The organism is Hoeflea sp. 108 (assembly GCF_000372965.1).
Lineage (GTDB): Bacteria > Pseudomonadota > Alphaproteobacteria > Rhizobiales > Rhizobiaceae > Aminobacter.
Genome location: NZ_KB890024.1, coordinates 1,982,325 through 2,093,806, shown reverse-complemented (window position 1 = coordinate 2,093,806; position 111,482 = coordinate 1,982,325). Strand labels below are relative to the sequence as shown.

Here is a 111,482-nt window from a genome sequence, read left to right as displayed (position 1 = left end):
GCTGGCTGGAAGGCTATCTACTGACAGGGCGGCATGGGCTGTTCTCCTGCTACGAAGCCTTCATCCACATCGTTGACTCGATGTTCAACCAGCATGCCAAATGGCTAAAGGTTTCGCGAGAATTGGCTTGGCGACAACCGATCGCTTCGCTCAACTATCTTCTGACCTCGCACGTCTGGCGGCAGGATCACAACGGCTTCAGCCATCAGGATCCGGGCTTCGTTGACCTCGTGGCCAACAAGAAGGCGGACATAGTCCGCGTCTATTTGCCCCCCGATGCCAACACCCTGCTTTGGGTGACTGACCATTGCCTGCGCACTTTTGACCGGATCAATGTGATCGTGGCTGGAAAGCAGCCGCAGCAACAATGGCTAAACATGGCCGACGCGATCGCCCACTGCCAAGCTGGAGCAGGTATCTGGCATTGGGCCGGCTCCGAAGATGACAGCGGCCCCGATGTTGTGATGGCCTGCGCCGGCGATGTGCCCACGCTAGAGACACTTGCCGCAGTGGGCCTGCTGCGGGAAGCCCTACCAGACCTGAAGATTCGTGTCGTCAACGTCGTGGATCTCATGACGTTGCAGTCGATTAGTCAGCATCCCCACGGCCTGACAGATGCGGCTTTTGACGCATTGTTCACTGCGGACCGACCGGTAGTATTCGCCTATCACGGCTACCCTTATCTGATCCACCGGTTGACCTATCGCCGCAACAACCACGAGAACATTCACGTTCGAGGCTTCCAGGAAGAAGGTACCACCACTACACCTTTCGACATGACCGTGCTCAACAAGATGGATCGCTATCATCTTGCCATCGAAGCGATCGACCGCGTGCGCAACCTCGGGCCTAAGGCTGCAGAAGCGCGGGCCTATTTCGAGAATTGTCTCTCAGTACACTGGCATTACGTCCGAGATCATGGAGAAGACATGCCTGAGGTGCGCAACTGGTCATGGCGGGGCTGAGAAAGGAAGAACCACATGGCTCTCCTGGCACTGAACGCAGGATCTTCCAGCTTGAAATTCGGGCTGTTCACGCAGTCGCCCGCTGGCCCGGAGCAGTTGTTACGCGGCGTGTTCGATGGCATCGGCGGATCTCCCCGTTTTTCGGCAAAGCACTCGTCGGGCCAAATCCTCGCCGACGGCCGACCTGTTGCCACGAGCTCAACGGTGTTGTTGCTGGAGGAACTTGTCGAGTTTCTCCATCCGCACTTGGACGGCAGGGCACTGGAACTGGTCGGCCACCGCATAGTCCATGGCGGAAGCCGCTTTGTGACACCAATTCGCCTGTCGGCAGACGTGATCGACGCACTTGACGAGCTCACCCCCATCGCTCCGCTGCACCAGCCCGCGAGCCTCGCCCCCGTCAGGGCGTTGGCTGAGCTACAACCCGGCCTCGCACAGATTGGGTGTTTCGACACGGCTTTTCATTGCTCCATGCGGCCGCCCGCCACCCGCTACGCCCTTCCACGCCAGTTTGAATCAGATGGCGTGCGGCGCTATGGCTTCCACGGACTGTCGTATGAGCATATCTCCCACCACCTGGGTGAGATCTCACCTGAGCTCAGGTCGCGAAAGACGATAGTTGCCCATCTTGGCAGCGGCTGCAGTCTTTGCGCCATGATCGACGGGAAGAGCCAGGACACGACGATGGGCTTCACCGCACTGGATGGGGTGATGATGGCCACACGCTCCGGTTCGATTGATCCCGGCATCCTACTCTATCTACAAAAGGAGAAGGGGCTGGCGGTCACCGAGGTCGAGGACCTGCTATATCGTCGATCGGGCCTACTTGGCGTATCGGGCATTTCAGGTGACATGCGCGCCCTGCATTCCAGCAACGATCCGCGGGCGACCGAGGCCATCGACTTGTTCGTGTTCAGTATATCTCGGGCCATTGCGGGTCTCGCCAGTTCGATCGAAGGCATCGAGCTTCTAGTCTTCACTGGAGGGGTCGGCGAGCACGCAACTGAAATACGCCAGGCGATTTGCCGGCGACTCCAGTGGTTGGGGGTCAAACTCGATCCATCGCGCGACGGCGAGGTGATCAGCCATCCCAACAGCAAGGTGGAGGTTCGCGTGATAGCCACGAACGAGGAACTGTCCATTGCCAGACAGATGTCCAAGTTTCAGTACTGACAAGTCGGCACCCGGCGCAACCCTGCGGATCATTTGGTTTCCCACGCTGTTGACCCAAGTCAAGGCGTTGCCGTTGATGAATTCCTAAATTTGAAGTTAACCGCTGCTGCGGCTCCGAGACATTCGGACGGGGACAGCCAATGAAGTATCGCGAAGTGCAGGAACGCCTGCGTGCCGTGGGCGTAGCAATCAGCAAGCGAGGCAGTGTAATCCGGGTCAATTATTTCGGTGGCTTCGAAGGAAGCGCGCGATACACAACTGACCTGCAAGAGGCGCTGGCCCTCGGACTTGCGATGGCCAGGCCGGAGCATCTGCCCAAGATTTGGCTGTCAGTTCGACCAACCAATTAGTCCCACAGCCGAGCGTTCCAGGCCGTCCAGCTCGATGCGTCACGATCGTTCGGTTGTCAGGGCTCGGCGCAACCGACGAATGACGGCAGACCGTCCACGTTCGTCCGCCTGCTGACTGACGGCCTGGCTTACATCAAGCAGCAATTCCGATAACTCGTTGTGCCAATCAAGGCGGGCGACCTTGCCCGGCAACAGACGCTTCGGTTCGTTGAAATCAACCCTTTGTGCGCCGGCCCTACGGAGATCGAAGGCTTCGTCAAGTTGTGGTGCAATGATACGTTCCGGAGAGACGAATGCCGCCAGGCGTGCCTTCAGTCCAGACAGGCCAGTTTCTTCGCCATGGGTCAGGAATACCCCTTCATGGATAGGCAGTCGCGCCCTTACCCAATCCTCGAGCTCGCTGGCATCGGCGTGGCCCGAATACAGGTCGAGCAGTCTGATCCGAGCCTTGACTTGAAACTCCTCTCCCTGAATTCGTACTCGTTCGGCCCCGTCGAGGAGTATGCGTCCCAGCGTTCCCTGGGCCTGAAATCCGGCAAGCATCACCGTTGCGTTCCTCCGCCACAGATTCGCCTTCAGATGGTGTCGGATGCGACCTGCATCGCACATGCCGCTTGCTGCGATCACGACGTAGAACCCGCTGAGGCGATTGATCGCCTTGCTTTGCTCAACTGTTTCCGTGAAGCGAATTTCGCGAGAACTGAGGGCCTGCCTGAGCACATCGCCTTCCTGGATTTCGTCGGCATGTCGCTCGAAGATTGTGCTGGCGCGAGTGGCTAGCGGCGAATCCACGAAGACATCGGCCTTGGGAATCTGCCCCTCGCGCATCAACCAGAACAGGTCGACAAGCAACTCCTGCGTTCGTTCGACGGCAAACGATGGGATGATAAGCGGACCACTTGCCGCGAGCGCGCCTTGCACCTCTTGCAAGAGCAGGGACCTACGTCGCTGAGGGGTGATTTCTCCTCGCTCCCGATCTCCATAGGTCGATTCGCAAATCAGATAGTCGACATCCGTCGGCGCTTCCGGATCCGGCTGCAGAAGTTTGTGAGCCGGACCGACATCTCCGGAAAACAATAGTCTGAGCGGCTTGTCCGAAAAATTGATCTCAATTTCGACTGAAGCGGACCCCAACAGATGCCCGGCGTTCCAAAACCTGACCCGCACACCAGCTACGACTTCGAACCATTCTCTATATTGCCTGGCATGGAAGAGCGTCATGCACTTTGCCGCGTCTTCCGCCGTGTATATGGGTTCTACTGCCATACGACCCCGTTGGGCGTTGCGGCGATTGAGGTGCTCAACTTCCATTTCCTGGATGTGAGCGCAATCGGGCAGCATGACCGAGCAGAGATCGATCGTGGCTCGAGTGGCATGTATGGGACCGGAGAACCCGTGCTTCATCAGCTTGGGAAGCAACCCACTGTGATCGATGTGGGCATGGGTCAGCACGACCGCGTCAATCCTGCTCGGATCGAATGGAAAGTCTCCGTAATTGAGCTCCCGTTCAGATTTCGACCCTTGGAAGAGACCACAGTCGATCAGTATCCTCTGGTCCCCGACTTCAAGCTCGTAACAAGAGCCAGTCACTGCATGGGCAGCGCCATGGAAACGCAGACGTGGCACCATTTCTTGACGCTCCCGAATGTTGCTCACATGGCGTGGATCGCCGATCGAGACTGAAGTTTCCCCGAGTTTCAGCTGCGAACCTTGACCGGGGTCAATTTCGGTCTGAAACTTCTGGTCTCATTCCGAGATGGTGCGGGCGTTGGCAAGGAAGAGCGCAGGCATACTAGCGTTCAGGCGAACGCAAGGGTTCGTGGAAGTCCTGCTTGCACATCCGGGCGGGCCGTTCTGGAGCAAACGCGATCTTGGCGCCTGGTCCATGCCCAAAGGCGAGTATGCCGGCGACGAGGAATCGGAGGCAGCGGCTAGGCGAGAGTTCCAGGAAGAGACAGGCATCGAAGTGACGGGCAAGCTCATTCCGCTCGGCACCGTCCGCCAGCATAGTGGGAAGCTGGTCACCGCCTTTGCCGTGGAAGCCGACATCGATATGGCTGATTTCAAAAGCAACCTGTTTGCCATGGAGTGGCCGCCCCACAGCGGCCAAGACAAGCTCTTCCCGGAGGTGGACCGAATTGAGTGGTTCTCGTTGGACGACGCGAGCAACAAGCTCGTCGCCGGACAGCGACCATTGTTGGATTTACTGAGCCAAGCAACTGCGAGCGCAGCCTCTGCGGAATGATGCTCGGGCCAGTGACTGGGACAATGCCCAGCCATCTATTCGCACATAACCAATAGCGCCTGCATTTTGACGATTTCAACCGTTCTCAAGGACACCAGCCGCATGATGCCTTGTCCGCGCAGTCTGGTGAAAACGCGTGACACGGTTTCAAGCGACAGGCCTAGATAATCGGCAATGTCTGTCCGTGACATCGGCAGTTCAAAGCGTTCGAGCCCACCCTGACGCTCGAACATGTCCAGCAAAAAGGCGGCAACTCGCTCAGGGGCATTCTGACGGCCGAGAACGAGGAGATGCTCCTGGGCGCGCACCAGGCCGCGCAGCGCCAGAGGCAGAAGTGTTGCCGACAAATCAGCGGTTGCCGACACTCTCATGGAAAGTGTCGAGGTGGCACCGACGGCCTCCGCGAAGAAATGATGGCGACTATCCGCCTCGAATCCGAACACTTCGCCAGGCAGATGAAATGCAGAGATTTGCCTACGGCCATCAGCCAGCAGCCTATAGACTCGGACGCAACCGAACTTCACCACATAGAAGCAGCTCGCGTCGCTTCCTGGGGAGAAAATTTCGCAGCCTGCTGGATGGAATGACGCGGGCATTGGAACTCCGAATGCCGGCAGAGGCATCTGGCCCAATAGCGTGTCCCAATTAGACCCCGTGGTACTGTCGACCTTGCCCTGAGGATGCATTGCTCTCTCCCGCGGTAACCGGGAGATTCATCGCGCATGAGCCGCCGCAGAGAAATTCGGTTATGTCACTAGGGGAGAATACGTAGTCACGTGATGGTTGGGGGCTGTCAATGTTGCCCGGCACCAAGCCCCGCTTCGATGGCCATTCTCACCAGTTCGGGAAGGCTTCGCGCTTCCATCTTGGACATTACGTTCGCCCGGTGAACCTCGACGGTTCGAGGACTGATATCGAGATCGTATGCGATGGTTTTGTTCGGAAGTCCCGCCACGACCGCAACGAAGACCTCGCGCTCGCGATCGCTCAACAACGCCGCTCGAGCGCGAATGGCAGATATGTCCTCGTGAACGGCCTGCCTTCCGATGCTAGCGATGGCCCGGTCAACAGCCGAGATCAAGACATCGTCCTTGAACGGCTTTTCGATAAAATCGAAGGCTCCCGCTTTCATGGCTTCGACGGCAAGTGGAACGTCGCCATGTCCCGTAATCACTATCGCGGGAATGGTGCTGGATAGCTGGCGGAGCCGCTGCAGCAATTCGATCCCGTCTACATCGGGCATACGTAAGTCAGTCACCAAACAACCATTACGGATAGTTGGTGCCACGGATAGGAACGCTACGGCAGACTCATGCTGGCGCACAGTATACCCGGACATAGTAAGCAGGAACGCCAGTGACTTTCTCACCGGTTCCTCATCGTCGACGACGTGGACGACGCTCTCACCCTTGTCCATCGGCTGTCTCCTGTCCGAAAGCGGGCAAGGTGAAACGGAATGTCACCCCGCCATGGGCATTCTTCCGCATGTTCAGCTCCCCCCCGTGTGCCTCCACGATGCGTTTGGCAATCGAGAGGCCAATGCCCATACCGCTGGCCTTGGTCGTCACGAAGGGCTGGAACAGGCGCGCTGCAACCTCGTCGGAAATGCCAGGCCCGGTGTCGGAGACTTCAACGGCGACTTCGCCTGGCTTTCCGGAGGCCGTCCGCACAGTCAGAAGCCGCGTATCGCTGTCACGCATGGCTTCGATGCCGTTGCGCATGAGATTGGTCAGTACTTGTTGAATCTGGACTCTGTCGACCATCACCATCCCTGTTCCGGGACCGAAATCAAAAACTGATCGAACGCCTCGTTCTCTTGACCCCATCAGAGCCAAAGCACCGGCCTCTTCGACAAGCTTATGAATGTCCTCGGGCGCTTTCTCGGTCTCCCCGCGCATCACGAATTCCCGAAGATGGCGGATAATCTCTCCTGCTCGGAGTGACTGCGTCGCAATCTCTTGCAAAACTTCTGGAAGTTGGCCTGCTACTTGATCTGGGTGTTCTCGCAGCATGCGAAGAGACCCTTGCGTGTAGTTTGCAATTGTCGACAGCGGCTGATTGAGTTCGTGCGCAAGCGTTGAAGCCATTTCTCCCAGTTCGTTGAGGCGGGCGAGCCTCGCCAGCTCGCCTTGAATTTCCTGAAGCCGAGCTGCAGATTCTTCTCGTTCGGTCAAATCGCGTATGAACCCGGTGAAATAGATCTTATCGCCGGACTTCATCTCGCCCACGGCCAGAGTCATCGGAAACGTGGAACCATCCTTCCTGCGGCCGACCACCACGCGATCGACCCCAATGATGCGCTTCTCGCCAGTGGTCAGGTACCTGCGGATGAAGCCATCGTGACCGCTTCGATATGGCTCCGGCATGAGGATTCGAACATTTTGGCCCCTGACTTCCTCTTCCAAGTAGCCGAACTGCCTGACTGCTGCCGTGTTGAAGGAAACGATGGTTCCATCTCGTTCGATGACAACCGAAGCGTCGAGGACAGTGTCCAATATCGACTTGAGATGAGCTTCGCGCTCAACGAGCCTATGCTTCGTTTCTTCATTGACACTCCAGGCCCGATGCAACAGTTCCCCCATTGCCGCCAGAGCCAAGCCGACGAGGGTGAAAACCAGCAGCGCACCGACACCAGTGTTGCCCTCCAGCTTGAGCCCGCCAATGTAGAACGCGCCAATAACGGACAGGACAACTGAAACCAGCCCAGGACCCGCACCGCCTGTCATCGCAGCTATGAGGATTGCCGGGACGAAGAGTATGAAAGTGGCGCTGTCAGCCAGAAAGCCATGGAGAAGAATACGTGCCAAAAACGCGAATGCCACGACTGAACAGGCAAAAAGGTATGCTTTTCCCCCACAGTAAATAAAAGGGAACCTTACTTTGTGGAACGGTTTGGAAATGGCATCTTCGGCCATGACCACTTCCCGATGTTGCCTCACCCAGACCCGCTGGAAAGCGGTCCTTCACCCTGGTTTTCTTATACATCCATCTATCGCGAAGGGCTACGAGTTGCACTCGTGACATGGTTGCTCGCCAAAATTTGACAAGGATCAATGCAGCCGAGGGGCTCTGGCAGAGACTGGTCTTTCTGCGTTTGCGGCGACAACAAGGAGTTCGATCGATGTCTGATATCGCCCTCAGACAAGATGTCCTCGACGAATTGGATTTCGAACCCAGCATCAATGCAGCCCATATCGGAGTGTCTGTCGATCACGGTGTCGTCACTCTGACTGGGCATGTTTCGACCTATGCTCAGAAGGCTGCGGCAGAAGGAGTTGTTCGACGTGTGAAGGGGGTAAGGGGGATCGCTCAAGATATTGAAGTCCGGCCTTTCGGTGCCCACGCCACTGCTGACGACGAGATCGCGAGACGAGCGGTTACTATCCTTGCATGGAATACGACAATTCCTGAGAACGCGGTCCAAATCACGGTCCAGCACGGCTGGGTGACCCTCACAGGCAGCGTCACTTGGCAGTATCAGAAAACCGCAGCAACTGACGTGGTGCAACGCTTGGGTGGCGTGGTCGGCATCTCCAACAACATTGAAATCAGGCCGCACCTGACATCGGCCGATGTCCGCAAGAAGATCAAGTCGGCCTTGGTACGCAGTGCTGAAATCGAAGCCCAAGCGATCCAGGTTTCGATGGCCGATGGAATCGTCCGACTGGAGGGCCACGTCCGCACATGGTCGGAGCGCATGGCGGCCGAACGCGCAGCATGGTCCATCCCCGGAGTTACCCAGGTGGACGACCGAATTTCGGTGAGTTGAAGGCGTATCGGGGGCCCGCAGCAATGAAGGCCATGTTGCTTGAGCATGTGCGCCAACCGCTTCGGCTTGTTGAGAGGGCGGATCCTTCCCCCGGACCCAGGCAGATCCGCCTGCGTGTAGAAGCCTGCGCTGTATGCCGAACCGATCTTCATGTTGTGGACGGAGACCTTCCAAATCCGAAGTTGCCGTTGATTCCGGGGCACGAGATTGTCGGCATTGCTGACCTAGTCGGATCTGATCTCGACAGTTCCTTGCTCGGCCATAGGTTCGGCGTACCGTGGCTGGGTCGAACATGCGGCGACTGTCGCTATTGCAGGGCAGGCAGCGAGAACCTCTGCAATTCACCCTTATTCACAGGCTACACAGCGGACGGCGGCTTCGCGACCCATGTGTTGGCCGGCGTGGACTATGCCTTTGAACTCGATCCACGTGACAACCCGGTGGCGCAGGCCCCCCTGCTATGCGCTGGACTGATCGGATGGCGATGCTTGAAGAAGGCGGGTGATGCCAAGCGGCTGGGACTGTTTGGCTTTGGCGCGGCAGCCCACATCATTGCCCAAGTCTCCGTCTGGCAAGGGCGGCAAGTCTTTGCCTTCACCAAACCGGGCGACGTGACAGCCCAGGGATTGGCCCGCCAGCTTGGGTGTATTTGGGCGGGTAGTTCGGAAGATCAACCTCCAGCAGAACTCGACGCGGCGATCATCTTCGCCCCGGTCGGCTCGCTCGTGCCAGCGGCGCTCGCACTGGTTCGGAAAGGTGGGCGCGTCGTCTGCGGCGGCATTCATATGAGCGATATTCCGGCCATGCACTACGAACTGTTATGGGGCGAGCGTGAAGTCGTTTCAGTGGCGAACCTCACCCGCCGCGATGGCGACGAATTCTTCGCCATTTCCAAGCAGGCGAAGGTCACGGCTCGCACTACCGCCTACCTGCTTCACAAAGCCAACGACGCGCTCGACGACCTTCGGTCGGGCCGAGTCAGCGGGGCGGCCGTCCTGGTACCGTAGTGCGGGTTAATGGGCGCGCCTGCCGAGCTGTTCGATTTGGCAGATCCATTTCAATCGCCGTGCTTCTCCGGTACCCACGGGGCCGAGGAGTGTTTCATGAACGGGCTTGATCCCCACGAAATTCAGAACCCCTCGGCGCATGCCGGCGATCCCGTGGTTGAGGAACCACAGCCGATAGAAGATCGACGGCATTCCCATGGTCACCACGATCCGGGCGGATCGGCCCCGCAGCAGGGCTTTTGTCAGCATTCCCTTGTTTTCCGGGTACTGGAAGGCCACTCCTGGCCGCATCGTCTGTTCGAGGAATCCTTTGAGCAGCGCCGGCATGGTGCCGAGCCACAAGGGAAATACGAACACCAGGTGTTCAGCCCAGACGATCGCATCGGCAGCCGCTCGCAATGGTTCAGGGACAGTACCGTGCTCGAACTCTTCGGCGGTCCTCAACAGCGGGAAGTCTGTGACCGCCAGATCGATCTGACGGATCTGATGGCCCGCGCTCTCCGCCGCGGCAGCATACGCTTTCGCAAGCACGCGACAAAAGCGATCGGGGGAAGGATCCGGGTGACCAATTATGATGAGGATGCGTCGAGTCATGGAGATAACTCCGTTCACTGCGACCTGCTCGCCAATCCGCCAACAAGGGCACGCTTCGTTGGACTGTGGAGGCCAGTGTTAGAAACTCCAGAAGTCGCGAAGAACCGGACCTTCAACCATTCCGTCGTCATCACATAAGCGAGTGTGATGCAAAGCAGCCCTCCCATGGTTGTTAGCGACAACGGCACGAACCCAAACCAGACAGCCACTGGCGAATAGGACAGGCTAACCGCAACGGTGCCAACGAGTAGCGTAAGCGACACAAGCGTCCGGCTGGGCCGGCTTGACCAAGCAGGCTTGTGGGTCCGAATGACCAGAACGGTGGCAAGTTGGGTAAGCAACGATTCAGTGAACCAACCAGTCTGAAACACCGAAGCGCCGGCGTGAACCACGAACAATAGGAAGGCGAACGTTGCCGCGTCGAACAAGGAACTGACCAAACCGAAACGGATCATGAAGCGACGAATGAACGAGATGTCCCATCTCCTCGGTCGCCTGGTTTCATCTATATCGACATTGTCAGTTGCGATCGACAAAGACGGGAGGTCGGAGAGAAAGTTGTTGAGCAGTATCTGCTTCGCCAAGAGGGGAAGAAAGGGCAGGAAAAGCGACGCAATGGCCATACTGATCATGTTGCCGAAGTTCGAGCTAGTCGTGATGGCGATGTACTTCATCGTGTTGGCGAAGGTCTTTCGTCCATCGTCGATTCCCACCATGAGAATCCCAAGGTCCCGTTCGAGCAGAATGATATCGGCCGCCTCACGCGCCACATCGACGGCTTGGTCCACCGAGATGCCGACATCGGCCTGGTGGAGTGCCGGCGCGTCGTTGATGCCATCCCCTAGGTAGCCGACAATCCGGCCCCGTCTCTTGAATGCTTCGACGATCCGTTCCTTCTGGTTGGGGTCGATCTCGGCAAAAATGTCGATGTCTTCGACACGCGCGAACAGGGCTTCCTTCGTCATGTGAACCAGTTCGTCGCCGGTCAATATCGCGTCGGGGGCTAGGCCTATAGCCTTGGCAAGATGCCTGGCAACGTGTCGGTCATCGCCACTGATCATTCGAACTGATACGCCGCGCCTGGCGAGTTCCTTCAGCGCGTCAGCCGAGCTCTCCTTTGGAGGGTCGAAAAACAGCAGAAAGCCCGCGAGCGTGAGGTCCATTTCATCGCCGCGGGTGAAACCTTCAGTCTTCAGAAACTGACGGACAGCCAGGGCAATAACGCGAAAGCCCTGTTCGCTCCACGACCGAACCTGGTCATCGATATCGGCCCGACGCTGATCGGAGAGTTTTTCAGCCGTTTGTCCGTCTGTTTCAGTCTCGCACACATCCAGCATCGTCCGGACCGCACCCTTGCAGATCATCAGCGAGCCGCCTTCGACTCTGCGGACGATAACGGACAGGCGCTTGCGGGCGAAGTCGTAGGGAATCTCGTCGAGCTTAACCCCTTGCCCGCCCAGGGGCTGCTGCTCCGGGATGCCGACATTGACGATCGCTTCGTCGAGTGGATTCTTGATCCCAGTCTGGAGCGACGCGTTCAGTTTCGCCCAGGCAAGCAGCTGATCGGATGGTCGCCCACGCGAATCTACCCATCGGTCAAGCCGAATAGCTCCTTCGGTTAATGTCCCCGTCTTGTCCGTACACAGGACATCCATGCTGCCCAGGTTCTCAATTGCCTCGAGCCGTCGGACGATCACGCCATTCTTGGCCATGACCGCGGCCCCACGAGCGAGCGTAACGCTGATGATCGCAGGCAACAGTTCCGGAGTAAGGCCGACCGCCAGTGCGAGAGAAAAGAGCAGCGATTCTGCCAACGGCCTGTGGAGCAACAGGTTGACCACAAATACGACGATCACAATCGCCAGCATCACCTCGGTCATGAGGTATCCGAATCGCCGGATACCCTTGGCAAAGCCGCTTTCCTCTACCCGCCTCTCGACTGCATCGGCGATCGCTGCAAACTCTGTGGCGCTTCCTGTTGCGACGGCGAGTACGGTGGCCGTGCCGCTGCGGACGGATGTCCCTGTGAAGACAGAATTCGTCCGTTGCCCCAGTGGCGTTTCTGCCCCGACCACTCCCATGGTTTTCAGGACGGGAAAGGATTCGCCAGTCAGGACCGCCTCACTGACGTTGAAGTCGCGGGCATCGACGATGAGGCCGTCGGCAGCAATCATGTCCCCAGCGGATAACTTGAGAAGATCGCCGGGAACAACCTCATCTATGGCAACGTCGGTCTCGACACCATTGCGCAAAGCCCTGACTCTTCGAAGCAATTGACGCTTCAGGGCCAATGCGGCCTTGGACGCACCGTACTCTTGCGTGAAGCCCAGGCCGCAACTCGCCAGCAATATCAGGCAGATAATAATCGCTTCCTGCGCCTCTCCCATCAGCGACGACACGGCCGCGGCAAACATGAGTATGAGCACCAAAGGACTGCGGACTTGCCGAAGCACCAGGCGGAGCGCCTCTCCGCCCGAGCGACCTTGAATGGCGTTGATTCCGTGAAGCGCACGACTTTGGTTCGCTTGTGCGGCGGTCAAACCGCCTGGGTTCGTGCCCAGCGCGGTCATGACCTCCGCTAACGGCATCGACCAATAGGGATCACGCTGCGGATTCATCGGCTTGCCCCTTCGAGGGTACTCCAGATGTCAGAGGGAACCACTAACAGAACAGCCGGAGGGCCAACTGAGATGTCACGGCCGCTCGACCCTGGCGACCTGGTAGGTATGCATGGCTTGTTTTCGTCCGATCGAGACGTATTCGCCGACGGTGAAACGTTCGTCGTTCAGACGAAAGCCAATCTCATCGTCCCGGTCTCCGTCAGAATAGTCGAAATACCACTGCCCGCCCGGCTTTCGCCTCAGCAATCCAATGCGGTCTTCGCTCCCGTCGCCGAACTTTCGGACGCGGCAGAACGCCTGGTGCGTCTTCCAGTCGGCAGCATCAAGCCGACCTTCAGCATCGAGCGGGACAAGCAAATCGTATCCTACCTCTCGATCCCCGATGGGATGTCCCTTTTCGCGGGCCAGAAGCAACCGCACGTTCCGAAAGCCAGGTGTCAAATCTGCCAACGAAGTCATAGCGCAATCCTCTATTTGCCCTGACATAGCGCTCGATCGCGCAGGACGGCATTGATCCGCGTCAAATTGACGATGACCAGGACATGCACCCGTAAGGACGAAGACAGCCGCGCCCAGCGCCATGGCTATGAGCGTCGCCAGAAGCATGCCTCCAGCAAACGATCGAGCTCGTTCCGTTCTTGCCACCCACGCTTGAAACCAACCAGGAGCCCGATCGCCAGCGCAAGTCCGAGGCGTGCTATGGCACCCATTGGTCACCTGCAGTAGAAGCGGCTCGTCATTGGTATCCCACTTTGCGTTTCCCATGGTCACCGAGGGCCCGCAAAGCATTGAGAATGACCGCAACGTCTATCGCCTCCTGAAGAAGCGCCCCAGAGACAGGCGATAGAAAGCCAAAGGCGGCGGCGATCATCGCCAATGCAGATAGCCCGATGCCAGCCACGATGCTTTGTCTTGCGATCATGGTAGTCCGGCTCGCGATTTCAACCGCCGTCGCCACAGCCCCTAAGCTGTCTGTCAGGACGACCACATCTGCAGCCTCGGAAGAGGCTGTTGCTCCGCGAGCCCCCATCGCAACACCCACTGTGGCCATCGCTAGTGCTGGAGCATCGTTGATGCCGTCGCCGACCATCATGGTAGCTGCCTTGCTGCTCTCGGCATTCACAACAGCCACCTTGTCAGCGGGTGACGCGTCCGCAACGACGAGGTCCAGCGGGAGAGTGGCCGCTATCCGATTGGCGGCATCTGCATCATCGCCTGTCAGCATTATGCTGCGCCGCACGCCGGCATTCCGAAGCCGGGTCACCGCCGAAACAGCATCCGCCCGAAGGCTGTCGCCAAGAACCAAGACCGCTGCAAGACGGCCCTCGACAGCCATGTACACAACAAGAACCGGATGCCCCTGATATCGGGACACCACCCGTTCCGCCCAAGCGGGGGGCGCTGAAGCCGCCAAGATTAGGGACCGGGAACCAGCGGAGACTCTGGTTCCTGAAATGGTTCCGATCAACCCCGATCCTCTATGCTCACAAACGCCATCAGGGCGCGTCAAGGTGAGCCCCCTGTTTCTGGCGAGGGCAACGACCGCTGAGGCGAGAACGTGGTGAGATGCCTGTTCTAGGGAACCCAGCAAACGTAGAAGTTCATCTTCGTCTCTTCCCGGGGCAATTTGCATCTCGATCAGTTGAGCGCCGCCATGGGTGAGTGTGCCTGTCTTGTCGAAGATGGCGGTCCTCACTTTGGCGAGTGCTTCCAAAGCCGTGCTGCCCTTCATCAGAACACCCTGGCGTGCCGCGCGGGAGACTCCGGCTATGAAAGCGATCGGCGCCGCGAGAATGAGCGGACACGGTGTTGCCACGACCAGCACGGCGAGCGCTCGCACTGGGTCACCTGAAACATGCCATGCGGCAGCTGCCACGATCAGCGTGAGGGGCAACAACACCAACGCAAATCGGTCGGCCAGACGGATGAATGGCGCTTTGGCAGTCTGAGCCGCCTCGACCATTCTGACGATGCCGGCATAGGTGCTTTCTGCCGCGACGGCAGTGGCGCGCATGTGAAACATTTCTCCTGCGTTCACCGTGCCGCTGCGGACTGCATCTCCCTGCTTGCATGCTCTTAAGAACGGCTCCCCGGTGATGGCGGACTCATCGATCCTGGTGTCATCATCGAGCAGCACGCCATCGACGGGCAGCACCTCGCCGGCCCGAACCATCAATTCGTCTCCAACCGAAACGCTCCCGATTGATATGCTCTCGAGGACCTCGCCGCGGCGGCGATGAGCAATCCTCGGTGACCGGTCAGTCAAGGCCTTCAGATCACTTTGGGCACGACCACGAGCATAGTCCTCAAGGACATTGCCCCCCATGTACATGATCGCGACAACTATGGCTGCCAAGTCCTCACCGAGCCAAAGCGCCACACTCATTGACACAAGAGCAATGGCATCGACACCAAAACGACCAGCCCACAGATCTCGGACAATGGAGAGTGCGAGGGCGGCGATCACCGGAGCGCTTGCGAAGGCCCAAATGCTGTCAGCCAGATTTTCCATGCCGAGCTGAAAATGTGTCGCAAACCCAGCGGCGAGCCCTAAGACGGCGATCGCCAGTATGATCTTTCTGAGCAAGGGTTCGTTGACGGGCATGTTCCCTCGATCGCTTTGCACGACAACAGGTACGAGTCTGCCGTCGCCATTCCGACTGCAGACGGCAGCCGCGTCCCGCCTACGTTCGAGTCACATTGCGACAAGATCGTCAGAGAGGACGCTACCTTCAGTTTGACTATCGGAGCGCTGCGCAAGCGCCTTGATCCACGTCAATTTGAATCCGCGCTCGCTCCGACCTCAAACCAAAACACTGCTCTCCAGCGATTTGATGCGCGTCAAAGCCGAACGGCCAATTGCAGCGCGCTCTGCCAGCAATTGGTCTGCATTTTGGGAGACGCACCATGGCTGCCACAGACATCTCTTCCGCACCTAACTCCGCCGCCGCGACAGCAAACGGGACCAAGCTGCGCCTGGGCCCGTCGACGGCCCTTGTCATCGGTTCGATGGTCGGATCCAGGGTGTTCAGCCTGCCGCAAAACAGGACCGCTGGCGCAGGTCCTCTTGCCATTGTGATTGGCTGGGCCATTACCGCCATCGGCATGCTGGCGGCGATGGAATTCGCCCGCGCGACGGGCAGGCCTGGCGCAATCGGACGCATCGAAGACGCTGCGGCTATCGTGGTTGTAACAAAGGACACTGTCGCGCCAGACAATCCGTATTGAACACGGATTGAAAGTTGATCCGCGTCAAGGTCTTTGCCGCAGCTTCCGTCATCTTACGACCACTTAAGTCCTGATTTCGAGGCGCAGCCATGAGCTACAAATCCATCCTAGTGAACATCGATATCGACGGACCGGTCGTTCCGATTGTGAAGTTGGCAGTCGATATCGCGAGATCCTACGACGCAAGGCTAATCGGTCTCTGCGGGGGTGATGCACCGCTGCCAATGGCAACGCCGGAAGGCGGGGTCATCATTTCGGAAGCATGGCAACTGATGCGTGACGATATCGAGCAGCGTTTCACGGAAGTACGCGCAGAGTTCGACCAGTTGACCGCAGGATCAGTACGGACCGAATGGCGGCAAAGCCTGACCAGCCCCACCCATGCGGTCGTCCAGGCAGCCCAATCGGCGGATCTCATCGTCATGGCGGCCTCAGAGGGCGCGGCTACCGGGGACTCCTATCGGCATGCCAGTCCCGCCAGTGTCGTTCTTCGTGCGGGCCGTCCGGTTTTGGTCGTGCGCGATAAGGTTGAACAGTTCAGCGCCGAGCGCATCATTGTGGCTTGGAAAGACACACGCGAAGCCCGACGCGCCGTGGCCGATGCAATGCCTCTGCTTGTCGCGGCCAAAGAAGTGACGGTGGTGACCGTGACGGCTGAGGCCGATCAAGTCATTCGAGATGGCCTAAACAATGTAGTAGCCTTCCTGGCGGAACACGGCATCAAAGCCACGCCAAGATTGATCGAAAGCCCCGACGAATATCTCATGCTGTTCAATTTCATCGACCATAGCGGTGCTGACCTCGTGGTGTCGGGCGCGTACGGGCACAGCCGATTGAGAGAGTGGGCGTTCGGTGGGGTCACGCGCGCATTGCTCGATGAAGCCCGGGTCAATCGGTTGTTATCAAGTTGAGAGCATCTCGCCCAACCGGCGGCGAGGACCGAGGCCGAAGCGGCTTTCGGTCCTTCGTTGAAGAGTCTCGTCGGCAGCTTTTTTTGAGCACGCCGACAGTTGAACACTAGTCAGCGCATCCGACTACCGCTTCGACGACCTGGGCAGCGCCTCGCAATATTTTCTCGCGAGCCTCCGAACGGAACAACACTTGTTGTGAGCCATTGCGTGATCCTTGAAGGTCTGGAGATTGCCGGATCCGTCAGGATGCTTCACTTGCTCGTCGGCGATTTCTGGGCATTGCCACCCATCATCCCAGTGCCGCATCCGGATGGCTTGTGTTCCCATTCGGAGTCTTGTGGCAGGGTGATCCCCAGTTCCGCTGCGCGTTTCTGCATGGCCTCATGGTGCTCGGCCCGGATAGCGTCGCATTCCTCGTCGGACTTCGCGCTACGCATCCGGTCCATCATCGTGGCCATCTCATCCGCGGACATCATTTGATGACCTTGGAACATCAGCGGGCCACGCATCTGGGCCAGAGTGCCTGGGACTTCGCTGGTCAGGGCAACAATCGCGACTGCCGCACCCAGCATGAGCTTGGTGAACTGCATGTTCATTTGGTTCCTCCTTTTTCACAAATGGAGCACGGGTTGACCCGACGAGCCTTGATGCATGTCAATCTGAACGGCGACATCGGGAATTGATCTAGGGCAATGCGTCCTGCAACGCGGAGCCGTACTGGTCCATGGAGGAGGAAGTCGCTTTGACCATCCGCAACCTGGAATTCGTGCTGCATCCCAGATCGATCGCCGTATTCGGCGCATCGACCCGGCTCGGTTCGGTAGGCGCGGTGGTTATAGAAAACATTGTCCAGGGAGGGTTCGAAGGCCAGATCTGGCCAGTCAATCCGAAGCACCGTGAGATCGCAGGCAGACCTTGCTATCGAACCGCCAAAGAACTTCCCGAGGCGCCCGATCTCAGCGTGATCGTTACCCCTGCCGAAACGGTTCCAGGCATTGTCCGGGATCTCGGCGACATAGGCTGCAAGGCGGCCGTCGTAATCACTGCCGGCCTGACGGTGGAAAACGGCCTCAAGCAGGCAATGCTCGAGGCCGCAAAGCCCAATCTGTTTCGAATAGTGGGGCCTAACACGCTTGGCTTGCTCACGCCCAAGCTGAATCTCAACGCCAGCTTTTCGCATTGCAATGCGTCCACGGGCGGCATTGCGCTGCTTTCCCAGTCCGGGGCGATCGTGACAGCGCTGGTAGACTGGTCACTCGACAACAATGTCGGCTTTTCCCACATCGTGTCCCTGGGCGACATGGCCGATGTTGATGTTGGCGACTACCTTGACCTGCTCGCAAGTGACCCGTCCACGCATGCGATCCTAATGTACCTGGAAACTATCCCCCATCCGCGGAAATTCATGTCGGCCGCACGGGCTGCAGCTCGGCTCAAACCGGTGGTGGCGATAAAATCAGGCCGACATGATCAGGCTGCGAAAGCGGCGATGACACACACTGGAGCACTTGCCGGGAGTGATCGCGCGGTCAGCGCTGCTTTCACCCGGGCGGGAATTCTTCGCGTCGGAGGTCTCATTGAGCTGTTCGATGCGGCAGAGATACTAGCTCTGCTGGGGCCGCTTCAACAAACCCGCCTGGGCATCGTAACCAACGGCGGCGGTGCCGGAGTCCTCGCTGTCGACGACTTGCTTGATCGCCGTTGTGAACTCGCTGCGTTCTCTCTCGCGACGATCGAACGCCTGAACGCCTGCCTGCCGCCAACCTGGTCGAAGGGAAACCCGGTAGACATCATCGGTGACGCATCGCCACGTCGATATGCCGATGTCATTCAAGCCGTGGCAGCCGACCCCGGAACCGATGCCCTGATGGTTCTCAATTGTCCGACTGGCCTCGCCTCGGCGACCGATGCGGCATCCGCGGTTTCCACAATCGCGCAAAATGGAAAGATAAACGGAAAGCCGTTGATCACCTGTTGGCTTGGGGAAAGCACAGCACGACAGGGGCGGCACCTTTTGCAGAACGCAGGGGTCCCGAGTTTCGAGACTCCGGCTGAGGCAGCTCAGGCAGCATCATATCTCGGCGAGTGGTCGCGAGCCCAGGCCGCGTTGATGCGAGTGCCGCCAGAGTCTGGGGGCGCATCCTTGGCTGACCGCTCCCACGCGACAGCAATCTTCCGGGCGGCTGCGGCTGATGGACGGCAAATGTTGACGGAGGCCGAAGCGAAAGAGGTTATCGCGGCATATGGCATCGCAACGCCAAAGACCGTAGTCGCAAGGTCCCCCTCAGATGTCGAGAAGGCCGCGGCAGCTATGCTCCAGACTGTCGACAAGGTCGTCGTCAAACTTGTGTCCAGGGACATCTCTCACAAGTCAGACGTTGACGGGGTGGCTCTCGACCTGGGTTCTGCTGAAGCTGCGCGGGATGCCGCCGAGGCCATCTGCCTTCGCATACAGCACTCTGCGCCTGATGCGTCGGTGGACGGTTTCACGGTCCAGCCCATGATTAGCGGGCGGGGGGCATACGAACTGCTCGTAGGCATCCATCAAGACCCGATTTTCGGGCCTGTGATAATGTTTGGAAGCGGCGGCGTTGCCGTTGAATTGCTTGACGACACGGCAGTGTCTTTGCCTCCGCTCGACGATGTATTGGCCGGAGATCTCATAGACAATACGCGGGCAGGCCGATTGTTGGCAGGATATCGTGATCGCGAACCAGCCAATCGAGCCGCCATATTGGGTGCCTTGGACAGTGTCTCGCGACTGGTCGTCGACTTTCGCTGCATCAAGTCAATGGACATCAATCCTCTGTTGTCGGATCGCGAGGGAGCGGTCGCCCTGGATGCCCGCATTCAGTTCGATCCATCGTTGATCGAGGCCCCTCCACCCAATGCCGATCTCGTCATTCGTCCATATCCATCAAAGTGGGAGCGAGACATCGAGGTCAAAGGGCAGCGATACGTCATCCGGCCGATCAAGCCGATAGATGTCGCTCTCTATCCGGAATTCTTGGGCAAGGTCACGCAGGAAGACATGCGACTGCGGTTTCTCAGTCCCCGCAAGCACTTTCCGGACCAGATGCTGAAGCGAATGACCCAGCTCGACTATGACCGCGAGATGGCCTTTGTAGTCATTGCGCGTGGTGGTGAAGAGCTCGCAGGCATTGGCCGCCTCTCATGCGACCCGGATCATGTCGTCGCAGAATATGCGCTGCTCGTCCGAACGGATCTGCAGGGTCAAGGCATCGGCTGGGAACTGCTCAACCAGCTTATCGACTATGCCCGTGAGGACGGAATCTCCAGGATCGAAGGCATGATCCTCGCCGAGAACCGCAAGATGCTGTCCATGTGCCGCGTACTTGGGTTTGTGATCCAGCATGAAATCGACGACCCCGGCCTCTGCCGAGCGTCGCTGCTGCTGAAACCTCGCGCGAATGCCGAAGCCAGCGACTGACAGTTCAGCAGGAAACCTCGTGATCTATGGCGACCAGAATGTCTGAGACAACGCCAGCAGGTGTCTGGGCGGCATTCAAGCTTTTCCAGTCAACATCGGCAACCGACCTGCGAAGCTGATGCGACAGCACGTCCACCGTCGCATCTGACACACCCCCACTTCGCTCGCTCACCCGCGACCAAAGCAGGTTGGCATCGGCCTCCAACCAAAATCCCGAAAATGGCACGCCCCGTTCTCTGGCGCAGAGCTCCATTCTGTCCCTGTCTTTCGGACGCTCGAAAACGGCATCTGCCACCACCGAGCTCCCCTGCGACAGGATAAGTCCCGCACGCCACGCCATCTCCGAATAGACGCGCTCGGAAACCTCGGGGGCATAGGCCCTGTTGGGGAGCCGGGTTTCGGGTGCCACACCATGAAGGATTTTCCGAATGCGATCGCTTTCGACGATACGTGCGCCTGGCGGAGCTCCAATATGCGCTGCAAGCGCTTCCGCGACCGTCGTCTTGCCGGAGCCGCTGAGGCCCCCGATCGCCACGAGACGGGGCAGGCAAGCGACCAGAAGTTGATGCGCGAGCTCGAAGTACGATCGTGCATCCCCTGCAAGTCGCGTCTTTTGGGGCCCGCCTTCTTCGGCCTGCGTGGCAGTGACGTGCGCGCGTACAGCGGCACGGATTGCCATCAACAGCGGCAGGAGTACGAACCCGTCCTCGTCGTCTGCCTCATCAAGATAGCGGTTCGCAACCAGGTTAGAAAGCTCGGGCAGACCCCGATGCCAAAGATCCATCAGCAAGAACGCGAGGTCGTAGAGGACATCGACCGTAGAGATGTCGTCGTTGAACTCGATGCAGTCGAACAGACGGGGCTTGCCCTGGAAGAGGCATATGTTGCGCAAGTGAAGGTCGCCATGGCATCGGCGCATCTTTCCATGTCGTTCCCGACTGTCTAGCAGGCCCGCGTGCCGTTGCAGGGTCGTCCGGAAGAGGCCATCGAACTCCTCGACCTCGGATCTGGAGAACACATGGCTCGTGCCAAAACCTGCAAGATTGATATCGAGCACCCGCTGCAGATTGGCAGCACCTCCGCAGTCATGGGACACAGGCACATCACGATGAAACCTGATGATCGTCCGGGCAACATCGGTCATCAGTTGTGGTGTCAATTCATCTGCCACTGCCATCTTGTCGAGCAAGGCAGATTGATCGAAACGCCGCATCTCGACCACAGCGTCAACGAGATCTCCCGTTCCATCAAACTCCAGGCGGCCGTCAGGTCTTCTCGTCAACCGTCTCACCCCGAGATAGAGCTCCGGTGCCGTCGTTGAGTTGCGGTCCACCTCCAGCTGACAAACAGCAAGCCTACGATCGGCTGAAGAGAAGTCCACGTACGGAAGCTGCACCGCACGCTTCATCTTGAACGCGCGGTCTCCTGCAAGGAACACGCGTGAAATGTGCGTCTCGATCAATTCCACGGGCCGCGGATCACCATGACTGGTGGCATCCAACAAGAACTCAACTGCTTCGACCTGTTTATCGGTGATCATTATCCATACCCTCGATCCATCCTGTGGTCTCAGGGGACTGCACCCTCGTTCCTCGAACTCTGCAGGCTCTCGATGAACGTTGCCAGCTCGTGAATCCTTGCCTGCGTCACGACGGGTCCGTCGTCCGGCCCATAAATACGCTTATCGCTCAAAAGAAATTGCTGCCCCCAGACGGGCATGTCGCGCTCGCCATGACCTGGAACAACATAACGCCCATCAATTGTCGCCAGCACACGCCGATAGGGAAACTCGCCGCCGTTCTTTTCTGCAAGCAGGGTCAGATCTGTCGGCACCCTTCGTAATTCCGCAGCCAGAGGGCCGTCGCCCTTTCCGCCACTTCCGTGGCAGGCGGCGCATGAGTTCAGAAACTCGGTTTTCCCGTAGCTCATCTCTTGAGCATGAAGAGAAATTAAGCTGCCTGAAACCAATACAGCGACTGTGATCAAGCGTTTCATATGGCGGCCTCAGCCCATTGGGTTGGAGCCTAATGTCCCTGTCATGCGAAACCTTGATACGGATCAAATCGCATGCGCTTTCACGAATTGACGCAGAGCAAGGAATGTTCCGATCCTGGGCGGTATCAGAAGACCTGGTTTCAATTGACTGAGGATTCAAGCCATGGCCTTCAAGACAATTCTAACGGTTACGGGCACCCACCGCGGCGACAACGACATCAAGTTGGCCGCCTCCTTGTGCGCGGAGTTGGACGCTCATCTTTCCGTGCTTGCCGTAACACTCGCAGCTCCCCCGCCCATCGGCGACTACGCGGCCCCTATGTCCGACGCCTGGATGGAAGAGCGGCGCGCCGATCTCGAGCGGCTCGATTCGAGGACGGCCGAGGTCACGCAAGTGCTTGCCGGCGCTGCGATTTCGGCGGATGTCACCAACACCTATCCCGAAATAGCTTGGGCCGACGAGATTATCGGGCGGCGCGCCCACTATGCCGATCTGACCTTTGTCGGGCCGGAGCTTTTGGCAGGCGGAACGCTCAGGGACAAGACGATTGAAGGTGCGCTCTTCTCATCGGGCAAGCCAATGCTGTTGTCGCCCGAGGGCACCAAACCGACGCTGCGTCCCAGGAAGGTGATGGTTGCATGGGATTCGCGCGCCGAAGCCTCGCGGGCAGTTCGGGAAGCCATCGATATCCTGGAGGCAGCAGACGAGGTACATGTGGTGCTCGTTGATCCGCTTGAAGGTGAAGGCCGTCAGGGCGACGAGCCAGGGGCCGATATAGCGACCTATCTGGCCCGCCACGGCGCAAAGGTTACGGTCGACAGGTTGCCGAGCTCAGGGCAAAAGGTCGCCGATGTGCTGAAGCGGCATGCCTCGGACATGTCCGCTGACCTGATCGTGATGGGCGCATACGGCCACTCCCGCCTTCGCGAGAAGATTTTCGGCGGCGTTACCAAATCGATCCTGGAAGACGTTTCAATCCCGGTATTGATGGCACGCTGAATTTAAGCCGCGAGGTCGGTGAGAGATAGAACCGACCTCGCGTATCAGATTCCAATATTCCTTAAGATTGCTCACCCTCTATGGCCTCCCGGCCCGATATCTGTTCCACGTAAATCCGGAAGAAGAGGTGGGATGAGTGATCGGCAATGGGACGCTGATCGGGTTTCAGACCGCCTGGCTCCCACCAATTCACATGTTTGCTGAGCAGGTTCCAGGCATGCTCCTGATCGATCTTGTTCTGGGGCGTGTCGCCTTTCAGCTCCTCGAAGCGGCCATCGACCAGCACGCTGCGCCACTCTCGGCCACTTCCCCTTTCGTCGACCAGCACGCAAACGCAGGGATTGGCTCGCATGAAGTCGATCTTCTTTCCAGGCATCGAGAATGCGTAAAGCCTGTTGTCTGAGTAACAGAAGTAAAACGGTACTACGTATGGCCGTCTGTCCTTGGAACAAGCCAGGTGGCCGAAGTGACTGCGAGCCAGAATCTTGCTGCAGTCGAGCGTAGACAAAGAACGAACCCACATGACCTCACCTCCGTAACGCTGGGTCAGCGCGGCCAGAAGTCGATCGCGCCAGCCGTGATTGGCACAACACGTGTCCCGGCCTCTCCTGACAGGACATGTTCCGCATTCGAAATCGATCCGATCGCAGCCCATTTGTGCGATGCCTCGACGAAATCGCATGCGGCCTTCACCTTAGGCCCCATTGAAGACGGATCGAAGGCCCCGCAGCGACGGGTACGGGGCCGCACATAACAACTGCCGTACCAGATCCGATCAAAGATTTCGCTGCGCCAATCTCGATGGTTTCGAGGAGGCGGGGAACTGGGACAACACGTCGATACTCGCCGTCAAAATCCGTAAATTGCCAGCCACGCAGCTGGCGCAATTGGTGGGCGTAGGTCCGTTCGTAGAAGGGTCCGATGGGCTTGGCCGGCTTTCCAAATGCCTCGTCATCGGCATTGACCAGCACCTGCGCCATTTGCGCGACAACGTGTCGGTCGCTCCCGAGTTTGTTCCGCAACTCTCGAGCCAGCAGATACCCTGTCTCACCCCCGGCTTGAGCACACAGCAGATCAAGACGCGTAGGTTCGGCGACCCGATAAGAAAACGACTGCAGTGCGAGCATCGCCAATTGCGGGCCGCTGCCGTGAGCGATCACCACGTCGTGTTCCCGAAACACGGGCGCGAGCCACGTGGTGGCCATGGCGGCGTTTTCGCGCTGGTTCTCAGCCGTGATCGCCTGCCCTTTGCGCAAGAGGGCATTCCCACCCAAGGAAATTACCAGTCTCATGTCGTGCCTCCGCAGGTTGTGTTCGCTGCTGGCAACCGGGCACGTTCGCGATGCCGTGAGGGCGACTAGCGCGACGTGTAACCTCCGTCGACCAGATGATAGCTACCCGTTATGAAGCTGGCTCTTTCAGACAAAAGGAAGCAAGTCAGCGCCGCGACCTCACGCGCAGACCCGAGGCGGTTCAACGGGTGAAGCGCCGCCAACTGTCCGATCGTCTCGTCGTCCAGGTTCTTTTTCAGCAGCGGAGTGTCGATAAACGCTGGGCCGACGGCGTTAACGCGAACATTCTTCCCTACGTATTCAAGGGCCACAGCTTTCGTCAATCCAACCAAGGCGTGCTTTGCTGCGACATACGCGCAAGCCTTGCTCCAGCCCACCGACCCCAGAATGGACGACATGTTGACGATCGCTCCTCCACCGGACTTCAGCATGGCCGGAAGCTGGAACTTGATGCAGTAGAAGACACCATTGAGATTCACTTCCATCACGCTTAGCCAATTGTCGATCGGGTAGTCGGCCGTTTCGGATTCCGCACCGCCTATGCCCGCATTGTTGACCGCAAGGTGGAGACCTCCAAACGTCTCCACGGCGAACCCGACCATCTGTTCAACTGATCGCGGATCGGCAACGTCGACCTGACAGGCATGGGCTTCGCCTTTTTCAGCCACGATGATTTCCGCCACGCGTGCCGCTGAGTGGATGTCGATGTCGGCCACAACAACCTTGGCACCGCCGGCGGCAAGCTCGCGAGCCACAGCCTCACCTATGCCCGATCCAGCTCCGGTGACGAGCGCGACTTTGCTTGAGAACTCCATGGCCAAGTCCCTCAATGCGACATCAGTATCGGCAGACGCAAGTCCGTCAGAACGCCTTCCGTCGCCCCGCCAAGTACGAAGTCGCGAACCCTGGAATGGCCGTATCCCCCCATCACCAGGAGATCCGTACCCAGCTCGATTGCCCGTTCCTGCAAGGTAATTGCGATCGGGCAGTCTTCGGATTTGATGTCTGCGGCATCAGCGTTGAGCCCACGCTTTCTCAATGAGGCAACCAGCTTTTCGCCGATGTCAGCTGCCTTCAGCGGCTTTTCGTCAACTACTGTGAGAACATGAATCCTGGAGGCGTGTGTCAGAAGCGGCAGTGCATCAGCCACGGCGCGAGCTGCCACTCGGCTGCCGTCCCATGCGATTGCGATGTGCTCGATCTTGGCTGCGCTCGCCGAGTCGGGCAGGAGGATAGTTGGCCTGCCAGAGCCGAAAACGACCCCTTCCGCAATCATCCGGGAAGTCTGGTTGTTAGGCTCCCATCCGACAACGGCAAGGTCATAGTACCTGGCGTGGGTTGCTGCACTTTCACCCTGAAGCGCGAGAAGGACAGCCTCCGAGGCAGTGGTGACTGAAACGCCCAGTCGCAATCCTTCTTCGATCAATTTCGCGAGGAGGTGCTCGCCGGCTTGGTGGCTGATTGCCTCGGCCTGGCGGATACGGGCCGGGACATCAATCAGAATTCGTGACAATGGACTCGAAACGTGAGGGATGGCGGCATCAATCGCGAGAGCATACAGGTCGGCATGGAGCTGTTGCGCGACAGCGACAGCATTGACGGCGACGGTATCGGAGTTTGCATCGGGGTATGTCGCGAGTGGCAGAAAAATCTGGGTTTTCATCCTGCGTCTCCTTGAGCAACGCTCAGGACGCAACATCGACCTGAACATGATCAGAATGATCGTCTCGGGAGACCTTAACCTTGACGTAGAGCAAACATTTGAGGATCGCACTGCCACTGCACGAGAAAAGACACTCGAGTTGACTTATCGAGGATGACGAAGTCTTCGCTCTTCGTCGGCTGCCCGAAGAGCATTCATCGCGTCCTCGTCGGTCAGCTGAGGGAAGCTGCGATAGTGATAGCTCAAGGCCCGAAAGCGGCCAGGCGTGCTCAAGCAGAAGACCTGATCGGCCTCCTGCCGGACAACATCAAGCGCGTCGGACGGTGCAACCGGGATTGCCACGACGGTACGTGTGGGTCCCCGCCGTTTGACTGCTCGCAACGCGACCTTCAGGGTCGCCCCTGTAGCGGCACCATCGTCGACCAAGACCGCAGTTCTGCCAGCCAGAGAATGGGGACGAGTGACCGCTCCGAAAAGCCTGCTGCGTCGCTCCAGTTCCGGGCGCTCTGCGCTAACCAGGGCAGCGAGCTCCTCGTCACCCAGGGAATATGCTTCGACGATTTCGCGGTTCACAACCACATCCGGAGGTGTGCCGTCGACAATTGCGGCGACAGCCAACTCCGAATTTTCCGGTGCGCCGACTTTGCGGACAATGAGCACGTCGAGCGGTGCATCGAGAGCTCTTGCGACGGCCGCAGCCACTGGAACGCCCCCACGGGGAAGCGCCAAAACAACGGGTTTGAAAAGCTTGGCACCAAGCAATTCAAGTCCCAGCCTTTCGCCAGCCTCTTGTCTGTCTTGGAACATTATCGTCATTCCGGCCAAAGATGTCGGAGCGACTTGCGCATCGAATTCTTCACCTGGACAATTTCACCATGCGAAAGATGCCGATCGAGAAGCCTGAATACGGCTGCAATGCCCTCCTCGATGTCGATCTCCGGCTGGTCGTCCAAGGATTTCGAGATTCGGAGCGCAAAGTCACGCTTGTCACGCTCCCGGGCGGGTGACGTCCCTGGATTCCAGCCTTCGAAATAGATCCCCCGGATCATCTCAGGGAGCTGTGAGGAAAGATCGGCGGCCTCTTCGGGCGACAGCCAATCGCGCAACGCTTGAAGCACCGACCTCATCAAGCGATGAGAAAGGTTTTCCGGCCAGCCGAGATCAGCAGCCAACTCATTCACCCATTGCTGAGCTTTTTGGGCGGAATGTGAGAAGTTCGGCTTGGATGCGTGTCCCATGAGGTCGACTCCATGTCCTTTGCCGGAGTGTCTCGACTTTGAGTGGTTTGGGAGACCAGCCACGCCAACTCCCTCCACGTCGTTGCGAAGTATCTGGCAGTCTCGTCGTCAGAAAGCCCAGTTGCCTCAGGGCGCGCACGCTCGCTTCAGGATTGGGACCCAACCGAAGCTTGACGTTTTCGGCTACCATCGGGACATCTCCGGGCGGAGGTGCCGGCGCTACAAACACGCCGACACTCGGTGTGGCGGGCCCTATGCGGTCTTCACCGTGATTGTCTTTTCGGGCTTTTGAGCTTCCGCGGTCTTCGGCAGCCTGACAGTCAAGATGCCTTTCGAGAAGGTGGCTTCGATCTTGTCGGGATCGATTCCGTCAGGAATCTGAATGGACCGCTGAAACGAACCGTAGCGACGTTCCGAGAGGAAATAGTCTTTCTTTTTTTCCTCCTTTTCCTCGCTCTTCTCGCCCTTGATGGTCAGCAGGTGGTTGGTGACCTTGATGTCGATGTTCTTCTCGTCGGCACCCGGCATCTCGGCGGTGATTTCGTATTCTTTCTCCTTTTCGACCAGGTCCATCGCAGGAGCCAGTGGCCAACTTCCTTCGAAAGAAGTGCGCGGCTCCGGTAGCCTAGGAAATGACCCACGCCAGCCGAAAGGATGGAAATCATCGAAGAGACGATCGACTTCTCGGCGCAAGGTTTCAAATGGGCTCCAGCCGTTGCCGCGCGGCTCCGGGGAAGCTCCCTTTTCCGCTTTCACTGGAAGTTTGGTCGATGTGTCAGTCATGGAATTGATCCTCTTGAACGTTGACCAATCGCCTGCAGACACCAGGGATCTTCGCACAAACTGCGCCGCGTTCATTCTTCCGAAGCTGTCTATGGCGATATCCCAAAACAATACGCCTGAAACATTAGACAACATTGATGTACGTCAAATTGGTTGCAACAGAACCTGGCCGCGATCAGGCGCTATCGCGAAGCGGCCACACTGCCTCTGTGACATTCTCACCCACCGAAACTGGCGGATCGAGATAGAATTCCCATAGGTCGCCGGCCGCCTTCAGTCCGCCACCCTGAATCGCTTGAAGCATCCTCGCGTGCATGAGATGCAGTTGCTCGCCAGACCCTCTGTTCGCCACCTTGACGGCTTCTCCGGCCGCTGTTGCGCCGAGTCCCAATCCCGACCCTCTCAAGATCCTGAACTGATCCTCACGTATTGGAAATCCTGCGTCGAAAGAGATCTTCTGTTCACCAATCTCGCGATAGTGAACGACGGGGAGGCCAGCAGGAACAACCATGTTGGACGACAGGGTATGGTAGAGTTTCTCGAAACTAGACGTTAGAGCATCCTCAAGTTGTGAGGGCGCACAGCTCTTCGAGGCGAATGCAAAGGGCCTCGTCACCAACGTCACAAACTCGAGATCGGGCATTGCTAGTCCCCGTATCCGGTTTTCAGTTCGATAGCAGCCGATTGACCGATTTGCCCCGAAGCAAGGTACGGGTGACCCCGCCAAAGGCCCATTCACTGAGGCGGCTGTGCCCATATGCCCCGGACACAATCAGGTCAGCTCCAAATTCCGACGCGGCCTCCATTAGGGCCTCGGCTTCATTCGCGCCACCAACATCAACGATCTCGCTGAATGCCTTGATGCCATGCCTGGCCAGGTAAGCAACAACGTCATCGATGCTTGCCCGGGTCGCCGGCGTATTCTTATCGACAGTAACAACGTGTACTCGTGATGCCGCAGTCAAGAACGGTAAGCCATCGACAATCGCACGACGTGCTTCACGTGTATCTTTCCAGCCAATCAGGATGGCCTCGGCCTTTGGAAGTTGGAAATCAAATGGCGCGAGCAGTACTGGACGTCCAGAAGACAGGAGTAGCGTCCCCAGATCAACGCTGCGGGACGTATCGAGTGGAAAGTCGGGCTGGGGCCCAGAAATAATGAGGTCTGCCGCTCGACAGTTAATCGCGAGCAACTTGGTTGGATTGCCGATCAATCCGCGCCAGCTGGCACGCTTGCTGTTTTCAGTTTCGCGAACGAATTCCGCTTTCGCTGCGGCGAGGCTAGCTTCGATGGCTTCGCACTGGCGCTTCAGCTCGTCAGCAACGGCCATATTGCTCTCGCCAAGGCGCATCACGTAGCGAGGCTCGGCGGCGCAAAAACCAATAAGATCTGCGTCGAACATCAGAGCCACGGATTTTGCATACGCGACCCGAGGCCGAATGGGACCGTCGATATCAAGGTGCAGGAGAACACTGTTGTAGGCCATTTGGGTGCTCCAAGTTGAGCAACCAGTGACACATCCAGGCTAGGGCGCATTGACGTGCGTCAAAGCTGCTGGGTGCCTCGCTTGCAAAGCTCTGCCACGCGCGGTCAAGTACCTCCTCGCACGCAGCCTCCGGCGCACTTGCAAGGAGAACGACCGCGGTGGGTAAGACCTACGTTCAGTATTCGAACACGGAGTGACGATCAACTACACTGGATACCTCTGCCGGGCGGGGCCATCCGGCCAACACAGGGACGGACCTTGGCGCTCATGCAGGTTTCCGGTGGCTCGCAGTCCTTCAATGCCGTGAACCAGATACGAATCCTCGGTCGGTGGATGCGCATGGTGACCATCCCGAACCAATCCTCCATCGCCAACGCGTGGCAGGAATTCGACGAAGGCGGGCGCATGAAGCCATCCTCCTTCTACGACCGGGTCGTCGATGTGATGGAAGACCTGATGAAGTTCACGCTGCTGACCCGTGGCATCTCGGACCATCTCACCGACCGCTACAGCGAGCGCAAGGAAAGCCTCGCCAAGCTGGAGAAGCGAGTGAGCCTGAAATCCATATGACTGCCGAGCGTTCGCCGATCGTCGCCCTCGGCGTTACGCAGATCATCGGTTACGGGACACTCTACTACGCGTTCAGCATCCTGGCGGCCGACATTGGCTCGCGGGCATCCGTCAGCCATTGCGCTTTCGACTGTCACTTTCCGTTGGCCGCCAGGGTTGGCTATTCCGGATTAAGGCTTGAACCTGAAGCAAACATCTGATGTGCTCGCGAAATCATAGCGGCAAGGAGGGGCGCGCCGTTGTTGCGGATCGGTCAGAAATATCAACACCTTGCCCACGGTTGGACCTGCGCGTGCCATACTCCACAGGCTCAGCAGCTACTCACGCGCGTTGACAAGGGTCTTTCCCGTCGTTCCGTCTTGAAGGCAGTCGCTGGAGTTCTCGCAGCTCCGATGTTTGGTGCTGCGGTCCCTGCCTTCGCACAGTCCGGCAAGCCAGTCCTGCTTCGCAACGTCAAGATCTTCGACGGCATGACATCCAAGCTGGTCGAAGCCCACGGCCTCTTGATCGATGGCAGGCTCATCAAGGCACTTGTCCCTGCAAGCGACGCAGTTTCAGATGCCGACACCATAGACTGCGGCGGCCGTACGCTGATGCCTGGGATGATCGATGCACACTGGCATTCGATCCTCGCAGGCATTTCTCAAATGGTGGCCATGACCGCCGACATTCCGTACGTCCATTTGATCGCAGCACAAGAGGCTGAGCGCACGGTGCTGCGTGGCTTCACGACGGTCCGGGATGTCGGGGGACCATCATTTGCACTGAAGCGCGCCATCGATGAGGGGCGCATACCAGGGCCGCGCATCTATCCCTCCGGAGCAATGATCTCGCAGACCTCCGGGCATGGCGATTTCCGTATACGCACCGAGCTGCCACGCACTCCTCAAACCGATCTCAACATAACGGAAACGGCGGGTATTGCGGCGATCGCCGACGGCGAGGCGGAGGTGCTGCGCCGTGTCCGCGAGCAACTCATGCTCGGTGCCAGCCAGATCAAGATCATGGGTGGCGGCGGTGTCGCCTCCGCCTATGACCCTATCGATGCGCTTCAGTATTCCGAAACCGAGATGAAGGCGGCTGTGGCAGCTGCAACCGACTGGGGCACATATGTCTGCATCCATGCGTATACGTCCGCCGCAGTCCAGCGGGCGCTCGCGTGCGGGGTGAAGTCGATTGAGCACGGCCAGCTTGCCGACGAGGAGACGGTGAAGCGTATCGCGGATTCGGGCGCCTGGTGGAGCATCCAGCCGTTTCTTGCCGATGAAGATGCCAACACCTATGCCTCTCCCGAGCAGCGCACGCACCAGCAGATGATTGCGGATGGAACTGCCCGGGCAGTCGAACTGGGACGCAAGCATAAGGTCAAGATGGCGCTGGGCACAGACATTTTGTTCAACCCGAAGGGCACGGCAACACAAGGCAAGCAACTGGCCAAATTTGCGCGGTGGTACGACAACGCCGAGGTGTTGCGGCTTTTGACAAGCGGCAATGCCGAACTTGCAGGTCTTTCCGGGCCGCGCAATCCTTATCCAGGAAAGCTCGGAGTGATCGAGGCGGGCGCCTATGCCGATCTTCTCGTGATCGACGGCGATCCGCTCGATGACATCTCCTTGATCGCCGATCCCGAGCGGACGCTGAAGCTCGTCATGAAGGATGGACGTATCCACAAGAATACACTTGGAGCCTGAGGGGGCATCATTGAACAGATTTGCAGTTGCCGTTGTCTTGGGCCTATGCAGCACTCAGGCAGGATATGCAGCCGATGTGCTTCCTGCCCGACCAGAAGAAGCGACACCAGCTCTCGCCGAAAGCCGGAACTGGGCGTTGCAGATTTCGCCCTATATGTGGGCTGCCGGCCTTAAAGGAAACATATCGCCGTTCCGCCAAGGCCCGTCCATCGGCGTGGAGAAGTCATTCTCGGACGTTTTGGATAACCTCAACTTCGGCGGCTTCGTCAATGTGTGGGGACGCCACGACCGGTTCGTCTTCTCCGGTGACATCATGTATGTCGACACGACCGATAGCCACGGCGCCGGGCCATTGCCGACATTCCAGCTTCCGGGCGGCATCGTGGTGCCCGCCGGCACAAGTGTGGATGCCAAGGTCGACACGAAGCAGTTCACGGCGACCTTGCAGGGTGGCTATCGTGTCGTCGACACACCGGGTTTCACACTCGACGCACTCGCCGGCGCGCGTTTCTGGCACATCTCTAATGATGTGACGCTCACTGTGGGGCTCGGCGGCGGCAGTGTGACCCGTAGTTATGGCGAGAACTTCGGCTGGGTGGACCCGGTGATAGGCGCACGCGCGTTCCTGCCCGTGACGGAAAAACTCTCCTTGCAAGCTCAGGCGGACATCGGCGGTTTTGGCGCCGGGTCGAAGCTCACATGGTCGGTGCTTGCGACTGCCAATTATGTCATCAACGAACACTTCTCCGCCTCGCTCGGCTACAAGGTGCTCGACGTTGATTACGATCATGACGGCCATGTCTTCGATACCCGCCTGTCCGGGCCTGTCCTGGGAATGACTTACAGGTTCTAGGCGCTGAACAGGTGCGGGGTAGAATGAAATCTAACCGCGGGTGGAACCATGGGAGCTTTGTCATAGACAAGGAATTGCACCGGGACTTTCGCCTGATCGCCTACCCGATCCCAGGATCGTAGGTGTTGCGGCCTCGACCTGACACTTCGGGCGCTGCCACGCATTTTACCGCACTGCCTGACACCTGAATCGAAGCTGATATGTAAAGGGTTGCGCATTCAAGCAGCCTCACTCTCCGGCAGCCCCCCCGCTGAGCGCGACAGCAAGAGCCGCAAGCACGCCCCATCCACGGCAGCACCCGCAGAGCCTCCCAATCCACCGCTACGCCACCCAATGCCGTTCCGACCCGACGCCGACGCGCATCGAGGAGAAGTTCAGGCCGATGCCCGTCTCGCCACCTTCGGGGCCTTCGGCGATGCGGAAGCTCTGGAAGACTGGGGAAATCATCCAATCATCAGGACGACAGCGAGGATCGCGGGCTGCTTCAGGCAAACGACGCCAGATAGACAAACAGCACGAGATGCCTACCGACTACTGGGTGGCGGAGGCGAGCTTGACAGCGACCCGGCGCGGAGTTCGGCTGCGGCGCATGTTTCCAAGCCGAGAGCGCGAGCGGATCTTGCGACTGTCGCGACCAACGCGGCGTTCGAAGGCGCCAAGGTGCCGTCCGGCAGATGCAGGTTGTTTTCGAACCCAACGCGGATATGGCCGCCGAGGAGTGCTGCGGCGGTGACGCAGGCGGCTTCGTGCTTGCCGAAGGCGCAAACGCTCCAATGGGAGAAGCGCGGCCCATCCGGCGCGAGGAAGGGCAGAAGATCGGCGGGCACAGATGTCTGGGACACGGTGTAGCGGCCGAGCACGTAGAGCACGGGGATGTCCGGCCAGGGTACCAGGCCGCGCCGGATCATCGCTGCGAGGCGCACGGCCTCGGCTGGGTCGTAGAGGATGATCTGCGGCAGCACGTCTTCCCGCCTCATCCACGCAAGCGCCTCGGCGAAGGCCGGCTCGGCGGCCTCGTCCGGGGCGAGTTCGCGCAGCGCCAGCGAGGCGGCTTCGGGTCGCACGGCCTTCAGCACGGCTATCTGCTCGGCCGGGGCATAGATGCCGAGCGCTTCCGTCGTGATCTGGATGACCAGCCTGTCGCCGACCTCCTTGCGGATCGCGTCAATCGCCTGCCGGTAGGCGTCGGCATCGACCAAGTGGCCGCCGTCGGGGCGGCGGACATGGACATGGATCATCGCCGCGCCAGCGTCCAGGCACGCGGCGGCGGTGCGTGCGAGTTCTGCCGGTGTCAGCGGAATGACCGGATGATCGGCCCTGGTCCGGCGCCCACCGTTCGGCGCCACTGCAATCGCCACCCGATGCTGGCTATAGAGGTCGGCCATCCGCATTCCTCATATATGATTCATATGGATCATATCATTACATCATTGAAACATATGTTGCAAACCACCAATGAAGGGTGTAATCGAATCCCATGCAAACCGGTCCTCTCGCAGACACGATCGTCCAGGCCTTCGACACGATGTCGGAGCAGTTGCAGGCGGCCGCGCGCTACATCCTGAACCAACCTCGTGACGTCGCCTTGCTGTCCATGCGCGAGCAGGCACGGCATGCTGGCGTCCAGCCCGCCACCATGACCCGGCTTGCCAAGCATCTCGGCCTCGCCGGCTACGAGGATATCCGCCAGCAATATGCCGACGCGATGCGCGGCAACGTGACGGGATTCGCAGGCCGCGTCGGGGCGCAGGCGAAGAGCCAGAAGCTCAAGGGCGAGCATGCCCTGGCGGCCGACATGCTCGGCGGCATCGCCACGCAGGTCAGCCAGCTGGCGCAGCCGGCCACGCTCGACGCCCTGGTCGAGGCGGCCGGACGGCTGAGCGCAGCGCGGCGCATCTATTGCCTCGGCCTGCGCTCCAGTCACTCGCCGGCCTGGCACCTGCATTACATCCTCTCGCTCGCAGGCAAGCATTCGACCATGCTGGATGCCGTCGGCGGCATCGGTGCGGATGCGCTCGGCGTCGCCACGGACGACGACGTGATGGTCGCCGTCAGCGTGCTGCCCTATACGCGCCAGACGATCGAGATCGCCGACTATGCCGGCGAAGCGGGCGTGCCGCTGATCGCCATTACCGACAGCCCCGTCGCCCCCCTCGCCCAGCTTGCCGCCTGCACCGTCGTCGTGCCGACCGAAAGCCCGTCCTTCCTGCACACCATGTCGCCGGCCTTCGTCGTCGCCGAGGTGCTGGGCGCTCTGGTCGCGGGACAGGCAGGAGATGCGGCCAGCGCGGCACTTGCCGGCGTCGATCGTCAATCCGCCGCCCTCAACGTCCACCTCAAGACAAGGATGAAGCGCCCGTGACCCGTATCCTGCACCGCGCCATTCATTCCCGCTTGCCCGTCGCGGTCGGCGGCAAGGGCATCGAGCTCTTCGATGCCGAGGGCAAGGCCTACATCGACGCCTCGGGTGGTGCTGCGGTCTCCTGCCTCGGCCATGCCCATCCAGCCGTCCTTGCCGCCCTGCACGAACAGCTGGACCGGCTCGCTTATGCCCATACCGGCTTCTTCACCTCCGAGACCGCCGAGGCGCTGGCCGATCTCCTGATCGAGGACGCGCCGGCCGGGCTAAGCCACGTCTATCTCGTCAGCGGTGGGTCGGAAGCGGTCGAGGCGGCGCTGAAGATGGCGCGGCAGTATTTCGTCGAGAAAGGCGAGCCGCAGCGCCGCCACATCATCGCGCGCCGGCAGAGTTATCACGGCAACACGCTCGGCGCACTTGCCGCCGGCGGCAATGAATGGCGCCGCGCCCAGTTCAGGCCGCTGCTCATCGAAACCCATCACATCGACCCCTGTTATGCCTATCGCCTGCAGCAGCCCGGCGAGAGCGACGAGGCCTATGCCGCCCGCGCCGCGCAGCAGCTGGAGGACAAGATCCTAGAACTCGGCGCGGACCAGGTCATCGCCTTCGTGGCCGAACCCGTGGTGGGCGCCACCGCCGGTGCCGTTCCGCCGGTCGCCGACTACTTCAAGCGCATCCGCGCCATCTGCGACCGGTACGGCGTGTTGCTGATCCTCGACGAGGTGATGTGCGGCATGGGCCGCACCGGCACATTGCACGCCTGCGAGCAGGACGGTGTGTCGCCCGACCTGATGACGATCGCCAAGGGGCTCGGCGGCGGCTACCAGCCGGTTGGCGCGGTGTTGCTTTCCGACAGGATCTTCGACGGCTTCGCGAACGGCTCCGGGTTCTTCCAGCATGGCCATACCTACATGGGTCATCCGATGGCGGCGGCCGCCGCCCTCGCCGTTCAGCAGGTCATCCGGCGTGACAACCTGCTCGCCAACGTGGTCACCATGGGGGCGGAGCTGGAGAGCCAGCTCACCGAGCGCCTCGGCAACCATCATCATGTCGGCGACATCCGCGGGCGCGGCCTGTTTCGCGGGGTCGAACTCGTCGCCGACCGTGCCCGCAAACGGCCATTCGATCCGAAGCTCAAGCTCAACGCCCTCATCAAGAAGGAAGCCATGGCGCGGGGACTGATGGTCTATCCGATGGGCGGCACTATCGACGGCCGTCTCGGCGACCACGTGCTCATCGCCCCGCCCTTCATCGTCGATCGCGCCGGTATCGGCAGCATCGTCGACCGGCTGGGCGACGCCATCGACGCCGCGACGAACGCTCTTCCGCACGCATAACCAAGCAAAAGGGGAACTGACATGAAACTGCGTTCTATTCTGTTTGCCGCCTTCGCCACCGCCATCGCCCTTGCACCGGCGCGGGCGGAGGACCTGGTGGTCGCCACCGACACCGCCTTCGTGCCTTTCGAATTCAAGGAAGGCGACAAGTATGTCGGCTTCGACATCGACATGTGGGATGCCATCGCCAAGGAAATCGGCGTCACCTACACGCTGCAGCCGATGGACTTCAACGGCATCATTCCCGCCCTCCAGACCAAGCAGGTGGATGTGGCGCTCGCCGGCATCACCATCAAGGATGAGCGCAAGAAGGCCATCGACTTTTCCGACGGCTATTATGACAGCGGCTTCCTGTTGATGGTGCCGACGGACAGCACCATCAAGGGTGCGGATGACCTCAAGGGCAAGATTCTCGCCACCAAGACCGGCACGTCGGCGACTGACTATGCCAAGGAGCACTTCAAGGACACGGAGCTGCGCCAGTTCCCCAACATCGACAATGCCTATCTGGAACTGCAGACGGGCCGGGTCGACGCCGCCATGCACGACACGCCGAACGTGCTCTATTACGTAAAGACCGCAGGCGGCGGCAAGGTGAAGGCAGTCGGCGAGCAGATGATGGCCCATCAATACGGCATCGGCTTTCCGAAGGGCAGCGAACTGGTCGCCAAAGTCAACACCGCGCTCGCCAACATGAAGAAGGACGGCCGCTACACCGAAATCTACAAGAAGTGGTTCGGCACGGAGCCGAAGCTCTGATGCTCTAGCCCGAGTGCGCCGGCACGGCTGGCGCGCTCTCCTCTCACCGGGGAGCCAATCCATGGAATTCGACTGGTCCGTCATCGGCGAGGCCATGCCCGCACTGCTGAGCGGCGCGCGCCTTACCATCCTCATCACCATCGCCGGCCTGGTGGGCGGCCTCATCGTCGGTTTTGTCGCGGGTCTGATGCGCGCTTACGGTAATGCGCTGCTCAACGCCATCGCCTTCACCTATGTCGAGCTGATCCGCGGCACGCCGATCGTCGTCCAGGTGATGTTCATCTATTTCGCCCTTCCGGTACTGGCCGATGTCCGCGTCAATCCGATGACCGCGGCCGTCACCGCCATCATCGTGAACGCGGGCGCCTACATCGCTGAGATCGTGCGCGGCTCCTTCCTCTCCGTGCATAAGGGATTGAAGGAGGCAGGCCTCGCGCTCGGCTTGCCGATGTGGAAGGTGCTGGTCTACATCATCGGCCCGGTCGCCTTCCGCCGCATGATCCCGCCGCTCGGCAACCAATTCATTGTCAGCCTCAAGGACACCTCGCTGTTCATCGTTATCGGCGTCGGCGAACTCACCCGCCAAGGTCAGGAGATCATGGCCGCCAACTTCCGCGCCGTCGAAATCTGGAGCGCGGTGGCGATCCTCTACCTGCTGATGACCGGCACCATGACGCTGATCCTGCGCGTCACCGAAAAGAGGATGCGGATTCTATGAGCATCGTCGAATTTCGAAACGTCACGAAAACCTTCGGTTCGGTCGTGGTATTGCGCGAAGTCGACCTCAACATCGACAAGGGCGAGGTGGTGGTGCTGATCGGCCCCTCCGGTTCCGGCAAGTCGACGTTGCTCCGCTGCATCAACGCGCTGGAGGACATCAATGGCGGCGATCTTGTCGTCGACAACATCAGCGTGAAGGCCGGCCGCTCGCAGGTGCGGATGATCCGCCAGGAAGCGGGCATGGTCTTCCAGCAGTTCAACCTCTTCCCGCAGATGACGGCGCTGGAAAATGTCGCCTTCGGCCCTCGCCGCGTCCGGGGCGTCGGCCGGGCCGAGTCGCTGGAACAGGCCAGGGCACTGCTCGCCAAAGTCGGCCTTGCGGAGCGCGGCCATCACTATCCGTCCGAGCTTTCGGGCGGACAGCAGCAGCGCGTGGCGATCGCCCGAGCTCTGGCCGTCAAACCCAAGCTGATGCTGTTCGACGAGCCGACCTCCGCGCTCGACCCGGAACTGCGCCACGAGGTGCTGCGCGTCATGCAGTCGCTGGCAGAGGAAGGCATGACGATGATCGTGGTGACGCATGAGATGGCTTTCGCCCGCCAGGTCGGAACGCGGCTGATCTTCATGGAAGATGGCAAGATCTCCGTAGACGGCAATCCCGCCGCCCTGCTCGCCAATCCTGAAAATCCCCGCCTGCGGGAGTTCTTGCAGCATGTCCACTGAAACCAGGCTGGGCTTCATCGACATCGCCGGCGCGCCGCACGACGTGGGCGCCCAGCTCGGCCGTTTCGGCCGCGAGATCGCCCATCGCCATCTCCTCATCGGCCACGCCTGGGCTTCGGTCATGGCCCGCAGAGACGACCCGCGCGTTGCCTCCATGCGCGCGTCGGTCGAGGCGTGCTTCCCTGTCCATTGGGCGGAACTGCAAGGGCTCGCCAGCGGCCTCGACCTGCCCTTCGACGATGTCTTCCTGTGGAATTGCCGAGGAGACGTCTGGGCTTTCGCACCCGACGGCTGCACCACGGTACAGATCCCCGGCGTGGAACCTGTCGTTGCCCACAACGAAGACGGCGATCCGGGCTTTCGCGGTCACTGCGCGCTTGCCCGGATTCGCCCGGAAAGCGGCCGAGCCTTCACGAGCTTCGTCTATCCGGCCTCGATCCCCGGCCATACCTTCGCCGTCACCGAGGCTGGCCTCGTCCAGGCGGTCAACAATATCCGCTCGCGCGGGATCGGCGATGGCCTGCCGCGCATGGTTCTCGGCCGCGCCCTGCTCGATTGCGGCACGCTCGACGAGGCGGTCCACCTGGTCAGGACCAGCGAACGCGCTGGCGCCTTCCACATGACCCTCGCCCAGCAGGGCGATCGCCGCCTTCTCAGCGTCGAGTTCACTGACAAAAACTGCAGCGTCATTGCTGTTGATCGCCCCCAGTGCCATGCCAACCATCTCATCCACGAGGATGCCAGGAATGAACGGCAGGTCATCACCGACTCCTCCCTCTCACGTCAGCAGCGCGGCGACGCCCTTCTCGACGGAGCATCCACAACGGTCGATCCGCTCCGCGTCCTGCAGGACAAGGTCATCGCGCCGCTGCCGATCTATCGCGAGCAGCCCGACGACCCCGACCACGAGAACACGCTGGCGACCGCGGTCTTCCGCGTCGGAGCCAACTCCGTCGACTGGACGGTCCACGACCACGCAAGCGACACGCCGCGATTTGCATTGAAGGGGACAGCGGCACCGGCGGCGTAAGGTCTGTTCAAGCGCATGCACAGGGTTGCCAGCACCCAGGGGCCGAACATAGGCGAACTGGGAAACCCGCCCCTTGTCTACGGAAGTGGCGAGGCCTTCCAGCACCCTGCAAATTCAGGGCATCGAGCAGACTGGACGAATCCGGCTCCGCGTCGCCACCACACTGAGTCCGACCGCGAGAACCGCAAGTCCCGCCCCGAGCCACGGGAGCGTCTCCAGCAGGTCCCAATCCACCGCTACACCACCCAGTGCCGTTCCAAGCCCGACGCCGATATGCATGGCTGAGAAGTTCAGGCCGATGCCCGCTTCGCTGCCCTCGGGGTCTTCGGCGATGAGGAAGCCCTGGACGACTGGGGAAATCATCCAGCTGATGCATCCCCAGACCATCAGGACGACAACTTGGATCACGGGTTGCTCCAGGGCTGCCGGGATGGCGGCCAGGGCTGCGAGATAGGCGACGGTGGTGATGACGAGCGCCTTGCCTGGCGAAAAAAGGTCAGCCAACCGGCCACCCAGATGCCCCCCGGTCACGCCGGATATGCCAAATGCGAGGAAGGCCAGGAAGAGTTCGCCCTGGGCAAAACCAGCGATATCAAGCAGATACGGCGCCAAATAGGCAAACAGCGTGAAATGTCCGCCGATCATGGTGACCGAGACCAGTTGGGCCGCGACCAGATTCCATGACGAAAGATGCTTGCGGTAGCCGGGCGCCTTGCCGGCGCTGATGCCAGTCCTGGACATGACGACCCAGCTCAGGACAAGGACGAGCGCGGCGAGCAACGCCAGCAGCAGGAACACTGACCGCCAGCCAAGATGGCCGCTGACGAACATGCCTGCGGGCACGCCGAGCACGAGCGAGCCGCTGATGCCCATGAAGATCACCCCGATTGCCCGTCCGCGCATCTCGGGCCCGGCCAGTTCGGTCGCCATCATGGTGGCGACGACGCAGACGGCCGCGCTGGCCAGTGCCATGCCGATCCTGGCGGCGAACAGGAATGCGTAACCAGGGCTCGACGCGGCCAGGAGGCTGGCGGCAACGAACACGCCCATCGCGCCCAGAAACACCAGCCTGCGCTCGAACCTGTTGGTGAGCAGCAGCACGGCGGGCGCGGCAACCGCGAAGGTTACCGAAAACGCCGACGTCAGTTGGCCAGCGAGACCCCGGGAAATGCCGAGGCCGGATGAAATGTCGGGCAGGATGCCAACGATGATGTTTTCGGCTGTGCCCGTGACAAAAGTCGCCAGGGCGAGCAGGAAAATCCGGAAGTTCAAGACCACGTCCCCATTGCTGTCAGCCAGCCGCGGTGGACGACGCCCGATCCGCTAACCGGCTGCAATTGCCAGTCGGGTTTCGAGCTTGGTTTCGGTTATCCCTGTCGCAGGGCTAGCACGGCGCCCCCAGATAGGGAAGCCGGCGGCCAGCGCCCGGAGCGTCGTGTAAGCCTCCCAACAAAGCGCACACCGAGCTTGTCCCCGACGAAGGCGGGGGTGGTCTGCTCGACGCCCGGACCAGCGCCGGATAGGTGATCGAGGCGCTGTTGAAACCGAGCCGGCGATAGGTCGCCTCCATGTCTCTGTTCAGGTCGAGTTGTGGATTGCGCTGTCGAGCACGGTCATCACATGAACCGTATCCTTCAGGAAGTGCGTTCCCATGACGGTGGGATAACCCTCGTTTGGCGCCCGCTCGAACAGAAGCCCGCAAGTTCCGCCTCGACTTCGCCCAGCCGCCGTGACAAGGCCGGCTGCGCAGTGGGGAGTCGGGACGATGCACGGTGAATGCTGCGAGCATGATCCAATCAGACGAGCTTGTGATGCCGGCAACTTCGGGTCACGCCCACAATGGGGACGTGACCAGACCTGGAGCGTAAGTTCCAGGTGCGCGCGCTTAGGCTGAGCCAGTGCAGCCGCCTCGACCATCAACATACATTGCAGCGCGTTGATTGAGTACCGCACGCTCGACGAAAACATCATCGGCAGCACCACCGAAATCTTTACCTGTCACGGACTAGACTGCAGCACCTTCAATCAGTGGCATGGCATGTTCCGAACCGAAGAAATCGTCAGGCGTTTTGGGAAGCTCAGCGTTCCAAAGCAGAGCTGCATCCTGGTCGTCGCGGCGATCCTGGGAGCCGACCTGCTCACCTTGATCTTCTACGGAATGTTCTTTTCCGATCGCCTCTTGCTCGACCTGTTGCTGACGACCCTGATCGTTGTCGTCGTCGCCTTCCCTCTGGCCTTCTTCGTGATGAACCAGCAGGCGAGGCTGACAACGATGGCGGAAAAGCTGGACCGGGCCGCGCGGACTGACGACCTGACCGGACTTTCCAATAGGAAGACTTTCTTCGACCAGGTACGGCAGACCATCCAGAGCAGCTCAGGCTCGGCCGGATGCCTCCTGTTCATCGACGCGGACCACTTCAAGTCGATCAACGATACATACGGTCACGCTACGGGGGACGTCGTCCTGTTGGAACTGGGCGCAATCATGAAGTCCAGCGTTGGCGGACAAGACCTGGTCGCGCGACTGGGCGGCGAGGAGTTCGCGGTCTTTCTGGTCGGAGCCGATCGTTCGGCAGCACTTCGGACCGCCGAAGCCCTACGGCTGAAAGCCCACCAGGTGGCAAGTTGCGCAGGCATTGGCGACCACCAGGTCAGCGTCAGCATCGGCATTTCCATCCACCGCACAGGCCTGGGCCTGGAGGATCTCCTTCTGGAGGCCGACAAGAACCTCTATGCCGCCAAGAAGAATGGCCGGGATCGTGTGATGGAAGCGGAGCGAGTGTTTCCTGGCCCGGCAGATGTTTTGTCCAGGCTAAGGCATTAGCATGACCACCCCTTGAGACAGCGGACAGCATCACTGACACAACCTTGGTTGCGTCGCCATCCAGGGAGATCGTCACGAGCCGTGGACGGTGGAGGCACTGACCGCCACGTCCTCCAAGGAGCAAGTCCCGGCACTCCTGCACGACAGGCGAACGCCCCGCACCTTCGTCATCCCCGGGCAAAGCAGGCGCGCGGCGACGTCGTGGAAACCCTCGGATCCATGCCGTCACAAAGGCACTCGTGCCCGATCCACCAGTTTTCCCGCGCGGTCGGTGGGCCTCACGCCGTCACGGCCGCAGCGGCCTGGCAGTTCCTCTACCGGGATGCGACTGCAGTGATTTCAACGCCGAGATCAGGATAAGCGAGCCTGGACTCGACCGTTGCCCTCGCCGGAGCTTCTCCGGGGATGACCCATCGATCCCAAGCTTCGTTCATCAGGTCGAAGTTCGACATATCCGCCAGATAAATCTGCACCATGGCGAGGTTCCTCTTCGTCACCCCGGCCTGAGCCAGCGTCTCATCGAGTAACTGAAGGACCTCTTCCGTCTGTTCGCGAACCGACTGGCCTCGCGTCTTCTCTGCAGTGTGGCCAGCGACGAAAATCAGGTTCCCAACGACGACAGCGTCGCTCCACCTGGTATCGGGGTTTATTCTTTCTAGCATCTGTTCATCCTTTGTCGCTTCTTCGCCGGATGGCTTTGAGAGCCCCGCCGGCGACAGCCTATGTTTGATAGGCCGCCCGAGAGCAAGAGACGATAACCACCACCGTCGAACCGCAAACAGCAGAGAGGCCATTCGAGGCGCCACGCTCGCGGCCGAGCCATTGCCTCGGCAAACGCATAGGCTATTCAAACACCAGCAGTTCGCAAAAATGGTTCATGTCCTCGAACGAGCAGAAGGCCGGCGGGTCGAGTTCAAGGATCGGCATCTTCCGCCTGATATCTCCGGCAACCTCGTCCAGCATGACCTGCCAGCGCGGCAGCGCGTCGTTGTCCAGCCAGTCGATGGCGTAGGCGAAGGTGATGTGGAACGGATAGTCGTCATGATCTGGATGGCGGTAACCGAGCAGGTCTGCGAGTGCGTCGCGCCAGGCGCGCATTGCCTTGCGGTCACGCTCGCTCGCGCCATCGACCAGCAGGCCAGACGGCCGCGCATGCGTCACCTCGACCTGGAATGGCTCGAAGACGGGCAGCGTCTCCAGCCGCTCGGCCATGATGTCGGTCATCTCGTCGACCGGCGCGTCGAGAGCGATGCCCTCAGGCCAGAAGCCGGGCTTACGGCGATACTCGATGATGCCCTGGAACAGCGTCATGTGCAAACTGGTGATCGGCGTGAAAACGAATTGCTGGGCTTCGGGCATGGCGAGATATTTGTCGCGCGCCTCGACCAGTATCTCCTGCGTCAACGACCCCTTCGTCACGTGGCAGACAATGGTGTTGCCGGGCTCGGGCAGGAAGCCGCCGGTCCTGAGGTAGCGCGTGCCGAGATGCGGCGGCGGGGCCGCATTGCGCCCCCCGGAATAGGCAAGCAGTTCAGGGGAAAGGGAAACTGTGCGCATCGCTGACGGTCCGTGGTTCAAGCTCCACTTGCCCTAGCGCCCAACCGCGACCGCCGGATGACAGCCCGGCCACTTCCCGACGCCACGCCGCCAGATTCGAAGAAAAGCGGAAACACACTAGGCGCGATACAGCCACGACATGAACTGCGTTCCAAGCAGGCACGGCTTGTCTGCGGACACCGTATAAGCGCCCACCAGTGCCGAAATTGCCGGGCACAGCGCCACCAGCCTTCCGCCTGCCAGCTCGTCCTCGACGAAAGCGGGATTGGCCTGCCCGACGCCCAGCCCCGACAGGCAGGCGTCGATCGCGGCCTCGTCGGTATCGAAGGTCATCGCCCCGGCACGCGGGTGGAACGCCACGCCCGCGGCCGCGCACCATCGCTGCCATGACCAGGCGTCCGCGGTGTCGAGCAATACCGGCATGCCCAAAAGCGTGTCGACGTCCAAAACGGCAGCCCTTTCGCCCAGGAGCCGCGGCGAGCAGACGGCGATTGTCCGGTCGAGCAGGACCGCGCCTTCGAACGAAGACATGTCCGTCCCACGCCGGTAGCCGATGGTCAGGTCGGCCACCTCGTTTCCCGGCTTCTGCTGCGAACGGAACGACAGGTCGGCTTCGGGACAGTCCTGTCGGAACGAGGCGATCCGAGGAATGAGCCAGCGCTGGGTCAGCGTGATCGGTGCCTGGACGACAAGCCCCCTGCGGCGCGGGGCAATCTCGCGCATGCCCGTCTCGACCAGCGCCAGCGCCTCCCTGGCACGCGCCAGGAAGCGCTGTCCGCTCTCGGTCAGCGCGATCGCGTTGTGGCTCCGCTGGAACAAAGGCGTGCCCAGCCCCTCCTCCAGCGTCTTGATCTGGCGGCTGACCGCGCTCGGAGTGAGGCAGAGCTCCTCCGAAGCGAGTGTCAGGCTGCCTGTGCGGGCGACCGCGACGAAGGCCGGCAGCGTGTTCAAAGACGGGAATCTGGAAGGACCTGCTTGAGTTATTTGCATGCCGGCTTGCGAAGTTTTCGATTGCAGATCGGGGTTGTCTGGGCAATTTGCCATAAAACTTGAATATTGTCCTCATCAATAAACGATCCATCAATGCACGCGATGTGCCGTCACCACGAAACCGACCGGGCGTCATGACGTCGCTGGCAGCAGCAGCCGTTGCAAGGGATGTTGCCGGGCGCGGCCGCCTCGGCCTGGCAAGCCTTCTCCTCGCCGGCATGGTCGTTCTCGTCGGTCTGGCCTTCGCTGGACTGTTCGTCGGCGGCGTGCAGACCCCGGTCCGCGCTGTCGTCGACGCCCTGCTCGGAACCGCAAGTGGGCCGGAAGCGGCAATCCTGTGGAAGCTGCGTATTCCGCGCGAGTTGCTGGCGATGCTGGCGGGTGCGGCCTTGGCGTGCTCGGGCGTGGTCATGCAAGGCGTTTCGCGCAACGCGCTCGCCTCCCCCGACCTCACCGGCGTGCTGACCGGCGCGAGCTTTGCCATCGTCGTATTCTACGTCTTCGCGCCTTCGGTTCCCGCCGTCGTCCACCCGTTCATCGGCCTGGCCGGAGGCCTGCTTGCAGGCGGAACAAGCCTGGTCATTGCCTCGGCCGGCGGGCTCTCCCCGGTCAGGCTGGCGCTTGCCGGGTCGGCGGTTGCCTTCTTTTGCGCCGCCGGCATCACCACGGCGCTGGTCCATGCCGGCCCGACCGTTGCGTCGGTGTTTTTCTGGCTCACCGGCGGCCTTGCCGGGCGCGGCTGGCAGCACCTGACCATCCTGTTGCCCTGGGCGGTGGCCGGTCTTGCCGCCTGTATAGCGCTTGCCAGGCCACTCGACATCCTGGCCCTGGGCGATGACGCGGCTGAGACGCTGGGCCTCAACGTCCGCTTCTGGCGGCTCGTGGCCGCCAGCACCGCAACAGTGCTGTCGGTCGGCGTCGTCGCCGTCGCAGGTCCGATCGGCTTTGTCGGCCTCTGCGTCCCCCACATCGCCCGCAGTCTTGTCGGCGTCCGGCACACAGCTCTGCTTCCGGCCTCGGCCATGCTCGGCGCCATCACGCTGCTTGCGGCGGACACGATGGCTCGCACGCTCGCCGCACCGCGCGAACTGCCGATAGGCGTACTCACAGCCATTGTTGGCGGTCCCTTCCTTATCCACCTGATCTGGAGGAAGACCGCATGATCAGGCTGCCTTTCTGGCCGACGGCGGTCGCTGCCGCATCGACGCTGTTCGTCTTCGCACTGCTCGCCACACTGTTCGGCGCGGCCGATCTCGGCCTGCAGAACAGCTTCCATGCCCTGGTCTCCGGCACCGGAGACGACACCGGCATCTTGTGGAACATCCGTCTGCCGCGTGTCGCAGTGGGCCTGCTGGTCGGCGCACATCTGGCCGTCGCCGGTCATCTTCTGCAGCAGGCGACCCGCAACCCGCTGACTGACCCAAATGTGCTGGGCATTTCGGGCGGCGCGATGCTGGCGGTGATGATCTACCTGCTTGCTACAGTCTACTGGAGCGCAACCGACGGCAGCAAGCTGGCCTCCTATCCGGTGGCGCCCCTGCCCTTCGTGGCGCTCGCCGGCGGTCTTGCGGCCGCGACGCTGACCTATCTGATCGCCTGGCGCCGCGGCGCAGCGCCCTTGCGGCTCGTGCTTGCCGGCATCGCCGTCGGCCTGACCTTCCAGGCGCTCGGGCTCGGCATCTTCGCCGCCTGGGGGTCGACCCGCATGGAGACGGTGCTGCTGTGGCTTTCGGGCAGCCTCTATGCCCGTGGGTGGGAGCATGCGTTGCATCTGCTGCCATGGACCGTGCTCGGCTTCGCCGTGCTGCCGCTGATGGTGGCCAAGCTTGACCTGCTGTCGATCGGCGACGAGGCCGCACGCACGCTCGGCATCCATGTCGGCGCCATCAGGCTTTCGGCCGTCGCTCTGGCAACGGTGCTCGCCTCGTCGGCGGTCGCCATTGTCGGCCCGCTCGGCTTCGTCGGCCTGATCGTGCCTCATGCCGCGCGCCGGCTGGTCGGGCCATCCCTGGCAAGGTCCCTGCCGATATCCGCCCTGCTCGGCGCCGGCCTGGTGACGCTAGGCGATCTCATTGGCCGCGTCGTCGCCCCGCCTGCCGAAATCCCGGTCGGGGCCGTGACGGCTCTGATCGGCGTACCTATCTTCCTCATGCTTCTGGGACGGCGGATATGACCGGACTTGTGTGCCGCAATCTCAGCCTCGGCTATGGCCGTCGCCCCGTCTTGCAGAATATCGACCTGACGGTGCCCGAGGGCAGCGTTACCGCCTTGATCGGCGCCAATGGCAGCGGCAAGAGCACGCTGCTGCGAGCCATGGCAGGCCTGCTGCGGCCGGAGAACGGCACTGTCAAGCTCGATGACAGGCCTCTCGCTGCCTGGCCTCGCAAGCAGTTGGCGCGCCGGCTGTCGTTCCTGCCGCAGGAGATGATCGATCCGCCCGAGATCACGGTTGCCGAGCTTGTCGCCTATGGCCGCCATCCGCATCGCGGCCTGCTCGGGCGTGCGACGGCCAGCGACACGGATGCGATTGCCCGGGCCATCGCGGCAACGGACATGACGCGCTTCTCCGACCGGATGCTCGTCACCTTGTCGGGTGGCGAAAGGCGGCGGGCCTGGATCTCGATGGCACTCGCGGTCGAGGCGACGATATTGCTGCTCGACGAGCCGACGACATTTCTCGATATCGGCCATCAGTTCGAGGTGCTGGAGCTGGTGCGGGAGATCAACCGCACACACGGCATCACAGTGGTGCTGTCACTGCACGACCTCAACCAGGCGGTGCGGTTCGCCGACAACCTTGTTGTCGTCGATCGCGGCACCATCGTCGACCAAGGCGCGCCGGCCGTGGTCCTGACCGAACGCCTGCTTTCCGAGACCTTCCGCGTTTCCGCAACAATCGCTCGCAGCGAAAACGAACCACCAATGTTCGTCGCCACCGGTTCGATCAAATCACCCTCCTTTGGCCATCCTGAAAGGACTTCGCCATGAATCGCAGGAACTTCCTGATCCAGTCGACCGCCGTCGGCCTGCTCACCTTGCTGGCAGGAGCCGCACGAGCCGCATCGCGCACCATCACCGACGACCGCAACGTCGTTCTCAACCTGTCCGACGATGCCAAGCGGGTTGCCGCCATCTCCTATTTCGGCGCGGATGTCGCACTGGCGCTTGGCCTTACCCCTGTGGCCACCACCTACATGGTCGAGGGGCGCAACCCCGACCACCTGCTCGACAAGCTCGAGGGCGTGGCCAAGATCGGGCAGCGCGCCAGCCCCAATCTCGAGCTTCTGGCACAGGCTAAGCCGGACCTGATCGTGGCGATCAAGCGCTACACCGAGGCCAATGCGGCCAAGCTGGAGCAGATCGCCCCCTATCTCGCCGTCAGGCTCGAAACCCCTGACGATGCCGATCGCGACCTGTTGCTGGTGGCGGAAGCGCTGGGCAAGAAAGCGGAGGGCGAGAAGCTCGTCGCCGACTATCATGCCGAGTTCGACGCCCTGGTTGCCAAGGCGCCCAAGGATCGCGGCATCAAGTACCTCTATTTCTACGGCTCCGGCGAAGCGCCGTGGACGTTCTACGAGGACGACGTCACCGCCTCGATCCTGACCGCGCTCGGCGGGGTCAATGTCGCAGGTAAGAACCCAACGCCCGAGGTGCCCGACAATACCGCTTTCGAGATGAACCTCGAGGCCATGCTGGTTGCCGATCCCGATGTCATCATCGTCTATGACTACGGCCCCGACCGCCCATTCGAGACCAACCCGATCTGGTCGTCGCTGCGCGCGGTCCAGCAAGGCAAGGTCCACTTCGTGAAGGATCACTGGATCGAATCACACGGCCCGATCGCCCGCCGCGTGGTGATCAACGAGGCTGCGGCCATCCTCTACCCTGACGTCTTCAAGGCCGAGGATCCGCGTACAATCGCATCCCGCATCCTTGGCTGACGGCGTGAACGAGCGTTCCCTCGGTGTTGGCGCAGGCAGGCCTTCGGGCCTGCCTGCGATTGTACGCGATTTCCGCCACATACTCGAACTGGCGGTGCCATTGGCCCTCACACAGCTTGCCCAGGTCGCGATCTCGACGACGTCGATCGTCATCCTGGGCCTGCTCGGGCCGGCCCAACTCGCCGCTGGTGGGCTGGCGATTGGACTGTTCAACCTGCTGCGCACGATGGGCGTCGGCTTGGCCGTCGGCACTGCCAATCTGGTGGCCGAAGAATTGCGCGGCGGCGGCAGTACAGACAGGATCGCACGCTACACCGCATCCAGCCTGCAGATATCGACAGTCGCCGGCCTGCTCGCGATTGCTGCCATGACCCAGGTCGAACCGGTCCTCGTCTTCTTCGGCCAGTCGCCCGACATCGCCCGAAGCGCGCAGATCTACCTGCTGGCGACTTGCCTCGGCATCCTGCCCTGCCTGTGGTTCAACGCGCTGCGCAGCTTCACGGTCGGATTGCGACGCCCTGGACCGGTCCTTGCGATCACCGTCCTGTCGATCGCCGTCAACGCTGCGCTGGCATTTGGGCTGGCGACCGGCACCTTCGGCCTGCCGCAATTGGGAGCGGCCGGAATAGCGCTGACGGCAGCCATCGTGCATCTCGTCAGCTTTGCGGTCCTTTTCGCCCATATCCTTCGTGCACCCGCCTATCGTTCCTATGGCTTTGTCCGGGCATTCTTCGGCTTCGACCGCCATGCCTGGCGGCGCACCCTTTCGCTCGGACTGCCGACTGCCGCCGCCTATGGCTCCGAGGCCGGCTTCACGGTCGCCATCGCGCTGTTCATGGGCACCTTCGGCGAAGCGGCACTTGCGGCACATAACATCGTCAACCAGGTCATCTACATCGCGTTCATGCTGGCGATCGGCCTGTCGCATGGAACGTCGGTGGCGATCAGCGAGGCCCAAGGTGCGGGACGACATGACCTGCGCCGCCGCTACGGCGCGATAGGCGTAAGCCTGGGACTGGCGACGATGGCGCTGATCGGCGCTGTCTACCTGCTGGCGCCTGAGGCGATCCTTGCCCTGTTTTCCGCCGGCGGTGGCCTGCACGGTGTAGCAACGACAAATATTGCGATGCATCTGCTCGTCATCGCCGCAGTCCTGCAGCTGTTCGATTGCTCTCAGAACATTGGCGTCGGGCTCATGCGCGGCCTCGGGTGCGCGCGACTGACGCTTGGGCTGACATTGCTCGGCTACTGGGTAATCGGATTACCGGCAGCATGGTCGCTCGGCCAGGCAATGGGTCCCACCGGCGTTTGGTGGGGCCTGTGCGTCGGTCTCGCTGCAACGGCCATCCTGATCCTGGGCAGCTTTGAAAGGTTGACGCGGAAAAAGGCGACGGCGGACTGACCTAACCGCTTGCCCACTCTAAGCGGCCGTTCGCGACCGGCTAGGGGCCTGGCTACCTCTGTGCCGCAACTCAGCAGCGCCTGATCATACCGCGCCGGGGGCACCGCCTCGGGCCGCCTGCGCTCTGGTCTGCCACGGCTGGCCCAGCGTCCGCATCGGTGATGCCGTAGCGCTTGTAGAACTCGGCGTTGTCGCGCTCGACCTGTTCGCGCATCAGCTTGTCATGACGAATGATCATGGCATCGCGCGCGGCCCTGCCAGCGGTCGTGGTGACGAGGCTGCCTGCGCCCATCGGTATCATCGAGGCCGCAGCACCAGCGACCCCTTGCGCAGTTCCCAGCGCAGCCGCTTCCCCCATCATCTGCTTTTCCAGCCTGCGTGTGTCGTCGGAGAAGGCGGGGCCTTCGAAGCTCGACTTGGTAGGCGTGGTGCAGGCGCTCAATATGAAAGATGCTGCGATGCCCAGTCCGAACCGGCCGATCGACCAGCCCTCGCCTCTTGTCGGTGTGCTGCCGGCCATTCGCCAACCTCCCGGGAGAACCGAAAAACGGTCGGCGCCGTGGCAGACGATCGGCCGCCAGCCCTCATCTTTACGCTGGGATCGAAGCCACAGTCTTGGACGCTACGGAACTGCCTATGCCAGAAAGGAACAAGCCGGAGGTGGCCGCGTCGGCGCCGTTCACCCCACCTCGATTTCGCAACGCCCCGCGCATTCCAGCCGCACCTGTCCGCGCACCGGCCGCACGATCTGGATCGGCCCGCCCCGTTCCTCCAACCGCCGGCGCAGCAGGATGAGCCGGGTTTCGAGATTGTCCTTGAAATCGGGCAGCTGCAGCGATGGCTCACGGCGAAGCGCGCGGTTGAAGAAGTCCGCCTGACCGGTGGCGAGGAATGCAGAAATGAAATGATGCAGCAGCCGTCCTGACAGCCCGCGGATGATGTATTCGCCGTCGAAGAAGACACCGCCGTCGCGCGGAAAATAGCGTACATGCACCGGCCGGTCCGCCGCAGCCCGGGACGAGCGACCGCTGATCTGAGGTTCAGCCGTGCTTTCGGGACGCTCCTGTTCGGCAAGCAGCAAGCTCGTGGCGAGCTGGTTTGCCACCAGCGACAGTGCCTCCTCGTCATTGTGATCGAAGGCATAGCTTCTTTCGGATTCGACGAAGAGCACGCCCATAAGCCGGCCCCGCACCAGCATCGGCACAGCAAGCTGGCTGCGCGGCTCGGCCAGCGCCGGAAACGGGATCGGCGACACAACCTCGCTGCCTGCGGCCTCGCGCACGGCCGAGGCATAACGCTGGCCACGTCTGAAGTCGCTGATGCGCAGCGGCCGCCGGCTCGACGCGGCGAGCCCCGCCGTGCCTTCGCCCACCGCCACTTCGGAGCCGAAGCCGAATGTCGAGTAGCCGCGGCTGGCGATGGTGCTGAGCCGTGCGCCCTCGCCGTCGGGCACCAGCACCATGGCGTTGCCATAGCCAAGCAGTCCCTGCAGTTCTGCCAACGCACAGTCGAGCATCAGCTCGGTGTCGACCTGTGCCGAAATCACGTTGCAGATGCGTGCCGCGGCAGCGAGGTGGTGGTGCTGTGGCTGGCCGGCTTCCTTGGCGCCAGGCACTGCAGGCCCGAAGACCGGCCGACAATCCTCGACCTCATAGATGTCCAGGCTGCGCAGCTTCATGATCTCGCCCATGCCCTGCTGGGCGCTGGTAACGGTGAGATGAGCAGCGACCCGGTCGAACAACTCGCCTTCGCCGACCGCATTGGTGAAACGCAGGTGGAGAATATGCTGCTGCCCGGTGCGGCCATCGACCACCATCACGGTTGCCATGCCGCTGTGGCGGACATTCTCCGATGTCTTGGAAAAGAACTGGTTGGAGAGCGCCACATGGCGCTCGTCGACATAATGCACATGCGACAAATAGGAGATGTTGGGCATGCCCCTGGCATCGGTGGTGGCCACGACCGACGGGATGACGCCTTCGAAGGCGTCGCGGATGCCCCAAAGTCGGATCATGACTGCACCAGCCGCGCGCCGGCACCCGGCCCTGGCGTCTGCACGAAAAGATCGGTGGGAACGAAGCTGATGCAGACAAGGTCCCAGTCGGTCAGCGTGTGTGACAGCTGAACCCTGTTGACGCCGAGTTCGCCCATCACCTCCAGCATGCGTTCGACATAAGCCCGGCCCCGTGCCTGCTCGTCCTCCGACACGGCCGCCACGTCTTTGATCCAGCCCTTGACCTGGTAGGCGCGATAGTCGTTCGGGCGTACCAGGGTGACCGCAACCGGCTCGCCCTGCACGGCATGGGCCACCACCTCCGGCCACAGGCTGGCATTGACCAACACGTCGAAGCGTCCCGTCGCCCGATCGAAACGAACGCCGGACCCGCGCGCAATATAGGCGCGGCCGGCGCTGTCGCGCGTCGACGCAAGGATCATAAGCGGACCTTCGATGAACGCAGCCACATCCGCGCCGATCATCACACCCTCCGGGATCGTTCGAGCACCGATAGCAAAATATTAGGAACGACAGGAGGTGCTTAGGAAGCTTTTAGGGAGCGCAGCACACGCGACAGTCGTAGATGGCGACACATCGCAACCCGCTCACGGAGCAAGATCATGACCGAAAGCCTCGCCGCCATTCCCGATCTCCAAGGCCGCTACGACATCTACGGCCCCATCCACAAAGGCCTGCGCCGGGCGCAATGCGACCTGCTCGGACGCCTCGGCAGCGCCGATTTCAGCTCACCCCAAACCGCATTGCTGTCGGACCTCAGGGGCCTGCTGATGCTGGCAGCCTCCCACGTCCAGCACGAGGACCGCCACATCCACAATGCGCTGAAGGAGCGCGGTGCGATCTCCGTCGAGCGGCTCGACGACCAGCACGACGACCACCGCAAGACCTTTGCCGAGCTGGAGGCGCTCGCCACCACAATCGAAAAGGCACCGGCAAACGAGCGGCAGGCGCTGGGGCGGCGCCTCTATCTTGCCTTCACCGCCTATGTTGCGCACGACCTCGAGCACATGTTCGAGGAGGAAACGGTGGCAGCCCCCCAACTGCTCGCCTTGTTCAGCGACGCCGAACTGATGGAGATCGAGACGCGCATCGTCGGTTCGCTGCCACCGGAGAAATCGATGGCGTTCATGCAGATCATGATCCCGGCGGTGCGCCCAGACGAGCGCGCGGCGATGCTCGCCGGAATGAGGCAGCAGGCGCCGAAGGAAGCTTTTGATGCAGTGATCGAGTTTGCCGCGCGGCCGAAGCTTTCGGCGCCCGAATTCGCCGATCTCGCCAGGCGGCTCGAACTGACCGCCTGAGAGGCCGCCGGGCGGTCTTAGCCCCGCCTTGCGGCGAGCGGCAGCGTATTGGGGCGCTGCCGCTCGTGTTGTCCAGGCGGCAAGCTAGAGCGCGGCCGCCGCCTTGATTCCGGAATTCGGAATGTGGATGTCGATTTCCAGCGTCGAGGTGGTCGCACCCCGATCCATGGTGATCTTGACGTCGTCCTGGCTGACCTGGACGTGCTTGGCGATCACGGCAATGATCTCTTCGCGCAGCACGGCAACGAGATCGGGCTGGTTGCGGTTGTTGCGTTCATAGGCGAGCAGCACCTGAAGGCGCTCACGCGCCACCGGTGCACTGCCGCCACGCTTGAAGAATTCGAGTAGTTTCATGCCACTCTCCTTCCCAGAAGACGGTTAAGGAGACCTTTCTTCTCCACCGGTGTGACCATTGGCACATCCTCGCCCTGGAGGCGCTTGGCAGCGTCGGCATAGGCGCGGGCAGCCGCGTTGGTCGGCTCGTTGAGCGTCACCGGCGAGCCTACATTGGAGGCGCGCAGCACGCCCTGGCTCTCGGGGATGATGCCCAGCAGTGGCACCGACAGGATTTCCAGCACATCGGCGATGCTCAGCATCTCGCCACGCGCCGCACGGCCGGCGTCATAGCGGGTGACCAGCACGTGCTTGGTAACGCTCTCACCCTTTTCGGCCTTCAGCGTCTTGGAATCGAGCAGGCCGATGATGCGGTCGGAGTCGCGGACCGAGCTCACCTCGGGATTGGTGACGATGACGGCCTCGTCGGCGAAGCGCATGGCAAGCTGGGCACCGCGCTCGATGCCTGCCGGGCTGTCGCACAACACATAGTCGAACTTTTCGCGCAGCGTCGCGATCACGCTGGCCACGCCTTCCTCGGTCAGCGCGTCCTTGTCGCGCGTCTGCGAGGCCGGCAGCAGGAACAGCGATTCGACGCGCTTGTCGCGGATCAGCGCCTGAGACAGCTTGGCCTGGCCCTGGGTGACGTTGACGAGGTCGAACACCACGCGGCGCTCGGCGCCCATCACCAGATCGAGATTGCGCAGGCCGACGTCGAAGTCGATCAACACCACCTTCTTGCCGGACTGGGCCAGAACGGCGCCCAGGGCAGCCGTCGAGGTCGTCTTGCCGACCCCGCCCTTGCCAGATGTGACGACCACTACCTTGCCCATGCTATTGTCTCCGTTCATCAGTTGAGGGGCGCGACCAAAATGGCATTGTCGTCCAGATGGGCCTGGATCGCCTTGCCGCGCATCGACGGCTCCATGTCCTCGGCGGTGCGGTACCAGCCGTCCACCGCCAGAAGTTCAGCCTCGTTCCTGCGGCAGAAGATGCGCGCGTTGCGGTTGCCCCAGGCGCCGGCAAAGGCGCGACCGCGCAGCGTGCCGTAGACGTGGATCGAGCCGCCGGCGAGGATTTCGGAGCCAAAGCTGGCCGAGCCCATCACGATGACATCGCCTTGCGGATGCACGATCGACTGTCCCGAGCGGATCGGCTGGTCGACGATCAGCGTGGTCGACGCCTGCGGCTCCGGCTCGACGGGTGCTGCCTCCTGGGCCTGCTCCTCCTCGATGAAGGTCTCCTTGGCGCCGACCAGCAGCGGCGGCAGGTCATGCCCAAGCGAATCGATTCGCTTGCCTTCGATGGCGTAGGTGCGGATGCCGCGGTCGGCGAGTTGCGCCACAAGGGCAGCGATCTCGTCCTTCGCAGGCTTCAGGGCATTGAGGTCGAGAACGACGGGCCGGCCCTTGAAAAAGCCGGGAGAATTCTGGATCCAGCGGTCGAGATCCTGCAGCCATTCGTCGAGCGGCGCTTCGGGCACGAGCGCGAAGGCAACGAAGGAACGGGCGCGAAAGCGGATGGATTTGTTCTGCATTTGGGGCGGTGCAAATCACTGGCGGGGCTTCAAGAAGGGTCGCGGTGTAGGCGATGGTGAACGAAACGTAAACTGCAATTCGCCTTACAGCGCGTAATGCGCCGAGCGTATCGCATTTGCGCAACGGCCCGATGACCCCGGCCCTTGGCCACATTCCCGCACCTTACGTACAGGTAACTGGACAAACCGCCGAAAACATTGGCTTATCCTGTCATCGGCAGCACGAGGGGAGCGCGCGGCGTGGATACAGTGACTTCCAGACGCAGCAACACGGCAATCTACTGGCTGTTCGCCATCTCCGCGGTTCTGGCCATCATCGGCAGCCTGGTCGCGCCCGACAACACCTCGCCCTGGCGCTGGCTGCATTACCTGACCAAGCCGACCGCGACGCTGCTTCTGCTTGTCGCCGTGCTCCGTGGCATGAGTTCGCGCGCCTATGGCGTGCCGATCGCCATCGGCCTTGCCTTTGGCGCGGCGGGCGATTTCTTCCTCATGCTGCCGGGCGACTATTTCCTTGCCGGCCTCGTCGGCTTCCTGCTCGCCCACTGCGCCTATATCTGGGCGCTGACCCGCGATGCGAGGTTCGGCGGCAACGTCGCGATCTTCGCGCTCTTCGCGGTCGTCGCGGTGGCCGTCTTCGCCGGACTGTGGTCGCACCTGCCCTCGCCCATGCGGATGCCTGTGGTGATCTATGCGCTGGTGCTCACCACCATGGCCGCCCAGGCGCTGTCGCGCCATCGCCAACTCGCCGGCACGCAAGCGCAGCGGGCGGCTCGCCATGCGGCGATCGGCGGCCTGTTCTTCATGGTCAGCGACACCATGCTTGCCTATGGCCGCTTCCGCTGGAACATTCCCTACAATGCCATCTGGGTGCTCGGCACCTATTATGCCGCGCAGTATCTCTTCGCCCGGTCGACGGAAAACGATGCTGAAGCAAAACGATAGCCAGCCCGAGCTCAGGGCAACCTTCGATGCGCTGCGTGCCACCTGGCTCGAGACGCGGCCGACATATGCCCAGCGCGTCCAGGACCTCAAGCGCCTGCAGAGCGCCTTCAGCCGGCGCCTGAACGAGATGGCCGAGGCCATCAGCGCCGATTTCGGCCATCGCTCCCGGCACGAAAGCCTGCTGGGCGAAGGCAGCGTCGTTCTGTCGGAAATCAAGCACACGCTGCGCAAGCTGAAATCCTGGATGCGGCCCGAGCGCCGCTCGGCCGGCTGGAAGCTTTTGCCTGCAAGCGCCGAAATCCGCCACGTACCGCTCGGCGTCGTCGGCATCATCGCGCCGTGGAACTATCCGGTGAACCTTTCGCTCGCGCCGCTGGTCGCGGCCATCGCCGCCGGCAACCACGTCTTCCTCAAGCCGTCGGAGCACACGCCGCGCACAACGACCTTCCTGCAGTCGCTGCTGGCAGACGTCTTCCCTTCATCCCGCGTGGCGGTGGCGCTGGGGGGCGCCGAGCTGTCGGCGGCCTTTTCCGAACTGCCCTTCGACCATCTGTTCTTCACCGGCTCCACCGCGGTCGGCCGTAAGGTGATGGCTGCCGCTGCCCGCAACCTGACACCCGTGACGCTCGAGCTCGGCGGCAAGTCGCCGGCCATCGTCGCCCCCTCGGCCAATCTCGAACGTGCCGCCCGTCGCATCGCCACGGGCAAATTCTTCAATGCCGGCCAGACCTGCATCGCCCCCGACTATGTGCTGGTATCAAGAGAAAAGCGCGACGAGCTCCTCCGCCTCATCAAGCAGGAAGTCAGTGCCCGCTACAACGACCGGAAGGGCTTCGACGACTACACCTCCATCGTCAACGACAGCCAGTTCGCCCGCCTGAACGGCCTGCTCGACGACGCCGCGGTGCAGGGCTTCGAACTGACCCCGCTTGTCGACGCCACTTCGCTGCCGCCAGCTCGCGAGCGCCTGATGGTCCCGACAGCAGTGCTCGATCCCACGCCCGACAGCGCCGTCATGCGCGACGAGATATTCGGGCCGATCCTGCCCATCATCGGCTGCGGCTCGCTCGACGAGGCTATCGCCTATGTCGTGGAGCGTGACCGCCCGTTGGCGCTCTACGGCTTCGGCGACGACAGGGCCGAGATCGAGATCATGTTGTCGCGCATCGTCGCCGGCGGCGTCTGCATCAACGACACGCTCTACCAGTTCGCCTGCGCAGACCTGCCCTTCGGCGGCGTCGGCGCCTCGGGCATGGGGCACTATCACGGCCGCGAGGGTTTCCTCACCTTCTCCAAGGCAATGCCGGTCCTGCGCAAATACGAGCCCTCGGCCAGCGACCTGATCCGCCCGCCCTACAAGGGCCTTACCGACTGGCTGGTGCGGCTCGTGACCAAGCTGCACTGAGACCACTGGGCTTGCGGACGGCTACGACCGACCGAAGCCGACCAGCCGCTCGAACTCCGCCGGCGTCCGGCATGTGAGACGGCGGCTTTCGCGAACCAGATGCGCCTGGTCGGCATAACCGGCCTCAACGGCCAGCATGGCGGGCGATCCATGGCTTCTGCGCTTCAGATCGAGATAACGCTGGTAGCGCAGGATGCGGTCGAGCGTCTTTGGGCCGTAGCCGAAACTCTCGTCGAAGCGCCGGCGCAGGGTGCGTTCGCTCATTGCCAGCGCCCGTCCGAGCCACGGGATCAGCGGCGCGCCTGAGGGCGGACCGGCCTCGATCAGCTTGTAGGCGGCACGCATGGTCTGGTCTGTGAGAGGCGTTTCAGGCATGGCGCGGGCAATCGCAGCCTGCAACGAAGCAACGAGCCCCAGTGCTTCGGGCGATCCGACCCCGCCATTCATGCGGCGTGCCTTCCGTCCCCAGAGGTCATCCAGTGCCAGCCGCTGGCCCGCGATCTCGGTCGCGGGCATGCCCAGCCAGGCAGCAGCGGCGCCGGGCTGGAAACGAAACCCGACGACCATGCCCGTGTCTTGAAGATGCTCTGTCTTCGGCTCCCTGTCGGGGCCAGCGATACGGAACGCACCATTGATCCACTGCAGGTCGATGGTGCCGTCAGGCACAATGACCAGCGGCGGTACGCTATTTTTTTCCGGCAGACGGTGCATCCAGACCGCCGAGAAGACGTCGCCGAGATACGATGCCACCGGCATCTCGGTGAAATCGCCCGCCGACTGTGCCGGCACCGCCTCGCTCAAGCTGTCTTCTCCCGAATCCTGCCTGCCGTAACTTTGGCCGGAATATTCAATCCGGCAACGCAGGCTGATGCGAAAACCCTGTAACTGCGGCACAAGGACATCCGCCGCCGCGCAACACAGGACCGCACATCATGAAACCGAGAATAAGCGTCATCACCCTCGGCGTCGACGACCTCGACACATCGCTCGCCTTCTATCGCGACGGCCTCGGGCTCGCCACCGACGGCATCATCGGCACAGAGTTCGAGCACGGCGCCGTCGTCTTCATCGATCTGGAAGGTGGCATGAAGCTGGCGCTGTTCCCGCGCGGCGACATCGCCCACGACGCCGGCATCGCAAAATCAGATCGCAGCCCGACCGAGTTCACACTTGGCCACAATGTCGCCGGTGAAGCCGAGGTCGACGCGGTCATGGCGCAGGCACTGGCCGCCGGCGCGCGGCTGGTAAAGCCGGCGCAAAAGACCTTCTGGGGCGGCTATGCCGGCTATTTCCAGGATCCCGACGACCATCTCTGGGAGATCGTCTACAATCCCGCTTTCCTGCCCAAGGAGTGATTGCCCCAGATGACACGGACCGGCCGCGAGGCCGGTCCGAAGTTTGTCGCTGTCGTCCTGTCAGCCCCGGGGCGGCCAGATCTGGTCGCTGGAGCCCATTTTCGGTTCACCCAGCAGCGGCGTCTTCAGTGCATGCACGCCACCGACCGAGAACAGCCAGATGATGTTGCGATCATATTCGGTGAAGACTGCGAAGCTGGCATTGTCGAAGGTGTAGTCGGGCATCTCTGAAGTCGTGGGGAAGCGTGGCACGAAGTAGCCCGCGATCTTCGGCTGTGCCGGATCCTTGACGTCGAAGATCTGCAGACCGGCATTGTAGAAGGCGTAGGGTACTACGCCGTCGCGACCATGGCCCGGCTGGTGCGTGGTGCCCGAGCGCTTCGGCCCGAAGCTGCCCTTGCGCTGGCAATAGTCGGTAAACTTCGCCTCCTTCGGCGGCGTCGGCCGCGGGAATGTTGCCACCACCTTCGGCTGTGCCACATCCTTGGCGTCGATCACCAGCACGTCCTTATAGGGCTCGTAGCAGTTCGAGTTCATCGGATAACCGTTGGCGAAGACATAGCCGGTGCGGGCGTACTGGCTGGTGTCGACATTGTCGAATTCGGTGCCGGCGAAGCTCGGCGCGATGCTCACATGCCCCTTCATCTCCGGCTTGTCGGGGTTGGCGAGGTCGAAGGTGTAGAGGCCGAGGCCGCCCATCGCGCCGAAGGCCACCTTGCCGCCCTTTTCGACCGGCGTCGGCAGGAATGGCGGCATGCGCGAGCCCATCCATGACGTCCGGTTGCCGGCCCGCGGGTTCATCAGATAGGCGTCCTCGCTCGCCTTGTCGCCGACCACCTGGCCGGGAACCGTGACCTGGCTGACGAAGACGGGATTGGCCGGATCCGACATATCCCAAACCTGATAGCCCGGCGAATGCAGATAATCGGGGTATTCGGTCAGCGCGTAGGTGTCGTCAGGCGCCGCCGACAGATACATGTATTTGCCACCGAACCAGGCGGGCGCGTCGAGCGAACCCGAGCCCTCTTGCTGGCCGATGGGCGCATCGGGGTTCTTCCTGTCGGTCGTGCGCGTTGCGATCAGCTTCCAGTCGTCGGGCGTCGGCCCGTTCATCTCATAGACCTTGAAGCCCTTGAGCGAATTGTACTTGCGCAGCGTCTCGACGATGTCGGGCTGGGTGCGCTTGTTGTCGAGGATGCCGAAGCGACCGATCTCATAGGAGGCGACGACGACGTTCTTCTTGAGCGTCTCGCTCCAGGCAATGGTAATGCCACCGAAATAGTCCTCGACGGTCTTGGCGTCCCAGTCCTCGTTCGAGCCTTCCGGTCCCCACACGCCGCCCTTGGAATAGACGACCTTGGCCTTGGCCGGGTCGGTGATGTCGAGCACGCGCATGTAGTCGCGGTCGTGCACATACATGTAGCGCTTGCCGTCGAAGTCGGCGACGTCGGGCCAGGCATGCCAGGGTGAGCTGATATGCGGGTAGAAGGCTATCTCCTCGACATTCTGGCTGTAGGTCTTGTCGTCCCACGCCTCCAGCTGTCCGGGGAATGCCGGGCTGCCGCCCAGCGGCGTGGCGCGCGGCGCCCTGAAGGTGCCGTCCTCCGACATGCCGTAGTCCTTGCCGGGCTCAAGCGCCGGTGGCGCCTTGTCGTAGGTCAGCGCGTTCCACTGCTTGAGATAGGGGTCTGTGATGTTGATCTCGGTCGGCACCTTGCTGCCCCAGTCGGCAGCTACAGCCACACCCGTCGCCAGCGCCAGTATCGAACAGCCGAGCAAAATCCGTTTCGCCACCATCACGTCCTCCTCCTGATGTCATGAGCGGACCATCCCGAAGTCCGCGCGACGCCGCCTGCATCGCAACCCCAGAAGAGAAGTGTTCGGCTTGGCCGAAAAGTGAATTTTGCGAACGCAGCTATGAGTGTTTCGCATAGCCATGCATACGCCATGACTTAGCATGCGTACCTCGCCTTCACGCGCACAAACCGCCGCCGCGCGCGAGGCATTCCAGTCTCGCCCGAAATCATTCGTCTTGATCGAACAATCCATCCAAAATTACGCGTTGGATCGATTGAAAGCCGGCGCATAGCTTGCACCCGGAAATACGGGACCAAGCCATGAACGCCATCGCCAGGAACGAAACCAGCAACGCCGTCGCCATTGGCTCGGCAAAAGCCACCAGGCGCACCGGTGGCTGGAGCAAGCATGCCCGGCTTCTGTCCGGCCTCGCCCTCACCGCAACCATAGCCGCCCTCGCCTTTGCATTGCGCCATTTGCCTGGCTTTAATGCCTTCAGCCCGATGATCCTCGCCATCGTCATCGGCATGGCCTTCCACAATCTTGTGGGCACACCGGTCAGTGCCAAGGCGGGCGTCGCCTTTTCGATGCGCAAGGTGCTGCGCTTCGCCATCATCCTTCTTGGCCTGCAACTGACCGCAGCCCAAGTTGCCGAGGTCGGCGTCGGCGGTGTTGCCCTGATCGCCGCGACGCTGGTCTCCACTTTCGCTTTTACGCTGTGGCTCGGCAGGCTGATCGGCGTCGAGCGCCCATTGGCAGAGTTGATCGCCGCCGGTACCTCGATCTGCGGCGCATCGGCGGTCATTGCCACCAACACCGTCACCCGCGCGCCCGACGAGGACGTCGCCTATGCGGTCGCCTGCGTCACCGTGTTCGGCTCCATCGCCATGTTCGGCTACCCGCTGCTCCAAGCCGGCCTCGGCCTCGACGCCCATGCCTACGGCCTGTGGACCGGCGCCTCGATCCACGAGATCGCCCAGGTCGTCGCCGCTGCCTTCCAGGGCGGCCAGCAGGCCGGCGAGTTCGGCACCGTGGCGAAGCTCACCCGCGTCATGATGCTCGCGCCCATGGTGATCACGCTCGGTCTCGCCGCGCGTGCCCGTACCACTGGCAGCGGCCAGCAGGCCGGCGGCGCCCCCATGCCATGGTTCGTACTCGGCTTCGTCGCGATGGTCGCGCTCAACAGCGTCGTCACCATCCCCCCGGAAGCAAAAGCCTCGATCGTTACCCTCACCACCTTCCTGCTCACCATGGCGCTTGCCGCAATGGGTCTGGAGACCGACTTCCGCAAGCTCCGGGCAAAGGGCGTCCGTCCACTCTTTCTTGGCCTCGGCGCGTTCCTTTTCATCGCGACTTTCAGTCTAATGGCGGTCAAGCTACTGGGCTGACGCATCAAAGGGGCGACCGTGACACTCGAACAGCTCAGGATCTTCGTCGCGGTTGCCGAGCGCGAGCATGTCACTCGGGCCGCCGAAGCGCTGAACCTGACGCAATCCGCCACCAGCGCCGCCGTCGCCGCGCTTGAGAACCGCTACCAGGCACGGCTGTTCGACCGGGTCGGGCGGCGCATCGTACTCACCGACGCCGGCCGCATTTTTCTTACCGAGGCGCGCGCCGTGCTTGCCCGGGCCGAGGCTGCCGAAATCGTGCTCGCCGATCTCGCCGGCCTGAAGCGCGGTTCGCTCAAGCTGGCCGGCAGCCAGACGGTCGCCAACTACTGGCTGCCCAGCCTCGCCCACAGTTTCCGCCGGGATTATCCGGGCATCGAGCTCGGCATGGTCATCGCCAACACCGAGGCGGTGGCGACTATGATCCATGACGGCTCGGCCGACCTCGGCTTCGTCGAAGGCGACGTCGACGACCCAGCGCTCGCCGTCGAGCCGGTCGGCGAGGATGAGCTTTTGCTCGTCACCGCCCTCGACCACCCCTGGATCGCAAAGCCGCCAAACTCTGCCCGCGATCTGCGCGGTGCCCGCTGGATTTTTCGCGAGCCCGGTTCCGGCACCCGCTCCAATTTCGAGGCCGTATTGTCCAGCCTCGGCGTTACCCCCGGCAGCCTCGACATTGCGCTTGAACTGCCCTCCAACGAGTCCGTTCGTTCGGCCGTCGAGGCGGGAGCGGGCGTCGCGGTCATGTCGCGACTGGTGGCCGAAGGCGCGCTCAAGGCTGGCTCGCTGGTCTCCATCCCCTTCGCCCTGCCACGGCGCCGTTTCTTCTCGCTGCGCCACAAGGAGCGTTATCTCACCCGCGCCGCGCGCGAATTCCTTGCCCTGGCGACAGGCCAAGCCAGCTGATTTCAGCGAAATCGACCCGACAAGAACAATACCAGTTTAACACCTGAAAAAAATTCTGCATAAAGGGGCGACTTTCCACAGGTGGCTCCGATGGGCGATCAGGCAATCCTCGACTTCCTCGCAAGACAGCTTTCCGGCGAAAGCGGCGAACCGCTCTACCGACGGCTGGAAGACGCCATCAAGCAGGCCATCGCGACAGCCCAGCTCAAGCGCAATGCCGTCATCCCCAGTGAGCGCACCCTGTGCGATGCGCTTGGCATCTCACGCGTCACCGTGCGCAAGGCCATCGACGGCCTTGTCTCCGACGGACTGCTCGACCGCCGCCAAGGCGCCAAGACTGTGGTGTCGTCGCGCCTGGAGAAGTCGCTGGCGACCATGACCAGCTTCTCCGAGGACATGCGCTCGCGTGGGCTGGAGCCAGGCTGCGTGTGGATTTCCCGAGAAATTTCACGCCCTTCGCCAGCAGAAATGATGGCATTGGGCATCTCCGGCAGCGAAAAGGTCGTGCGTCTGCGCCGCCTGCGCACCGCCGACGACACGCCCATCGCCATCGAGATCGCCACGCTGCCGGCACGTTTCGTGCCTGACCCGCAGGCGGTGAAGGAATCACTCTACGAATATCTCGAGGCCACAGGCGCCCTGCCGGTGCGTGCCTTGCAGCGCATGCAGGCCAAGCCCGCCACCGACGAGGAGCGCCAGCTTCTCGCCACGCCCGATGACACGTCGCTGCTGGTCATGGAACGCCGCTGCTTTCTCGCCGACGGCCAGATCGTCGAATTCACCCAGACCAAATACCGTGGCGACGTCTACGACTTCGTCATCGAATTGATGCGATAATACCAGTTCAAATCCTGTTGCAATCTGGTCTTAGACTGCTACCGTCTGGGCATCACAGGAGATGCCCGCGTGCCGCTTGACTTCAAAGCCCTCGACAATGGCCTCATCGTGTCCTGCCAGCCCGTGAAGGGTGGCGCCATGGACAAGGCCCAGATGGTCGTTGGCTTCGCGCTGGCAGCCATCGACGGCGGCGCCGCGGCTCTGCGCATCGAGTCCTCAGAGTATGTCGCAGCAGTCCGCGCCGATACAGACAAGCCGATCATAGGCCTGATCAAGCGCGACCTCGACGATACGCCCGTCCGCATTACACCCTGGCTCGAAGACGTCGACGCGCTCGCTGCTGCCGGTGCCGATGTCATCGCCTATGACGCCACCCAGCGCGTCCGCCCGGTTTCGACCAAAGCACTGATCGAGCGCATTCATTCCCACGGCTGCGCCGCAATGGCCGATTGCTCGATCATTTCAGATGCAGAGCAGGCGCTGGCCGAAGGCGCCGACGTCGTCGGCTCGACGCTTGCCGGCTACACCGGCCCGGTCGAGCCGACCGAGCCCGACTTCGCGCTGATCTCGGCAATGCGCAAGCTCACGCCCCATGTGATCGCCGAGGGCAATGTCCGCACCCCGGCCCAGGCGCAGCAGGCGCTGGCTTCGGGCGCTTCGATGGTCGTGGTCGGTTCGGCCATCACGCGGCCCGAATATGTGACCTCGTGGTTCCGCGCCGCGCTCGACGAAACCATCGCCAAGGGCGGAGCCTGATCGCCATGGCCGACACCGTTCTCGCGCTCGACATCGGCGGCACCAAGATGCTTGCGGCTCTGGTGCGCGGGGACGAGGTGGTCGAAACGCACAAGATGCCGACGCCGCGCAGCGGCGATCCAGAGGAGTGGCTGACGGCCCTGTTCGTTGCGATTTCGGGCTGGAAAGGCCGCTACGACACAGTTGGTGTCGCCGTTTCCGGCATCATCGATGACGGTTGCTGGTCACCGCTCAACCGCAAGACACTCGACATCCCCGACCGTTTCCCGCTGGTCGCGACCGTGGGCAGGCTTGCCGGCACCGATGCCGTGCTCGCCGCCAACGACGCGCAGGCCGCGGCCTGGGGCGAATTCTCCTGCGGTGCCGGCCAGGGCCAGGACCTCGTCTTCCTCACCATCTCCACCGGCATCGGCGGCGGCATCGTCGTCAACGGCCGCCTGCTCGGCGGTCTCGCTGGCCATTTCGGACTGTTGAGCAGCCTCGACGAGAACGCCGGCGTGCTCGAAGACCACGTCTCCGGCAACTGGATTGCCACACAGGCAGCACCGCACCATGCCGGCGCGACCGCGCGCGAGGTCTTCGAGGCAGCCGCCACAGGCTACGTCTGGGCACAAGACATCATCAAGGCATCGGTGGGCCAGACCGCCCTTCTTTGCCGCAACATCCAGCTCATGCTCGACCCCGCCCGCATCGTCATCGGCGGCGGCATCGGCCTGGCACCTGGATATCTCGAATCCGTCCGGCAGGCGCTGGGAAGCCTGCCGCCACGGCTCACCCCGCAGCTTCACGCCGCAGCGCTCGGAGAGAGCGCCGGCGTCGTGGGCATCGCGGATCTAGCAAAACGTCAGAACTGACCTAGAGGGAGAACACCACATGACATTTTCGACGCTCAGAAAGGGCGGCCTGATCGCGGCTGCGATCGCCAGCCTCATGGCGAGCCCCGCCTTCGCCAAGGTAACCGTGCTCGGCTGGCCGGGCGGCCCCGAGGAAACCGCACTGCGCGCTGCAGCCGACGCCTACAACGCCAAGTCTGACACCTCGGACGCTAACAAGGTTGAGCTTTTGTTCTTCAACCGCGACGGTTTCTGGGACAAGCTGCAGGCCGACCTCGCCGCCGGCTCCAAGGCCTTCGACGTCAACCTGCTCGCCACCTACTCCATCGGCCGCTATGCGCCGTTCATGGAGCCGGTCGAGCTGTCGGACGAAGCCAAGGCCGTCTATGGCGATTCCGTGCTCTCGACCATGCAGTACGAAGGCAAGCAGTTCGGCGTACCGACCGACCTGTCGCTGCACTTCATGTACTACCGCAAGGACCTGATCGAGGCACTGCTCAAGGACGACGCGGCCAAGGCCAAGTTCGCCGAAATCTCCGAGAAGCATCTCGGAAAGAAGCTCGAGCCGAAGAACCCGGACGAGTGGACCTGGGACGACTATGCGGCCACCGCACTCTACTTCACCCAGGCTGTGAACCCGGACAGCCCGACCCGCTATGGCACCGTCCTGCAGCTCAAGAACCTGCTGTTCAACATGATGGTGTTCCAGTCGCTGCCACGTTCCTATGGCGGCAACTGGATGGACGAGAGCGGTAAGGTGACGGTCAATTCCGACGCCTATCGCAAGGGCCTCGAGACCTACAAGCTGCTCTATGACGCCGGTGCCACCCCGCGCGACTCGCTGTCCTACGAGTTCGCCGAGGCCAACGCTGCCTACGCTTCGGGTCAGGTCGCGGCCATGATGCAGTGGAATGCCGCGGCCTCTGACCTGACCTCGAAGGACAAGTCGCCTGCGGTTGCCGAAGTCACCGAGACCATCGCCCCGCCGGCCGGCCCGGAAGGCCGCTTCACCCACATCCACGGCCTCGGCTTCGGCCTCAACAAGAACGCCGAGAACAAGGATGGCGCCAAGGCCTTCATCAAGTGGCTGTCGTCGAAGGAAGCAGCCCTGATCTATGCCAAGAACAGCGGTGCGCCGGCGCTCACCCCTGACGTCGTCAAGGAAGTCGCCACCGACCGTCCCGACCTGGTCAAGCTCGGCGAGTTCGCCAGCAAATACGGCTACGTCATGAACGGCGGCACCTCGGCCAAGGCGCTCTCGGTCTATGAGCTCCAGGCCAAGGAGTTCACCGGCTACTGGTCAGGCCAGCAGTCGCTCGACGACGCGCTCAAGAACACCGAAAAGGGCATGGCCGACCTGCTCAAGTAAACGTCTGGCCGGTGGCGGCTGCCGCCACCGGCCATTCCAACAGGTTCAGGATTCGGCACCTCCCCGCGCCTCCTTGTCCTTCGGGCATGTCGACGGGGCGATCCTGGCACCATTTCCCGCCCCATGCGGGTCCGAGGTGCCGAGTCCTGAACCTGTCACGCTGTGACGCCTGACGACGACTCCGCCCACGGGGTCGGCCAGCCACCATTGCTTCCATTGGAAAGCCAGCCTTAGATCGATTGATGACAACGCTTTCGCAACGCGCCCCCTCGTCCGAATTCCGTCTGCTGGCAGTGCCACTGGTGCTGTTCCTGCTCGTCTTCCTCGGCTTCCCGGCGATCGTCAACCTCGTCTATTCGGTGTCCGAGGTCAGCTTCGAGACCCTGCGCAGCCCCGAGATAACAGGCTTCGCCAATTTCGCGGCGGTCTGGAACGACACTTCGTTCTGGCAGGCGACCTGGTTCTCCTTCCGCTTCGGCCTGCTGACCGCCCTGCTCGAATGCGCGCTCGGCCTGTTCCTCGCCATCTTCCTGTCACCGCTCATCGAAAAGCGCAGCTGGCTGATGGCGATCCTGATGCTGCCGCTGATGGTGGCGCCGGCGCTCGTCGGCCTGATGTACCGCCTCGTGCTGCACGAATTCGTCGGCCCTGTACCCTATTATCTATGGACCTGGTTCGGCGCGAGCTTCTCGTTTCTTGGCCCGGCATCGGCTTTCTGGACATTGATCGTGGTCGAGACGCTGCAGTGGACCCCGTTCGCCTTCCTGCTCTTCTACATGGCCTACCAGGCCATCCCCAAGGAGATCGTCGAGGCGTCCGCCATGGATGGCGCGCGCTACCGCCACAGGCTCTGGTACATCGAGCTGCCGCTGATGGCGCCGACAATCGTGGTCGCCCTGCTCATCCGCTTCATCGACGGCTTCCGCGTCTTCGACAATGTCTACGTCCTGACCGGCAGCGGCCCGGGCGGTTCCACCGCTTCGTTGTCGATCTACATCTACGAAGCCTTCTTCAAGCAGGGTGCCATCGGCAAGGCGGTCGCGGCTTCCGTCATTCTGTTCGTGGTGTCGTTCGCCGTGCTCTACGGCCTCAACGCGCTCGCCGCCCGCCGCAAGGGAGCCCGCTGATGATCAACGCCCTCCGCTGGATCGTCTTCGCCATCGCCGCACTTGCGATGAATTTCCCGATCCTCGTCACGCTCTCGACCTCGTTCAAGAGCGCGCGCGAGCTCTCCACCAATCCCGGCCTCTGGGTCTATGCGCCGACGCTCGACAACTACGCCACCGTCTTCACCGTCTCCGACCGGCTGAACATTTTTCTCTATCTGATGAACAGCGTCGCGGTCGCAGCCCTCGGCACGCTGCTTGCCGTGGCACTTGCCCTGCCCGCGGCCTATGCAATCGCCCGCGGCAAGCTCGGCGAACGCACGCTTCTGCCGTTCATCGTCAATTTGCGCGCCGTGCCGCTCATCATCTTCGCCATCCCACTCTACATGATGTTCCAGTGGCTTTCGCTGCTCGATACGCGCCTTGGCCTCGGCCTGATCCTCACCATCGTCAACCTGCCGCTGGCGCTGGTCATCCTGGTCAACGCTATCCGCGACCTGCCGGGCGAACTGGATGAAGCGGCGCTGATGGACGGCGCGACGCGCTTCCAGATCCTGACCAAAGTCATCGCACCGCTCTGCCGTCCGGCGATCGTCACCAGCCTGATCTTCGGCTTCATCACCGCCTGGAACGAGTTCCTGTTCGGCCTGATGCTGACCACGTCCAAGGCCGTGCCGATCACCGTCGGCGCATCGTTCTTCTTCGCCGCCAGCGGCGGTGGCGTGCAGTGGGGCGTTGCCTCGGCCGTCATGATCGTCGGCGCGCTGCCGCCGATGCTGCTTGGCCTCATCATGTATCGCCAGATCAGCGGGTCGATGACGGCCGGCGCGGTCAAGGGCTGAACGCGCATCGACCCGAAAATCCCAAGACTTTCGGAACGTACGATGTGCAGCGAGAAAATGTTCGGAGGACTCTATGAGTACGATTTCGCTCCAGAAGGCCGGCAAGCGTTACGGCGGCACCGAGATCATCAGGAATCTCGACCTCGACATTTCAGACGGCGAGTTCGTCGTCATCGTCGGCCCGTCCGGCTGCGGCAAGTCCACGCTGCTGCGCATGATCGCAGGCCTTGAGGAGACCACCTCCGGCCACCTGTTCATCGACGGCCGCGACGTCACCAAGGCGCCGCCGGTCGAGCGCCAGCTCGCCATGGTGTTCCAGTCCTACGCGCTTTATCCGCATATGACCGTGCGACAGAATATGGGCTTCGGGCTCAAGCTGGCTAAACTGTCGCCGGATGCGATCAAGGCCAAGGTCGACCAGGCCGCCGACACGCTGAAGCTCACCCATCTGCTCGATCGCTACCCGCGCCAGCTCTCGGGCGGCCAGCGCCAGCGCGTCGCAATCGGCCGTGCCATCGTGCGGCAGCCCGTCGCCTTCCTGTTCGACGAACCGCTGTCCAACCTCGATGCCGCGTTGCGCGTCGACATGCGGCTGGAGATCGCCAAGCTGCACCGTGCGCTCGGCGCCACCATGATCTACGTTACCCACGACCAGGTCGAGGCGATGACGCTCGCCGACCGCATCGTCGTGCTCAAGGAGGGGCGCGTCATGCAGCACGGCAGTCCGCACGAGCTCTACGAGCGCCCCGCCAATCTGTTCGTCGCCCAGTTCATCGGCAGCCCCAAGATGAACGTGCTCGCTTGCGCGCCGTCGGGCGACGGCGAGCTCGATCTTTCCGGACAGGGTGCGCTATCCCTCGCCTTCTCCGGAGCGCCGACCCAACTCGGCGCCCGCCCCGAGCATCTGACGCTGGTCGCACCCGACAACGGCAATTGCCGCGGCACGGTCGAGGTCGCCGAATATCTCGGCGGCAACACCAGCGTTTTCGTCCGCAACGATCGGCTCGGCCTGATCAACGTCAACGCGCCCGCCGATACCAAGGTGCGCATCGGCGAAACGGTCGGCATTGCCATCGACGGCAACAGGGTGTCGCTGTTCGGCGCCGATGGCTCGGCAATCGCCCGCGCTGCCTGACTACTTGCTGCCGGAGTTGCCGCCCTGCTTGTTGAACAGAGCAAGCAGGTCGATTGGCAGCGGGAACACCACCGTCGACGAGCGCTCGCCCGAGATATCGTGCAGCGCCTCGAAATAGCGCAGTTGCATCGCCTGCGGCTCGGCTGCCAGCATGCGGCCGGCCTCGACCAGCTTCTGCGCCGCCTGCTGTTCGCCGTCGGCATTGATCACCTTGGCGCGCCGCAGCCGCTCAGCCTCGGCCTGCTTGGCTATCGCCCGCACCATGCTCTCGTTGAGATCGACATGCTTAATCTCGACATTGGTCACCTTGATACCCCAGGCGTCCGTCTGCTGGTCGAGGATTTCCTGGATGGCGGCATTGAGCTTGTCGCGCTCGGCCAGCATCTCGTCGAGTTCGTGCTTGCCGAGCACCGAACGCACCGTGGTCTGCGCCAGCTGGCTCGTGGCTGCCATGTAGTCCTCGACCCTGATGATCGCGCGCTCAGGATCGACGATGCGGAAGTAGAGCACCGCATTGACCTTCACCGAGACATTGTCGCGCGAAATCACGTCCTGCGGCGGCACGTCCTGCACCACGACGCGCAGGTCGACGCGCACGATCTGCTGGACGAACGGTATCAGCAGGATCAGACCCGGTCCCTTCACCCCGGTGAAGCGGCCCAGCGAAAAGATCACGCCGCGCTCATACTCGCGCAAGATCTTGATGGCCGCGCTCAGGAACATGATCACGGCCAGCGCGAGGAGCAGGTAGGTCACATAGCCGATGATCATGATTGTTCTCCGTTGCCTGGATCCCGGGCTGGGCTCTGGGATTGTAAGCGCCGCACCGACAGCACGAGCCCCTTGATGCCTGTGACCTCGACGCCTTCGCCCGGCACAAAGGCCTCGTCCGAGCGCGCGCGCCAACGTTCGCCCTGGGCCATCACGTGGCCCTCGCATGCCTGCCAGTCGACCACTTTCGCCGGCAGGCCCCGCATCGCCTGGGCACCAACTGGCGACGGCCTCTTGCGTACGGCAAGCAGGTAGCTGCCTGCCAGCAGCGCCAGCCCCAACGACAACGCGGCCGCCGTTCCCACCACAGCCCATGACAGGGCAAAACCCGGCGCCTCGACCCTGAGCAGCATCGCCGCTCCCAGAAGGAAGGCCGCCGCGCCGCCCAAGCCCAGCACGACCGTCGGGTTCAGCGCCTCCATGATAAGGAATGCGATGCCAAGCAGCATCAGCGCCAGCCCGGCATAGTTGATAGGCAGGAAGTTGAGGGCATAGAGCCCGAGCAGCAGGCAGATGGTGCCGACCACGCCAGGCGCCACCATGCCAGGGCTCGAAAATTCGAAGACGAGGCCATAGACGCCGACCAGCATCAGGATGATGGCAACGTTGGGATCGGTGATGACCTGAAGCAGCTGGATAAGCCAGCCCGGCCTCACCGTCTCTTCCTGGATATTCCTGGTCGCCAGCACTTCCTTGCGGCCGGCGACATCGACTATGCGGCCATCGGCAAGACGCAACAGCTCGGCCTTGTCGTGGGCGACAATCTCGATGACGTGCTGCTCAAGCGCTGCATTGGCCGTGAGAGTGGCCGCCTCGCGCACGGCCTTTTCGCCCCACTCGGCATTGCGCCCGCGCAACTCGGCAAGGCTGCGGATCAGCGCCACGGCATCATTGGTGACCTTGGCCATCATCGGATCGCCCGCCGGCTCGCCCGGGGCGGCACCCTTCTGATCCTTACTGTCGTTGTTGTTGCCGCCGCCCGGCAGCGACGGCAATCCGCCGATCTCAATTGGCGTTGCCGCGCCGATGTTGGTGCCCGGCGTCATCGCCGCCAGATGGGTTGCGTATAGGATGTAGGTGCCCGCGCTCGCCGCATGCCCACCAGCGGGGGCGACATAGCCGATGACGGGAATGGGCGAAGCCAGGATGTCGGCGATCATCTCGCGCATCGAGGTGACCAGCCCGCCGGGTGTGTTCAGCTCGAGGATGACGACTTCGGCCTTGCGTTCGGCTGCGGTCACCAGCCCCTCCTGGAGCTGCCGGGCACTGGCCGGGCCGATGGCACCGTCGATCTCGATGGTCAACGCTAACGGATTGCGGCCGCTTCCTTCGCTCATCACTGTCGAGGGAATGACGGCCACGGCGGCAAGCACTGCCGCGGCAAAAAGGGCCAAACCAGCGCGTTTCACGCTCAAAAAGCTCCTCATACGAAGATATGGGAACGATTTGGGCGAAGTCCAATATGTAGATTGCTTCGGCAAAGGCGTCCCAAGCTTTCCGCAATGTTGCCGCCAGCCTGATCCGGGATACATCCTGCATGTCCAGGATCATCGCAATTTCAGGCATTTCAGGCGCCGGCAAGACGACGCTGACACGGGCCTTGGCAACCCGCCACCATGCCAGCCACCTCAGCTGGGACGATTTCGACGGGATTTCAGTACATCCCGACGACTATCTCGATTGGTTCCAGGACGGACGCGACTACAGCGAGTGGAACTACGCCGAACTCGCCGGAATGCTTCGAGGCTTGAAGATGAGCGAGGCCAGAATTCATCCGATCACTGGCGAGCGGGTGCGGCCCACCGCGCTGGTGTTCTTCGATGCCCCGCTCGGCCGGCTCCATGGGCAAACCGCTGGCATGATCGACCTCGCAGTGCATATCGGCCTGCCCAAGGACATCGCCCTGTGCCGCCGGCTGATCCGCGACTATGACGCCGCGGAGGAGCTTTCACTTGAGGACCTAATGGACGAGTTGCGCTTCTACGCCGGCGACGGCCACGCGCTTTTCAATGATCGCGCCCTGGTCGAATCCGCCGATATCGTGATCGACGGGACGCTTCCCTTCGCCCGGCAATTGGAGACGATCGACCGCCATCTCGGCAGGCTGGGCTATCTGGACTGCGCGGGCCGCGCGTGATGCACGGCCCGCGCCGTTCGGCAGCTACCTGTTCGTGAACTTCAGCACGGCCTCGACCTCATCGTCATAGGTCTCGCCGGTCGCAACGAAGCCGAGGCGCTTGTAGAAGCCCTCCGGGCTCGCCTCGCCCAGGCCATAGCTGGTGAAGAGTTCGCCAAAGCCCCGCGCCTTCATCTCGCGGGCGACGAGCGCGATCGCCTTCTCGCCGAAGCCCATGCGCTGAAACGGCCCCGCAATCATGAAGCGCCAGAGGAACGCACCTGGGCAGTCGATGACGTCGAAGTCGGAGCCGATATGCAGCATCACGAAACCGACAGGCGTGTCGTCGGCATAGACAGCGCGGAACCAGGCATTCTCGGAAAAATGCGCCTCGGCAATCGAGGTTCCGTTGTCGGCCACCTTGTTGCGCTGGGCTTCGCTCAGTGTCTCGCTCAATTCGCAGATGTCATAGACGGTCTGCGAGGTGATGCGGCGCAACGAGACTTCGGAGGCCGAAGTTGGCTGTTCGGTCATGGCAGTTTCCAGCGTGGATTTTTCTGACCCGGCAAAGCCGGCGCGGTTCGTCTCGTCCGCCAACGATCGGGCATTCGCCCTGGTCGCTGATAGTTTTGACAACACCATTCGTCAAGCAACCAAAAATCATGCGTAGGCATCTTGCGCATTCGGCGTGAACAACTGTAAGCACTCCGCCCGCCATACACACAAACTCGTATGGTGACATAAGCCTCATAGCAATATCGCCTGCGCTTATATTAGGTTACCTGACATGGAGATCAAAATGGCGCGCATCGCAATGACTTTGATCACGACCATCACATCTCATTCTCCAACAGGACATCCATCCAGTGACAATTCCAGACCACTACATCGATAACGCCATCACCTGGGCGCTCTCCCAGCTTGGAGACGACAGCTACTGCTTCCGCTGCCTCGCCTTTGTCGAGGATGCCTATGAGCAATCCAACGCTATCGAGATGTTCGGCGGGGACTCCGCCAAGGAGTCTGCCGACGAGTACGGCGTGACCGGGACGCCTCAGGGCATTCCGCCGCGCGGCGCCTTCGTCTTCTACGACATGTCGGGCGAGTTGTTCGACGAGCACGCCAATTACGGTCATGTCGGACTGCATCTCGGCGACGGCCGCGTCGTCCACGCCTGGGACGAGGTGCGCATCGACGACATGCTGGCGGTCGAAAACCTCGAACCCGCCGAAGGCTGGACCCAGCCGCGTTACATCGGCTGGGCGCCGGTGGAGCGTATCCTCGAAGGCCACAGGGTAGACTAGACTCAGCATCCGCGGCCGTGGCCCCATGGCCGCGGATGCCTTGTTCGACGCCAGAAGCTTCTTGGTCTCACCCGGCCGGCGCAAACCGGCCGGGTGGGCCGCGGTTCTCAGAAGTTGACCGCAAGCTTGGCGTCGATGCCGTGATCAGATGCCTTGCTGCTGACCTGTCCAGTGTAGCTGATGCCGAGCTTCGTCTTCGGAGCGATGGCGAAGTCGATACCCGCGCCGAGAACGGCCGCATCCCTGGCAATCGCGGCACCGGAGATGTCGAAGTCGCCGCTGCCGTCGAAGGCGAAGGACGACGTAGGCGCGACCTCGCCGAAGGCATGGCGCCAACCCAGCGTGCCGTGGACAGTGGCCTCGGTTGCCCCAAGCGAAACGTCGGTCGAGCCGCGCACGCCGAGCGTGGTGAAGGTTACGTCGCTGCTCGATGCTGCACTCGACAGTGCCGCCGCCCCACCCGTCTCTGTGAAGGCGCTCGTGCGCAAGTTCACATAGGTCAGGTTGGAGAAGCCCTCGACCGCGAAGCGCCCCGCATCGACCTTGTAGCTCGCCTCGCCAAACACCTGCGCGGTGCCGCCGCTGTAGTTGGCGGACAATGCGTCGGTGAAGCCTCCGAAGGCGACATTGCGCTGCGTGTCGAAGCGGTGCCAGGTGTAGCCGGCCCCGACGGTCAGGCCGAACGGCCCGGCGCGGGTGCCGGCATTGACGGCGACATGGTAGTTGTCGCTGCTGCCGCTCGACCCTCCATTGGCGGTGCTGAAGGACGAGCGGCTGTAGCCGGCAATGACACCCGCGCGCCAGGCGTCGCCGACCAGTGCGTCGCCACCGACAAGCAATCCGCCGGTGCTGCGGTCGAAACCGACATTGCTGGCATCCGCCTTGCTGTCGCCCCATGAGCCGAAGGCCCGCGTCCACAAGGCGAAGCGGTCGGTGTCGGCAGGCGCGAGTTCCAGGCCGTCGTCGCCATAGGCCATGACCGGCATGCTCACCGCGGGCGCCTCGCCGAAGGCCTGGTCGATCCGGCTGGTGGCCGCGTCGAGCATGACGCCGCCGTCCTGCATCATCATGCCCTTGGCCGAGGAGTGCACCTCACCCGACAGCTGCTGGAATGCATCTTGCGCGCCGGCTTCGTCAAGATTGGCGACAGCGGTGTAGGCAGCGTTGCCGAAGCCGAGGCTTTCGAGGGCTGCTGCGGTCGCCTTCTGGTTTCCGTTTACGCCGACTTCGGCGAAAGAGATGTCGTTGCGGCTGAGCGTCAGCGTCACGTCGTTGGCGCCATAGGCCAGCGTCGGGTCGAGGAAGGCGAGGTTCGAACTGACGTCGGCGAAGGTGCCGGAGACACCGCCACCGGCGGTGACGATCTTGTAGCTCGTCTGCGGCGCGTAGTTGTTGCCTGTAGCCAGCGTCAGCACCGAGCCGCCCTTGAGAATGGCCTTGCCCGTCGCTGCGACCTTGTCGCTCTCGCCCTTGTGGTTGGCCTCGACCTCGAATTTCGAGCCGGCCTCGAAGGTGATGTCGCCCGTGACGTTGATCGTGCCGATCGAATTGCCCGGCTTCAACGTACCGCCCGAAGCGATAACCACATTGCCAAGCGTGCCCGAGCCGCCGAGTGCTGCGCCCGCTTCGACAGTGGTCAGCGCAGAGCTGGCTATCGAGCCGTTCACAGCCAGCGCGCCCGCCTTGACGATGGTGCTGCCGGTGTAGCTGTGCGTGCCGTCGAGAACGAGAGCACCAAGGCCGGCCTTGGTCAGGCTGCCGGTGCCCGAGATCTCCCTGGCAATGCCGACGACGTTGTTGGCATCGGCAATGTCGAGCGCGCCGCCGCCGGCCTCCAGCACGACATTGCGGCCGAGCACGTTCATGCCGGTGCCGACAACCTTGAGGCTGCCGCCATCGAGCCTGAGCTTTGCCTGGTCACCGCCGAGGGCCGCGTCTTCCTCGACAACAACGGTGCCGCCATCGGCGACCTTCAGTTCGCCGATGAAGCTGTGATCGTCGATGCAATAGTCTGATATCGCCTGCTGGAAGCGCGCATCGGTGCTCTTGCAGTCGAGCAGCGTCTTTTTCTCGGCATCTGTCAGGCCAGCCAGGATCGGCATGCCGTTGGCATCGGAAATCTGGCCGAGATAGACGTCGTCGCGCATGTTGTTGCGCGAGAGGACGAACTCCCTGCCCTTTTCAGCGAAGGTCGAGGCGCCCTTGCCCCAGACGACGCGTGTCTTTGCCGTGCCGTTGTCGTCGTAGGATTCGAGCTGAGGCCCGACCCAGCGCAGATTGTGCGCCACCGGCTCGTGATCCGACAGCGGCGTCTTCGAACCATCGGGATTGGTTACGTAGCTGACGTCAGTGACGACGCCGAGATAGGGATCGTTCGGGTCGTCGTTGATCTGCCACCACTTGCCGAAGGGCCGCGAGGCCAGGAAATGGTCGATCTTGACGCGGTGCCAGCTGCCCCAGGTGTTGGTCGCGTCCTCGCCATGCGACGGCCAGGTCACAGAGCCGTCGTTCAGCCCGTGCGGCGTGAACTGCTCGCGCTCGGAGGGCAGCTGCAGCAGCAGGTACTGCTTCTTCAGGATGTTCATGGTCTGCGGCAGGTTGCCGGCCACCGGATACAGCTCGTCGGCAAACAGCCCTGCAGGCACCGTCGCCGCATCGATCTGTGCTGCCGTCTTGCCCTTCCACTGGGCGATGAAGGCGTCGAGCTGCGTCTGATCCTTGGCGTATTGCTTCAGCAGCGAGAGATAAAACGCATTTGTCGGGGCCTTGGTGTAGATCTTGAGCAACCGTTCCTGCTGGCTGATCGAGTGCAGGCCGCGCTCGGACACGTCGCCGGCGTTGAAGTCGCCGGTCAGGATGACAGGCCCCGCCTGCGACTTGGCCCAGCTGTTCAGCGCCCTCGCCTGGACAATGCGGTTGGTCGATTCGTCGTAATAGTTGAGGTGCGTGGTGCCGACCACGGTCTGCGGCCGCTTTGCCGTGCCGTCGACCTTCGTGTAGGTGGCAATGGCACCTGTGGTGAAGGCACCATACGTGCCCGGCAGGCGCGAAAACACGCCGACGTCATTGTCCTGGCGCGTGCCGTAAGTGCCGAGCCCGGCGGCCTGCATCACGCCCGGCAGGTCGCGGGCGTAGGTGCTGTTGGCACGGAATTCCTGGAAGGTCAGGATGTCGTAATTGCCCTTGATGAAGAACTCGCCCGCCGTTGCCGGCGTCGGCTTGAAGCGATCGAGCCAGGTGTTGAGCGTCAGGATCCTCAGCGAATCCTCGGCCGCCTGGGCCGAAACCGCCTGAAGCGCCAGGGCAGTGCCGCACAGCAGGCCTGCAGCGATGTTGCGCGCTCTATCCTGCGGTTTGCGGGCGGTCTTGGCCGGCACGTTGGGGGTGCGGCCATCGAAGGTCGTCATCGCGAAGCTCCTATGTTTGCGATGCGACAGCAACTGTCACGAAACTGCCAGGGCAGCCGTGCGAATGACATGTTGCGGTCACCAAAAATGTACGAAAACAGACATTAATGAGCTTCGATGTCAGTTTTGCAACATCAATGGTGACAACCGCCCACTCTTCGCCCGTTTGTTGCCATCCACCGGGGATTGCCCCGAGGCAGGGTGAAACGGCCGGTTGAATTTGCTAGCAAGGATTGAGGGAAACGCAGCCGGCATGACATCGATCGACAGGCTCGACATGACAAACGACAACAAGAAGTCGAGCCGGCAAGCGCATCTGCTCAGCTATCTCGAGCACAACCACTATGTATCGATCGAGGAAATCACCACGCTCTATGGCGTGACCACGCAGACAGCCCGGCGCGACATCATGGCGTTGGAGGAACAGGGCAAGGTGCGCCGCCTGCACGGCGGGGCCACCATCTCGACGCCAGTCGAGCCGTCGGTGCTGCGCCAGCGCCGCGTCGACAATGCCGCACAGAAGGAAAAGATCGGCCGCCTCGCCGCAGACCTGATCCCCGACGGGGCTGCCGTGTTCATCGACACCGGCACCACCTGCGAGGCCGTAGCCCGCGCGCTCGTCCGCCATCGCGACCTGCGCGTCGTCACCTACAGCCTGCGCGTCGCCACCACGCTCAGCGAAAGCACCGATTTCGCCATCGCCGTGCCCGGCGGCTTCGTCCGCCAGGTCGATGGCGGCGTCTTCCGCGAGGAGACGGCCGACTACATCAGGCGCTTCAAATTCGACATCGCCGTCATCTCGGTCAGCGGCGTCGACAATGAGGGCGACATCGGCGACGACGATCACGCCGAGGTAGCCGCCGTCTCCGCCGCCATGCGCCAGTCGGGCCGGGTCATCCTCGCCGTAGACAGTTCCAAATTCGGCCGCCGCGCGCTCGTCCGCCTCGCCTCACTCAGCGACATCCACACAATCGTCACCGACGAGCTGCCAGGCGAACCCTTGCTCCAGCGCCTGCGCGACAGCGGCATCGACATCGTCGCCTGAGGCAGGCCAGTCTGCTCGAACGCCCGCGCTTCGAGGCGTTTCTGGCCTGATCGCTCAGGCCGGCGCGGCTTCCTCGAATTGCGGCAAGCCGTCGTCCAGCTTCAGCCAGGGCTGCTTCGACGATACCCAGATATGCATGGTCGGGTGGAATTGTTTGGGATCGTCGAGCGAACCGGAGGTGACGGCGAGAATACCGGCCGCGTCACGTCCGGACAGAACCGTGGTACCGCAGTCGGCGCAGAAGCCGCGCTTCACCGCCGGCGACGAAAACGCGATCTTCACCGGCCCGGTCATCGACACCTGTTCGGCGCGGAACATCAGCCGCGCGTTGAAGGCGGCACCCACCGCCTTCTGGCAGCTGCGGCAATGGCAGATGCGCTCGTTGACGGGTACGCCCTCGGCGACGTAACGCACCGCGCCGCACATGCATCCGCCTTCGTATCGCTGAGCCATCGCACTACCCTTGCTGAACCGCGCACATCTGCGCGCGGTTCAGGGAATAGGGGCAGCGACATCGCCTGTCGAGCCGAAACGTCATGCAGCTGGCGAAACCAGTCGTCGCCTTGTTGTCGGGAAATGGGCAGAAGCCCCTAGATGTGGGACGTCCAGCCGTTGCAGCACGGCCCACCGGGCCGTGACGGCAGCCGCCGGCGGCTTTCCCACTGGACGCCGCGGGCTACCGCCTGCCGCGCCAAGGTGCGGATGTCGTCGGGACGATATCCGTCACGCTCCATCAGCTTCAGGATAATCGGTTCACGCAGCAAATCTTCCAGCGTCAGCTCAGGCTGTTCGGCCATGGTCGCCTCCGTTCGTGACCCTTGTTACCCAACCACTCTAATCACGAAGCGTGACAGACGAATGGCAATTGCGTGACATCATGCGGGCAATATGGCGGCCGCGGCCTTATGCGCGGCCGCCAGCTAGCTCACCAGCTGATGCGCGCCTGCGGCATGCCGTACATGAGGCGCGAAAACTCGTCGCCGCTGACATGCACCAGGGTGCGATGGTCGCCGCCCTCGAAATAGACGTCGCCACCGCGCCGCAACTGCTCGTCGATCACGCAAGCGACGCGATAGGGTACGCCGAGGATCGGCACCGCACCTTCGTCGCAATCGGGAAACAGCGTGCTTGCCTCCTCTTCGGTTGCAAGCCGCACCTTGTCGCCGATGATCTCGCGCATCCTGGCAAGATCGACATGGCGCGAGGCCGGCAGCACGGCCAGCACGAAGCCGTCCTCCCACTTCAGCACCACGCCCTTTGCCAGAGCGTTGCCCGGCACGTGGCTTGCTTCTGCCGTCATCATCGAGCAACCGGTGCGCGCATGCTTGGCAGCATCGTAGTGGATGTGATTGTCCTCGAGATATTCCTGCATCGTCAATGAGATAGCCATGACCACTTCCTTTCGCGGTAACATCGCATCGCGGCGGCCGGAATGTCGGAAACGGGCGCGAGGCGCCACGCGGCGAGGTTCGACCGCTTCATCGCCAGCTCAAAGTGATGGTCGGCTGGCCGCATCTTACTATTGCCCTCGGCGGGCCATCTTCAGCGTGCCGGAACGATACAGCCCAGACCTGTTTTCAGCAAGGATTTTGGCTGCGTCACCCCATCGAGAAGCAGCGCAGCCAAGGCACATCACTTGGAGGCCTTCACCTGCTCGTCCCAGCTCTTCGGCGTGGTCTCGCCGTCGAGGAAGGGCAGCACCGTGGTTGCCAGTTCCGGCGCCATGAAGATGTCGTAGTGGGTGCGGTTGGGAATGATCGCCAGCCTGTTCTGCGACATGTTCTCGCGCATCCAGCCGGCGTCCTTGAGGCCGCCGCCGAGCAGTTGGTAGAATTTCACGATATGCTCGGGGCGGTACATGTCGCCGTCGCCATAGACCAGCATGACCGGCATCTTCAGCGTCTTGACGTCGTCGGCCCAATCATAAGGCGTCCGCATGAACTCGCCCATCTGGTCCAACAGCTTCGGGAAATCCTCGACCTTCGGCGCCACGGCGGCATAGGTCTGGTACATCGGAGTCCGCTTCATCATGTCGGCCATCGCTGCGCCGACCTGGGCCTGCATCGGCAGCATCTCGGGGTAGAAGCCGTCCTGGGCATAGGCCGCCGAAACCAGCGCCAGCCGGCGTACCGTCTCGGGATGCTGGACCGCAAGGCGGAGAGCCACGCCTGAACCAAAGGAATAGCCGAGCGCATCGACTTTGCTGTAGCCCAGCTTCTTGAGCAGCGCGGCCATATCGTCGCCGCTGTCGATCATGCTCATCTTGCGCTCGGTCAGCGCGGTACGGCCATGACCGTAGAGATCGACCGCGATCACCTGCCTGCCCTTCGACAGCGCCGGCAGCACCGGCCCGAACATATCGATCGACCCCAGCCCGCCATGCAAGAGCAGCAGCGGCTCGCCCTCCCCGCGGATCTCGTAGTAATAATTGACGCCGTTGACCTCGGCATGGCCCGATTTCACGCCATCCGCCGGTTTGGTTTCGGCCATTGCAGTACCTCCCGTCACCAGCGCCGCAACCACGGCTACCATCATCATCAACTTGCGCATCTTATCGTCCCTTCCTCGTGGTCGGGCTCATCGGCCCTTCGTTGCTAGGACGAGCGAGCGATGCAACATCCGACAGGGGATAAGGATTTTTCGAGAGGCAGCATCCGGCCTAGGAACCCCACCGTGAAGGCTTTCGGGGAAAAAGCTTCGCCCACAGGGGGAGGAACGGCCGTGCCGATCCCCGAGTCAAAAAGGCCGGGTCGTGAACCCAGCCTTTCAAAATCAGCACGACAAGGTCCCCTCAGAGCGTCTTTGCCAGCGCTTCGAGCTGTTCGGTGCAGAGGCCCCAGCCGCCGTGGAAGCCCATCTTTTCGTGGGTATCGCGGTCTTCGACCGACCAGTGGCGGACGGTTGCGGTGTATTTGGTCTTGCCGCCGCCGATGTCCTCGAAGGTCAGGATGCCGACCATGAACGGCTTGCCGGAGGGCAGCCAGGCCTCGGTGAAGGCGTCGGTGAAGACCAGCTTCTCGTTCGGCACGACCTCGAGGTAGAGGCCGGGATTTGGGTATTCCTCGCCCTCGGGGCTGCGCATGACGACAAGGCTAGAGCCGCCGGCGCGCACGTCGAGCTTGGCGCTTGATGTCGTCCAGGGCAGCGGTGCGAACCATTTCGGCAGCAGCGTCGCATCGGTCCAACAGCGGAACACTTTCTCGCGCGGCGCGTCGATGATGCGGGCGAGAACCAGCTCGCGGTCGGTGGCAGGGGCAACGTCAACGACGGTGGTCATAGTTTCTCTCCTTCGGGAAATTCGGTTTCCGCCTTCAAGACGAGCGGCGTCCCGCGATCCCGACACAAGAGGTCAAAAAATCGCTCAGTGGCGGCGGGCATGGACCAGATAGGCGTCGATGGACATCTCGCCCAGCCATTTCACGGCCTCGAGCCGATGCAGGCCCTCGATCAGCACATAACGGTCACCGTCGACGCGCACCTGGATCGGCTGCTTCATGCCGTTCTCCAGAATGTCCTCGGCGAGATGGCGTACGGTCTCGGGATGCAGCGTCTTGCGCCGTGCGGTGGGCACGTAGATGGCATCAAGGGGGATTTTCTGCACTCTCAGCATGTCGGGCTCCGGCTCAAGCCCAGCCTTTCGCAGTTCGGGTCGACTGTCGAGGGGTATCAGTGCTCAGGCTTTGTCTTTGCCGCGCGGCGCTTGGCGTCGTCGATCATCATGTTGGCAAGCTGCATGCGCACCATGGCGCGCTGGCGCAGGTGCGGCGCCACGCGGTCAGGATGGTTGGCGAGGGCAAACCGGCGACGCATCCTGGCGAGATCGGCCGGCTTTGCTTCGGACAGATTGAGTTCGCGGGCGATCGCCTCCGGTTCGATCGATGGCTCGGGCTCAGCGGGCTCGGCCGACATCGCATCCTGCAAGGCATCGGCGACAGCCTCGGCCCGCATGGTATCGAAGAGCGCCACGAACTCGTCATCGAGATCGGCGCCAGCCTCGCGATACTCGGCTGCAACCGTATGCCCATCGACACGGATGCGGCCCGAATGCAGCTCTTCGGCCACGGCAAGATAGTCGAAAGGGATGGTCGGAGCAGGCTCAATGTCGTCCCGATCCGCAGCGACGATCAACTCGTCGAGCAGCGAGGCGAAATCGCGATTGGTTCCGGTGCCCATGCAAAGCCCCTCCGCACGAAACACATGCTACGGCAAAACTGGCCGGACCATAATCCCCGCCGGTTAAAAATCGCTTTGAGTGTCGCGCCGCATCTTATTGTTTTTCGGTCTGTTTGCGGCCCTGCCGGTGCTACACGCATGGCAGATATGCTTATGTTGCACTGCACAATCAACGAGGAATCACCTATATGTGCGAGTGGGAGGATCAACAGGAGCCTGAGAGATGGGTTTCTATACCGAGTTCTTCTCCCGCCCGCGCCCCAGAGAACAGGCGCGCTACCGTGCAGCGCTCGCGCTGCTCAATGCCATGAGCAACTCCGATCGCGCCGATATCGGCATCCGGCCGGCGGACTTTCCGCGCATTGCCCGCGAAATGGCGACACGCCAGGCATGATAGTCCTGCGCGTCACTGCGCTGCCGCAATCGATGATGCATCATTGCGGCAGGCAGGAGATTCGCGATGAGGACTTTTTCGACACCCGCGGCCGTAACCATGGTCCTGACGGGGCTCTGGTCGTTCCAGGCACTGGCGGCTGAAACACCTTACATCGACGATCGTTCCGACCCTGCAGCCGTGGTGCGCTCGCTTTATAATGCGGTGAGCCGCAAGGAATATGCCCGCGCCTGGGACTATTTCGGCGACGCCAAGCCGGCCAAGGATTTTGCCGAGTTCGCCAAGGGCTACGACAAGACCGACCGCGTCGACGTCGAAACAGGTGCTGTAAGCTCCGAGGGTGCGGCCGGCAGCATCTTCTACAACATTCCCGTCGCGATCCGTGCCATCGACGCCAGCGGCGCGGAAAAGGTCTTCGCCGGCTGCTACACGGCGCGCCAGGTCAACGCATCGATCCAGGAGCCGCCATTCAAGCCGATCCTGCTCGAGAAGGGCAACCTGAAGCCGGCCGAAGGCGACCTCGCAGCCGCCCTGCCCAAGCAATGCGGCGATGCCCCGCCCCCGGAGACGGACGCGCTGTTTGACCAGGCGACCAGACTTTTCGCCGCCGACTACAAAGGCCAGTGCGACGCCGGCCGCGAAGGCGAGGACGCCGCCAAAAGCTACGGCATCAGTTACCACAACAAGTCGGATGCCCCGGACGCCAAGCCGAACGAGGCGCGGCTGTTCCGCTTCTTCTGCTCGATGGGCGCCTACAACGAGACCCATGTCTACTATCTGTGGACCGAGCTCGACGGCCTGAACCAGCAGCACTTTGCCACCCCCGAACTCGACATCCGCTACGAGAACGACAACAGCGAAGGCAAGGTCGAGAGCCTCAGCGTCATTGGCTACCGCTCGGAAAGCCAGCTGGTGAACTCTGATTATGACGAGAAGACCCTGACGCTGACCTCGCATGCCAAATGGCGCGGGGTTGGCGATGCCTCGTCAGACGGTGTCTGGATTTTCCGCGACGGTGCCTTCGCGTTGATCAAATACGACGTCGATGCTTCCTATGACGGCGAGATCAACCCTGAGAGCGTGCTCGACTACAACACCGGGCCGTGAGCTATTTCGCCTGAAGCATCCAGTTGAGCGTATCGCGCCAGTCGGTCATGCGGATCGGCGTGCCATGCGTGCCTGTCTCAAAACGGACAAAACGCGCCGGATAGCTTTTGCTCTTGGCCAGGATCGAGCGGAAGAATGCCTCCTGCTTGTCGATGGGGAAGACCGGGTCCTTGCTGCCCTGGCCGAAAAACACTGGCACCTTGGCTGCGAAGGCCGGCGACTTCAGGAAACCGTCGTCCCAAAGCGAGCCGAGCAGCATCAGCCCGCTCAGCTTCTTCGCCACGCCGGCGTCGCCCGCCAGCCCCCAGCACAGCTGCCCCCCCATGGAACCGCAGGCGACGACGATCTTCGCGCCAGGGGATTGCGCCGCGTAGTGGTCGATCAGGGCTCCCACCTCGGCCACGCCCTTGTCGCCGAAATCGGAGAAGTCGGGTGAAAGATAGAGCCCGCCATTGGCCGCCATCAGGTTCTTGATGCGGTTGAAGTTGCCGCCAAAGGTGAAGTCGTCGACGCCCTGCTTGCGGCTGCCGCCCTGGCCATGGAGATAAAGCACGATGACCGAAGCGCCCTCGGTCTTGCCGACGGCAACATGCCTGATGTCGCCGGCATCAAGCTTCAGCACCAGATCCTGCTGGACCTTGCGGACGCCAGTCGAAACATATTTGCCCTGCACCCGCCGCTCCGGCACCTGGTCGCGCTCGTTGATGTCGCGCATCTCCTGGTAGTCGACGACGCGATAGGCATCGCCCTCCGACGAGAGAATTCCGGGATAGGCGAAGAGATCGTCCTTGTAGGGCGCGAGGCTCTGGGCGTGTGCCGAGGTTGCGAGCGACGCAAAGGCAACCGCAAGAACACCCCAGGCGAACCGGCGAAGGCTTGTGCTCGACGTTGCCCCCTTCTGGCCTGCCGGCCATCTCTTCAAGGGGGGAGATGGGCTGTCATCAGGGTCTGCGCCCTTCTGCAACAGAGGGTAAGTCACGCCGGCAAAGCTGCCGATCTCCCCCCTTGAGAGGGAGATGGCCGGCAGGCCAGAAGGGGGCGCGAAGGAATGCAAAGCTGAATCGAGTGACATGATCTAGGGTTGGCTAGCTCATAGTGCATTTGTCAATCCTGCAGCACCCCGCCCGCGCCTTCCAGCGCCTCGGGCGTATCGACGTCGACGGCGGCGCCGGCGCCGATTTCGATGTCGACGACATCGACGCCTTCGCTCTCGATCAGATGACGCGCGCCGGTGTCGCCTTCGAGATGAGCGACGGCGGCAAACAGTGACCTTGGCAGGATGACGGGATTGCCGCGCTTGCCATCGTGGGTGGCGCGGACGATAGCGCGGCCGCCCGCCCGCTCGAATGCCTCGATCAACCGGTCGAGATCGGCCGGCAGCACCTCGGGCATGTCGCCGAGCACGATCAGGGCACCGGCCGCGTCCTCGGGGAGTGCGGCGATGCCTGCCTTGAGCGAGCTGGCGAGGCCTGAGGCAAAATCGGCATTGTGAGCCACCGGCAGATCGAGCCCGACGAGCGCGTCGCGGATGCGACTGGCCTGGTGGCCGGTGACCACCACGGTGCCCTCGGCCTTGGAGGCCAATACGCGCTCGGCCGTGCGGCGCACCAGCGGCTTGTCCTGGAACAGCGCCATCAGCTTGTTGGGGCCGCCCATGCGGCTGGAGCGCCCGGCCGCCAGCAACACGGCATGGACCTTGGGTGCGACGGGCACGGCCGGCGCCTCGCGCGGCTGCGGTCGCGACGGAATTTCCATGAGCAAGCCCCCCACGCCCATGCCACCGATGTCGGCAGCAGTGACCTCAAGCCCGGCGAGCAGTCGATCGAGCACCCAGTCGAAACCGTTCTCCTTGGGACTGCGGGCGCAGCCGGGCGCGCCAAGCACGGCAGCATTGCCGATATGGCCGAGCACCAGCAGATTGCCCGGATCGACCGGCATGCCGGACCGGATGACGCTGCCACCCGCCGCCCGGATGGCGGCCGGAATGACATCATCGAAATCGGCCAGGGCCGACGCGCCGAATATCACCACCAGGTCGTTGTCACGGGCAAGCGCCTTGGCGACCTCTGCCACTGCAGCGGCCTCATGTGGCGTGCGGCGCTCGGCTGTCAGCCGGCTGCCGGAGCGGGCAAGACGCTGTTCGGTGACGCGCGCGGTCTTGTCGAGCACGCTTGATTTCACGCTCGGCAACGTCGTCTGGATTACGCCGACACGCCTGGCCGCAAATGGATTGACTGCGAAGATCTCCTTGCCGGCGCAGAGGTCGATCACCTCGGCGACGAGTTGGCCAGACACCGCGAAAGGAATGATCTTCACGGTCGCGACCATCTGGTCCCGCTCGACCCGGGCAAGCTGGGCAAGCGTGGCCACCGTTATCGCCGGGTCGACAGCGTTGATCGCATCGATCAGCTGGGCATCGACAGTGAAGACGCCTGGCGAAGTGGCGTGGAGGTTGACGCGGCCTGTGGCGGCCTGCTTCACCTCGATGTGCCGGTGGCGCATGGCTGCCGCAATGGCTTCGGCGGCAGCGTCCTCGCCAAGATCGCCATGCTCGAGCGCTGCGACAACGACCTCGGCAAGGCCCGCGGCCTGCAAGGCAGCGACATCGTCCGCGCCGAGAACTTGCCCCTTGCGATAGCGGCGCTCGCCCGACGTCGTGGCATGAGCCAGCACAGCGCCAATTGCATCCGCGACCGGAATGGGGCCGAACTTCACGCCGCCTCGCCTTTCGACTTGGCCGCAAGACCGCGCGAGCGGAAGGCCGCGATGACCTGCGCCAGCACCGCAACGGCGATCTCGGCCGGGTTGGCCGCACCGATGTCGAGCCCGATCGGCGCGTTGATGCGTTCGATCTGCTCAGGCCTCACGCCCATGGCCAGCAGGCGCTCGACGCGCCTGGCATGGGTCTTGCGGCTGCCCAGCGCGCCGACATAAAAGCACTCGGCGTCAAGTGCTGCCTTGAGCGGCCAGTCGTCGATCTTGGGGTCGTGGGTGATCGCTGCCAACGCCGCGTAGCGGTCGAGCGGGCAATGCTTCAGCACGTCCTCTGGCCATTCGGCCTTGTGAATGTCGTCGGGAAAGCGCTCGTCGCTGGCAAAAGCCGTGCGCGGGTCGATGATCTCAAGCGGGAAGCCGGCAATCCTGGCCATTGGCGCCAGTGCCTGGCTGATATGGACCGCGCCAATGATGACCAGCCGTGGCTGCGGCAGATGCACGTTGAGGAAGAAGCTGCGGCCCTCGGCCTCGACCATGCTCGACGCGCCTGAGCGGAACGCCTTGCCGATGGCTGCACCGAGATCGCCGACCACCGCGTCGCCCTCCTTGATGACGCGGCCGCGGCCGTCGCCAAGATCGGTGACGACGATTGCGGCGCGGCGGGCGCGGCGCTCGGCATTCAAGGTCTTCAGAACATACGGGTCCATTCGTTTTTACCCCAGCCGCTCGACATAGACCCGGATGCGACCGCCGCAGGAAAGTCCGACCTGCCAGGCGGTTTCGTCGGCAACACCGAAATCGAGCATTTTCGGCTTGCCGCTTTCGATGACGTCGAGCGCTTCGGAAATCACCGCACCTTCGACACAGCCGCCGGAGACGGAGCCGTGGAAAGTGCCATCGGCATCGATGACGAGATGACTGCCGACTGGACGCGGCGCCGAGCCCCATGTTTCAACGACGGTGGCAATGGCCACGTCCTTGCCGTCCTTCATCCAGCCTTCCGCGATGATCAGCGGATCGCGGGCTTCGTCCAGGAATTTGCTTGGCATCGTTTCCTCCCTCCCGATGCTCAGGCAGCGCGGCCCAAGCCGTCAAGCCAGCGTCTCGGGTCGCTGCTGCATGAAGCGGGTACGCCGAGCGAAGCGCAGAGATCGCCAAGCGCGTTGAGATTATGGACTGCGCGGAACTCATCAACATGCGGCAGCATGGCGCGAACGCCGCGTGCGCGCGCCTCGAAACCGTCGAAGCGCAGCAGCGGGTTGAGCCAGACCAGCCGCCGGCACGATTTATGGAGCCGCTCCATCTCTTCCGACAGGCCGGCGACATCGTCGCGCTCCAACCCGTCCGTGATCAGCAGCACCACGGCTCCCTGCCCCAGCACGCGCCGCGACCACAGCCGGTTGAACTCGCCAAGTGCGTCGCCGATGCGCGTCCCGCCCGACCAGTCTCGGACGGCGGCCGAGCAACCGGCAAGAGAGGCGTCGGGATCGCGATGGCGCATCTGGCGCGTCAGGTTGGTGAGCCGCGTGCCGAAGACGAATGTGTGCACCCGCTGGCGCTTTTCGGTCAGCGCATGCAGGAAATGCAGGAAGATGCGCGTGTACTGGCTCATCGATCCAGAGATGTCCGCCAGCACGACCAATGGCGGTTGGACCTCGCGGGCCGAGCGGAATTTCGGCAGGATCAGCTGGCCGCCGCTGCGGGCGGCAGCTCGCATCATGGCGCGGGGATCGATCTTGCCGCCATGCGGATCGGGCCTGAAGCGGCGCGTGCGCACCATGTCGAAAGGCAGACGGAGCGCTGCGATCTCGCGTCGGGCATCCGACAATTCGTCCGCGCTCATCTGGGCAAAGTCCTTGGCGCGCAGCACTTCGTTGCCCGACACGGTGAAGCGCGCGTCGACCTCGACCTCAGGGATCTCACGCGCCGGCTGGGCCTTCTGGTGACCTTCGAACATCGCCTGGCTGACGCGGTTTTCGGCGGCGCGCGGCTTCTGCTTCTCACGGTTGTCGAGCGCGACCGGCGAGAACATCGCCAGCATCTTCTCGATCAGCTCGCGCGATTTCCAGAACAGCCGGAACGCCTCGTCGAAGGTCGGGTGGTCCTCATGGCGAGTGACCAGCACGGCATGAAGCGTCCAGTAGAAGTCGTCGCGCGTACCGATGCCGGCGGCGAGCACCGCCTCGATGGCATCCTTGACCGAGGCCGGACCGACCCGCATGCCCGCCTTGCGCAGGGTGCGTGCGAAATAGACGATATTGTCGGCGATGCGTCCGTCGGACTTGGCGGCGAGGGTCTCGGTGCTGCGCAAGTCCATTTGGGCACCTACTCCGCTGCCGCCAGCTCCGCCTTCACCTCGTTGAGGATCCGGCGGCCCTCACCCTGCTCTATGCGGGCGATGTCGTCCTGGTACTTCAGGAGCACGCCAATGGTGTCTGACACGGTCTCGGGATCAAGTGCGACCTTGTCAAGTTCGGTCAACGCTCCGGCCCAGTCGATGGTCTCGGCCACGCCGGGCACCTTGAATAGTTCGATCTCGCGCAGCCGCTGGATGAACCGCACAACCTCGGCCGAAAGCCGCTGATTGGCCTGCGGCACCTTGCGGCGCACGATCTCCAGTTCGCGCTCGGCATTGGGATAGTCGACCCAATGGTACAGGCAACGGCGCTTGAGCGCGTCATGAATCTCGCGGGTGCGGTTGGTGGTGATGACGACGATCGGCGGCTCCTCCGCCTTGATCGTACCGAGTTCGGGCACCGTCACCTGATAGTCGGAGAGGATTTCGAGCAGGAAGGCCTCGAAGGCCTCGTCGGTGCGGTCGAGTTCGTCGATCAGGAAGACCGGGGCCGCCCCCTCCTTGCCTGTGAGGGCGTCGAGGACCGGACGGCGGATCAGGTATTTCTCGGAGAAGACGTTCTTCTCCATATCGTTGCGGTCGACCTTGCCGGTCGCCTCCTCCATGCGGATCTCGATCATCTGCGCCGCATAGTTCCACTCGTAGACGGCGGAGGAGACGTCGAGGCCCTCGTAACACTGCAGCCGGATCAGCCGGCGGCCAAGTGCGCTGGCCAGGACCTTGGCGATCTCGGTCTTGCCGACGCCGGCCTCGCCTTCGAGAAACAGCGGGCGGCGCATGCGCAGGGACAGGAACAGTACCGTCGCCAGCGCGCGGTCGGCGACATAGTCTGCGCCGGCGAGCATTTCGAGCGTCTCGTCGATCGAATTCGGAAACGGACGCGTCGCTGATGCGGTCATGGCACTTCCGGAAATCGGCCTAGAGCACGTGGTAGCTGCGGCCGTGATAGATCAACGGGCGAAGATTATCGCCGATACGCAGGCCTGTCACCTTGCCGAACATGATGCGATGGGTGGCCATCTCCTTGGCATCGACCAGTTCGCAATCGAACACAGCCACCGCATCGAGCAGCACTGGCGCGCCAGAGGCGAGCACCTGCCACTCGGCAAGTGCGAATCGTTCTTCCGGCGGCATGCCGGTGACGCCGGAAAACGCCACCGCCAGCGGTTCGTGCCTTGCACTCAGCGTGTTGAGCGCAAAGTTGCCGTTCTTGACGAAGGCGTCGTTCTTGGGGTTTTCGCGGTTGACGCAGACAAGCACCATAGGCGGGTTGTCCGAAACCGAGCAGGCGGCAATGACGGTCGCGCCGCGTTTGCCCGCCACTCCGTCCGTGGTGACCAGATGGACAGCGCCTGCGAAATGGCTCATCGCGTCGCGATAGGCCTGCGGCCCGACTTCAAACTTCTTCAGCACAAGACAACTTCCCGCAGTGAACCCTTACCGCAATATGCAGTGAACCCTAACCGCAATATATGGACGGATAGTTGAGCTGCCAAGCAACTAAGCCACAAGCACATTGCGCTTGTCCGGGCCAGGCAGTAGGTCAGGACATCGCCCGAAAGCGGGGCGCGAAGGGATTTCGTTGGGCTAAATGCGATCGAAAACGATCATCATTGCCGCGCTGGCCGCATCGTTTCCGGCGATGGCAGCGCAGGCCGAGCCGCTCAGGGTCGGCGTCGCGGCTCCGCTGTCGGGCCCGTCGGCCATGCTCGGAGAGCAGGTGAAGGCGGGCGCGGCCATGGCAGCCGCGAGCTCCGGCGCCGAACTGACATTTGCCGACGACCAGTGCTCGGCTGCGGGCGGCCGCAAGGCGGCGAAGAGCTTCGTCGACGCAAAGGTGCAAACGGCCATCGGCTTTCTCTGCACCGAGGCACTGGAAGCCGCCCTGCCCGCGCTCAAGGATGCGCAGATTCCAGTCATTGCGGTGGGCGTACGCACCGACAGCCTGACTGACGGCCGCGCCAAGACGGGCTGGCCGGTGTTGCGCTTGGCGCCGCGCGGCGACGCCGAGCACGATGCGGCAGGAACGCTCCTGACGCGACTGTGGGCCAACGAGCTGTTCGCCATCGTCGATGATGGCACGATCTATGGCCGAGAGCTGGCCGAAAGCTTCCGCGCAGCGGCCGAGCAGGCTGGGCTGAAACCAGTCTTTGTCGACACATTCCGTCCCCAGCTTGACAACCAGGTGGCACTGGTCGGGCGCCTGCGCAAGGCGGGCGCCACGCATGTGTTCGTCGGCGGCGACGGTGAGGACATCGCGGTGATGGCGCGCGATGCCGCCGCTGCTGGAGCAGACATTGTGTTTGCCGGCGGTGAGACGCTCCGTGTAGCCGACCGCACAGTGTCGCCGACAGCGGGCACGCTGATGGTCGCCCCGCCTGATTGGATCGACGTTGCGAGACCGCAGGTGTTGCAGGCCTTCGAGGCACAGAAAATCATTCCCGAAGGCTACACCCTGCCCGCCTATGCGGCGGTGGAGATATCAGATGCGGCTGCCAAGGCTTCGGCCGCGAGCGGCAAGCCGATTACCGAGGCCTTTGCCGGGCGAGACTTCGACACGGTCCTGGGCAAGCTGCGCTTCGACGCCAAGGGCGATCTCCAGGACAACGCGTTCCGCCTGTTTCGCTTCGACGGGACCAACTATGTGCCGCTGGAAGGGCAAACGCCGGGATAGCTCCGGCTGCCTCTCCATCTGCTTGTTATGACTGCCTTTGTGCGACGCCAAGCGATCGCCTGGCTGCGACAGAGAGACGAAATGATGTTGAAGGCCGGACCGCTGAACCTCATCACCGACGTCACCGGGCTGTCGGTCGGCAATGCCGCTGACGACAAGCTCAAGTCGGGCGTGACAGTGGTGGTGTGCGACAAGCCGGCGACGGCTGCAGTCCAAGTGCTGGGCGGCGCGCCAGGCACGCGAGAAACCGACCTGCTAGAAGCCCACAACACGGTCGAGGCAATCAACGCCATCGCTCTATCGGGTGGCTCGGCTTTCGGCCTTGATGCGGCTTCTGGCGTGCAGGCGGCGCTGCGCGAGAAGGGCGTCGGCTTTGCCATGCGCGACCAGGTGATCCCGATCGTGCCGGCGGCGATCCTGTTCGACATGCTGAATGGCGGCAACAAGGACTGGGGCCGTTATCCGCCCTATCGCGAGCTTGGCTATGAGGCGACGCAAATGGCGGCGCGCACCTTCGACCTTGGTACGGTCGGCGCCGGTACCGGCGCGCTGACTGCCGGGCTCAAGGGCGGGCTGGGTTCGGCCTCGACAGTGCTGCCCAACGGCGTGACCGTCGGCGCCCTGGTCGCAGTCAACGCCACAGGTTCGGTGACCGTCGGACGCAGCAGGCATTTCTGGGCTGCACCATTCGAGCTGGATGGCGAGTTCGGCGGGCTGGGCTACCCCTCGCCGATGCCTGCCGACGCGGCGCGTGTCGCCAAGAAATACGAGGAAGAAAACAACGCCGTCGCCAACACCACCATCGCCGTGATCGCCACCGACGCCGTGCTGACCAAGGCTGCGGCAAAGCGGCTGGCGATATCAGCCCATGATGGCTTCACCCGCGCCATCTGGCCCGTACATACGCCGTTCGACGGCGATCTCGTCTTCGGGCTGGCGACCGGCGCGAGCGGCATCGAGGTCGGAGCCGCCGATGTCATCGACTTCTACGCAGCAGCGACATCTACCATGGCGCGCGCGATCGCGCGCGGCGTGTTTGCCGCTACACCCTTGGCAGGCGACAGGATGCAGGTTTGGTCGGCCCATACGGGCTGACAAAATGTCTTCGGTGACAATATCTTAGCGCTTTCGCCTGAAAAACTGAGTCAACGGGAAAGAGAGGTCGCGATGAAACTCTTCAAGCTCTTTTGCCTTGCCGGCATGTCGCTGGTCGCCGCATCGGCCGCCCATGCGGGCGACGCCGCCGAGTTGAACGTGCTCGGCTTCAGCGCTGACGGCAAGGTCTTCGGCTTCGAGGAGTTCGGCGTCCAGGATGGTTCTGGCTTTGCCTACGCCAACCGTTTCTACATCGACACGACGACCGACAAGTTCCTGGCCGATACGCCCGTTCGCGTGATGCTGGAAGACGAGAGCAAGGGCGTGCAGGCAGCCCGCGACGAGGCGCGCCAGCGCGGCGAGAAGTCGGTCAAGGACAGCGAGCTTGGCGCCAACAGGGGCACGCTTGCGGGCTTCAATGCCGTCACAGAAATCAGCGCCGATCCGTACCGGATGGTGGTCAACCCGCGGCCGGTGTTCCCGCCCATCGACCCGCAGCTCGCGTTTCAACTGGAGGAGGTTTCCTTCGGCGAGCTGGAACGCTGCCCCGGCATCGGCCCGGTGAAAGGCTTCAAGCTTACGAAGATCGGCGCACAGCCCGGCGACAAGGCGGAGATACTGCAGGAAGACAAGGACGTGCCGCAGAGCCGCGGCTGCCCCACCGGCTACCGTATCGGCGGGGTGCAGACGTTCTTCGCGCCCGACGGCAAGATGTCCTATGCGGTGCTGGTGACCGTCATCCGCCACGGTTTCGAGGGTCCAGACCATCGCTGGCTCGCGGTCACCGGCAGGTCGTAGACCACTTGTCCGCCGAAGCGAGCCAGATATCAGCCGCCAACTCCATGCCGGCGCGCAACAGGCTGCAGGCCGCCCTGCCCGCCCCGCGCATGGCGATCGCCGGCATGCTGATTTGGGGCCTGGCGATGGCCGCCAGCGCCTTTACCTCGCTGTTTTCGATGAGTTGGGGGACGGCCGGGCATATCCGTTTCGTCGTCCTGCTCTATGCCGCCGGCGGCGCGCTGGCATTTCCTGTCGCGTGGACGCTGGCACGGCTTCTGTCGCAAAAAGCCCGCCGTGAAGGCGCCTTCGCTGCGGCTTTCGTTTGCTTAGGCGTTGCCACGATCGGCCTGACGGCCGCGCTCTATGCCCTGCAATACCGGCGCTATTACGCCGAATGGCATGCCGAGCCGTTCACCGTGACCTGGACGTATCAGTTCGTCTTCACCGGCCTCGTCGCCCTCTATCAGTTTGCCGTGCTCGGCATCCGGCTCTATTTTCCCTATGGATTTGTCGCCCTAATCGCCGCAGCGCTCTGGTTTGCCCGCCGTTCGCGTTGAGCATTGGGCCCACCTCTGTTAGGGGAGCGGCGACGAAACCTCAGCTGGAAGAGCCCCGCCATGATCCCTCGCTATTCGCGGCCCGAGATGGTCGCCATCTGGTCTCCCGAAACGCGCTTCCGCATCTGGTTCGAGATCGAGGCCCATGCCTGCGACGCGCTGGCCGAAATCGGCGTCATTCCCAAGGAAGCGGCAAAGACGATCTGGGAAAAGGGCGGCGCTGCCACCTTCGACGTCGAGCGCATCGACGAGATCGAACGCGTCACCAAACATGACGTCATCGCCTTCCTGACGCACCTCGCCGAATTCGTCGGCCCGGATTCGCGCTTTATCCACCAGGGCATGACCTCGTCGGACGTGCTCGACACCTGCCTTTCGGTGCAGTTGGTGCGCGCCACCGACATCCTGCTCGCCGATATCGATGCGCTGCTCGAAGCCCTCAAGCGCCGCGCTTTCGAGCACAAGGACACGGTCACCATCGGCCGCAGCCACGGCATCCATGCCGAGCCGACGACCTTCGGCGTCAAGCTGGCGCTGGCCTATGCCGAATTCTCGCGCTGCCGCGAGCGCCTGGTACACGCCCGCGAAGACATCGCCACCTGCGCCATTTCGGGCGCCGTCGGCACCTTCGCCAACATCGACCCGCGCGTCGAGGAGCATGTCGCAGCCAAGCTCGGCCTGAAGCCGGAGCCGGTGTCGACGCAGGTCATCCCGCGCGATCGCCACGCCATGTTCTTTGCGACGCTTGGCGTGATCGCCTCCTCGATCGAGCGCGTCGCCACTGAGATCCGCCACCTGCAGCGCACCGAAGTGCTCGAAGCGGAAGAGTATTTCTCGCCGGGCCAGAAGGGTTCGTCGGCGATGCCGCACAAGCGCAACCCGGTTCTCACCGAGAACCTGACCGGCCTCGCCCGCATGGTTCGCTCCTATGCGGCACCGGCGATGGAAAACGTGGCGCTGTGGCACGAGCGCGATATCTCGCACTCGTCGGTCGAGCGCATGATCGGCCCTGACGCCACAGTCACCCTCGACTTCGCGCTGGCGCGCCTGACCAACGTCATCGACAAGCTGGTCGCCTATCCCGACAACATGCTGAAAAACATGAACAAGTTCCGCGGGCTTGTTCACTCGCAGCGCGTGCTGCTGGCCCTTACTCAGGCCGGCGTTTCCCGCGAGGATGCCTACCGGCTGGTGCAGCGCAATGCCATGAAGGTCTGGGAAGAAGGCAAGGACTTCCTCGAGGAATTGCTCGCCGACAAGGAAGTGACTGCGGCATTGCCCGAAAGCGAAATCCGCGAGAAGTTCGACCTCGGCTACCACACCAAGCACGTCGACACGATCTTCAAGCGCGTATTCGGCTAAGCTGAAGCCGGAGGGGCCTTCACAGGCCTACGAAATGAAAAGCCCTCATGGCGCGCCGCCATGAGGGCTTTTGTCTTTTGGCGGCACACAGCTTGTCAGGATGTAAACGCATCCATCAGGATGAATGTCGGGTCTTGCCGCTGATGCCTGTTGATCTGCGGCACCAGCCGCGTGAAGTGCTCGCTTTGGCAATGGACATCCAACGCGGCTCTGTTGGGCCATTCCTCAATGAAAACAAAATGCCCCGGGTCTTTCTGATCCACGAAGAGATCGTAGGAAATGCAGAGCGGCTCAAGCTTGGTCTTTTCCACGAGTTCTGCATAAAGCGGCAGCAAGACCTCGATGAACTCAGGCTTGATAAAATCCTGAGCGATGACTTTCAGCATGGGCGGCCTTCCTCACATTCCCAACGGAGCCGCCGGTTGGGCAGATCGGGATTGGCCACCCATAGCACAAGCCAGCGCCCAACCATGTCAGGATGGATCGCCTACAAGCCGAAGCCGGGAGCGAAGGTCAGCACTCCTCGCGGTGTCGAACCGTCCAGCGCCAACCACTGGACATATTTCGAATCGATGTCCCCACATGTCAGCCTGCCGTCGCTGATGAAGCCGACGCGACCGTAGATCTCGGGGTTGCCGACGAGCGCGCAGCCATGCGCGCCGCGCTTGCCAAGGACTGCCAATCCGGCCGAGATCAGCGCCTTGCCTATGCCCTGGCGTTGCATTTCGGCCTTCACCGAGATCGGGCCGAGCCCGAACCAGCCGTCATGCCGGCCATCGACAGAGACAGGCGAGAACGCCACATGGCCGACAATCTCGCCGTCGTGCTCCGCCACCAACGAGACGGTCAGATCGCCATCGGCGCGCAGCCGTCTGATGATGTCCGATTCCGTGCCGGCGCTGTAGGGCATCGGCGCGAATGCGATCCGCGTGAGTTCGTGGATCGCATCGTGGTCGGAAGGTTGTTCGGGCCGGATCAGCATGTCAGCCCGGCTGGCCAGGCAAGGTGCGGATGACAGTGCCCCACGGATCTTCGCGGCTGTCGCTTTTTTCGGCCGAGGCCGACCGCATCTCGACCCAGGCAAGGCCGGTCAGCGCGGTGTCACGTTTTCCGGCACCCGGGCTCTGCCAGGAATTGGCGCCGATGTGGTGGTGATAGCCGCCCGAGGACAGGAACACGGCCTGGCCGCCATATTTGGCCACGGTGTCGAAGCCGAACTCCGTGTTCCACCATTCGGCAGCGACAGCGGGATCGCCGACGCGCAGATGGACATGGCCGACAATGCTGTTTTCGGGCGCGCCCTGCCAACCGGCATCGCCTGCGGGCACCTCTGAAATAATCGAACCGATGTCCAGTTGCTCGGTCGCCATGGCGACCTGGGAGCCGTTCCACTTCCAGCCATTATGCGGACGATCGGTGTAGATCTCGATGCCATTGCCTTCAGGGTCAGTGAGGTAAAGCGCCTCGCTGACCAAGTGGTCCGACGCGCCATCGACCGGAATGCGCTTGTCGATGGCATGCCTGATCCACCGGCCGAGGTCGGCGCGGCTGGGCAGCAGGAAGGCAGTGTGGAACAGGCCGGCGTTGCGGGGATCGTCAGGCTTGGCTGACTTGTCGGACTCGATGTCGAGCAGCGCGCGGCTGCCGGCGCCAAGCGTGATGGTCTCGCCGTCGCGCTTGAATTCCTGCAGGCCGACGACGTCGCGATAGAAACTTGCCAGTGCATCGGCGTCGCGGGCCTTCAGGCCGACGCGCGAAACGCTGACAGGGGTGGTGGCGGCAAAGGGAATGTTGCTCATCTTTGGCTCCGTGTGGCCAGTCCGCACTCCAGCTCCCAAAGCCAGGAGTGCCGCACTGCCAACCAGTTTGCGTCGTGTCAGTTCCAAAATCCACTCTCCGGCCAACACGGCTGATGTTTTCGTCCCCTCCTAGATCGGCTGAAGCGATCGTTCACACAAGTAAGCAAAGACCGAACACGTCGTTCAGCATTTGGACATCATCGACGGGGAGTTGCACCAATGCGAGTGGATCGCTACATCCGCAACATGAAGGTCAAAGACGCCGATATCATCATCGTTCCCGGATACACCAATTCGGATGAAACCCACTGGCAAAGCCGCTGGGAGGAAAAGCTGTCGACTGCGCGACGCGTCGAGCAGGACGAATGGTCGAAGCCGGTGCGCGAGGACTGGACCGCCAAGGTGGTCGATGCGGTCAACGCCGCGGAACGGCCGGTGGTGCTGATCGCGCATTCGCTCGGCATCCCGACGGTGATCCACGCCATTCCCGGCTTCAAGAAATACGTCGCGGGCGCGTTCTTCGTGGCGCCGCCGGATGTGTCCAATCCGGCAATCCGGCCGAAGCACCTGATGACCTTCGGCCCCTATCCGCGCGATCCGCTGCCGTTTCCTTCTGTGGTGGTGGCCAGCAGCAACGATCCCTATTGCAAGCTCGACGTCGCCGAAGACATCGCCGCCGCATGGGGTTCGCTGTTCATCGAGGCAGGTGAAGCCGGCCACATCAACTCCGATTCCGGCCACGGGCCGTGGCCGGAAGGATCGATGGTGTTTGCGCAGTTTCTGTCGCGCCTGGAAGGCTGATCAGCCGATAGACTTCTTGAGATCGGCCACGAGGCTTGCCGCGCCCGCTGCGATCAGCTGGTGCTCGGACCCCGTGGCCAGCAGCTGGAAGCCCATCTTGACGAAACGGCCGGCGATTGCCGGATCCGTGACATAGATGCCGGCATGCTTGCCTGCGGCGCGTGTGCGCCTGGCGATGTCGGCAACCGTTTCCATCATTGCTTCCAATGTCGCATTGACCGTCTCGCCCCTGGTCCAGGCGATCGAGAAATCGCCGGGGCCGACGAAGATGCCGTCGATGCCAGGGGTGGCCAGAATACCGTCGAGCGCGGCAACGGCCTGATGCGTCTCGACCATGGCGAAGGACACGGTGCGGGCGTTGCTCTCATGCAGCCACTTGACCGGATCCTTGCTACCGTGGCGCGGGGCGGCGAAGGTCGGTCCCCAGGAGCGTTCGCCGAGCGGGGGGTATTTCATCGCAGCTGCGAAGCGCTCCGCGTCCTCGACGGAATTGACCATTGGCGCGATGACCGCCTCGGCACCGAAGTCGAGCGCGCGGCTGGCCATGTCGAAGCGGCCCACCGGCACGCGTACAAGGGCATGCCTGCCGGAATTGAGGACGGGCGCCAGCGAGCGCAGCACGCTGTCCTCGTTGTGGCCGCCATGCTGCATGTCGAGGGTGACGGCATCAAACCCCTGGCGCGCCATGATCTCCACCGTCAGCGCGTCTGGCACGCCCGACCACGCGGTGAGGATTGGTTGGCCGGCGTTCAGTTTCTCGACGAGCGACATTTCGGATCTCCTTGAAGCGGGCGCCATTTCAGCCGGAAGCATCCTTCAGCGCAAACAAAAACCGCCCGGAAGCCGGGCGGTTCGTTGGTCCAGTGGAACTTGATCCCGGCAGAGCCGAAATCAGCTGTTCTTGATCTGCTCGATCGCCTGCGCCATCAACTCGTCCATGGTGCGGCGGATCTGATGGTCGGACTGGTCGACGCCGGCGGCGTCGAAGTCGGCGCGGATCTTGCGGAAGACGTCATGGTCGCCGGCTTCCTGGATATCGGAAACGACGACTTCCTTGGCGTAGGCCTCGGCATCGGCGCCAGACTTGCCGAGCTTCTCGGCGGCCCAGAGGCCGAGCGTCTTGTTGCGGCGCGCATTGGCCTTGAAACGCAGCTCCTCGTCGAAGACGAACTTGCGCTCGAAGCCTTCTTCGCGATCCTTCATGCTGCTCATGGCAATCCTCCGAGCTGGGAAATCGATTCGATTTCCTGTGTATGTACTGTTGCCACCCTCAAACCAAAACCCCGCCGCCCGGTCAATATCCCACTTTCGCCCGGCTTTGGTGTTGCGGTGCGGCATTTCGGTACCAAAAGGCGTTGATTGGCCGGAAATCATCATTGAGCAATTTGCTCGTTTGCGGTAGAGACCGCCCTTGAAACCCACAGCCGCCGCGGCTTTGCGGCGTGAGAAAGGGACCGGTTGTTGCCGACTGCCCTTCCAACCAGAGAAACAATCAAATGAAGTCACGCCGACGCATTTACGAAGGCAAGGCCAAGATCCTTTACGAAGGACCTGAGCCGGGCACTCTGATCCAGTTTTTCAAGGACGACGCCACCGCCTTCAACAAGAAGAAGCATGAAGTGGTCGACGGCAAGGGCGTGCTGAACAACCGCATCTCCGAGCACATCTTCAACCACCTCAACCGCATGGGCATTCCAACCCACTTCATCCGCCGGCTCAACATGCGCGAGCAGCTGATCAAGGAAGTCGAGATCATCCCGCTCGAGGTGGTGGTACGCAACGTCGCCGCCGGCTCGCTGGCCAAGCGCCTCGGCATCGAGGAAGGCACCGTGCTGCCGCGCTCGATCATCGAGTTCTACTACAAGGCAGACGCGCTCGACGATCCAATGGTCTCGGAAGAGCACATCACCGCTTTCGGCTGGGCGAGCCCGCAGGAAATCGACGACATCATGGCGCTCGCCATTCGCGTCAACGACTTCCTCTCCGGCCTGTTCATGGGCGTCGGCATCCAGCTCGTCGACTTCAAGATCGAATGCGGCCGGCTGTTCGAGGGCGACATGATGCGCATCGTGGTTGCCGACGAAATCTCGCCCGACAGCTGCCGGCTGTGGGACGTAGCCACCCAGGACAAGCTGGACAAGGACCGCTTCCGCCGCGACATGGGCGGGCTGGTCGAAGCCTACCAGGAAGTGGCGCGCCGTCTCGGCATCATGAACGAGAACGAGACGCCCCGTCCGACCGGACCGGTTCTCGTCAAGCACTGACCAAAATCCAAGAACGGGCGCGAGTAACTTCGCGCCCGACTGTTTTGCAATTCTACCTCGGAGTGAAATGCCCGTGATCAAGGCCCGCGTCACCGTCACCCTCAAGAACGGCGTGCTCGACCCGCAAGGCAAGGCGATCGAACATGCGCTCGACGGCCTCGGCTTCGGCGGCGTCGGCTCCGTGCGCCAGGGAAAGGTCTTTGACGTCGAGATCGACGGCAACGACCGCTCCAAGGCGGAAGCCGACCTCAACGCCATGTGCGAGAAGCTTCTGGCGAATACGGTGATCGAGAACTACAGTGTGACGCTTACCTGAGGTTGCACCGGAGGGCTGCGTGCCTGAAGTCACCAACGAGCCGATGTACGAGCTTTTTAAGCGCGTCCACGGCGATCTCTCGGAGACGAAGTTCGACCTCCAGGAGATCAAGAGACGCATGACAGGTGCGGAAGAGGCGCTGGCTGGCGTCAGCCGCATACTTGATCGCCACGACGAACGGCTCGAGCGCATCGAGCGTCGCCCGGAACTGCGTGAACTTGCCGAACCCCAGAGGCCTTACGAACCGAAATGAAATCAGCAGTCGTCCTCCTTCCCGGCCTGAACCGCGACCGCGACATGATTGCGGCGCTGACCAAGATTTCTGGCAAGGCGCCCGTCACGGTCTGGCAGACCGACACGGAAATCCCTGATGTCGACCTGATCGCCATTCCCGGCGGCTTCTCCTTCGGCGACTACCTGCGCTGCGGAGCGATTGCCGCCCGCATGCCGGTGTTGCGCGCTGTGGCCGAGAAGGCCGCCAAGGGCGTGCAGGTTGTCGGCGTCTGCAACGGCTTCCAGATCCTGGTCGAAGCGGGCCTCCTGCCCGGCGCCCTGATGCGCAACAACTCGCTCAAGTTCGTCTGCCGCGAAGTGAAGCTCGAGATCGCCAACGCCAACACCGCCTTCACCCGTAACTACGCAGCCGGCCAGGTCATCCGCTGCCCTGTCGCGCACCATGACGGCAACTACTTCGCCGATCCCGAAACGCTGAAGCGCATCGAGGGCGACGAGCGAGTGGTGTTCCGCTACGCCGAGGGCACCAATCCGAACGGCTCGATCAACGACATCGCCGGCATCATCAACGACAAGGGCAACGTGCTCGGCCTGATGCCGCATCCGGAAAACCTGATCGAGGCGGCGCATGGCGGCAATGACGGCCGGGCGCTGTTCGAAAGCGCGCTCGGACTGCCCAAGGCAGCCTGAGCGTCGTATCCGGGACAATCTCAACCTCACCTGACGAAGGGCGGCATCGGCGCATGAAGTCTCTGCGGATTCTGGCGGCAACGGCCGCGGTCATCGGCCTCGCCGCCTGCAATTCCGGTCCGAAGACGCCGCCGCCGGCAGCGTCCGGGAAGAGCGCCTCGCTGCGCTCCATGGAACAGGTCGCGATCGCGGCGCACAAGTGCTGGTTCGCCAGCAAGGATCCGGCCTTCAAGAAGTACCAGATGGCCAACGAGCTCAACAATTTCGGCGGCACGCCGCGCTTCCTGTTGGTACCTGCCAAGCAGTACGGCGCCCGCCCGCTGCTGGTCGTACAGGCACAAGGCAATTCTAGCCAGGTCCAGGTCTTCGGCCCGCTCATGGATGAGACGCTCGGCAGCCGCATCACGTCCGACATCAACCGCTGGCGCACGGGCGACGCGTCCTGCGGCGCTGCGGCCTGAGGCCGCTCCTCACTGAAAAAAGGGTGGAGGCACAGGGGCGCGCCTCCACCTAAACCGGACCGTCCGTGGGTCGTGACGATCCGCGACCATGGGAGTGGTCAATCGTAGAAGGGGCGCAGACCTTCGCGATAAGCGTCGCAGCGCGAAATTCCGATATCGGCGAGCTGCTCGTCGGTGAGTTCCAGCAGGCTCAGCCGGGTGCGCCGGCGCTCCATGCAGCGCCCCAGCCATCTGATCATACGAAGCGGAGCCACAGTCAGAACGCCAAGCGCGCCGCGCTTCTGCTGACCAGATGCTCCTATGGCGCCTCCGCCAATTGCATCTATTGTACTCATTTCATTGATCCGAATTGTAGCTATTGATGACGAACAATGCTATGAATTGACTCAGATGTGATGACAATATAGGAATTGTCACCATGACAATTTGGCTTCCCGACCTTTCATCCGGCTCCGGCCCGCTCTATCTGCGCTTGGCCGAACGCATCGAGAATGACATCGACAGCGGCGTGCTTGCCTCAGGCGCCAAGCTGCCGCCGCAGCGTAATCTCGCCTACGACATCGGCGTGACCATCGGCACCGTGGGGCGGGCCTATGCGCTGCTGCGCGAACGCGGGCTGGTCAGCGGCGAAGTCGGGCGCGGCACCTATGTGCTGGAGCGAGGCGGTAGCCAGCCGGCCCTCAGTGCACCGCCGACTCTGGCTCATGAGGGATCGCGCACGATCGAGGCGCCATCCGGCAAGCTGCATTTCGACAGCACCGCAGCCCCAAATGTCGACCAAGGCGGTACAATCGAGACAATCCTCGCAGCAATCAGTCGGGACAATCCCGACGACATGACGAGCTACACCAGGACCTTTCCGGAGCACTGGTTCGAGGCGGGCAGTACATGGCTGTCGCGCAATGGCTTTCGTCCTGCCCCCGACACGATCGTGCCGACACTCGGCGCGCATGCGGCAGTCGTCGCGACCATCGCTGCACTGACGCAGCCGGGCGACCACATCCTGTTCGAACATGTGACCTACACCCAGATCGCCCGAAGCGCCGGGCTGATCGGCCGGCGCATGGCACTGGTCAATTCGGACGCAGATGGCGTCGATCCCGACGATTTCGAGGCGGTTTGCGCCCAGAAGCACCCCAAACTGGCCTTCCTGATGCCGACGGCACAGAACCCCACATGCGTGACCATGCCGAGCGAGCGGCGTGCTGCGATCGCCGCAATCGCCAGGAAATACAATGTGCTTCTGGTCGAGGACGATCTCTATGGCGCCCTGACCGACGACCGCACGCCGCTCCTGGCCGAGTTCGCGCCGGAGCGTGTCATCGTTGTCGGCGGGCTGTCCAAGTCGGTGGCCGCGGGCGTGCGCGGCGGCTGGGTTTCGTGCCCGGCGCACTTCCGCCACAGCATCCGCGTCGCCCACAAGATGGTAACCGGCGGCATGCCGTTCCTGCTGGCCGAACTATGCGCCCAATTGGTGCTGTCGGGCGATGCCGCCGCCATTCGTGCGCGCGCGATTGCCGAGATCAATTGGCGTCTGGATGCCGTGCGCAAGGCGCTGGGCGGTTATGATTTCAACATCAATCCCAACATCCCCTTCATCTGGCTGGCGCTGCCGGAACCGTGGAACTCGGGCACATTCAAGAATGCGGCCTATGGCCAGGGCGTACTGGTCGATGACGAGGACGAGTTCAAGGCGGGGCGCTCGGACCAGGTGTTCCACCGGGTCAGGATAGGCGTTTCGGCGCCGCGCACGCGTGCCGAGGTCGACATGGGACTGGCCAAGCTTCGCCGGCTGCTCGACGAAGGGGATGCCGGCTACGACAGTTTCGGCTGAGGCCGAGCGGATGCCGTACCGCCGAAGGGCCGTTTTCTGCCCATAAAGGATGACTTTCTGGCCTTTGGCGGTATATCCCGGGCCAATCATGGGCTATGGAGCCACCAACGCCTCCCCCAACGGATTCTGCGATCTACGATGACCATTCAGAATGACGTGAAGATCACCGGCGAGCTCATCGCCGCGCATGGCCTGAAGCCAGACGAATATCAGCGGATACTCGACCTCGTCGGACGCGAACCTACCTTCACCGAGCTCGGCATCTTCTCGGCCATGTGGAACGAGCACTGCTCCTACAAGTCGTCGAAGAAGTGGCTGCGCACGCTGCCGACCAAGGGCGACGTCGTCATCCAGGGCCCCGGCGAAAATGCCGGCGTGGTCGACATCGGCGACGGCGACTGCGTCGTCTTCAAGATGGAGAGCCACAACCACCCCTCCTATATCGAGCCCTATCAAGGCGCTGCGACCGGCGTCGGCGGCATCCTGCGCGACGTCTTCACCATGGGCGCCCGCCCCGTCGCCTCGATGAATGCGCTCCGCTTCGGCGCGCCCAGCCATCCCAAGACCCGCCACCTGGTGTCGGGCGTGGTTGCCGGCGTCGGCGGCTACGGCAATGCCTTCGGCGTGCCGACCGTAGGCGGCGAAGTGAATTTCGACGCTCGCTACAACGGCAACATCCTGGTCAATGCCTTTGCCGCCGGTCTCGCCAAGACCGATGGCATCTTCCTGTCGCAGGCCAAGGGCGTCGGCCTGCCGGTCGTCTATCTCGGCGCCAAGACCGGCCGTGACGGTGTCGGCGGCGCGACCATGGCCTCGGCCGAATTCGACGACAAGATCGACGAAAAGCGCCCGACCGTCCAGGTCGGCGATCCGTTCACCGAAAAGTGCCTGCTCGAAGCCTGCCTCGAACTGATGGCCTCGGGCGCTGTCATCGCCATCCAGGACATGGGTGCGGCCGGCCTCACCTGCTCGGCCGTCGAGATGGGCGCCAAGGGCGACCTCGGCATCGAGCTCGACCTCGACAAGGTACCGGTGCGCGAAGAGCGCATGAGCGCCTATGAGATGATGCTGTCGGAGAGCCAGGAGCGCATGCTCATGGTGCTGCGTCCTGAAAAGGAAGAAGAAGCCGAGGCGATCTTCGTCAAGTGGGGCCTCGACTTCGCCATCGTCGGCAAGACCACCGACGACCTGCGTTTCCGCGTCATCCACCAGGGCGTCGAGGTTGCCAACCTGCCGATCAAGGAACTCGGCGACGAAGCGCCCGAATATGACCGTCCGTGGGTCGAGCCGGCCAAGCGCGCGCCGCTTGCCGCCGACGACGTGCCGCAGGCCGATGTCACCGACGCACTCATCAAGATGCTCGACGGCCCCGACCTGTCGTCGCGCCGCTGGGTCTACGAGCAGTACGACACGATGATCCAGGGCAACTCGCTGCAGCGCCCCGGGGGCGACGCCGGCGTGGTGCGCGTCGAGGGTCACGAGACCAAGGCACTGGCCTTCTCGTCCGACGTGACGCCGCGCTATTGCGAGGCCGATCCCTATGAAGGCGGCAAGCAGGCAGTTGCCGAATGCTGGCGCAACCTGACCGCCACCGGCGCCCTGCCGCTGGCCGCCACCGACAACCTAAACTTCGGCAATCCCGAACGCCCCGAGATCATGGGCCAGTTCGTCAAGGCCGTCACCGGCATCGGCGACGCGTGCCGCGCGCTCGGCTTTCCGATCGTGTCGGGCAACGTGTCGCTCTACAACGAGACCAACGGGCAAGGAATCCTGCCGACACCGACCATCGGTGGCGTCGGCCTGATCGACGACTGGTCGAAGATGGCCAAGGCCTGCTTTGCCAAAGAGGGTGAAGTGATCCTTCTGGTCGGCGGCCCGGCCACATGGGGCACGCATCTCGCCCAGTCGATCTACATGCGCGACATCCACGGTCGCACCGACGGCCCGCCGCCTGAAGTCGACCTCGAGCATGAGAAGAAGGTCGGCGACTTCGTCCGCAAGCTGATCCGCAACGGCACGGCCACCGCCGTGCACGACCTCTCGGATGGCGGCCTTGCGGTCGCACTGGCCGAGATGGCGATAGCCTCAGGCATCGGTGCTGTCGTTCCTGGTCTGAGCGGCACCAACCCGATCCCGGTGTTCTTCGGCGAAGACCAGGGCCGCTACCTGGTCACCGTCAAGCTTGACCCCAAGTCGGCCGAGATGCAGGAATTGTGGAATGAAGCCAAGGCGCTCGGCATCCACGCACCGTGGATCGGAACGACTGGTGGCAAGGAACTGAAGCTGGGCGAGGCACGGGCCGTGACGATCGACGAGTTGACCTCGGCTCACGAATCCTGGTTCCCTCGCTTCATGAACAACTGAGCGGGAACTCAAAAATGGCAATGGACGCACACGACATTGAACGGCTGATCAAGGAAGGCATTCCGGGTGCCCGGGTGACCATCCGCGATCTCGCCGGCGACGGCGATCACTACGCCGCCGAGGTCGTGTCGGAAAGCTTCCGTGGCAAGAGCCGCGTGCAGCAGCACCAGATGGTCTACGACGCATTGAAGGGCAACATGGGCGGGGTGCTGCATGCTCTCGCCCTGCAGACCAGCGTGCCGGAGTAGAAAAAGATGTCAGGCGCGACTTCTCGGACACCTGGTCGGAGAATGTCGCGTCTCCTGGTGCTCGTTCCCTGTTTAGCTGTCGCCCTGACAGATGCCAGCAGGGCCCAGCAGTCGACAGACTATGAGGCGATTGCTGCGGCGCGGCAGTTTTTCGCCAAGTTCGACCGTGGCGACTTCGCTGGCGCCTACCTGCACTTCTCCAAGCAGACCCAGGCAGTGATCGGTTACCGCACCTGGCTTGCCTCATCGGCGACGACCGATCCGGTCCAGCAAAGACGTTTCACAAAAACCGTTACCTATGAACAGCCTGAAGGACGTCTTGTCGCCGTAGAGTTCGACGGTATGTCCGCGGCGGGCGACAAAGAATGCGGTTACGTCGTTGTCGACAGCATCGGCCTGATTGTGAATGTCGACAGCACCAGAATACCGGCCGCAATCCTGAAAAGCGCTGCCAAAGAAGACCTTCAGAAACTTGCCTCATTGCCTGGCTGCAGTTGAGACCCGAATTTCGCATCCGGCCAGACGCTCAACGAGCAAATCTCATGTCTGAAGACGAACAGGTCGCGCGCCGCGCCTACTCCACCTTTGCCGAGCGCTATGATGCGGCCGCACCTACCAAGCCGCACAACGCGCTCTACGAGCGCCCGGCCTCGCTGGCCCTGCTCGGTGACGTCGCCGGGCTGGACGTGGTCGATGCCGGCTGCGGCTCCGGCATCTGCGCGGAAAAGCTGGCGCGCGGCAGAGCGCGGGTCCACGCCTTCGACATCACGCCCGAAATGCTTGAACTGGCGCGGAAACGCTGCGCCGGTCTCGACGTCGATTTCCACGAAGGCGATCTTGCCAAGCCGCTGCACTGGCTGGCAAGCAACAGCACCGATGCGATCCTGTGTTCGCTGGCGCTGGACTATGTGCAGGAACTCGGCCCCGTCTTCTCCGAGTTCCACCGCATTGGCCGAAGTGGCTGCCGGCTGATCTTTTCGATGGGCCATCCGATGCGCGACTGGGCCGACCAGCGCACGCGGGGCGATGCCAGCTACTTCGCCACCAATCTGTGGGGCATGCATTGGGGCGGCTTCGGTGCGCCGAACCCATATGTGCAATCGTACCGACGGCCGCTGCAGGACATACTCAACGGCCTTGCCGATGCCGGCTGGAGGCTCGACCGTTTCGTCGAGCCGCTGCCCGTGCCTGAGATGGCGTCCGTCGATCCCCAGCACTTCGCAGAATTGAGCCTCTCGCCTGCCTTCATCTGCGTTAGGGCCTTCAAATAGGTCAATGTCTCGACATTGGCAGAACGGTCTTCTATTCATCGACGATACAAATCGAAACACGAAGTGTGGGCTCAATGTCGCTGATTTCCGATCTCGTGCAGGGTGTCGTCGATGGCGCGCTCAAGGATATACTGAAGAAGACCTCAGGCACCTCGAAGCGGGCACGCCGGCGCAAACGCACGGTTTCGTCGAGCTCGTCGACGCTGCGCCAGATCGAGAAGCTTTTGAGGCCAGCCAAGAAGCAGACGAGCCGCAAGCGCACGGTGCGTTCGCGCTCGAAGGTACGCCGCAGCGCCTGAACGCCGCCTTGCCAGCCGCTTGACGACGTCAGATCGGCAAAAGCGGCATGCCCTGCCCGCCCCTGTCGGGATGCGGCATTGCAAGGCTTGGAAAGCTCGACTGTTGCAACCACATAGTGGCAAGTGCTAGCAGTCTAGCGGATATTGCCGGCTACGACAGAGTCCGGCTAGGTTTGAGGTTTTGGGCCCATGAGCGGAATCAACGAATACATCGACAGTGAAGTGAAGAGCCAGGACGTCGTGCTGTTCATGAAAGGCACGCCCGGCTTTCCGCAGTGCGGCTTTTCCGGTCAGGTCGTGCAAATCCTCGACTATCTCGGCGTCGACTACAAAGGCGTCAACGTCCTGACCTCGAACGACCTTCGCCAGGGCATCAAGGACTATTCCAACTGGCCGACCATTCCCCAGCTCTACGTCAAGGGCGAGTTTGTCGGCGGCTGCGATATCATCCGCGAGATGTTCCAGGCTGGAGAACTGCAGTCGTTCCTCCAGGAGAAGGGCGTGAGCGTCAAGGGCGCCGCCTGATCACCTGAGAAGACCATCGGCTCCGGTCCATTCGGGGCTCATCGCATTTTGAGAATGCGCCGGATTCCCGGCGCATTTTCGTTTGGACCGAAAATCGATATGGAACCGAAAAACACCGACGACGTGATCGACGCACTGTTTCCCCTTCCGCGCTGGGAATTCATCGCGATCTGCGCCGCACTGATGGCGGTCAACGCGCTTGCCATCGACATCATGCTGCCGGCCTTGCAGCAGATCGGCGCCAGCCTTGGCGTCGAGAGCGAAAACCACCGGCAGTTCGTCATTACCGCCTATGTCGCCGGCATGGGCCTGGCGCTGTTGTTCTACGGACCGGCATCCGATCGTTTCGGCCGGCGCGGCCCGCTGCTGTTCGGCCTCAGCATCTACATTCTCGCGGCCTTCGCCGCGGCGTTTGCACCGTCCTTCGAGATCCTGCTGGTGCTGCGCTTCATCCAGGGTATCGGTGCGGCCTCGACGCGCGTGATCGCCATTTCCATCGTGCGCGACCGTTACGGCGGCCGGCAGATGGCCGAGATCATGTCGCTGGTGTTCATGGTATTCATGATCATCCCGGTTCTTGCACCCGGCATCGGCCAGCTCATCATGCTGTTTTCCGAATGGCACATGATCTTCGTGGTCATGTCGGTGACCGCACTTGCGATCACCGCCTGGACGGCGCTGCGCATGCCCGAGACCATGCATCCGCAGGATCGGCGGCCGCTGAGCCTGATGTCGATCGTCAACGGCTTCCGCATCGTGCTGACGACGCGCGTGTCGCTGTTCTACACGCTGGCCTCGATGATCATCTTCGGGTCGCTGCTTGGCTTCATCAACTCGGCCCAGCAGGTCTATGTCGGCATCTACGGGCTGGGCGTGTGGTTCCCGCTGGTCTTCGCGGCGATCGCAGCGATGATGTCGGTGTCGTCGTTCCTGAACTCGCGCCTGGTGATCAAGCTCGGCATGCGCCGACTGTCGCATGGCGCACTGCTCGGCTTCACGGTCGTGAGCGCCATCTGGTTCGCCTGGTCGCTGACTGGCTGGGTACCCTTCCCCGTCTTCGTGGTGTTGTTTGCGGCGGCAATGTTCCAGTTCGGCTGGATCGGCTCGAACTTCAACGCTATCGCCATGGAGCCGCTTGGCCACATCGCGGGCACGGCGTCGTCGGTGCAGAGCTTCATGCAGACGGTGGGCGGCGGCCTGATCGGCGCCTTCATCGGCCAGTCGTTCGACGGCACGGTGATGCCGCTGGCGCTGGGTTACGTCAGCGTCGCATTGCTGGGTCTGGTGATGGTGCTGATCGCCGAGCGCGGCAAGCTGTTCAGCGCACCGGGAGCTCCGGCAAAGCCGCACTAACCTTTTCAGCATACCAAAACAAAACCCCATCCCGAGACATCGGGGTGGGGTTTTTCTTTTCAGCAGGGCCGTGGCGGACCGATCGTCGGTCAGGCGCCGCCCAGGGACAGCGTAGCAAAGTCGAAGAGTTTGCGGTCGAGCATATGTGAGGCCCTGACATTGCCGAGCGCGCGAATCATGGTGTCCTTGCGGCCCGGCATCTTGCGTTCGATGTCGTCGAGCATCGCCTTCATGGCGTTGCGCTGAAGGCCCTCCTGGCTGCCGCAGAGGTCGCAGGGAATGATCGGGAACTTCATGGCGTCGGCGAACTTCGCCATGTCGGCCTCGGCGCAGAAGGCGAGCGGCCGAAGCACCATGACGTCGCCCTCATCGTTGAGCAGCTTGGGCGGCATGGCGGCGAGACGGCCGCCATGGAACAGGTTCATGAAGAAGGTCTCGAGGATGTCCTCGCGGTGATGGCCGAGCACCAGCGACGAGCAGCCCTCCTCGCGCGCGATGCGATAGAGATGGCCGCGCCTCAGCCTGGAGCACAGCGAACAATAGGTGCTGCCCTCCGAAATCTTGTCGGTGACGATCGAATAGGTGTCGCGATACTCGATGCGGTGAGCGATGCCGTTGGCGTCGAGATAGTCGGGCAGCACGTTCTTCGGGAAATTCGGCTGGCCCTGGTCGAGATTGCAGGCAAGCAGTTCGACCGGCAGCAGGCCGCGCCATTTGAGGTCAAGCAGGACAGCGAGCAGGCCGTAAGAGTCCTTGCCGCCCGACAGGGCCACCAGCCAG

At 62.3% G+C, this 111,482-nt stretch carries 122 protein-coding genes and 1 pseudogene (2 of these 123 cut by a window edge); 64 read left to right on the top strand and 59 right to left on the bottom strand.

Annotation, left to right across the window (positions count from 1 at the left end):
* The 3 genes from B015_RS0110210 to B015_RS0110200 all read left to right on the top strand — a co-directional run.
* Positions 1-965, top strand: partial view of a phosphoketolase family protein gene (locus B015_RS0110210; protein ID WP_018427592.1) — the 3' end only. It extends 1,429 nt beyond the left edge of the window; 965 of the gene's 2,394 nt are visible here — the last part of the coding sequence; the start codon falls outside the window, past its left edge; its stop codon occupies positions 963-965.
* A gap of 15 nt (positions 966-980) precedes the next feature.
* Positions 981-2,138 (top strand): acetate/propionate family kinase, encoded by a 1,158-nt coding sequence (locus B015_RS0110205; protein ID WP_018427591.1) that lies wholly within the window; start codon positions 981-983, stop codon positions 2,136-2,138.
* Between the two features lie 140 nt (positions 2,139-2,278).
* Positions 2,279-2,488 (top strand): hypothetical protein, encoded by a 210-nt coding sequence (locus B015_RS0110200; RefSeq protein WP_018427590.1) that lies wholly within the window; start codon positions 2,279-2,281, stop codon positions 2,486-2,488.
* Between the two features lie 39 nt (positions 2,489-2,527).
* Here B015_RS0110200 and B015_RS0110195 read toward each other — a convergent pair whose 3' ends face one another.
* Entirely contained in the window at positions 2,528-4,117 is a 1,590-nt protein-coding gene (locus tag B015_RS0110195; protein WP_018427589.1) for an MBL fold metallo-hydrolase, read from the bottom strand.
* Between the two features lie 139 nt (positions 4,118-4,256).
* On the opposite strand from B015_RS0110195, the gene B015_RS0110190 reads away from it, so the two are divergent.
* Positions 4,257-4,733: an NUDIX domain-containing protein gene (locus B015_RS0110190; protein ID WP_157632708.1), complete on the top strand. Its 477-nt coding sequence runs from the start codon at positions 4,257-4,259 to the stop codon at positions 4,731-4,733.
* Between the two features lie 35 nt (positions 4,734-4,768).
* Here B015_RS0110190 and B015_RS0110185 read toward each other — a convergent pair whose 3' ends face one another.
* The 3 genes from B015_RS0110185 to B015_RS0110175 all read right to left on the bottom strand — a co-directional run bounded on the left by B015_RS0110185 (position 4,769) and on the right by B015_RS0110175 (position 7,648).
* Complete coding sequence (locus B015_RS0110185) at positions 4,769-5,356, bottom strand: helix-turn-helix domain-containing protein (RefSeq protein WP_051091956.1); 588 nt, start codon at positions 5,354-5,356, stop codon at positions 4,769-4,771.
* A gap of 170 nt (positions 5,357-5,526) precedes the next feature.
* Entirely contained in the window at positions 5,527-6,150 is a 624-nt protein-coding gene (fixJ, locus tag B015_RS0110180; protein WP_018427586.1) for a response regulator FixJ, read from the bottom strand.
* Positions 6,137-7,648 carry a PAS domain S-box protein gene (locus B015_RS0110175; protein WP_018427585.1) on the bottom strand — a complete coding sequence of 504 codons (1,512 nt, stop codon included), beginning with the start codon at positions 7,646-7,648 and terminating at the stop codon, positions 6,137-6,139. The genes fixJ and B015_RS0110175 overlap by 14 nt, the downstream gene beginning before the upstream one ends.
* 206 nt (positions 7,649-7,854) lie before the next feature.
* On the opposite strand from B015_RS0110175, the gene B015_RS0110170 reads away from it, so the two are divergent.
* Complete coding sequence (locus B015_RS0110170) at positions 7,855-8,502, top strand: BON domain-containing protein (protein ID WP_018427584.1); 648 nt, start codon at positions 7,855-7,857, stop codon at positions 8,500-8,502.
* Positions 8,503-8,525: 23 nt separating this feature from the next.
* Positions 8,526-9,509 carry a zinc-dependent alcohol dehydrogenase family protein gene (locus tag B015_RS0110165; RefSeq protein WP_018427583.1) on the top strand — a complete coding sequence of 328 codons (984 nt, stop codon included), beginning with the start codon at positions 8,526-8,528 and terminating at the stop codon, positions 9,507-9,509.
* A gap of 6 nt (positions 9,510-9,515) precedes the next feature.
* On the opposite strand, the gene B015_RS0110160 is transcribed toward B015_RS0110165, so the two are convergent.
* From B015_RS0110160 to B015_RS0110145, 4 genes are all read right to left on the bottom strand, one after another.
* Positions 9,516-10,103, bottom strand: coding sequence for an NAD(P)H-dependent oxidoreductase (locus B015_RS0110160; protein ID WP_018427582.1), 588 nt, complete (start codon positions 10,101-10,103; stop codon positions 9,516-9,518).
* Between the two features lie 14 nt (positions 10,104-10,117).
* Entirely contained in the window at positions 10,118-12,721 is a 2,604-nt protein-coding gene (gene mgtA / locus B015_RS0110155; RefSeq protein ID WP_018427581.1) for a magnesium-translocating P-type ATPase, read from the bottom strand.
* A 75-nt stretch (positions 12,722-12,796) separates the two neighbouring features.
* On the bottom strand, positions 12,797-13,183 hold the full coding sequence (locus tag B015_RS0110150) for a hypothetical protein (protein WP_026227115.1): 387 nt from the start codon (positions 13,181-13,183) through the stop codon (positions 12,797-12,799).
* A gap of 277 nt (positions 13,184-13,460) precedes the next feature.
* Positions 13,461-15,329 carry a heavy metal translocating P-type ATPase gene (locus tag B015_RS0110145; protein WP_018427579.1) on the bottom strand — a complete coding sequence of 623 codons (1,869 nt, stop codon included), beginning with the start codon at positions 15,327-15,329 and terminating at the stop codon, positions 13,461-13,463.
* Positions 15,330-15,631: 302 nt separating this feature from the next.
* On the opposite strand from B015_RS0110145, the gene B015_RS33815 reads away from it, so the two are divergent.
* Both B015_RS33815 and B015_RS0110135 read left to right on the top strand, forming a co-directional pair.
* Positions 15,632-15,952: a hypothetical protein gene (locus B015_RS33815; RefSeq protein ID WP_018427578.1), complete on the top strand. Its 321-nt coding sequence runs from the start codon at positions 15,632-15,634 to the stop codon at positions 15,950-15,952.
* 89 nt (positions 15,953-16,041) lie between these two features.
* Positions 16,042-16,863 carry a universal stress protein gene (locus B015_RS0110135; RefSeq protein ID WP_018427577.1) on the top strand — a complete coding sequence of 274 codons (822 nt, stop codon included), beginning with the start codon at positions 16,042-16,044 and terminating at the stop codon, positions 16,861-16,863.
* A 251-nt stretch (positions 16,864-17,114) separates the two neighbouring features.
* Here the strand turns inward: B015_RS0110135 and B015_RS30725 are convergent, their stop codons facing one another.
* The gene (locus B015_RS30725; RefSeq protein WP_018427576.1) at positions 17,115-17,459 is read right to left on the bottom strand and encodes a hypothetical protein; all 345 of its coding nucleotides are present in this window, start codon (positions 17,457-17,459) and stop codon (positions 17,115-17,117) included.
* 146 nt (positions 17,460-17,605) lie between these two features.
* Between B015_RS30725 and B015_RS0110125 the strand changes: the two genes are divergently transcribed.
* Positions 17,606-20,314 (top strand): bifunctional acetate--CoA ligase family protein/GNAT family N-acetyltransferase, encoded by a 2,709-nt coding sequence (locus tag B015_RS0110125; RefSeq protein ID WP_026227114.1) that lies wholly within the window; start codon positions 17,606-17,608, stop codon positions 20,312-20,314.
* Positions 20,315-20,318: 4 nt separating this feature from the next.
* Here the strand turns inward: B015_RS0110125 and B015_RS0110120 are convergent, their stop codons facing one another.
* Positions 20,319-21,854: a bifunctional aminoglycoside phosphotransferase/ATP-binding protein gene (locus tag B015_RS0110120; protein ID WP_018427574.1), complete on the bottom strand. Its 1,536-nt coding sequence runs from the start codon at positions 21,852-21,854 to the stop codon at positions 20,319-20,321.
* 29 nt (positions 21,855-21,883) lie between these two features.
* Positions 21,884-22,309, bottom strand: coding sequence for a c-type cytochrome (locus B015_RS0110115; RefSeq protein ID WP_018427573.1), 426 nt, complete (start codon positions 22,307-22,309; stop codon positions 21,884-21,886).
* Positions 22,310-22,472: 163 nt separating this feature from the next.
* On the opposite strand from B015_RS0110115, the gene B015_RS0110110 reads away from it, so the two are divergent.
* The gene (locus B015_RS0110110) at positions 22,473-23,309 is read left to right on the top strand and encodes a universal stress protein (RefSeq protein WP_018427572.1); all 837 of its coding nucleotides are present in this window, start codon (positions 22,473-22,475) and stop codon (positions 23,307-23,309) included.
* Positions 23,310-23,370: 61 nt separating this feature from the next.
* On the opposite strand, the gene B015_RS0110105 is transcribed toward B015_RS0110110, so the two are convergent.
* The 9 genes from B015_RS0110105 to B015_RS0110060 form a co-directional block, all read right to left on the bottom strand.
* Entirely contained in the window at positions 23,371-23,832 is a 462-nt protein-coding gene (locus B015_RS0110105) for a pyridoxamine 5'-phosphate oxidase family protein (protein ID WP_026227113.1), read from the bottom strand.
* Between the two features lie 166 nt (positions 23,833-23,998).
* Positions 23,999-24,601, bottom strand: coding sequence for a hypothetical protein (locus B015_RS0110095; RefSeq protein WP_018427569.1), 603 nt, complete (start codon positions 24,599-24,601; stop codon positions 23,999-24,001).
* 65 nt (positions 24,602-24,666) lie between these two features.
* Positions 24,667-25,416, bottom strand: coding sequence for a 3-oxoacyl-ACP reductase FabG (fabG, locus tag B015_RS0110090; RefSeq protein ID WP_040456652.1), 750 nt, complete (start codon positions 25,414-25,416; stop codon positions 24,667-24,669).
* An 11-nt stretch (positions 25,417-25,427) separates the two neighbouring features.
* A complete protein-coding gene (locus B015_RS0110085; RefSeq protein ID WP_018427567.1) occupies positions 25,428-26,264 on the bottom strand; it encodes a universal stress protein in 837 nt (278 codons plus the stop codon).
* A gap of 144 nt (positions 26,265-26,408) precedes the next feature.
* Positions 26,409-27,071 carry a phosphoribosyltransferase family protein gene (locus tag B015_RS0110080; protein ID WP_040456649.1) on the bottom strand — a complete coding sequence of 221 codons (663 nt, stop codon included), beginning with the start codon at positions 27,069-27,071 and terminating at the stop codon, positions 26,409-26,411.
* A gap of 5 nt (positions 27,072-27,076) precedes the next feature.
* Positions 27,077-27,502, bottom strand: coding sequence for a DUF2267 domain-containing protein (locus B015_RS0110075; protein WP_026227109.1), 426 nt, complete (start codon positions 27,500-27,502; stop codon positions 27,077-27,079).
* Positions 27,503-27,754: 252 nt separating this feature from the next.
* The gene (locus B015_RS0110070) at positions 27,755-28,285 is read right to left on the bottom strand and encodes an Hsp20/alpha crystallin family protein (protein ID WP_026227108.1); all 531 of its coding nucleotides are present in this window, start codon (positions 28,283-28,285) and stop codon (positions 27,755-27,757) included.
* Between the two features lie 175 nt (positions 28,286-28,460).
* Positions 28,461-28,928 (bottom strand): hypothetical protein, encoded by a 468-nt coding sequence (locus B015_RS0110065; RefSeq protein WP_018427563.1) that lies wholly within the window; start codon positions 28,926-28,928, stop codon positions 28,461-28,463.
* A gap of 22 nt (positions 28,929-28,950) precedes the next feature.
* Entirely contained in the window at positions 28,951-29,772 is an 822-nt protein-coding gene (locus B015_RS0110060) for a universal stress protein (protein ID WP_018427562.1), read from the bottom strand.
* Between the two features lie 201 nt (positions 29,773-29,973).
* Here B015_RS0110060 and B015_RS30720 point away from each other — a divergent pair.
* The 4 genes and pseudogenes from B015_RS30720 to B015_RS0110040 all read left to right on the top strand — a co-directional run.
* Positions 29,974-30,342 (top strand): annotated as a pseudogene (locus B015_RS30720) (NAD(P)H-dependent oxidoreductase); the annotation flags it as partial.
* Entirely contained in the window at positions 30,339-30,542 is a 204-nt protein-coding gene (locus tag B015_RS0110050; RefSeq protein WP_018427560.1) for a hypothetical protein, read from the top strand. The pseudogene B015_RS30720 and the gene B015_RS0110050, both read left to right, overlap by 4 nt.
* A gap of 192 nt (positions 30,543-30,734) precedes the next feature.
* Positions 30,735-32,033, top strand: coding sequence for an amidohydrolase family protein (locus tag B015_RS0110045; protein WP_018427559.1), 1,299 nt, complete (start codon positions 30,735-30,737; stop codon positions 32,031-32,033).
* A gap of 76 nt (positions 32,034-32,109) precedes the next feature.
* Entirely contained in the window at positions 32,110-32,886 is a 777-nt protein-coding gene (locus tag B015_RS0110040; protein ID WP_051091900.1) for a hypothetical protein, read from the top strand.
* Between the two features lie 321 nt (positions 32,887-33,207).
* Here B015_RS0110040 and B015_RS34070 read toward each other — a convergent pair whose 3' ends face one another.
* Positions 33,208-33,333, bottom strand: a complete 126-nt coding sequence (locus B015_RS34070; RefSeq protein ID WP_018427557.1) for a hypothetical protein — start codon at positions 33,331-33,333, stop codon at positions 33,208-33,210.
* Between the two features lie 77 nt (positions 33,334-33,410).
* Complete coding sequence (locus tag B015_RS0110030; RefSeq protein ID WP_018427556.1) at positions 33,411-34,271, bottom strand: 3-keto-5-aminohexanoate cleavage protein; 861 nt, start codon at positions 34,269-34,271, stop codon at positions 33,411-33,413.
* 92 nt (positions 34,272-34,363) lie between these two features.
* Between B015_RS0110030 and B015_RS0110025 the strand changes: the two genes are divergently transcribed.
* The 6 genes from B015_RS0110025 to B015_RS0110000 all read left to right on the top strand — a co-directional run bounded on the left by B015_RS0110025 (position 34,364) and on the right by B015_RS0110000 (position 39,814).
* Positions 34,364-35,248 (top strand): MurR/RpiR family transcriptional regulator, encoded by an 885-nt coding sequence (locus B015_RS0110025; RefSeq protein WP_018427555.1) that lies wholly within the window; start codon positions 34,364-34,366, stop codon positions 35,246-35,248.
* Positions 35,245-36,582 carry an aspartate aminotransferase family protein gene (locus B015_RS0110020; protein ID WP_026227104.1) on the top strand — a complete coding sequence of 446 codons (1,338 nt, stop codon included), beginning with the start codon at positions 35,245-35,247 and terminating at the stop codon, positions 36,580-36,582. Before B015_RS0110025 ends, B015_RS0110020 begins: the two co-directional genes overlap by 4 nt.
* Before the next feature lie 21 nt (positions 36,583-36,603).
* Positions 36,604-37,341: a glutamine ABC transporter substrate-binding protein GlnH gene (glnH, locus tag B015_RS0110015; protein WP_018427553.1), complete on the top strand. Its 738-nt coding sequence runs from the start codon at positions 36,604-36,606 to the stop codon at positions 37,339-37,341.
* A 61-nt stretch (positions 37,342-37,402) separates the two neighbouring features.
* Entirely contained in the window at positions 37,403-38,059 is a 657-nt protein-coding gene (glnP, locus tag B015_RS0110010) for a glutamine ABC transporter permease GlnP (RefSeq protein WP_018427552.1), read from the top strand.
* Complete coding sequence (gene glnQ, locus B015_RS0110005) at positions 38,056-38,784, top strand: glutamine ABC transporter ATP-binding protein GlnQ (protein ID WP_018427551.1); 729 nt, start codon at positions 38,056-38,058, stop codon at positions 38,782-38,784. Before glnP ends, glnQ begins: the two co-directional genes overlap by 4 nt.
* Positions 38,774-39,814: a C45 family peptidase gene (locus tag B015_RS0110000; RefSeq protein WP_018427550.1), complete on the top strand. Its 1,041-nt coding sequence runs from the start codon at positions 38,774-38,776 to the stop codon at positions 39,812-39,814. Before glnQ ends, B015_RS0110000 begins: the two co-directional genes overlap by 11 nt.
* A 114-nt stretch (positions 39,815-39,928) precedes the next feature.
* Here B015_RS0110000 and B015_RS0109995 read toward each other — a convergent pair whose 3' ends face one another.
* The gene (locus B015_RS0109995) at positions 39,929-41,086 is read right to left on the bottom strand and encodes an MFS transporter (protein ID WP_018427549.1); all 1,158 of its coding nucleotides are present in this window, start codon (positions 41,084-41,086) and stop codon (positions 39,929-39,931) included.
* 664 nt (positions 41,087-41,750) lie between these two features.
* On the opposite strand from B015_RS0109995, the gene B015_RS0109990 reads away from it, so the two are divergent.
* On the top strand, positions 41,751-42,638 hold the full coding sequence (locus B015_RS0109990; RefSeq protein ID WP_018427548.1) for a GGDEF domain-containing protein: 888 nt from the start codon (positions 41,751-41,753) through the stop codon (positions 42,636-42,638).
* Between the two features lie 314 nt (positions 42,639-42,952).
* On the opposite strand, the gene B015_RS0109985 is transcribed toward B015_RS0109990, so the two are convergent.
* The 3 genes from B015_RS0109985 to B015_RS30715 all read right to left on the bottom strand — a co-directional run bounded on the left by B015_RS0109985 (position 42,953) and on the right by B015_RS30715 (position 45,146).
* The gene (locus B015_RS0109985) at positions 42,953-43,432 is read right to left on the bottom strand and encodes a RidA family protein (RefSeq protein WP_245262144.1); all 480 of its coding nucleotides are present in this window, start codon (positions 43,430-43,432) and stop codon (positions 42,953-42,955) included.
* Between the two features lie 49 nt (positions 43,433-43,481).
* On the bottom strand, positions 43,482-44,195 hold the full coding sequence (locus tag B015_RS0109980; protein ID WP_018427546.1) for a DUF1868 domain-containing protein: 714 nt from the start codon (positions 44,193-44,195) through the stop codon (positions 43,482-43,484).
* Between the two features lie 117 nt (positions 44,196-44,312).
* A complete protein-coding gene (locus B015_RS30715) occupies positions 44,313-45,146 on the bottom strand; it encodes a LysR family transcriptional regulator (RefSeq protein WP_018427545.1) in 834 nt (277 codons plus the stop codon).
* 173 nt (positions 45,147-45,319) lie between these two features.
* On the opposite strand from B015_RS30715, the gene B015_RS0109970 reads away from it, so the two are divergent.
* From B015_RS0109970 to B015_RS0109950, 5 genes are read left to right on the top strand one after another with little or no spacing between them, the layout of a single operon-like run.
* Positions 45,320-46,348, top strand: a complete 1,029-nt coding sequence (locus B015_RS0109970) for an iron ABC transporter permease (RefSeq protein ID WP_018427544.1) — start codon at positions 45,320-45,322, stop codon at positions 46,346-46,348.
* Positions 46,345-47,358: an iron ABC transporter permease gene (locus tag B015_RS0109965; protein ID WP_018427543.1), complete on the top strand. Its 1,014-nt coding sequence runs from the start codon at positions 46,345-46,347 to the stop codon at positions 47,356-47,358. The genes B015_RS0109970 and B015_RS0109965 overlap by 4 nt, the downstream gene beginning before the upstream one ends.
* A complete protein-coding gene (locus B015_RS0109960; RefSeq protein ID WP_018427542.1) occupies positions 47,355-48,173 on the top strand; it encodes an ABC transporter ATP-binding protein in 819 nt (272 codons plus the stop codon). The genes B015_RS0109965 and B015_RS0109960 overlap by 4 nt, the downstream gene beginning before the upstream one ends.
* Positions 48,170-49,126, top strand: coding sequence for an ABC transporter substrate-binding protein (locus B015_RS0109955; RefSeq protein ID WP_018427541.1), 957 nt, complete (start codon positions 48,170-48,172; stop codon positions 49,124-49,126). The genes B015_RS0109960 and B015_RS0109955 overlap by 4 nt, the downstream gene beginning before the upstream one ends.
* Positions 49,127-49,130: 4 nt before the next feature.
* Positions 49,131-50,528: an MATE family efflux transporter gene (locus B015_RS0109950; RefSeq protein ID WP_198292852.1), complete on the top strand. Its 1,398-nt coding sequence runs from the start codon at positions 49,131-49,133 to the stop codon at positions 50,526-50,528.
* Positions 50,529-50,598: 70 nt separating this feature from the next.
* Here B015_RS0109950 and B015_RS0109945 read toward each other — a convergent pair whose 3' ends face one another.
* The 3 genes from B015_RS0109945 to B015_RS0109935 form a co-directional block, all read right to left on the bottom strand.
* Positions 50,599-51,048 carry a hypothetical protein gene (locus B015_RS0109945; RefSeq protein ID WP_018427539.1) on the bottom strand — a complete coding sequence of 150 codons (450 nt, stop codon included), beginning with the start codon at positions 51,046-51,048 and terminating at the stop codon, positions 50,599-50,601.
* Between the two features lie 159 nt (positions 51,049-51,207).
* Entirely contained in the window at positions 51,208-52,542 is a 1,335-nt protein-coding gene (locus B015_RS0109940) for a GAF domain-containing protein (protein WP_018427538.1), read from the bottom strand.
* Complete coding sequence (locus B015_RS0109935) at positions 52,539-53,006, bottom strand: hypothetical protein (RefSeq protein ID WP_018427537.1); 468 nt, start codon at positions 53,004-53,006, stop codon at positions 52,539-52,541. Before B015_RS0109935 ends, B015_RS0109940 begins: the two co-directional genes overlap by 4 nt.
* Positions 53,007-53,144: 138 nt before the next feature.
* On the opposite strand from B015_RS0109935, the gene B015_RS0109930 reads away from it, so the two are divergent.
* Entirely contained in the window at positions 53,145-53,843 is a 699-nt protein-coding gene (locus B015_RS0109930; RefSeq protein WP_018427536.1) for a hemerythrin domain-containing protein, read from the top strand.
* 84 nt (positions 53,844-53,927) lie between these two features.
* Here B015_RS0109930 and minE read toward each other — a convergent pair whose 3' ends face one another.
* From minE to minC, 3 genes are read right to left on the bottom strand one after another with little or no spacing between them, the layout of a single operon-like run.
* Positions 53,928-54,197, bottom strand: a complete 270-nt coding sequence (gene minE / locus B015_RS0109925; protein WP_018427535.1) for a cell division topological specificity factor MinE — start codon at positions 54,195-54,197, stop codon at positions 53,928-53,930.
* Entirely contained in the window at positions 54,194-55,009 is an 816-nt protein-coding gene (gene minD / locus B015_RS0109920) for a septum site-determining protein MinD (protein WP_026227099.1), read from the bottom strand. Before minD ends, minE begins: the two co-directional genes overlap by 4 nt.
* A 17-nt stretch (positions 55,010-55,026) precedes the next feature.
* A complete protein-coding gene (minC, locus tag B015_RS0109915; protein ID WP_018427533.1) occupies positions 55,027-55,713 on the bottom strand; it encodes a septum site-determining protein MinC in 687 nt (228 codons plus the stop codon).
* A 240-nt stretch (positions 55,714-55,953) separates the two neighbouring features.
* Here minC and B015_RS0109910 point away from each other — a divergent pair, with 240 nt between their 5' ends.
* Together B015_RS0109910 and B015_RS0109905 are read left to right on the top strand one after the other, a co-directional pair.
* The gene (locus tag B015_RS0109910) at positions 55,954-56,658 is read left to right on the top strand and encodes a lysoplasmalogenase (RefSeq protein WP_040456127.1); all 705 of its coding nucleotides are present in this window, start codon (positions 55,954-55,956) and stop codon (positions 56,656-56,658) included.
* The gene (locus tag B015_RS0109905) at positions 56,639-58,063 is read left to right on the top strand and encodes an aldehyde dehydrogenase family protein (RefSeq protein WP_018427531.1); all 1,425 of its coding nucleotides are present in this window, start codon (positions 56,639-56,641) and stop codon (positions 58,061-58,063) included. Before B015_RS0109910 ends, B015_RS0109905 begins: the two co-directional genes overlap by 20 nt.
* 21 nt (positions 58,064-58,084) lie before the next feature.
* Here the strand turns inward: B015_RS0109905 and B015_RS0109900 are convergent, their stop codons facing one another.
* Positions 58,085-58,864 (bottom strand): AraC family transcriptional regulator, encoded by a 780-nt coding sequence (locus B015_RS0109900; protein WP_018427530.1) that lies wholly within the window; start codon positions 58,862-58,864, stop codon positions 58,085-58,087.
* 131 nt (positions 58,865-58,995) lie between these two features.
* Here B015_RS0109900 and B015_RS0109895 point away from each other — a divergent pair, with 131 nt between their 5' ends.
* Positions 58,996-59,418, top strand: a complete 423-nt coding sequence (locus tag B015_RS0109895) for a VOC family protein (protein ID WP_018427529.1) — start codon at positions 58,996-58,998, stop codon at positions 59,416-59,418.
* A 60-nt stretch (positions 59,419-59,478) separates the two neighbouring features.
* Here the strand turns inward: B015_RS0109895 and B015_RS0109890 are convergent, their stop codons facing one another.
* Positions 59,479-61,215 carry a hypothetical protein gene (locus B015_RS0109890; RefSeq protein ID WP_018427528.1) on the bottom strand — a complete coding sequence of 579 codons (1,737 nt, stop codon included), beginning with the start codon at positions 61,213-61,215 and terminating at the stop codon, positions 59,479-59,481.
* A 419-nt stretch (positions 61,216-61,634) separates the two neighbouring features.
* Here B015_RS0109890 and B015_RS0109885 point away from each other — a divergent pair, with 419 nt between their 5' ends.
* The 9 genes from B015_RS0109885 to B015_RS0109845 all read left to right on the top strand — a co-directional run bounded on the left by B015_RS0109885 (position 61,635) and on the right by B015_RS0109845 (position 70,387).
* Positions 61,635-62,603, top strand: a complete 969-nt coding sequence (locus B015_RS0109885; protein ID WP_343123001.1) for a YeiH family protein — start codon at positions 61,635-61,637, stop codon at positions 62,601-62,603.
* A gap of 18 nt (positions 62,604-62,621) precedes the next feature.
* On the top strand, positions 62,622-63,509 hold the full coding sequence (locus B015_RS0109880; protein ID WP_018427526.1) for a LysR family transcriptional regulator: 888 nt from the start codon (positions 62,622-62,624) through the stop codon (positions 63,507-63,509).
* 90 nt (positions 63,510-63,599) lie between these two features.
* Complete coding sequence (locus B015_RS0109875; protein WP_018427525.1) at positions 63,600-64,346, top strand: GntR family transcriptional regulator; 747 nt, start codon at positions 63,600-63,602, stop codon at positions 64,344-64,346.
* Between the two features lie 69 nt (positions 64,347-64,415).
* Positions 64,416-65,102 carry an N-acetylmannosamine-6-phosphate 2-epimerase gene (locus tag B015_RS33810; protein ID WP_026227098.1) on the top strand — a complete coding sequence of 229 codons (687 nt, stop codon included), beginning with the start codon at positions 64,416-64,418 and terminating at the stop codon, positions 65,100-65,102.
* Between the two features lie 5 nt (positions 65,103-65,107).
* The gene (locus tag B015_RS33805) at positions 65,108-65,956 is read left to right on the top strand and encodes an ROK family protein (RefSeq protein WP_026227097.1); all 849 of its coding nucleotides are present in this window, start codon (positions 65,108-65,110) and stop codon (positions 65,954-65,956) included.
* A 19-nt stretch (positions 65,957-65,975) separates the two neighbouring features.
* Positions 65,976-67,304, top strand: a complete 1,329-nt coding sequence (locus B015_RS0109860; protein ID WP_018427524.1) for a sugar ABC transporter substrate-binding protein — start codon at positions 65,976-65,978, stop codon at positions 67,302-67,304.
* A 242-nt stretch (positions 67,305-67,546) separates the two neighbouring features.
* A complete protein-coding gene (locus tag B015_RS0109855) occupies positions 67,547-68,431 on the top strand; it encodes a sugar ABC transporter permease (protein ID WP_018427523.1) in 885 nt (294 codons plus the stop codon).
* Entirely contained in the window at positions 68,431-69,252 is an 822-nt protein-coding gene (locus B015_RS0109850; RefSeq protein WP_018427522.1) for a carbohydrate ABC transporter permease, read from the top strand. Before B015_RS0109855 ends, B015_RS0109850 begins: the two co-directional genes overlap by 1 nt.
* 73 nt (positions 69,253-69,325) lie before the next feature.
* The gene (locus B015_RS0109845) at positions 69,326-70,387 is read left to right on the top strand and encodes an ABC transporter ATP-binding protein (protein WP_018427521.1); all 1,062 of its coding nucleotides are present in this window, start codon (positions 69,326-69,328) and stop codon (positions 70,385-70,387) included.
* Here B015_RS0109845 and B015_RS0109840 read toward each other — a convergent pair whose 3' ends face one another.
* Both B015_RS0109840 and B015_RS0109835 read right to left on the bottom strand, forming a co-directional pair.
* Entirely contained in the window at positions 70,388-71,158 is a 771-nt protein-coding gene (locus B015_RS0109840; RefSeq protein ID WP_018427520.1) for a slipin family protein, read from the bottom strand.
* Positions 71,155-72,495: a nodulation protein NfeD gene (locus tag B015_RS0109835; protein ID WP_245262310.1), complete on the bottom strand. Its 1,341-nt coding sequence runs from the start codon at positions 72,493-72,495 to the stop codon at positions 71,155-71,157. The genes B015_RS0109840 and B015_RS0109835 overlap by 4 nt, the downstream gene beginning before the upstream one ends.
* Positions 72,496-72,695: 200 nt before the next feature.
* On the opposite strand from B015_RS0109835, the gene B015_RS0109830 reads away from it, so the two are divergent.
* Positions 72,696-73,295: a hypothetical protein gene (locus B015_RS0109830; protein ID WP_018427518.1), complete on the top strand. Its 600-nt coding sequence runs from the start codon at positions 72,696-72,698 to the stop codon at positions 73,293-73,295.
* 24 nt (positions 73,296-73,319) lie between these two features.
* Here B015_RS0109830 and B015_RS0109825 read toward each other — a convergent pair whose 3' ends face one another.
* Entirely contained in the window at positions 73,320-73,808 is a 489-nt protein-coding gene (locus B015_RS0109825) for a GNAT family N-acetyltransferase (RefSeq protein ID WP_026227094.1), read from the bottom strand.
* Here B015_RS0109825 and B015_RS33235 point away from each other — a divergent pair.
* Both B015_RS33235 and B015_RS0109820 read left to right on the top strand, forming a co-directional pair.
* Positions 73,807-73,944, top strand: a complete 138-nt coding sequence (locus B015_RS33235; protein ID WP_157632706.1) for a hypothetical protein — start codon at positions 73,807-73,809, stop codon at positions 73,942-73,944. The genes B015_RS0109825 and B015_RS33235 overlap by 2 nt on opposite strands.
* A gap of 196 nt (positions 73,945-74,140) precedes the next feature.
* Positions 74,141-74,578, top strand: a complete 438-nt coding sequence (locus tag B015_RS0109820) for an NlpC/P60 family protein (protein WP_018427516.1) — start codon at positions 74,141-74,143, stop codon at positions 74,576-74,578.
* 107 nt (positions 74,579-74,685) lie between these two features.
* Here the strand turns inward: B015_RS0109820 and B015_RS0109815 are convergent, their stop codons facing one another.
* Complete coding sequence (locus B015_RS0109815) at positions 74,686-77,985, bottom strand: autotransporter domain-containing protein (RefSeq protein ID WP_018427515.1); 3,300 nt, start codon at positions 77,983-77,985, stop codon at positions 74,686-74,688.
* Positions 77,986-78,238: 253 nt separating this feature from the next.
* On the opposite strand from B015_RS0109815, the gene B015_RS0109810 reads away from it, so the two are divergent.
* A complete protein-coding gene (locus B015_RS0109810; protein ID WP_018427514.1) occupies positions 78,239-79,030 on the top strand; it encodes a DeoR/GlpR family DNA-binding transcription regulator in 792 nt (263 codons plus the stop codon).
* A gap of 54 nt (positions 79,031-79,084) precedes the next feature.
* On the opposite strand, the gene B015_RS0109805 is transcribed toward B015_RS0109810, so the two are convergent.
* The 7 genes from B015_RS0109805 to B015_RS0109775 all read right to left on the bottom strand — a co-directional run bounded on the left by B015_RS0109805 (position 79,085) and on the right by B015_RS0109775 (position 83,203).
* The gene (locus tag B015_RS0109805) at positions 79,085-79,483 is read right to left on the bottom strand and encodes a GFA family protein (protein ID WP_040456124.1); all 399 of its coding nucleotides are present in this window, start codon (positions 79,481-79,483) and stop codon (positions 79,085-79,087) included.
* A 137-nt stretch (positions 79,484-79,620) separates the two neighbouring features.
* Entirely contained in the window at positions 79,621-79,827 is a 207-nt protein-coding gene (locus B015_RS0109800; protein ID WP_018427512.1) for a hypothetical protein, read from the bottom strand.
* A 128-nt stretch (positions 79,828-79,955) separates the two neighbouring features.
* Positions 79,956-80,420: a YbaK/EbsC family protein gene (locus B015_RS0109795; protein WP_026227093.1), complete on the bottom strand. Its 465-nt coding sequence runs from the start codon at positions 80,418-80,420 to the stop codon at positions 79,956-79,958.
* A 242-nt stretch (positions 80,421-80,662) separates the two neighbouring features.
* Positions 80,663-81,580, bottom strand: coding sequence for an alpha/beta hydrolase (locus B015_RS0109790; RefSeq protein WP_018427510.1), 918 nt, complete (start codon positions 81,578-81,580; stop codon positions 80,663-80,665).
* Positions 81,581-81,821: 241 nt separating this feature from the next.
* Positions 81,822-82,307, bottom strand: coding sequence for an SRPBCC family protein (locus tag B015_RS0109785; RefSeq protein WP_018427509.1), 486 nt, complete (start codon positions 82,305-82,307; stop codon positions 81,822-81,824).
* An 84-nt stretch (positions 82,308-82,391) separates the two neighbouring features.
* Positions 82,392-82,640, bottom strand: a complete 249-nt coding sequence (locus B015_RS0109780; protein ID WP_018427508.1) for a ParB N-terminal domain-containing protein — start codon at positions 82,638-82,640, stop codon at positions 82,392-82,394.
* Between the two features lie 56 nt (positions 82,641-82,696).
* Entirely contained in the window at positions 82,697-83,203 is a 507-nt protein-coding gene (locus B015_RS0109775) for a hypothetical protein (protein WP_018427507.1), read from the bottom strand.
* A 223-nt stretch (positions 83,204-83,426) separates the two neighbouring features.
* Between B015_RS0109775 and B015_RS32510 the strand changes: the two genes are divergently transcribed.
* Together B015_RS32510 and B015_RS0109765 are read left to right on the top strand one after the other, a co-directional pair.
* Entirely contained in the window at positions 83,427-83,597 is a 171-nt protein-coding gene (locus tag B015_RS32510) for a DUF1127 domain-containing protein (protein ID WP_018427506.1), read from the top strand.
* Between the two features lie 66 nt (positions 83,598-83,663).
* Positions 83,664-84,704, top strand: a complete 1,041-nt coding sequence (locus B015_RS0109765; RefSeq protein ID WP_026227092.1) for a DUF1176 domain-containing protein — start codon at positions 83,664-83,666, stop codon at positions 84,702-84,704.
* A gap of 1 nt (position 84,705) precedes the next feature.
* Here B015_RS0109765 and B015_RS0109760 read toward each other — a convergent pair whose 3' ends face one another.
* From B015_RS0109760 to B015_RS0109730, 7 genes are all read right to left on the bottom strand, one after another.
* Positions 84,706-85,626: an alpha/beta hydrolase gene (locus B015_RS0109760; RefSeq protein WP_018427504.1), complete on the bottom strand. Its 921-nt coding sequence runs from the start codon at positions 85,624-85,626 to the stop codon at positions 84,706-84,708.
* 182 nt (positions 85,627-85,808) lie between these two features.
* Positions 85,809-87,419 (bottom strand): molybdopterin-binding/glycosyltransferase family 2 protein, encoded by a 1,611-nt coding sequence (locus B015_RS0109755; RefSeq protein ID WP_018427503.1) that lies wholly within the window; start codon positions 87,417-87,419, stop codon positions 85,809-85,811.
* Positions 87,416-88,126 (bottom strand): XdhC family protein, encoded by a 711-nt coding sequence (locus tag B015_RS0109750; protein ID WP_018427502.1) that lies wholly within the window; start codon positions 88,124-88,126, stop codon positions 87,416-87,418. Before B015_RS0109750 ends, B015_RS0109755 begins: the two co-directional genes overlap by 4 nt.
* Positions 88,127-88,132: 6 nt before the next feature.
* Positions 88,133-88,468 carry an XdhC family protein gene (locus B015_RS0109745; protein ID WP_018427501.1) on the bottom strand — a complete coding sequence of 112 codons (336 nt, stop codon included), beginning with the start codon at positions 88,466-88,468 and terminating at the stop codon, positions 88,133-88,135.
* Between the two features lie 20 nt (positions 88,469-88,488).
* Complete coding sequence (locus tag B015_RS0109740) at positions 88,489-89,736, bottom strand: VWA domain-containing protein (protein ID WP_018427500.1); 1,248 nt, start codon at positions 89,734-89,736, stop codon at positions 88,489-88,491.
* A gap of 8 nt (positions 89,737-89,744) precedes the next feature.
* Entirely contained in the window at positions 89,745-90,674 is a 930-nt protein-coding gene (locus B015_RS0109735; protein WP_018427499.1) for a MoxR family ATPase, read from the bottom strand.
* 19 nt (positions 90,675-90,693) lie between these two features.
* Positions 90,694-91,188, bottom strand: coding sequence for a flavin reductase family protein (locus B015_RS0109730; protein ID WP_018427498.1), 495 nt, complete (start codon positions 91,186-91,188; stop codon positions 90,694-90,696).
* A gap of 178 nt (positions 91,189-91,366) precedes the next feature.
* Here B015_RS0109730 and B015_RS0109725 point away from each other — a divergent pair, with 178 nt between their 5' ends.
* The 5 genes from B015_RS0109725 to purB all read left to right on the top strand — a co-directional run bounded on the left by B015_RS0109725 (position 91,367) and on the right by purB (position 96,243).
* Positions 91,367-92,449: a branched-chain amino acid ABC transporter substrate-binding protein gene (locus tag B015_RS0109725; RefSeq protein ID WP_018427497.1), complete on the top strand. Its 1,083-nt coding sequence runs from the start codon at positions 91,367-91,369 to the stop codon at positions 92,447-92,449.
* Between the two features lie 84 nt (positions 92,450-92,533).
* Positions 92,534-93,544, top strand: coding sequence for a P1 family peptidase (locus tag B015_RS0109720; RefSeq protein WP_026227090.1), 1,011 nt, complete (start codon positions 92,534-92,536; stop codon positions 93,542-93,544).
* 72 nt (positions 93,545-93,616) lie between these two features.
* Positions 93,617-94,342: a DUF2259 domain-containing protein gene (locus tag B015_RS0109715; protein ID WP_018427495.1), complete on the top strand. Its 726-nt coding sequence runs from the start codon at positions 93,617-93,619 to the stop codon at positions 94,340-94,342.
* A gap of 5 nt (positions 94,343-94,347) precedes the next feature.
* Positions 94,348-94,881, top strand: coding sequence for a hypothetical protein (locus B015_RS0109710; protein ID WP_245262143.1), 534 nt, complete (start codon positions 94,348-94,350; stop codon positions 94,879-94,881).
* 60 nt (positions 94,882-94,941) lie between these two features.
* Positions 94,942-96,243: an adenylosuccinate lyase gene (gene purB, locus B015_RS0109705; protein WP_026227089.1), complete on the top strand. Its 1,302-nt coding sequence runs from the start codon at positions 94,942-94,944 to the stop codon at positions 96,241-96,243.
* A gap of 95 nt (positions 96,244-96,338) precedes the next feature.
* Here the strand turns inward: purB and B015_RS0109700 are convergent, their stop codons facing one another.
* From B015_RS0109700 to B015_RS0109690, 3 genes are all read right to left on the bottom strand, one after another.
* A complete protein-coding gene (locus tag B015_RS0109700; RefSeq protein WP_018427492.1) occupies positions 96,339-96,629 on the bottom strand; it encodes a putative quinol monooxygenase in 291 nt (96 codons plus the stop codon).
* A gap of 101 nt (positions 96,630-96,730) precedes the next feature.
* The gene (locus B015_RS0109695) at positions 96,731-97,225 is read right to left on the bottom strand and encodes an N-acetyltransferase (protein ID WP_018427491.1); all 495 of its coding nucleotides are present in this window, start codon (positions 97,223-97,225) and stop codon (positions 96,731-96,733) included.
* A 1-nt stretch (position 97,226) separates the two neighbouring features.
* Positions 97,227-98,042: a VOC family protein gene (locus B015_RS0109690; RefSeq protein ID WP_018427490.1), complete on the bottom strand. Its 816-nt coding sequence runs from the start codon at positions 98,040-98,042 to the stop codon at positions 97,227-97,229.
* Positions 98,043-98,288: 246 nt separating this feature from the next.
* On the opposite strand from B015_RS0109690, the gene B015_RS0109685 reads away from it, so the two are divergent.
* The gene (locus B015_RS0109685) at positions 98,289-98,843 is read left to right on the top strand and encodes an alpha/beta hydrolase (RefSeq protein ID WP_026227088.1); all 555 of its coding nucleotides are present in this window, start codon (positions 98,289-98,291) and stop codon (positions 98,841-98,843) included.
* Here B015_RS0109685 and B015_RS30710 read toward each other — a convergent pair whose 3' ends face one another.
* Both B015_RS30710 and B015_RS0109660 read right to left on the bottom strand, forming a co-directional pair.
* The gene (locus tag B015_RS30710) at positions 98,844-99,614 is read right to left on the bottom strand and encodes an HpcH/HpaI aldolase/citrate lyase family protein (RefSeq protein ID WP_018427488.1); all 771 of its coding nucleotides are present in this window, start codon (positions 99,612-99,614) and stop codon (positions 98,844-98,846) included.
* A gap of 120 nt (positions 99,615-99,734) precedes the next feature.
* On the bottom strand, positions 99,735-100,055 hold the full coding sequence (locus B015_RS0109660) for a DUF1476 domain-containing protein (protein ID WP_018427487.1): 321 nt from the start codon (positions 100,053-100,055) through the stop codon (positions 99,735-99,737).
* Between the two features lie 284 nt (positions 100,056-100,339).
* Between B015_RS0109660 and purC the strand changes: the two genes are divergently transcribed.
* The 5 genes from purC to B015_RS0109635 all read left to right on the top strand — a co-directional run bounded on the left by purC (position 100,340) and on the right by B015_RS0109635 (position 102,808).
* Positions 100,340-101,107, top strand: a complete 768-nt coding sequence (gene purC / locus B015_RS0109655; protein ID WP_018427486.1) for a phosphoribosylaminoimidazolesuccinocarboxamide synthase — start codon at positions 100,340-100,342, stop codon at positions 101,105-101,107.
* Between the two features lie 73 nt (positions 101,108-101,180).
* On the top strand, positions 101,181-101,423 hold the full coding sequence (purS, locus tag B015_RS0109650) for a phosphoribosylformylglycinamidine synthase subunit PurS (RefSeq protein WP_026227085.1): 243 nt from the start codon (positions 101,181-101,183) through the stop codon (positions 101,421-101,423).
* Positions 101,424-101,442: 19 nt separating this feature from the next.
* Complete coding sequence (locus B015_RS0109645) at positions 101,443-101,676, top strand: hypothetical protein (RefSeq protein ID WP_026227084.1); 234 nt, start codon at positions 101,443-101,445, stop codon at positions 101,674-101,676.
* On the top strand, positions 101,673-102,347 hold the full coding sequence (gene purQ / locus B015_RS0109640) for a phosphoribosylformylglycinamidine synthase subunit PurQ (protein ID WP_018427483.1): 675 nt from the start codon (positions 101,673-101,675) through the stop codon (positions 102,345-102,347). The genes B015_RS0109645 and purQ overlap by 4 nt, the downstream gene beginning before the upstream one ends.
* A gap of 53 nt (positions 102,348-102,400) precedes the next feature.
* Positions 102,401-102,808 (top strand): hypothetical protein, encoded by a 408-nt coding sequence (locus B015_RS0109635; RefSeq protein WP_018427482.1) that lies wholly within the window; start codon positions 102,401-102,403, stop codon positions 102,806-102,808.
* A 98-nt stretch (positions 102,809-102,906) separates the two neighbouring features.
* Here the strand turns inward: B015_RS0109635 and B015_RS0109630 are convergent, their stop codons facing one another.
* Complete coding sequence (locus B015_RS0109630) at positions 102,907-103,143, bottom strand: DUF1127 domain-containing protein (RefSeq protein ID WP_040456120.1); 237 nt, start codon at positions 103,141-103,143, stop codon at positions 102,907-102,909.
* A gap of 83 nt (positions 103,144-103,226) precedes the next feature.
* Here B015_RS0109630 and B015_RS0109625 point away from each other — a divergent pair, with 83 nt between their 5' ends.
* The 8 genes from B015_RS0109625 to B015_RS0109590 all read left to right on the top strand — a co-directional run bounded on the left by B015_RS0109625 (position 103,227) and on the right by B015_RS0109590 (position 110,702).
* Complete coding sequence (locus tag B015_RS0109625; RefSeq protein ID WP_018427480.1) at positions 103,227-104,642, top strand: PLP-dependent aminotransferase family protein; 1,416 nt, start codon at positions 103,227-103,229, stop codon at positions 104,640-104,642.
* 138 nt (positions 104,643-104,780) lie between these two features.
* The gene (purL, locus tag B015_RS0109620; protein ID WP_018427479.1) at positions 104,781-107,006 is read left to right on the top strand and encodes a phosphoribosylformylglycinamidine synthase subunit PurL; all 2,226 of its coding nucleotides are present in this window, start codon (positions 104,781-104,783) and stop codon (positions 107,004-107,006) included.
* 14 nt (positions 107,007-107,020) lie between these two features.
* Entirely contained in the window at positions 107,021-107,254 is a 234-nt protein-coding gene (locus tag B015_RS0109615) for a BolA family transcriptional regulator (protein ID WP_026227082.1), read from the top strand.
* 42 nt (positions 107,255-107,296) lie between these two features.
* Positions 107,297-107,752, top strand: a complete 456-nt coding sequence (locus tag B015_RS0109610) for a hypothetical protein (protein WP_018427477.1) — start codon at positions 107,297-107,299, stop codon at positions 107,750-107,752.
* 44 nt (positions 107,753-107,796) lie between these two features.
* Positions 107,797-108,525, top strand: coding sequence for a class I SAM-dependent methyltransferase (locus tag B015_RS0109605; protein WP_018427476.1), 729 nt, complete (start codon positions 107,797-107,799; stop codon positions 108,523-108,525).
* A gap of 74 nt (positions 108,526-108,599) precedes the next feature.
* Positions 108,600-108,824, top strand: a complete 225-nt coding sequence (locus tag B015_RS0109600) for a hypothetical protein (protein ID WP_018427475.1) — start codon at positions 108,600-108,602, stop codon at positions 108,822-108,824.
* Between the two features lie 189 nt (positions 108,825-109,013).
* A complete protein-coding gene (grxD, locus tag B015_RS0109595) occupies positions 109,014-109,349 on the top strand; it encodes a Grx4 family monothiol glutaredoxin (RefSeq protein ID WP_018427474.1) in 336 nt (111 codons plus the stop codon).
* Positions 109,350-109,448: 99 nt separating this feature from the next.
* Positions 109,449-110,702: a multidrug effflux MFS transporter gene (locus B015_RS0109590; protein ID WP_018427473.1), complete on the top strand. Its 1,254-nt coding sequence runs from the start codon at positions 109,449-109,451 to the stop codon at positions 110,700-110,702.
* Between the two features lie 89 nt (positions 110,703-110,791).
* Here B015_RS0109590 and ttcA read toward each other — a convergent pair whose 3' ends face one another.
* Positions 110,792-111,482 carry the 3' portion of a tRNA 2-thiocytidine(32) synthetase TtcA gene (ttcA, locus tag B015_RS0109585; RefSeq protein WP_018427472.1) on the bottom strand. The gene runs 164 nt beyond the window's last position, so only the last 691 of its 855 coding nucleotides appear in the window; the start codon falls outside the window, past its right edge — the gene reads right to left on this strand; it ends in the stop codon at positions 110,792-110,794.

Coding starts and splice junctions, on each gene's coding strand:
- B015_RS0109850 (WP_018427522.1), top strand. CDS start 68,431: ATGATCAACGCCCTCCGCTGGATCGTCTTCGCCATCGCCGCACTTGCG.
- B015_RS0110175 (WP_018427585.1), bottom strand. CDS start 7,648: ATGGCCGAAGATGCCATTTCCAAACCGTTCCACAAAGTAAGGTTCCCT.
- B015_RS0109980 (WP_018427546.1), bottom strand. CDS start 44,195: ATGCGCACAGTTTCCCTTTCCCCTGAACTGCTTGCCTATTCCGGGGGG.
- B015_RS0109740 (WP_018427500.1), bottom strand. CDS start 89,736: ATGGACTTGCGCAGCACCGAGACCCTCGCCGCCAAGTCCGACGGACGC.
- B015_RS0109860 (WP_018427524.1), top strand. CDS start 65,976: ATGACATTTTCGACGCTCAGAAAGGGCGGCCTGATCGCGGCTGCGATC.
- B015_RS0109610 (WP_018427477.1), top strand. CDS start 107,297: ATGTCGCGTCTCCTGGTGCTCGTTCCCTGTTTAGCTGTCGCCCTGACA.
- B015_RS0109845 (WP_018427521.1), top strand. CDS start 69,326: ATGAGTACGATTTCGCTCCAGAAGGCCGGCAAGCGTTACGGCGGCACC.
- B015_RS0110060 (WP_018427562.1), bottom strand. CDS start 29,772: ATGGCCTACAACAGTGTTCTCCTGCACCTTGATATCGACGGTCCCATT.
- B015_RS0110070 (WP_026227108.1), bottom strand. CDS start 28,285: ATGACTGACACATCGACCAAACTTCCAGTGAAAGCGGAAAAGGGAGCT.
- B015_RS0109720 (WP_026227090.1), top strand. CDS start 92,534: ATGTTGAAGGCCGGACCGCTGAACCTCATCACCGACGTCACCGGGCTG.
- B015_RS0110170 (WP_018427584.1), top strand. CDS start 7,855: ATGTCTGATATCGCCCTCAGACAAGATGTCCTCGACGAATTGGATTTC.
- B015_RS0109940 (WP_018427538.1), bottom strand. CDS start 52,542: ATGATCCGACTTTGGGGCATCCGCGACGCCTTCGAAGGCGTCATCCCG.
- B015_RS0109815 (WP_018427515.1), bottom strand. CDS start 77,985: ATGACGACCTTCGATGGCCGCACCCCCAACGTGCCGGCCAAGACCGCC.
- B015_RS0109660 (WP_018427487.1), bottom strand. CDS start 100,055: ATGAGCAGCATGAAGGATCGCGAAGAAGGCTTCGAGCGCAAGTTCGTC.
- B015_RS0109800 (WP_018427512.1), bottom strand. CDS start 79,827: ATGGCCGAACAGCCTGAGCTGACGCTGGAAGATTTGCTGCGTGAACCG.
- B015_RS0109855 (WP_018427523.1), top strand. CDS start 67,547: ATGACAACGCTTTCGCAACGCGCCCCCTCGTCCGAATTCCGTCTGCTG.
- B015_RS0109765 (WP_026227092.1), top strand. CDS start 83,664: ATGAGGACTTTTTCGACACCCGCGGCCGTAACCATGGTCCTGACGGGG.
- minC (WP_018427533.1), bottom strand. CDS start 55,713: ATGCAGAACAAATCCATCCGCTTTCGCGCCCGTTCCTTCGTTGCCTTC.
- B015_RS0110205 (WP_018427591.1), top strand. CDS start 981: ATGGCTCTCCTGGCACTGAACGCAGGATCTTCCAGCTTGAAATTCGGG.
- B015_RS0110165 (WP_018427583.1), top strand. CDS start 8,526: ATGAAGGCCATGTTGCTTGAGCATGTGCGCCAACCGCTTCGGCTTGTT.
- B015_RS0109805 (WP_040456124.1), bottom strand. CDS start 79,483: ATGGCTCAGCGATACGAAGGCGGATGCATGTGCGGCGCGGTGCGTTAC.
- B015_RS0110075 (WP_026227109.1), bottom strand. CDS start 27,502: ATGGGACACGCATCCAAGCCGAACTTCTCACATTCCGCCCAAAAAGCT.
- B015_RS0110135 (WP_018427577.1), top strand. CDS start 16,042: ATGAGCTACAAATCCATCCTAGTGAACATCGATATCGACGGACCGGTC.
- B015_RS0109790 (WP_018427510.1), bottom strand. CDS start 81,580: ATGCGCAAGTTGATGATGATGGTAGCCGTGGTTGCGGCGCTGGTGACG.
- B015_RS0110145 (WP_018427579.1), bottom strand. CDS start 15,329: ATGCCCGTCAACGAACCCTTGCTCAGAAAGATCATACTGGCGATCGCC.
- B015_RS0109810 (WP_018427514.1), top strand. CDS start 78,239: ATGACATCGATCGACAGGCTCGACATGACAAACGACAACAAGAAGTCG.
- purC (WP_018427486.1), top strand. CDS start 100,340: ATGAAGTCACGCCGACGCATTTACGAAGGCAAGGCCAAGATCCTTTAC.
- B015_RS0109985 (WP_245262144.1), bottom strand. CDS start 43,432: ATGGCCTCTCTGCTGTTTGCGGTTCGACGGTGGTGGTTATCGTCTCTT.
- B015_RS0109785 (WP_018427509.1), bottom strand. CDS start 82,307: ATGACCACCGTCGTTGACGTTGCCCCTGCCACCGACCGCGAGCTGGTT.
- B015_RS33805 (WP_026227097.1), top strand. CDS start 65,108: ATGGCCGACACCGTTCTCGCGCTCGACATCGGCGGCACCAAGATGCTT.
- B015_RS0109895 (WP_018427529.1), top strand. CDS start 58,996: ATGAAACCGAGAATAAGCGTCATCACCCTCGGCGTCGACGACCTCGAC.
- B015_RS0109830 (WP_018427518.1), top strand. CDS start 72,696: ATGTCCAGGATCATCGCAATTTCAGGCATTTCAGGCGCCGGCAAGACG.
- minD (WP_026227099.1), bottom strand. CDS start 55,009: ATGGGCAAGGTAGTGGTCGTCACATCTGGCAAGGGCGGGGTCGGCAAG.
- B015_RS0109835 (WP_245262310.1), bottom strand. CDS start 72,495: ATGAGCGAAGGAAGCGGCCGCAATCCGTTAGCGTTGACCATCGAGATC.
- glnH (WP_018427553.1), top strand. CDS start 36,604: ATGAAACTGCGTTCTATTCTGTTTGCCGCCTTCGCCACCGCCATCGCC.
- B015_RS0109635 (WP_018427482.1), top strand. CDS start 102,401: ATGAAGTCTCTGCGGATTCTGGCGGCAACGGCCGCGGTCATCGGCCTC.
- B015_RS0109605 (WP_018427476.1), top strand. CDS start 107,797: ATGTCTGAAGACGAACAGGTCGCGCGCCGCGCCTACTCCACCTTTGCC.
- B015_RS0110195 (WP_018427589.1), bottom strand. CDS start 4,117: ATGGTGCCACGTCTGCGTTTCCATGGCGCTGCCCATGCAGTGACTGGC.
- B015_RS0109695 (WP_018427491.1), bottom strand. CDS start 97,225: ATGCTGATCCGGCCCGAACAACCTTCCGACCACGATGCGATCCACGAA.
- B015_RS0109795 (WP_026227093.1), bottom strand. CDS start 80,420: ATGGCTATCTCATTGACGATGCAGGAATATCTCGAGGACAATCACATC.
- B015_RS0110050 (WP_018427560.1), top strand. CDS start 30,339: ATGACTGCCGAGCGTTCGCCGATCGTCGCCCTCGGCGTTACGCAGATC.
- B015_RS33815 (WP_018427578.1), top strand. CDS start 15,632: ATGGCTGCCACAGACATCTCTTCCGCACCTAACTCCGCCGCCGCGACA.
- B015_RS0110085 (WP_018427567.1), bottom strand. CDS start 26,264: ATGAAAACCCAGATTTTTCTGCCACTCGCGACATACCCCGATGCAAAC.
- B015_RS0110025 (WP_018427555.1), top strand. CDS start 34,364: ATGCAAACCGGTCCTCTCGCAGACACGATCGTCCAGGCCTTCGACACG.
- purQ (WP_018427483.1), top strand. CDS start 101,673: ATGAAATCAGCAGTCGTCCTCCTTCCCGGCCTGAACCGCGACCGCGAC.
- B015_RS30725 (WP_018427576.1), bottom strand. CDS start 17,459: ATGAACATGCAGTTCACCAAGCTCATGCTGGGTGCGGCAGTCGCGATT.
- B015_RS0109735 (WP_018427499.1), bottom strand. CDS start 90,674: ATGACCGCATCAGCGACGCGTCCGTTTCCGAATTCGATCGACGAGACG.
- fixJ (WP_018427586.1), bottom strand. CDS start 6,150: ATGGACAAGGGTGAGAGCGTCGTCCACGTCGTCGACGATGAGGAACCG.
- glnQ (WP_018427551.1), top strand. CDS start 38,056: ATGAGCATCGTCGAATTTCGAAACGTCACGAAAACCTTCGGTTCGGTC.
- B015_RS0109930 (WP_018427536.1), top strand. CDS start 53,145: ATGACCGAAAGCCTCGCCGCCATTCCCGATCTCCAAGGCCGCTACGAC.
- B015_RS0109945 (WP_018427539.1), bottom strand. CDS start 51,048: ATGGCCGGCAGCACACCGACAAGAGGCGAGGGCTGGTCGATCGGCCGG.
- B015_RS0110115 (WP_018427573.1), bottom strand. CDS start 22,309: ATGAAACGCTTGATCACAGTCGCTGTATTGGTTTCAGGCAGCTTAATT.
- B015_RS0110095 (WP_018427569.1), bottom strand. CDS start 24,601: ATGAGACTGGTAATTTCCTTGGGTGGGAATGCCCTCTTGCGCAAAGGG.
- B015_RS0109905 (WP_018427531.1), top strand. CDS start 56,639: ATGCTGAAGCAAAACGATAGCCAGCCCGAGCTCAGGGCAACCTTCGAT.
- B015_RS0110000 (WP_018427550.1), top strand. CDS start 38,774: ATGTCCACTGAAACCAGGCTGGGCTTCATCGACATCGCCGGCGCGCCG.
- fabG (WP_040456652.1), bottom strand. CDS start 25,416: ATGGAGTTCTCAAGCAAAGTCGCGCTCGTCACCGGAGCTGGATCGGGC.
- glnP (WP_018427552.1), top strand. CDS start 37,403: ATGGAATTCGACTGGTCCGTCATCGGCGAGGCCATGCCCGCACTGCTG.
- B015_RS0109970 (WP_018427544.1), top strand. CDS start 45,320: ATGACGTCGCTGGCAGCAGCAGCCGTTGCAAGGGATGTTGCCGGGCGC.
- B015_RS0110200 (WP_018427590.1), top strand. CDS start 2,279: ATGAAGTATCGCGAAGTGCAGGAACGCCTGCGTGCCGTGGGCGTAGCA.
- B015_RS0109750 (WP_018427502.1), bottom strand. CDS start 88,126: ATGGACCCGTATGTTCTGAAGACCTTGAATGCCGAGCGCCGCGCCCGC.
- B015_RS0110185 (WP_051091956.1), bottom strand. CDS start 5,356: ATGCCTCTGCCGGCATTCGGAGTTCCAATGCCCGCGTCATTCCATCCA.
- B015_RS32510 (WP_018427506.1), top strand. CDS start 83,427: ATGGGTTTCTATACCGAGTTCTTCTCCCGCCCGCGCCCCAGAGAACAG.
- B015_RS30710 (WP_018427488.1), bottom strand. CDS start 99,614: ATGTCGCTCGTCGAGAAACTGAACGCCGGCCAACCAATCCTCACCGCG.
- B015_RS0109935 (WP_018427537.1), bottom strand. CDS start 53,006: ATGATCGGCGCGGATGTGGCTGCGTTCATCGAAGGTCCGCTTATGATC.
- B015_RS0109685 (WP_026227088.1), top strand. CDS start 98,289: ATGAAGGTCAAAGACGCCGATATCATCATCGTTCCCGGATACACCAAT.
- B015_RS0109630 (WP_040456120.1), bottom strand. CDS start 103,143: ATGAGTACAATAGATGCAATTGGCGGAGGCGCCATAGGAGCATCTGGT.
- B015_RS0109590 (WP_018427473.1), top strand. CDS start 109,449: ATGGAACCGAAAAACACCGACGACGTGATCGACGCACTGTTTCCCCTT.
- B015_RS0109600 (WP_018427475.1), top strand. CDS start 108,600: ATGTCGCTGATTTCCGATCTCGTGCAGGGTGTCGTCGATGGCGCGCTC.
- B015_RS0109780 (WP_018427508.1), bottom strand. CDS start 82,640: ATGCTGAGAGTGCAGAAAATCCCCCTTGATGCCATCTACGTGCCCACC.
- B015_RS0109700 (WP_018427492.1), bottom strand. CDS start 96,629: ATGCTGAAAGTCATCGCTCAGGATTTTATCAAGCCTGAGTTCATCGAG.
- B015_RS0109625 (WP_018427480.1), top strand. CDS start 103,227: ATGACAATTTGGCTTCCCGACCTTTCATCCGGCTCCGGCCCGCTCTAT.
- B015_RS0110030 (WP_018427556.1), bottom strand. CDS start 34,271: ATGGCCGACCTCTATAGCCAGCATCGGGTGGCGATTGCAGTGGCGCCG.
- B015_RS0109965 (WP_018427543.1), top strand. CDS start 46,345: ATGATCAGGCTGCCTTTCTGGCCGACGGCGGTCGCTGCCGCATCGACG.
- B015_RS0109955 (WP_018427541.1), top strand. CDS start 48,170: ATGAATCGCAGGAACTTCCTGATCCAGTCGACCGCCGTCGGCCTGCTC.
- purL (WP_018427479.1), top strand. CDS start 104,781: ATGACCATTCAGAATGACGTGAAGATCACCGGCGAGCTCATCGCCGCG.
- B015_RS0109725 (WP_018427497.1), top strand. CDS start 91,367: ATGCGATCGAAAACGATCATCATTGCCGCGCTGGCCGCATCGTTTCCG.
- B015_RS34070 (WP_018427557.1), bottom strand. CDS start 33,333: ATGATTTCCCCAGTCTTCCAGAGCTTCCGCATCGCCGAAGGCCCCGAA.
- B015_RS0110080 (WP_040456649.1), bottom strand. CDS start 27,071: ATGTTCCAAGACAGACAAGAGGCTGGCGAAAGGCTGGGACTTGAATTG.
- B015_RS0109745 (WP_018427501.1), bottom strand. CDS start 88,468: ATGCCAAGCAAATTCCTGGACGAAGCCCGCGATCCGCTGATCATCGCG.
- B015_RS0109960 (WP_018427542.1), top strand. CDS start 47,355: ATGACCGGACTTGTGTGCCGCAATCTCAGCCTCGGCTATGGCCGTCGC.
- B015_RS0109875 (WP_018427525.1), top strand. CDS start 63,600: ATGGGCGATCAGGCAATCCTCGACTTCCTCGCAAGACAGCTTTCCGGC.
- B015_RS0109690 (WP_018427490.1), bottom strand. CDS start 98,042: ATGAGCAACATTCCCTTTGCCGCCACCACCCCTGTCAGCGTTTCGCGC.
- B015_RS0110150 (WP_026227115.1), bottom strand. CDS start 13,183: ATGACTTCGTTGGCAGATTTGACACCTGGCTTTCGGAACGTGCGGTTG.
- B015_RS0110105 (WP_026227113.1), bottom strand. CDS start 23,832: ATGTGGGTTCGTTCTTTGTCTACGCTCGACTGCAGCAAGATTCTGGCT.
- B015_RS0109775 (WP_018427507.1), bottom strand. CDS start 83,203: ATGGGCACCGGAACCAATCGCGATTTCGCCTCGCTGCTCGACGAGTTG.
- B015_RS0109615 (WP_026227082.1), top strand. CDS start 107,021: ATGGCAATGGACGCACACGACATTGAACGGCTGATCAAGGAAGGCATT.
- B015_RS0109890 (WP_018427528.1), bottom strand. CDS start 61,215: ATGGTGGCGAAACGGATTTTGCTCGGCTGTTCGATACTGGCGCTGGCG.
- mgtA (WP_018427581.1), bottom strand. CDS start 12,721: ATGAATCCGCAGCGTGATCCCTATTGGTCGATGCCGTTAGCGGAGGTC.
- B015_RS0110065 (WP_018427563.1), bottom strand. CDS start 28,928: ATGCCCGATCTCGAGTTTGTGACGTTGGTGACGAGGCCCTTTGCATTC.
- B015_RS0109715 (WP_018427495.1), top strand. CDS start 93,617: ATGAAACTCTTCAAGCTCTTTTGCCTTGCCGGCATGTCGCTGGTCGCC.
- B015_RS0110045 (WP_018427559.1), top strand. CDS start 30,735: ATGTTTGGTGCTGCGGTCCCTGCCTTCGCACAGTCCGGCAAGCCAGTC.
- B015_RS0109825 (WP_026227094.1), bottom strand. CDS start 73,808: ATGACCGAACAGCCAACTTCGGCCTCCGAAGTCTCGTTGCGCCGCATC.
- grxD (WP_018427474.1), top strand. CDS start 109,014: ATGAGCGGAATCAACGAATACATCGACAGTGAAGTGAAGAGCCAGGAC.
- B015_RS0110160 (WP_018427582.1), bottom strand. CDS start 10,103: ATGACTCGACGCATCCTCATCATAATTGGTCACCCGGATCCTTCCCCC.
- B015_RS0109840 (WP_018427520.1), bottom strand. CDS start 71,158: ATGATCATCGGCTATGTGACCTACCTGCTCCTCGCGCTGGCCGTGATC.
- purB (WP_026227089.1), top strand. CDS start 94,942: ATGATCCCTCGCTATTCGCGGCCCGAGATGGTCGCCATCTGGTCTCCC.
- B015_RS33235 (WP_157632706.1), top strand. CDS start 73,807: ATGGCAGTTTCCAGCGTGGATTTTTCTGACCCGGCAAAGCCGGCGCGG.
- B015_RS0110120 (WP_018427574.1), bottom strand. CDS start 21,854: ATGATCACCGATAAACAGGTCGAAGCAGTTGAGTTCTTGTTGGATGCC.
- B015_RS0110110 (WP_018427572.1), top strand. CDS start 22,473: ATGGCCTTCAAGACAATTCTAACGGTTACGGGCACCCACCGCGGCGAC.
- minE (WP_018427535.1), bottom strand. CDS start 54,197: ATGAAACTACTCGAATTCTTCAAGCGTGGCGGCAGTGCACCGGTGGCG.